This is a genomic window from Candidatus Nealsonbacteria bacterium (genome assembly GCA_026016225.1).
In the GTDB taxonomy this organism is placed as follows: Bacteria; Patescibacteriota; Minisyncoccia; order Minisyncoccales; family JANBVM01; genus Nealson33H.
The window spans coordinates 573769-661413 of record CP061210.1; the positions used below are offsets into that span (position 1 = coordinate 573769).

Annotated in this window: 108 protein-coding genes and 4 tRNA genes (1 of these 112 only partly in view); 14 read left to right on the forward strand and 98 right to left on the reverse strand. The window is 33.5% G+C overall.

The window, feature by feature from the left end:
* The 10 genes from IB617_03135 to IB617_03180 form a co-directional block, all read right to left on the reverse strand.
* A protein-coding gene (locus IB617_03135) for a KH domain-containing protein (GenBank protein UZE93124.1) crosses the window boundary here: on the reverse strand, positions 1-102 show its start. The gene continues 213 nt to the left of window position 1, outside the view; the window shows 102 of its 315 coding nt (coding positions 1-102); it begins with the start codon at positions 100-102; its stop codon lies off the left edge, out of view.
* A gap of 749 nt (positions 103-851) precedes the next feature.
* A complete protein-coding gene (locus IB617_03140; GenBank protein ID UZE93125.1) occupies positions 852-1283 on the reverse strand; it encodes a hypothetical protein in 432 nt (143 codons plus the stop codon).
* Positions 1280-1837: a hypothetical protein gene (locus IB617_03145; GenBank protein ID UZE93126.1), complete on the reverse strand. Its 558-nt coding sequence runs from the start codon at positions 1835-1837 to the stop codon at positions 1280-1282. Before IB617_03145 ends, IB617_03140 begins: the two co-directional genes overlap by 4 nt.
* 446 nt (positions 1838-2283) lie before the next feature.
* The gene (locus IB617_03150) at positions 2284-2727 is read right to left on the reverse strand and encodes a hypothetical protein (protein UZE93127.1); all 444 of its coding nucleotides are present in this window, start codon (positions 2725-2727) and stop codon (positions 2284-2286) included.
* 316 nt (positions 2728-3043) lie between these two features.
* Positions 3044-3244, reverse strand: a complete 201-nt coding sequence (locus IB617_03155) for a hypothetical protein (protein UZE93128.1) — start codon at positions 3242-3244, stop codon at positions 3044-3046.
* A gap of 1450 nt (positions 3245-4694) precedes the next feature.
* The gene (gene rpsP / locus IB617_03160) at positions 4695-5135 is read right to left on the reverse strand and encodes a 30S ribosomal protein S16 (GenBank protein ID UZE93129.1); all 441 of its coding nucleotides are present in this window, start codon (positions 5133-5135) and stop codon (positions 4695-4697) included.
* Between the two features lie 9 nt (positions 5136-5144).
* Complete coding sequence (gene rnc / locus IB617_03165; GenBank protein ID UZE93130.1) at positions 5145-5831, reverse strand: ribonuclease III; 687 nt, start codon at positions 5829-5831, stop codon at positions 5145-5147.
* Between the two features lie 13 nt (positions 5832-5844).
* Positions 5845-6357 (reverse strand): transcription antitermination factor NusB, encoded by a 513-nt coding sequence (nusB, locus tag IB617_03170; protein UZE93131.1) that lies wholly within the window; start codon positions 6355-6357, stop codon positions 5845-5847.
* Positions 6358-6417: 60 nt separating this feature from the next.
* On the reverse strand, positions 6418-6732 hold the full coding sequence (gene rpmF / locus IB617_03175; GenBank protein UZE93132.1) for a 50S ribosomal protein L32: 315 nt from the start codon (positions 6730-6732) through the stop codon (positions 6418-6420).
* 95 nt (positions 6733-6827) lie between these two features.
* Positions 6828-7493 carry a ribonuclease HII gene (locus IB617_03180; protein UZE93133.1) on the reverse strand — a complete coding sequence of 222 codons (666 nt, stop codon included), beginning with the start codon at positions 7491-7493 and terminating at the stop codon, positions 6828-6830.
* A 191-nt stretch (positions 7494-7684) separates the two neighbouring features.
* Between IB617_03180 and IB617_03185 the strand changes: the two genes are divergently transcribed.
* The 5 genes from IB617_03185 to miaB all read left to right on the forward strand — a co-directional run bounded on the left by IB617_03185 (position 7685) and on the right by miaB (position 16710).
* Positions 7685-7969 (forward strand): hypothetical protein, encoded by a 285-nt coding sequence (locus IB617_03185; protein UZE93134.1) that lies wholly within the window; start codon positions 7685-7687, stop codon positions 7967-7969.
* Positions 7970-8353: 384 nt separating this feature from the next.
* Entirely contained in the window at positions 8354-11536 is a 3183-nt protein-coding gene (locus IB617_03190; GenBank protein ID UZE93135.1) for a DNA polymerase III subunit alpha, read from the forward strand.
* Between the two features lie 223 nt (positions 11537-11759).
* Complete coding sequence (locus IB617_03195) at positions 11760-13478, forward strand: threonine--tRNA ligase (protein ID UZE93136.1); 1719 nt, start codon at positions 11760-11762, stop codon at positions 13476-13478.
* A 32-nt stretch (positions 13479-13510) separates the two neighbouring features.
* Positions 13511-15253: a hypothetical protein gene (locus IB617_03200; protein ID UZE93137.1), complete on the forward strand. Its 1743-nt coding sequence runs from the start codon at positions 13511-13513 to the stop codon at positions 15251-15253.
* Between the two features lie 119 nt (positions 15254-15372).
* Positions 15373-16710 (forward strand): tRNA (N6-isopentenyl adenosine(37)-C2)-methylthiotransferase MiaB, encoded by a 1338-nt coding sequence (miaB, locus tag IB617_03205; GenBank protein UZE93138.1) that lies wholly within the window; start codon positions 15373-15375, stop codon positions 16708-16710.
* A gap of 22 nt (positions 16711-16732) precedes the next feature.
* Here miaB and gatB read toward each other — a convergent pair whose 3' ends face one another.
* The 25 genes from gatB to IB617_03330 all read right to left on the reverse strand — a co-directional run bounded on the left by gatB (position 16733) and on the right by IB617_03330 (position 36640).
* Positions 16733-18184 carry an Asp-tRNA(Asn)/Glu-tRNA(Gln) amidotransferase subunit GatB gene (gatB, locus tag IB617_03210; GenBank protein UZE93139.1) on the reverse strand — a complete coding sequence of 484 codons (1452 nt, stop codon included), beginning with the start codon at positions 18182-18184 and terminating at the stop codon, positions 16733-16735.
* Between the two features lie 25 nt (positions 18185-18209).
* Positions 18210-18881: a deoxyribose-phosphate aldolase gene (gene deoC, locus IB617_03215; protein UZE93140.1), complete on the reverse strand. Its 672-nt coding sequence runs from the start codon at positions 18879-18881 to the stop codon at positions 18210-18212.
* A complete protein-coding gene (gene tmk, locus IB617_03220; GenBank protein UZE93141.1) occupies positions 18878-19495 on the reverse strand; it encodes a dTMP kinase in 618 nt (205 codons plus the stop codon). Before tmk ends, deoC begins: the two co-directional genes overlap by 4 nt.
* Before the next feature lie 65 nt (positions 19496-19560).
* On the reverse strand, positions 19561-19875 hold the full coding sequence (locus IB617_03225) for an NYN domain-containing protein (protein UZE93142.1): 315 nt from the start codon (positions 19873-19875) through the stop codon (positions 19561-19563).
* Positions 19838-20137, reverse strand: coding sequence for a hypothetical protein (locus IB617_03230; protein ID UZE93143.1), 300 nt, complete (start codon positions 20135-20137; stop codon positions 19838-19840). Before IB617_03230 ends, IB617_03225 begins: the two co-directional genes overlap by 38 nt.
* Before the next feature lie 107 nt (positions 20138-20244).
* A complete protein-coding gene (gene thyX, locus IB617_03235; GenBank protein ID UZE93144.1) occupies positions 20245-20943 on the reverse strand; it encodes an FAD-dependent thymidylate synthase in 699 nt (232 codons plus the stop codon).
* A gap of 107 nt (positions 20944-21050) precedes the next feature.
* Positions 21051-21584, reverse strand: a complete 534-nt coding sequence (locus IB617_03240; protein UZE93145.1) for a dCMP deaminase family protein — start codon at positions 21582-21584, stop codon at positions 21051-21053.
* A gap of 17 nt (positions 21585-21601) precedes the next feature.
* Positions 21602-22027: a 50S ribosomal protein L11 gene (gene rplK / locus IB617_03245; protein ID UZE93146.1), complete on the reverse strand. Its 426-nt coding sequence runs from the start codon at positions 22025-22027 to the stop codon at positions 21602-21604.
* An 18-nt stretch (positions 22028-22045) separates the two neighbouring features.
* Positions 22046-22591, reverse strand: a complete 546-nt coding sequence (gene nusG / locus IB617_03250) for a transcription termination/antitermination protein NusG (GenBank protein UZE93147.1) — start codon at positions 22589-22591, stop codon at positions 22046-22048.
* 4 nt (positions 22592-22595) lie between these two features.
* On the reverse strand, positions 22596-22793 hold the full coding sequence (gene secE, locus IB617_03255; GenBank protein UZE93148.1) for a preprotein translocase subunit SecE: 198 nt from the start codon (positions 22791-22793) through the stop codon (positions 22596-22598).
* 16 nt (positions 22794-22809) lie between these two features.
* Positions 22810-24735, reverse strand: coding sequence for a type IIA DNA topoisomerase subunit B (locus tag IB617_03260; protein UZE93537.1), 1926 nt, complete (start codon positions 24733-24735; stop codon positions 22810-22812).
* 86 nt (positions 24736-24821) lie between these two features.
* Positions 24822-26891 carry a phenylalanine--tRNA ligase subunit beta gene (pheT, locus tag IB617_03265; protein ID UZE93149.1) on the reverse strand — a complete coding sequence of 690 codons (2070 nt, stop codon included), beginning with the start codon at positions 26889-26891 and terminating at the stop codon, positions 24822-24824.
* A 14-nt stretch (positions 26892-26905) separates the two neighbouring features.
* Positions 26906-27958, reverse strand: coding sequence for a phenylalanine--tRNA ligase subunit alpha (pheS, locus tag IB617_03270; GenBank protein ID UZE93150.1), 1053 nt, complete (start codon positions 27956-27958; stop codon positions 26906-26908).
* A gap of 200 nt (positions 27959-28158) precedes the next feature.
* Positions 28159-28232, reverse strand: a tRNA-Asp gene (locus tag IB617_03275).
* A gap of 4 nt (positions 28233-28236) precedes the next feature.
* A tRNA-Met gene (locus tag IB617_03280) sits at positions 28237-28309 on the reverse strand.
* A 1-nt stretch (position 28310) separates the two neighbouring features.
* Positions 28311-28381: transfer RNA gene (locus tag IB617_03285), tRNA-Met, on the reverse strand.
* 69 nt (positions 28382-28450) lie between these two features.
* Positions 28451-28966: a hypothetical protein gene (locus IB617_03290; GenBank protein UZE93151.1), complete on the reverse strand. Its 516-nt coding sequence runs from the start codon at positions 28964-28966 to the stop codon at positions 28451-28453.
* 11 nt (positions 28967-28977) lie between these two features.
* The gene (gene gatA / locus IB617_03295) at positions 28978-30417 is read right to left on the reverse strand and encodes an Asp-tRNA(Asn)/Glu-tRNA(Gln) amidotransferase subunit GatA (protein ID UZE93152.1); all 1440 of its coding nucleotides are present in this window, start codon (positions 30415-30417) and stop codon (positions 28978-28980) included.
* Positions 30417-30704, reverse strand: coding sequence for an Asp-tRNA(Asn)/Glu-tRNA(Gln) amidotransferase subunit GatC (gene gatC / locus IB617_03300; protein ID UZE93153.1), 288 nt, complete (start codon positions 30702-30704; stop codon positions 30417-30419). Before gatC ends, gatA begins: the two co-directional genes overlap by 1 nt.
* Positions 30705-30714: 10 nt before the next feature.
* Positions 30715-31758, reverse strand: coding sequence for a rod shape-determining protein (locus tag IB617_03305; protein UZE93154.1), 1044 nt, complete (start codon positions 31756-31758; stop codon positions 30715-30717).
* Positions 31739-33049, reverse strand: coding sequence for a proline--tRNA ligase (locus IB617_03310; protein ID UZE93155.1), 1311 nt, complete (start codon positions 33047-33049; stop codon positions 31739-31741). The genes IB617_03305 and IB617_03310 overlap by 20 nt, the downstream gene beginning before the upstream one ends.
* 5 nt (positions 33050-33054) lie before the next feature.
* Positions 33055-34134 (reverse strand): site-2 protease family protein, encoded by a 1080-nt coding sequence (locus tag IB617_03315; protein UZE93156.1) that lies wholly within the window; start codon positions 34132-34134, stop codon positions 33055-33057.
* Positions 34135-34143: 9 nt separating this feature from the next.
* The gene (gene frr, locus IB617_03320) at positions 34144-34716 is read right to left on the reverse strand and encodes a ribosome recycling factor (GenBank protein UZE93157.1); all 573 of its coding nucleotides are present in this window, start codon (positions 34714-34716) and stop codon (positions 34144-34146) included.
* 8 nt (positions 34717-34724) lie between these two features.
* Positions 34725-35642 (reverse strand): hypothetical protein, encoded by a 918-nt coding sequence (locus IB617_03325; GenBank protein UZE93158.1) that lies wholly within the window; start codon positions 35640-35642, stop codon positions 34725-34727.
* On the reverse strand, positions 35639-36640 hold the full coding sequence (locus IB617_03330) for a rod shape-determining protein (protein ID UZE93159.1): 1002 nt from the start codon (positions 36638-36640) through the stop codon (positions 35639-35641). Before IB617_03330 ends, IB617_03325 begins: the two co-directional genes overlap by 4 nt.
* 335 nt (positions 36641-36975) lie before the next feature.
* On the opposite strand from IB617_03330, the gene IB617_03335 reads away from it, so the two are divergent.
* Complete coding sequence (locus IB617_03335) at positions 36976-38232, forward strand: hypothetical protein (protein UZE93160.1); 1257 nt, start codon at positions 36976-36978, stop codon at positions 38230-38232.
* A 34-nt stretch (positions 38233-38266) separates the two neighbouring features.
* On the opposite strand, the gene IB617_03340 is transcribed toward IB617_03335, so the two are convergent.
* Positions 38267-38962 carry a PD-(D/E)XK nuclease family protein gene (locus IB617_03340; protein UZE93161.1) on the reverse strand — a complete coding sequence of 232 codons (696 nt, stop codon included), beginning with the start codon at positions 38960-38962 and terminating at the stop codon, positions 38267-38269.
* 144 nt (positions 38963-39106) lie between these two features.
* On the opposite strand from IB617_03340, the gene IB617_03345 reads away from it, so the two are divergent.
* Complete coding sequence (locus IB617_03345; protein UZE93162.1) at positions 39107-39394, forward strand: hypothetical protein; 288 nt, start codon at positions 39107-39109, stop codon at positions 39392-39394.
* An 87-nt stretch (positions 39395-39481) separates the two neighbouring features.
* On the opposite strand, the gene rpsI is transcribed toward IB617_03345, so the two are convergent.
* From rpsI to IB617_03565, 44 genes are all read right to left on the reverse strand, one after another.
* On the reverse strand, positions 39482-40057 hold the full coding sequence (gene rpsI, locus IB617_03350) for a 30S ribosomal protein S9 (protein ID UZE93163.1): 576 nt from the start codon (positions 40055-40057) through the stop codon (positions 39482-39484).
* Positions 40058-40075: 18 nt separating this feature from the next.
* The gene (gene rplM, locus IB617_03355) at positions 40076-40453 is read right to left on the reverse strand and encodes a 50S ribosomal protein L13 (protein ID UZE93164.1); all 378 of its coding nucleotides are present in this window, start codon (positions 40451-40453) and stop codon (positions 40076-40078) included.
* Positions 40450-40800, reverse strand: coding sequence for a 50S ribosomal protein L17 (gene rplQ, locus IB617_03360; protein UZE93165.1), 351 nt, complete (start codon positions 40798-40800; stop codon positions 40450-40452). Before rplQ ends, rplM begins: the two co-directional genes overlap by 4 nt.
* Positions 40769-41566 (reverse strand): DNA-directed RNA polymerase subunit alpha, encoded by a 798-nt coding sequence (locus IB617_03365; GenBank protein UZE93166.1) that lies wholly within the window; start codon positions 41564-41566, stop codon positions 40769-40771. Before IB617_03365 ends, rplQ begins: the two co-directional genes overlap by 32 nt.
* A 71-nt stretch (positions 41567-41637) precedes the next feature.
* Entirely contained in the window at positions 41638-42270 is a 633-nt protein-coding gene (gene rpsD / locus IB617_03370; protein UZE93167.1) for a 30S ribosomal protein S4, read from the reverse strand.
* A 142-nt stretch (positions 42271-42412) separates the two neighbouring features.
* A complete protein-coding gene (gene rpsK / locus IB617_03375; GenBank protein ID UZE93168.1) occupies positions 42413-42865 on the reverse strand; it encodes a 30S ribosomal protein S11 in 453 nt (150 codons plus the stop codon).
* A gap of 25 nt (positions 42866-42890) precedes the next feature.
* Entirely contained in the window at positions 42891-43280 is a 390-nt protein-coding gene (gene rpsM, locus IB617_03380; GenBank protein UZE93169.1) for a 30S ribosomal protein S13, read from the reverse strand.
* Between the two features lie 14 nt (positions 43281-43294).
* Entirely contained in the window at positions 43295-43408 is a 114-nt protein-coding gene (gene rpmJ / locus IB617_03385) for a 50S ribosomal protein L36 (GenBank protein UZE93170.1), read from the reverse strand.
* A 10-nt stretch (positions 43409-43418) separates the two neighbouring features.
* The gene (gene infA, locus IB617_03390; protein UZE93171.1) at positions 43419-43637 is read right to left on the reverse strand and encodes a translation initiation factor IF-1; all 219 of its coding nucleotides are present in this window, start codon (positions 43635-43637) and stop codon (positions 43419-43421) included.
* An 86-nt stretch (positions 43638-43723) separates the two neighbouring features.
* Positions 43724-44959 (reverse strand): hypothetical protein, encoded by a 1236-nt coding sequence (locus IB617_03395; protein ID UZE93172.1) that lies wholly within the window; start codon positions 44957-44959, stop codon positions 43724-43726.
* A 71-nt stretch (positions 44960-45030) separates the two neighbouring features.
* Positions 45031-46845, reverse strand: coding sequence for an alanine--tRNA ligase (locus IB617_03400; GenBank protein ID UZE93173.1), 1815 nt, complete (start codon positions 46843-46845; stop codon positions 45031-45033).
* A gap of 24 nt (positions 46846-46869) precedes the next feature.
* Complete coding sequence (locus IB617_03405) at positions 46870-47418, reverse strand: hypothetical protein (GenBank protein ID UZE93174.1); 549 nt, start codon at positions 47416-47418, stop codon at positions 46870-46872.
* A 377-nt stretch (positions 47419-47795) separates the two neighbouring features.
* Positions 47796-48518 carry a triose-phosphate isomerase gene (tpiA, locus tag IB617_03410; GenBank protein ID UZE93175.1) on the reverse strand — a complete coding sequence of 241 codons (723 nt, stop codon included), beginning with the start codon at positions 48516-48518 and terminating at the stop codon, positions 47796-47798.
* A 4-nt stretch (positions 48519-48522) separates the two neighbouring features.
* On the reverse strand, positions 48523-49590 hold the full coding sequence (locus IB617_03415; GenBank protein UZE93176.1) for a DUF4921 family protein: 1068 nt from the start codon (positions 49588-49590) through the stop codon (positions 48523-48525).
* The gene (locus IB617_03420) at positions 49577-50302 is read right to left on the reverse strand and encodes a glycosyltransferase family 2 protein (protein ID UZE93538.1); all 726 of its coding nucleotides are present in this window, start codon (positions 50300-50302) and stop codon (positions 49577-49579) included. The genes IB617_03415 and IB617_03420 overlap by 14 nt, the downstream gene beginning before the upstream one ends.
* 114 nt (positions 50303-50416) lie before the next feature.
* On the reverse strand, positions 50417-50740 hold the full coding sequence (locus IB617_03425; protein UZE93177.1) for a hypothetical protein: 324 nt from the start codon (positions 50738-50740) through the stop codon (positions 50417-50419).
* Between the two features lie 29 nt (positions 50741-50769).
* The gene (gene map, locus IB617_03430) at positions 50770-51519 is read right to left on the reverse strand and encodes a type I methionyl aminopeptidase (GenBank protein ID UZE93178.1); all 750 of its coding nucleotides are present in this window, start codon (positions 51517-51519) and stop codon (positions 50770-50772) included.
* A complete protein-coding gene (locus tag IB617_03435; GenBank protein ID UZE93179.1) occupies positions 51516-52196 on the reverse strand; it encodes a nucleoside monophosphate kinase in 681 nt (226 codons plus the stop codon). Before IB617_03435 ends, map begins: the two co-directional genes overlap by 4 nt.
* Entirely contained in the window at positions 52183-53466 is a 1284-nt protein-coding gene (gene secY / locus IB617_03440; GenBank protein UZE93539.1) for a preprotein translocase subunit SecY, read from the reverse strand. Before secY ends, IB617_03435 begins: the two co-directional genes overlap by 14 nt.
* An 11-nt stretch (positions 53467-53477) precedes the next feature.
* The gene (locus IB617_03445) at positions 53478-53912 is read right to left on the reverse strand and encodes an uL15 family ribosomal protein (protein UZE93540.1); all 435 of its coding nucleotides are present in this window, start codon (positions 53910-53912) and stop codon (positions 53478-53480) included.
* A gap of 26 nt (positions 53913-53938) precedes the next feature.
* Positions 53939-54421: a 30S ribosomal protein S5 gene (locus IB617_03450; GenBank protein UZE93180.1), complete on the reverse strand. Its 483-nt coding sequence runs from the start codon at positions 54419-54421 to the stop codon at positions 53939-53941.
* A gap of 29 nt (positions 54422-54450) precedes the next feature.
* The gene (locus tag IB617_03455) at positions 54451-54852 is read right to left on the reverse strand and encodes a 50S ribosomal protein L18 (protein ID UZE93181.1); all 402 of its coding nucleotides are present in this window, start codon (positions 54850-54852) and stop codon (positions 54451-54453) included.
* A 46-nt stretch (positions 54853-54898) separates the two neighbouring features.
* Positions 54899-55450: a 50S ribosomal protein L6 gene (rplF, locus tag IB617_03460; GenBank protein UZE93182.1), complete on the reverse strand. Its 552-nt coding sequence runs from the start codon at positions 55448-55450 to the stop codon at positions 54899-54901.
* 21 nt (positions 55451-55471) lie between these two features.
* Positions 55472-55858: a 30S ribosomal protein S8 gene (gene rpsH, locus IB617_03465; protein UZE93183.1), complete on the reverse strand. Its 387-nt coding sequence runs from the start codon at positions 55856-55858 to the stop codon at positions 55472-55474.
* 4 nt (positions 55859-55862) lie between these two features.
* Positions 55863-56048 carry a type Z 30S ribosomal protein S14 gene (locus IB617_03470; GenBank protein ID UZE93184.1) on the reverse strand — a complete coding sequence of 62 codons (186 nt, stop codon included), beginning with the start codon at positions 56046-56048 and terminating at the stop codon, positions 55863-55865.
* A gap of 39 nt (positions 56049-56087) precedes the next feature.
* On the reverse strand, positions 56088-56645 hold the full coding sequence (gene rplE, locus IB617_03475) for a 50S ribosomal protein L5 (GenBank protein ID UZE93185.1): 558 nt from the start codon (positions 56643-56645) through the stop codon (positions 56088-56090).
* Positions 56642-56947, reverse strand: a complete 306-nt coding sequence (locus tag IB617_03480; protein ID UZE93186.1) for a 50S ribosomal protein L24 — start codon at positions 56945-56947, stop codon at positions 56642-56644. Before IB617_03480 ends, rplE begins: the two co-directional genes overlap by 4 nt.
* Positions 56944-57315 (reverse strand): 50S ribosomal protein L14, encoded by a 372-nt coding sequence (gene rplN, locus IB617_03485; GenBank protein ID UZE93187.1) that lies wholly within the window; start codon positions 57313-57315, stop codon positions 56944-56946. Before rplN ends, IB617_03480 begins: the two co-directional genes overlap by 4 nt.
* Positions 57278-57556, reverse strand: a complete 279-nt coding sequence (gene rpsQ / locus IB617_03490) for a 30S ribosomal protein S17 (protein UZE93188.1) — start codon at positions 57554-57556, stop codon at positions 57278-57280. The genes rplN and rpsQ overlap by 38 nt, the downstream gene beginning before the upstream one ends.
* Positions 57557-57617: 61 nt before the next feature.
* Entirely contained in the window at positions 57618-57800 is a 183-nt protein-coding gene (gene rpmC / locus IB617_03495) for a 50S ribosomal protein L29 (GenBank protein ID UZE93189.1), read from the reverse strand.
* A gap of 2 nt (positions 57801-57802) precedes the next feature.
* Entirely contained in the window at positions 57803-58210 is a 408-nt protein-coding gene (rplP, locus tag IB617_03500) for a 50S ribosomal protein L16 (protein ID UZE93541.1), read from the reverse strand.
* Positions 58211-58323: 113 nt separating this feature from the next.
* Entirely contained in the window at positions 58324-58989 is a 666-nt protein-coding gene (gene rpsC, locus IB617_03505; protein ID UZE93190.1) for a 30S ribosomal protein S3, read from the reverse strand.
* A 39-nt stretch (positions 58990-59028) separates the two neighbouring features.
* Positions 59029-59613, reverse strand: coding sequence for a 50S ribosomal protein L22 (gene rplV, locus IB617_03510; protein UZE93191.1), 585 nt, complete (start codon positions 59611-59613; stop codon positions 59029-59031).
* Between the two features lie 36 nt (positions 59614-59649).
* Positions 59650-59958 (reverse strand): 30S ribosomal protein S19, encoded by a 309-nt coding sequence (gene rpsS / locus IB617_03515; protein UZE93192.1) that lies wholly within the window; start codon positions 59956-59958, stop codon positions 59650-59652.
* A 1-nt stretch (position 59959) separates the two neighbouring features.
* Complete coding sequence (rplB, locus tag IB617_03520) at positions 59960-60754, reverse strand: 50S ribosomal protein L2 (GenBank protein ID UZE93193.1); 795 nt, start codon at positions 60752-60754, stop codon at positions 59960-59962.
* Positions 60755-60782: 28 nt separating this feature from the next.
* On the reverse strand, positions 60783-61202 hold the full coding sequence (rplW, locus tag IB617_03525; protein ID UZE93194.1) for a 50S ribosomal protein L23: 420 nt from the start codon (positions 61200-61202) through the stop codon (positions 60783-60785).
* A gap of 13 nt (positions 61203-61215) precedes the next feature.
* Positions 61216-61854: a 50S ribosomal protein L4 gene (gene rplD / locus IB617_03530; protein UZE93543.1), complete on the reverse strand. Its 639-nt coding sequence runs from the start codon at positions 61852-61854 to the stop codon at positions 61216-61218.
* The gene (rplC, locus tag IB617_03535) at positions 61854-62450 is read right to left on the reverse strand and encodes a 50S ribosomal protein L3 (protein UZE93542.1); all 597 of its coding nucleotides are present in this window, start codon (positions 62448-62450) and stop codon (positions 61854-61856) included. The genes rplD and rplC overlap by 1 nt, the downstream gene beginning before the upstream one ends.
* 143 nt (positions 62451-62593) lie before the next feature.
* Positions 62594-62938 (reverse strand): 30S ribosomal protein S10, encoded by a 345-nt coding sequence (rpsJ, locus tag IB617_03540; protein ID UZE93195.1) that lies wholly within the window; start codon positions 62936-62938, stop codon positions 62594-62596.
* 71 nt (positions 62939-63009) lie between these two features.
* A complete protein-coding gene (gene tuf, locus IB617_03545) occupies positions 63010-64209 on the reverse strand; it encodes an elongation factor Tu (GenBank protein ID UZE93196.1) in 1200 nt (399 codons plus the stop codon).
* 153 nt (positions 64210-64362) lie between these two features.
* Complete coding sequence (gene fusA, locus IB617_03550) at positions 64363-66465, reverse strand: elongation factor G (protein ID UZE93197.1); 2103 nt, start codon at positions 66463-66465, stop codon at positions 64363-64365.
* Positions 66466-66474: 9 nt separating this feature from the next.
* Positions 66475-66945 carry a 30S ribosomal protein S7 gene (gene rpsG, locus IB617_03555; GenBank protein ID UZE93198.1) on the reverse strand — a complete coding sequence of 157 codons (471 nt, stop codon included), beginning with the start codon at positions 66943-66945 and terminating at the stop codon, positions 66475-66477.
* Between the two features lie 12 nt (positions 66946-66957).
* A complete protein-coding gene (gene rpsL / locus IB617_03560) occupies positions 66958-67368 on the reverse strand; it encodes a 30S ribosomal protein S12 (protein ID UZE93199.1) in 411 nt (136 codons plus the stop codon).
* A gap of 54 nt (positions 67369-67422) precedes the next feature.
* Entirely contained in the window at positions 67423-68058 is a 636-nt protein-coding gene (locus IB617_03565; protein ID UZE93200.1) for a site-2 protease family protein, read from the reverse strand.
* Between the two features lie 60 nt (positions 68059-68118).
* On the opposite strand from IB617_03565, the gene IB617_03570 reads away from it, so the two are divergent.
* The 4 genes from IB617_03570 to IB617_03585 all read left to right on the forward strand — a co-directional run bounded on the left by IB617_03570 (position 68119) and on the right by IB617_03585 (position 70265).
* Entirely contained in the window at positions 68119-68340 is a 222-nt protein-coding gene (locus IB617_03570) for a 50S ribosomal protein L28 (protein UZE93201.1), read from the forward strand.
* Positions 68341-68344: 4 nt separating this feature from the next.
* Positions 68345-68419, forward strand: a tRNA-Pro gene (locus IB617_03575).
* Positions 68420-68541: 122 nt separating this feature from the next.
* Positions 68542-69399: a hypothetical protein gene (locus tag IB617_03580; GenBank protein UZE93202.1), complete on the forward strand. Its 858-nt coding sequence runs from the start codon at positions 68542-68544 to the stop codon at positions 69397-69399.
* Positions 69400-69755: 356 nt separating this feature from the next.
* Positions 69756-70265 carry a hypothetical protein gene (locus IB617_03585; GenBank protein ID UZE93203.1) on the forward strand — a complete coding sequence of 170 codons (510 nt, stop codon included), beginning with the start codon at positions 69756-69758 and terminating at the stop codon, positions 70263-70265.
* 364 nt (positions 70266-70629) lie between these two features.
* On the opposite strand, the gene IB617_03590 is transcribed toward IB617_03585, so the two are convergent.
* Together IB617_03590 and IB617_03595 are read right to left on the reverse strand one after the other, a co-directional pair.
* Complete coding sequence (locus IB617_03590) at positions 70630-71694, reverse strand: nucleoside monophosphate kinase (GenBank protein UZE93204.1); 1065 nt, start codon at positions 71692-71694, stop codon at positions 70630-70632.
* A complete protein-coding gene (locus IB617_03595; protein UZE93205.1) occupies positions 71675-72565 on the reverse strand; it encodes an MBL fold metallo-hydrolase in 891 nt (296 codons plus the stop codon). The genes IB617_03590 and IB617_03595 overlap by 20 nt, the downstream gene beginning before the upstream one ends.
* A 112-nt stretch (positions 72566-72677) precedes the next feature.
* On the opposite strand from IB617_03595, the gene IB617_03600 reads away from it, so the two are divergent.
* Entirely contained in the window at positions 72678-73034 is a 357-nt protein-coding gene (locus IB617_03600) for a hypothetical protein (GenBank protein UZE93206.1), read from the forward strand.
* Positions 73035-73171: 137 nt separating this feature from the next.
* Positions 73172-73468, forward strand: a complete 297-nt coding sequence (locus IB617_03605; GenBank protein UZE93207.1) for a hypothetical protein — start codon at positions 73172-73174, stop codon at positions 73466-73468.
* A 128-nt stretch (positions 73469-73596) separates the two neighbouring features.
* Here IB617_03605 and IB617_03610 read toward each other — a convergent pair whose 3' ends face one another.
* Both IB617_03610 and IB617_03615 read right to left on the reverse strand, forming a co-directional pair.
* Complete coding sequence (locus IB617_03610; GenBank protein UZE93208.1) at positions 73597-73827, reverse strand: hypothetical protein; 231 nt, start codon at positions 73825-73827, stop codon at positions 73597-73599.
* Positions 73828-73835: 8 nt separating this feature from the next.
* Complete coding sequence (locus IB617_03615; protein ID UZE93209.1) at positions 73836-74183, reverse strand: hypothetical protein; 348 nt, start codon at positions 74181-74183, stop codon at positions 73836-73838.
* A 295-nt stretch (positions 74184-74478) separates the two neighbouring features.
* On the opposite strand from IB617_03615, the gene IB617_03620 reads away from it, so the two are divergent.
* Entirely contained in the window at positions 74479-74772 is a 294-nt protein-coding gene (locus IB617_03620) for a hypothetical protein (GenBank protein ID UZE93210.1), read from the forward strand.
* Between the two features lie 141 nt (positions 74773-74913).
* On the opposite strand, the gene IB617_03625 is transcribed toward IB617_03620, so the two are convergent.
* The 14 genes from IB617_03625 to mvaD form a co-directional block, all read right to left on the reverse strand.
* Positions 74914-75075 (reverse strand): hypothetical protein, encoded by a 162-nt coding sequence (locus IB617_03625; GenBank protein ID UZE93211.1) that lies wholly within the window; start codon positions 75073-75075, stop codon positions 74914-74916.
* A 62-nt stretch (positions 75076-75137) separates the two neighbouring features.
* Positions 75138-75686, reverse strand: a complete 549-nt coding sequence (locus IB617_03630) for an NUDIX hydrolase (GenBank protein UZE93212.1) — start codon at positions 75684-75686, stop codon at positions 75138-75140.
* Between the two features lie 109 nt (positions 75687-75795).
* Entirely contained in the window at positions 75796-77781 is a 1986-nt protein-coding gene (locus tag IB617_03635; protein UZE93213.1) for a sodium-translocating pyrophosphatase, read from the reverse strand.
* Between the two features lie 598 nt (positions 77782-78379).
* Positions 78380-79132 carry a ZIP family metal transporter gene (locus IB617_03640; GenBank protein UZE93214.1) on the reverse strand — a complete coding sequence of 251 codons (753 nt, stop codon included), beginning with the start codon at positions 79130-79132 and terminating at the stop codon, positions 78380-78382.
* A 48-nt stretch (positions 79133-79180) separates the two neighbouring features.
* Entirely contained in the window at positions 79181-79468 is a 288-nt protein-coding gene (locus IB617_03645; protein ID UZE93215.1) for a DUF134 domain-containing protein, read from the reverse strand.
* Positions 79453-80346: an ATP-binding protein gene (locus IB617_03650; protein ID UZE93216.1), complete on the reverse strand. Its 894-nt coding sequence runs from the start codon at positions 80344-80346 to the stop codon at positions 79453-79455. The genes IB617_03645 and IB617_03650 overlap by 16 nt, the downstream gene beginning before the upstream one ends.
* Complete coding sequence (locus tag IB617_03655) at positions 80343-80936, reverse strand: uracil-DNA glycosylase (protein ID UZE93217.1); 594 nt, start codon at positions 80934-80936, stop codon at positions 80343-80345. The genes IB617_03650 and IB617_03655 overlap by 4 nt, the downstream gene beginning before the upstream one ends.
* A gap of 32 nt (positions 80937-80968) precedes the next feature.
* Complete coding sequence (locus tag IB617_03660; protein ID UZE93218.1) at positions 80969-82138, reverse strand: hypothetical protein; 1170 nt, start codon at positions 82136-82138, stop codon at positions 80969-80971.
* Between the two features lie 66 nt (positions 82139-82204).
* Positions 82205-83047 carry an ATP-binding protein gene (locus tag IB617_03665; GenBank protein UZE93219.1) on the reverse strand — a complete coding sequence of 281 codons (843 nt, stop codon included), beginning with the start codon at positions 83045-83047 and terminating at the stop codon, positions 82205-82207.
* Positions 83048-83152: 105 nt separating this feature from the next.
* Positions 83153-84397, reverse strand: a complete 1245-nt coding sequence (locus IB617_03670) for a cation diffusion facilitator family transporter (protein ID UZE93220.1) — start codon at positions 84395-84397, stop codon at positions 83153-83155.
* Positions 84398-84404: 7 nt separating this feature from the next.
* A complete protein-coding gene (locus tag IB617_03675; GenBank protein ID UZE93221.1) occupies positions 84405-84818 on the reverse strand; it encodes a NifB/NifX family molybdenum-iron cluster-binding protein in 414 nt (137 codons plus the stop codon).
* Positions 84819-84842: 24 nt separating this feature from the next.
* Positions 84843-85217, reverse strand: coding sequence for a DUF5320 domain-containing protein (locus tag IB617_03680; protein UZE93222.1), 375 nt, complete (start codon positions 85215-85217; stop codon positions 84843-84845).
* A 162-nt stretch (positions 85218-85379) separates the two neighbouring features.
* A complete protein-coding gene (locus IB617_03685; GenBank protein UZE93223.1) occupies positions 85380-86501 on the reverse strand; it encodes a phosphomevalonate kinase in 1122 nt (373 codons plus the stop codon).
* Between the two features lie 33 nt (positions 86502-86534).
* Positions 86535-87536, reverse strand: coding sequence for a diphosphomevalonate decarboxylase (gene mvaD / locus IB617_03690; protein UZE93224.1), 1002 nt, complete (start codon positions 87534-87536; stop codon positions 86535-86537).
* Positions 87537-87645: the final 109 nt, after the last annotated feature.

The following is an 87645-nucleotide window of genomic DNA, read 5'->3' on the forward strand; positions in this document are numbered from 1 at the left end:
CATTTCGTCAACTCTTCTATCAACTTTGACGTCTTCTGGGTTATCAACTAAGGCTTTGATTAGGAATTCAAGAAATTCTTTATCTGCTGATTCTTTTGCCATATTCCTACAGAATTAACTGATTTTTTCATTATTCAAGTAGCCCGACCTTTGCAGCTTCCCCCTCCTTCAATCATTCGGAGAATAGGCTATGCTGAAAAAGCTACCAATGTTTTTATTATATTTATTATCTAAAACATGTCAAGTAATTAAACCTTTCTTCAAGGAAAGGAATAAAGGAAACCTTATTTAAAGATTTATTTTTTCTCCTTCATTCCTTTCCCTACCATCATAAAGATGGCACAGGAAAGGAGAATCTTTATGACTCTAATGTCGCTGTACGACATTTTTATTATATCATATTAAATAGAATACGTCAAATAAATTAGAATAGCCGTCATAAGGCTACGAGCCACTCGACTGAGATTATCCGAATCGAGAAACAGTGTTCAGAGGAGAGAGATTCTAATCCCCTCTCCTTTCGGATCAGGGACAACTTCACACTGTTTCCCCGATCCGCCCTCAATCAGAACGACTCACAGCCTCACGACGACTATCCAAACCTCACCTTGAATCCACTTCTTTAAGAAATGAACTCAAGAAAGATTAGGTTTGAAAGTCCCACTCTCAAACCTTTTTCCCACACCGCTCGAAACGAGAGGTGTTTTAGAATTCTTATCTCTGCGTTTTCGCAGAAAAAAACTGACGCCTACGGCTCTTTCCTCACGGATCATTGGCCAAACCTGCTGCCTACCGGTATCTAGATCACCAATCCCCAGCGTCTAATTAATATTTTTTTGATTTAACTGAAATCACCAAGAAAACCAATCTTCATCTGGATCGTTATAATAGCGATCCATATCTTTTCCAGTGGGTGGTGCGTGCGCATAGCACGTGCCAAGGTAAACCCAAAAAAAGCTGTCTTTGGTTAACAAAGCACGTGGACAATGAACAAAATCCACTTTGTCATCTCTTACTCTCTCCATCAAGTTTTCTAGGAGAGAGCATTTGAATTCACCGTAAGGAGTAGCACCATTCCTGGGACACTCGTCACTACAAGAGTGACAGGTCCCGAAACAGAATCTAGCTACTTTGTAGCCAAGAATTTGCTCACCCCACTTTTTATGAAAAATTTTTCGTGGGGCTATGGGAATCTTCGCCTTCTCCAAATCCTCTACTGGCGTGCATTTTTGTGGCCACGCCTCGTAGAGTAGAACTTCAACTGACAGAGGGCCTTGAATCATAAATAATCCCCTTCGTAGTTTCCATTATCAATAATATTTTCATCACCGATTTTTACTTCGATATTTTTCCCATCATATCGAAGTAACAAATAGTTTTTGTTTTCAACTCTCCTCCCTGTTCGGTGAGCTCGAAGCTCATCGCCTGGATTTAATACAACCAGGATCTCCGCTGTCTCCCCAAGGGCACCCCCTCCGCTATGCCAAGATGAATCTATGGCAATCACCTGTACATTTCTGTCGGCATTAATTCCTGCCGACCCCCGATAACCTGATTTTATCCTCCAAAGGAGTAAAATCCGATTATCTGCTGTAGGTCGTTCAGCGACGATTAAAAACTTCCCCGTTAATTCTTTTGTCTCTTTGTCTCTTAATGCAATAACTCCCGCCCTAAGAATTTTTCCCTGGCTACTAATTATGTCCACGTCCCGTTTCCCGATTGAAACCCATGTAGCTCTCTTATGACCTCCCTCCCCTAATGTCACATGTGGATAGGGATTTTGGTCGACCGGGATCCCAACACAAATTTGGTCTTCAATAGTTTTAAAACATTTCATTTTAATCCTCTTTTTTTATTTAATTTTTTTTAAAAATTTAAATATTTTTTGGTAAATGTGGTTCACTCTACCTACTAAACAGACTAATAAGTAAGGTGAACCTCATTTACCTAAAAAGGATTTTTCGACCAGAAATTCAGATATAACAAACAACCCTAATCTATCTATAGTTACTTTCCTTTTTATTCTTTTAATGAACACTCGTTTTGCTTGCCGACCCTCGGCAGGCAGGTTTTTTATTCCACCTTTTTCCAAATCGTAAAAGTTTTTACAACTTGGAAAAAAATAGAAATTCTTAACCTCACCTTGAATCCACTTCTAATAAGAAATGAACTCAAGAAAGATTAGGTTTGAAAGTCCCACTCTCAAACCTTTTTCCCACACCTCTCGAAATGAAAGGTGTTCTGAAAAAAATAATTTGAATAAGAAAGATTGGAAGAAACTACTTAGTCATCTTCTATTGGACTGCCGTCCTCCTTTATTCCCACAGCTGCGACAAAATCGCAGCCACAAAAGGAGCAATTTAGCGTCCCCAGAGGACACTCATCACTCTCTTTTAAATGAGGGTGATGGATGAGTTCAATGTGTTCTGTACCGAGCTCTACGGCTCTAAGAACATCCATTGCCCAACCGGCAGGAACATATAGCTTTTTAAATTCCTGTCTGGTTGGTTCTCTTTCTTCGTCCTGGATCATTTCTTCAAGATCCAAGCTCCAAGATAATATCCCGTACTCTATATCTTTGGTTAATCCAAAGAAAGAGTACCATATATCCTCTGGGTTTTTCCCAATAATCTCCGCTAATTCCTGAAGATTTACCCAGCCCCAGCCGCAGGGGCCTTCAAAAATGGCTGGTTTTAATTTTTTTGTTTCAATTTTATCTTTTTTCATTTTTAATATCTCCGCTACCTGCTAGTAGCTGTTTGAGATATTAATTACTACTACACAGCGAACAGGTAGCACACTGAATACCTCTTTTAGTTTTAGAGATACACAAAGTGCTGCCTATTCGGGTAGTACTTTCCTTTCTTTCCCTTTTTATTTTTTTTCAACGTGCGCCTTAACCCTAAGGGCAATTTCGTTCCACCCTTTCTCAGACCGTCAAATAGAATTCTGGCGGGCTGGGAAAGACAGAAACCCATATAAACCCATCTTTCTTTTTTCTTTTTTTACAAAAAAGAAAAAAATAGAAAAAAATTATAAAAAATTATTTTGGAATTGCATTTGGGACTGTAACTGTTATTTCTTGAACTGAAGAAATTAGTACAGCAACATTAATTATCTTCTCAAAAACATTTTCTGGAATTACAATGTTTGCTTTTTCTAAAATTTCCTTTATCATTGCTGCAGTAGTTTTTTTTAAAAGTTCGTCCTTTTCTTTTTCACTCAATTTTCTTTTATCTACCATTTTTCATCACTCATTTTTTACTCCCATCGGGTTCCGGGTCTCCCCGAGGCAGGTCGTCCGCCTTGAGTCTTATCTCAAGAGAATCATAGACTCAAACCTGTCTACCAAGATTGATAACCAAGTTTGAGCTTAGATTCTCTCCTTTTCTTATTCAATTTTAGTTATCAACGTACTCCCTACTTCACTCTTATAATAATGAAATTTCCCGGCACAACTGGATGGGTTAATTCTGTTATGCCGGCCGATCTCATTACTATGGAAACCGGTCGGTAAGTTGCCTTTCAAGGAGATTTATCCAAGAGACTGCTACTAGTCCTACTCTCTCCCATGCCCTGTACCGAATGGTGCGGGGTCCTTCACAACAAATAGATTTTTCTGCGGTTGGGAGAAAATCTCTTACCCCCAGATTGTCAATGTCCCCCATTAACACGTTTATTTATTGTAAAAAAGGATGTAGGAACAATCTCTTAGAACTTAATCAGCATCCCTACTCAGCGGCAGAAACGGTTCTTTCTACGTTTCCGCACTAACCTACCAGCTCTCAAACCTGTCGAGTGATACAGACTCGAGAGATTTGAAAGAACATTTTTAAACAAAGAACTATTGTTTTTTTTACCCCTTAGTGAACTCTGTTCTACTTCGGGGCTCTCTCCTTTTACCCTCCATAGCTTTAGCGACGGAGGGTCTTTTTCTCCTCTATTCAGAGAGAGGGATGAAGGAAAGTTATTTTTTGAGAAAAAACTGTACGGGCCTAAATTTTTAATTGCTTTTTAAAGCTTTATAGTGAATGCCCCGTTTTCTCTTTTTAAGAAATCTTTAATCCCCCAGATAAGGGAATATTTCACCGCGTATCCAGTAGGAGATTTCTCTCTGTAAGTATTCCTTTTTTTAGGACTCTCTCCCCCATCCCTCTCCCTCCCGCCTCCGCTAAAGCTTCGGCGAGGCACAGTCCTCCTTTTCTGACAATTGCCAGATTAGAGGTATGTTTGGAGAAGACTTTCAAGTTTTTGTTTCAATGAACTATGTTTTCCAAACTAACAGGCGGCTCTCAAAGAGAGAGCCGCCTGATATTAATCGCTAAATCTAGTGACTAATTATTATTCATAATTACGAACTAAAAAATGTAATTATGACTCTCTCCCTTTGCCCTCCATAGTATTCCACGACGGAGGGTCTTTTTTTTAATTTTTTAAAGAAAATCTCTTTATCTTATTACACCTGTATTATATCATATATATAAATTTTGTCAAGGCCATTTCTGAATTTTCGTTCTCCTTTCTTTTCCCTCATTCTCAAACAATTGTACTATATCATAGTATCTCAAATCTGTCAAGCCCTTTCATCAGGTTACCACAGCAGGTTGCATCCTTCCCTACTATTTACTATTTTTTAAAAGAAAAAAAGTGAGCAAGGTCGAACCTTGCTCACTTTAGAAAGATAGTAGAAAATTTTAGTCTGTTTTTCTCTCGTCTGTTTCAGAATGTTTTTTAACTTCTTCTTTCTCTTCAGGAGCTGGAATTTCTTTCTTTTCTTCCGGAGGAGAAATCTCTTCTGGTTTTTCCCCCTCCGCTAAAGCTTCGGGGGACGAAGCTGGAGCTTCCACTTCTTTTGGTTGTTCCTTCTTCACTTTCTTATGTTTTGCAATTTTCTTTCCCTCAATAATTTTTTCTGAAACTAACAAATTATAAAGGGTATCTGATGGCTTTGCTCCAACTGACAACCAATAATTAATCCTTTCTTTTCTCAAAATTTTCTCTTTAGTTAAAGGATTTAAAAAACCAACCTCTTCTACAAAGCGGCCTTTGTTAGAAGCCTTTCTTTTATCAATCACAACAATTTTAAAAGAGGGCTGATTTTTTTTACCGACTCTGAATAGTCTAATAGTTAACATATCACTTCACTATTTTTTAACTTCTAATGCTTTTTTGGCTGCTTCTTCCTCTGCTTCTTGTTTTGAAGAACCTTCACCTTCTGCTATCAATTCTTCTTCTAAAAAAACACCGATAATAAAATGTTTAGCATGGTCAGGACCCCATTCCTTCAATACTTTATAAGCAGGGGTAATTCCTACTCTTTCCTGAGATTCCTCTTGAAAATGGGACTTGGCGTCTCTATAAAGACCTTTTTCAATAATTAAGGGCAACTCTTTTATTAAATGCTTTCTTATAAAACCCTGACAAGTTTTATATCCCCGGTCAAGATAAATTGCTCCAATTACAGCTTCGAAGGTATTGGCTAAAATATATCTTCTGGCTTTACCCAATTCTTTTGATTCTCCCCGTGAAAGTAACAAAAAATCGTTAAAACCTAATTTTTGGGCAACCCTTGCAAGTATCTTTGAGTTCACAAGAGATGCTCTCCAATTAGTTAACTCTCCTTCTGTTTTTTTAGGATATTGCTGATAAAGATCTTCTGTAACAACTAATTCTAATACTGCATCTCCTAAAAACTCAAGTCTTTCATTATGAGATAAATGAAAATCAGGATGCTCATTGCAATAAGAACGATGAACAAAAGCCTGAGTCAAAAGGTCTTTGTTTTTAAATTTAATATTTATTTTTTTCTCAAATTCTGAAAAATCCTTCACTTTATTATCTTTGTTATTTGTTATTATTTTGTTCTTTTTTTTCTTCTTTGTCCTCTAAAACCTCCTGTCCTTCCGCAGCTAAAGCTGCGGAGGGTTTCTCACCTTCTTTAGGAGAAATAAGTTCAAAAACTGTTCCTAAAACTCCATTAATAAATTTTCCTGAATTCTCGCCTCCAAATGATTTTGCCAATTCAATTGCCTCATTAATAGCTACTTTTGGAGGAACAGCTTTTTTATCTTCGTACAACAGTTCAAAAATTCCAATTCTTAAAATATTACGGTCAACAATTGAAATCTGCTCAATGGGCCATTGAGGAGCAGCTTTTTTTATAATTTCATTAATCTCTTCAATATGTTCAACCACTCCTGTTACCAGTTCCCAGACAAAACTTTCATTTTCTAATCCGGGTCCAAATTCTTTCAGATTTTTTTCGGTAATCTTTTTCAAATCTAATTCTCTATCTGAAAAATCCCATTCATATAGAGATTGCATAGCGATTGAACGTGAAAGGTGACGACTAGCCATGGATAAATGGTTATATGGCTAAATGGCTAATAATTTTTGGTAGTAGAATCATTAAACAATTTAACCATTAAACAATTTTTTCTTAGATAGTTGCTGCCAGCTTAAAGGTCTCTTCTTTTTACCAACCTCTTCTTTATCTCCTTTCTCTTTTATTTTTATTTCTTTCTCTCGCCTTTTCTTTTCTTTTTTGTCTAATTTCCCAAAAACATTAATAATTTCTTTTTCTTTATAATATCCGCAAAAAGAACAAACAGTGTGGGGTATCATCTGCTTGCCACACTTTTTACATTTAACTAAAGTAGGCTTCTTTAAAAAAATATGAAGTCTTCTTTTATCTCTTCTTGATTTGGTCGTTCTCTTTTTTGGGACAGCCATAGCAGAAAATGGTCCAATAGTTATATGATTAAATAGTTTAATCTATAACTGTATGATAAATTTAACAAAATTGCAAGGGAAAACCATTTAGCCATTTAATAATTTAACAATTTTTTTACTGGTCTAAAGGATTTGCGGTGGATTGAACAAGGCCCATACTTCTTTAATCTCTTTAAGTGGAGTTTGGTCGCATATCCTTTATGCTTTGAAAACCCATATTGAGGGTATTTTTTGCCATACCTTCTCATCATTCTGTCACGGCTTACTTTTGCAATAATGCTGGCTGCAGCGCAGGAAAAAACTTTATTATCTGCCTTTATAATTGATTTTTGTAGAATATCTAAATCAAGTTTCATTCTCCCATCTAATATTAAAAATTCAATTAAATTTAATCTCTTTTTCTTCTTAATCTTCTTTTCTAAGTTTTTCACTGCTCTCTTCATTGCTAATTTTGTAGCTTCTAAAATATTAATTTTATCAATAACTTTTTCAGAGGCCTTGCCTATCCCCCATTTTATCTGAGGATGATTTATTAAAATTTTATAAAGCTCCTCCCGTTTTTTAGGACTTAATTTCTTAGAATCCTTGACATCGCGAATATCTACGAATTTAGCACGAATTTTACGAATAGATTTTATTAAAACTGCTGCCGCCACCACAGGTCCTGAAAGCGGTCCCCTCCCTGCCTCGTCTAACCCAACAACTTTCTTAAATCCCTTTTTCCATAATTTTTTTTCTTCAGAAAAATTTGGATATCTCATTTGTTTATTATAATTCGAGCAAAGCGAGAATCAAGGTTCTTCTGCTTCACAGAAGGTTCTTAATTCGAGCGAAGCGAGAATCAAGGTTCTCGAGCGCAGTGAGAGGTTCTTATTTGAGCGAAGCGAAAACAAGGTTCTTCTACTTCGCAGAAGGTTCTTATCTTAAATTACCACAAAAAGAACAAAGCCAAATGCTTGACAAGTTATTAAAATGGATGTATAATTATGGTATGAAAGAATATAAAATAAGGTTCGTTAAAAATAAAAAAGGAGAAAAATTTACTGTCATTAACTCTTCTTATTTCCATCTTAAGCCTAAGCGACTTGAAGTGGGTGATAAGATAGATTTAGATACTAATCCAATCTTAGCTTTCCGCTCAAATCAGCATTTTTCTGCTACTTCCAAATATGAAGTAGTTAAAATCATGAATAGATTTGGATTAGATGAAGATCAAATTGATATTAAGATTTTATAACTATCTTTCTCCTTTCAAACTCTATTTTTTTTCTTTTTTTTGTTCTTTATATTTTGTCCATATATTTTGTCCATTTCGGACGAATAGGAAAAAGACTGATAATTTGGCAAGTAAGGACTCGAGTCCTGAAGAGCAAAGGTAAAACATGTATGTTAAATCCGCAACAGCCCCAAATTATCAGTCTTCCAAATATTTTTAAACTCTAATAAAAGAGTTTATTTTTTTAATTCGAACGAAGCGAGAATCAAGGTTCTTGCCGAGGGCAAGGTTCTTATAATCCCTAATTTTTTTGTTTAAATAAGTAGAAAAAGATAAATTTGACTCGCTATCAACAAGAAAGTAAAATGAGGTAATTGTATGCGAAAAGCCAACTACTAAATCACTATGTCAAAATTCACCCACCTTCATGTTCACAGCCATTATTCTCTCTTAGATGGTCTTCCAAAGATCGATGAACTTTTAAACTATACAAAAGAATTAGGAATGGATTCTTTAGCGCTAACTGACCACGGAGCTATTTATGGGGCGGTTGAATTTTTTAAAAAAGCAAAAAAGAGAGGAATAAAGCCCATAATAGGATGTGAAATGTATATGGCCTTGCAAAGCATGCATCAAAAAAGGCCAAATATTGATAATGTAAGATACCACTTAATTTTATTAGTTAAAAATGAAAAAGGTTATAAAAATTTAGTAAAACTCTTAACAAAAGCTCATCTGGAAGGTTTTTATTACAAGCCAAGAATTGATGAAGAATTATTAGCCCAATGTTCAGAGGGACTTATTGGTGCCTCAGCCTGCGTTCTGGGAAAAATTCCCCAATTAATCCTGGCAAAAAAAATTAAGGAAGCTAAAAAAACCGCTTTAAGATATCAAGATATTTTAGGTAAAGGAAATTTTTATTTGGAATTACAGCATCATCCAAACTTAAAAGCACAAAAAACTGTTAATCAAGGACTTATTTTAATTTCGAAAGAATTGAATATTCCTTTAATAGCTACAAATGATTCTCATTATTTAAAACCAGAAGATGCAGAAGCTCAGGATCTCTTAATGCTTATTAATACAGGAGCCGACCCAAATAACCCTGAAAGACTGACAATGAAAGCAGATGATTTTTCATTAAGGCCACCTGAAAAAATGATTGAAGATTTTAAGGATGTACCCCAAGCTATTGAAAATACGCAAAAAATAGCTCAAAGTTGTAATTTTAATTTTGTTTTAGGAAAAACAAAACTGCCTCACTTTGAAACACCGAATAAGCAAGCACCTGATGAATATATAAAAGAGTTATGTCTTCGGGGAGTAAAGAAAAAGTTTGGAGTTCTCCCAAAAAAAGAAGTCTTAGATAGATTGAATTATGAGTTAGAAATGATTAAAAAAATGGGTTTTTCCTCTTATTTCCTAATTGTTCAAGACTTTGTTAATTGGGCAAAGGAAAAAAGAATCGTTGTCGGTCCTGGCAGGGGTTCTATTGGAGGCTCATTGGTAGCTTATGTCTTGGGTATTACAAGCATTGACCCTTTAAAATACAATCTCTTGTTCGAGAGATTTTTAAATATTGGGAGGAACGAGCTTCCTGATATTGACCTTGACTTTACAGACAGAAGAAGAGATGAGGTTATTGAATATGTAACTCAAAAATATGGAAAAGACAAGGTGGCTCAAATTATTACTTTTGGAACAATGGCAGCCCGTGCTGCCATAAGAGATGTTGGAAGGGCACTCAACTACCCTTATATCTATTGTGATAGGGTCGCAAAAATGATTCCTTTTGGGTATAAATTAGATGAAACCTTGGCAAAAATTCCTGAGTTCAGACAGCTTTACGAAACAGATGAAAAAGCTGAGAAATTAATTAACTTTGCAAAAAAAATGGAAGGAGTAGCTCGTCACGCCTCAACCCACGCCTGCGGGGTGGTAATCTCAAAAGACCCCTTAGACAACATCGTTCCTCTCCAGCATCCAACCCAGGATGACACCAGTATTGTAACCCAATATGAAATGCATGCGGTGGAAGATTTGGGTCTCTTAAAAATGGACTTTTTGGGATTGAAAAATCTAACAATTATTGAAGACACATTAACCAGAATTTATGCAGTTAGAAAGAAAAAAATTGATATTGAAAACATTCCTCTTACAGACAGGGCAACCTATCGATTATTACAAAAAGGGCAAACTATAGGCGTTTTTCAATTAGAGTCAGGGGGTTTTCAAAGATACTTAAGGCAACTAAAACCTTCAGAATTTGAAGATATCATTGTTATGTTAGCTCTTTATCGGCCGGGTCCAATGTCGCTTATTCCTGAATATATTGCCAGGAAAAAAGGAAAAAAAGAAGTTGAATACTTACATCCTAAATTAAAAGATATTTTAAAAAAGACTTACGGTTTATTAGTATTTCAAGAACAGTTGATGTTAATTGCTCAAAAATTAGCCGGTTTTACCCTCTCTGAAGCTGATATCTTAAGAAAAGCAGTAGGAAAGAAAATTAAATCATTACTTGTCGCTCAAAAAGAAAAACTATTAGAGGGAATGAAGAAGAATGGGATAGAGTCAACAATTGCCCAGAAGCTCTGGCAGTGGATTCTGCCTTTTGCACGCTATGGATTCAATCGAGCACATTCAACGGCCTATGCTACCATTGCTTACCAAACAGCTTTTTTAAAGGCACATTTTCCTGTTGAGTTTATGGCAGCTCTCTTAACTTCGGAAAAAGCTGACGTTGAAAGAATTGGCTATTTAATTCAAGAATGCAAAAAAATGGGTATTAGCATTCTCCCTCCTGATATTAATGAGAGCTGGAGAAACTTTACGGTAATTCCTCATAAAAAACAAATCCGTTTTGGTCTATTCGCAATTAAAAATGTTGGCGAAAAGGTTGTAGAAACCATAATTCAGGAAAGAAAAAAGAATGGTTCCTTTACATCGATTAACGACTTTGTTCCAAGAATAAGTTCAAGGGATTTAAATAAAAAATCATTAGAGAGTCTTATTAAGGCAGGGGTTTTTGATAGATTGGCTGAGAGAAATCTCCTGTTATTTAATTTAGAAAAGATTTTAGGACGCAATCGCGAGAATCAGAAAATATTAGCTACGGGTCAAAAAGGGCTTTTTGATGGAATGAAGTTTAATAATAAGATTCATTTAGAACCGATTGAACCGGCAACAAAACAAAAAAAGTTAGCCTGGGAAAAAGAACTCTTGGGGCTTTTTGTAAGCTCGCATCCTCTGGAAGATTTTAAAGATATTTTAGAAAAGAAAACAACTAAAATTTCTGATTTAAACTCAGGTTCTTCAAGTTATTTTATTAAAAATCGTTCTATTCGAATTGGAGGGATTATTTCAAAAATCAAAAAAATCATTACCAAAACAGGAAGACCAATGCTCTTCATGAATGTGGAGGACTTATCAGATAAAATTGAAGTTGTTGTTTTTCCGACAATGGTGGAAAGAAATCCTACTGCTTTTAAAGAAAACAAAATTGTTTTTATCTTAGGAAGGGTTGATAATAGACAGGATTCTCTCAAATTAATTTGTGAAAGCATTGAAGAAATTGTGGAAGCATAATTATAAACAATCTTGACAAAAAATTATTACCCCTTTAACATAAAAATTAGGAAAATGAATTTAAGAATCCTAACAACTACTACTACCACTACCTCTTTGTAAAGAGGCTAGATTAGTATTTTAAGATTTTTATTAAACTAACTAGTCTCTTGGAAAAAGAGGTTTTGTTTTTTATTAAAAGTCGCTTTATAATAAATTAAATAAGATAAGAACCAATAAAACTATGGCAAAAATTGAAACAATTCGTCATTCATTAGCGCACATAATGGCAACAGCTGTCCAAGAATTATTCCCTGGAGTAAAATTCGGCATAGGGCCTGTTATTGAAAATGGGTTTTATTATGATTTTAGCTTCCCTAAAGGAGCTTTGAATACAGATGATTTACCGAAAATTGAAAACAAGATGAAAGAAATCATTAAGAAGAAAATCTCTTTTAGAAAAATGAAGTTATCAAAACAAGAAATTAATAAGATATTCAAGAATCAACCTTATAAACTGGAGTTAATGAATGAATTACCAAAAGGAAAGGCAACTTTTTATGAAAGCGGAGATTTTACTGATTTATGCAAAGGTCCCCATGTCAGAACAATAAAAGAAATAAATCCTGATGCCTTTAAATTAACAAAGACAGCCGGTGCTTATTGGAGAGGAAATGAAAAAAGACCAATGTTAACTAGGATTTACGGAGTGGGTTTTAAGACAAAAAAAGAATTAGATAATTACCTTTTTAACCTAAGAGAAGTTGAGAAAAGAGACCACCGTCTTTTAGGTCAAAAATTAGAACTGTTTTCTTTTGATGAAGATGTAGGAGCCGGATTACCTATATGGCATCCAAAAGGAGCTATTTTGCTAAAGATTATCAAGGATTATCTCTATCAAGAATTGACTTCTGCAGGATATCAATGGATAATCAGCCCCCATATTGGCAAAATAGACCTCTGGAAAAAATCAGGTCATTGGGATTTTTATAGAGAAAATATGTATTCTCCAATAAAAGTTGAAAAAGAACAGTATATATTAAAACCAGTGAACTGTCCTTTTCATATAAAAGTTTATCAATCCAAGATAAGAAGTTATAAAAACCTGCCGATTAAATATGCGGAATTCGGTACTGTTTACCGTTATGAGAAATCAGGAGTTCTGCATGGTTTGATGAGAGTAAGAGGCTTTACCCAAGATGATGCCCATATCTGGTGCACCTCAGAACAATTATTTGACGAAACCGCAAAGCTATTAGAGCACAGCCTGAAGATCTTTCGAACCTTTGGCTTCAAAGAATTTGACATTTACCTCTCTACCAGGCCTAAAAAATATGTAGGTACAGAAAAAGGATGGAGAAAAGCGACAAAGGCCTTAAAATATGTCCTTGAAAAAGAAAAGCTGAAATATTGTCTTGATAAAGGCGAAGGAGTATTTTACGGTCCAAAGATTGACATTAAAGTAAAAGATTCTTTGGGAAGGCCCTGGCAGTGCACAACAATTCAGGTAGATTTCAACCTAACTGAAAGATTCAATATAACTTATATTAATAAAAAAGGAAGAAAGCAAAGACCCTATATAATTCATAGAGCTTTACTCGGTTCTCTGGAAAGGTTTCTGGGAGTTTTATTAGAAAATTATGCAGGCAATCTGCCTTTGTGGTTGGCTCCCGAACAAATGTGGGTAATATCGGTTGGTTCAAAAAATAAAAAATATGCCAAAGAGGTTGGAAAAAAGCTTAGGGAAAATAATTTCCGATGTGAGGTTAAAGATGAAAATGAAACCTTATCCAAAAAAATCAGAAATGGAGAGCTTCAGAAAATCCCCTATCTTTTGGTTGTGGGAGATAAAGAAATGAAAACAAGAGCAGTAAGACCAAGACATAATGGAAAAGACTTGGGTCAAATAAAATTGACAAAATTTATCAAAAAAGCGAAAATAGAAGTAGAAAAGAAAAGGTAAAACAATTTATTAACATACTTATTATTAACAATATGATAAACACAACTAAATTCTTATTATTAGGTTTAATAATCTTTGCTTTAACTGTGGGGAACGCTGTTTTCGCCCAAGAAACCTCTCTTGAAGCAATGGAAGAAGTGAACCTTGATGAAGATGTCCAGCCATCTGACCTCGAAGTTGGTGAACCAAAGGTTTTACCCGACCACCCTTTTTATTTCCTGAAAAACTGGGCAAGGAAAATTCGGTCTTTCTTTGCTTTTAATCCCAGGGTAAAAGCAGAATTAAATTCAAGATTTGCGAATGAAAGATTGATGGAATTAAAAGAGATGATACGAAAGAATAAAAATCCAGAAGCTATAAATAAAGCTGTTGAAGGTTATCAAAATGAGGTTGAAAAAACAAAAAAGTTTGCAGAAAAAATAAAAGAAAAAGCCCAAGAGAATGAAGAGGTAGGGAAATTCCTGGATAAATTTATAAGACACCAAGCTTTACACCAAAGACTACTTCAAAAATTGGAAGAGCAAGTTCCTGCCGAAGTTTTTGAAAAAATAGAACAAGCCAGAGAAAGACATCTAGAAAATTTTAAAGAAGTTATGTTAAAACTTGAAGATAAGGATAAAATTCCTGAAAGATTAGAAAAAAACTTACAGATGTTAAAAGGTAGTAAATTCAAAGAATTTAAAAATTTGGAATTAGTTAATGACTTGATGGAGAAACTCCCAGAAGATGTAAAACAAAAAATGGAAGAGAAAAAAGAACAAATATTAGAGCGATTGCGCAAAAGATTGGAAGAGCTCTCTCCAGAAGAACAAGAAAAATTCAAGGAATATCTTGATAAAATAAGCGGAGATAAATTAAAGCACTTAGATATAATAACTACTCTGGAAGGAAAAGAATTTTCTGAGAAATTAAAGAAAGTTATAAAAGAAGCAAAAGAAAGAAATGTTGAAAAAATAGAAAACAAATATTCGCTGGTAAAAAATCCTGAAGAATTAGCTGAAAACCAGATTAAACAAGCAGAAAACCTATTAGAAAAAGCTGAAAACCTAATAATTGAAAAAGATATCAATAAAGAAGAAATGCCTGCTGTCTTTAGATTGGTAGAAGAAGCTGAAGAAAAATTAGAATCTGTTGAAAAATATTTTGAAGAAGAAAACTTGGGAAGAGCTTTCGGACAAGCAACAGTCTCTACTTCCTTATCAAAAAACGCTATTAGAATTATAGAAATGAGATTAGGATTTACAGATGATGAAAATGGAAATTCTATTTGTGCCAATATTAATCTTCCGGTCTGTGGAGAAGACGGAAAGACTTATAATAATATCTGTGAAGCTAAAAAAGCAGGTGTGAAAATTGCCCATCGCGAAAGGTGCAGAGTTAAATTAAGTTGTGCTAAAGAAGGAGAAAGGGTAAACAGAAATCCTTTGTTAGGATCTGTTAATCAAGTTTGTTGCGGAGATTTAAAAGAAGTCAGAGTAAATAGAACATATAGCGTTTGCAAGAAACTAAGTTCTTCTTTTGAATGTGAAAAAGACGAAGATTGTCCCCTTCCCCGCTGTCCCGGAGTTTCCTCAACTTGTGTTAATGGTAAATGCGCAATTCCTCGTTGTTTAAAACCAACAATTTGTATTCAGGTTATTACTCCGGCTAAAAATCCTGAAACTGGAGAGTGTAAAGAATTTCCGACTCCCTGTGATGTGCCTGAAGGATGGATAAAAGTTAATGCTTGTCCAACTTCTTTAAGGCAAAGGATAGAATCCAAAATAAAACGATAAAAGATTCTTCGTGAAAAACCTAAAAAACAGCCTTGTCAAGGGCTGTTTTTTTGCTATAGAAAGCCTTGCTTGATGTATCGCTACGCGCTATAAAGAAGATATATAAAGAAGATACAGATATGAAAAAATATTTTATTATTACATTTGGCTGCCAAACGAATAAAAGTGATAGTGAAAGGATTGCTTCAGTTTTAGAAAAAATGGCTTATAATCCAGCTTCAAAAATAAATGAGGCTGATTTAATTGTTATTAATATGTGTTCTGTAAGACAATCAGCAGTAGATAGGGTTTATGGATTTTCTCCAAAATTAAAAAAATTAAAAAATCCAGCTTTCAAAACTATTTTAACAGGCTGCATTTTAAGAAAAGACCAAAAGAAATTTAAGAATTTCTTTGATTTTGTTTTACCTATTAAAACTTTAGAATTTTGGCCAGTGATATTGAAAGAAAAGAAATATTCATTTTATTTAAATCAAAGAAGTCCCAGTTTTATTAAAAAATTTGATTTAGGTTATCTTAAAGTTTCTCCTAAATATCGGAAAAACTTTTCTGTTTTTATTCCCATTTCAACAGGCTGTAATAATTTTTGTGCTTACTGCGTCGTTCCCTTTACCCGGGGTCCACTTATTTGTAGACCACATGAAGATATATTAAAAGAAGTTGAAAATTCAATCAAAAAAGGTGCCAAAGAAGTCTGGCTCTTGGGCCAAAATGTAAATGACTACCTCTCTCCCACCGACCCTTTAATAGATTTTCCTAAACTTTTAAAAATGACAAATAATATCCCGGGTAATTTTTGGCTCAGCTTTATAAGTTCTAATCCAAAAGACTTTTCTAAAGAATTAATTCAGAAAATGGCAGAATGTAAGAAAATAAATGAATATTTAAATCTACCGATTCAATCAGGAGATAATGAAATTTTAAAGAAAATGAACCGTCTCTATACTATTGAAAAATATAAAGATTTGGTAAAAAAAGTTCGTCAAAAAATACCAAATATTGCTTTATCTACCGATGTCATTGTCGGCTTTCCGGGAGAGACAAAAGAGCAGTTTCAAAACACGGTAAAACTTTTTAAAGAAATGAAATTTGACATGGCTTATATCGCAGAGTATTCACCGCGACCGGGAACTAAAGCATATGAGATGAAGGATGATGTTCCCAGAAAAGAAAAGATAAAAAGAAGAGAAATTTTAACCAAAGTTCTTATAAAAACCGCCTTAGAAAAAAATAAAAAATATATCGGAAAAGAAGTTGAAGTCTTGGCTAATAAAAAGGAAAATGGATTTTTATACGGTAAAACCAGAACACATAAAACCGTAAAGGTTACTATACCAGATACGAGATACAAGATACAAGATACTAATTTAGTGGGAAAGGTTGCAAAGGTCAAAATTGTAGATGCCTTACCCTGGGGACTAAAGGGAACTTTAGAAACTCTAAATTTTAAAGGATAGGACTTAAACCTCTTTTTATTTATTAAACTCCGAGCTCTTTCCGTAAAATCTTATTAGCTATCTCCGGATTAACCCTTCCTTTTGTTTTAGCCATTACCTGGCCGATTAAAAACTGAAGGGCATTTTTCTTTCCTTTCTTGAAATCTAAAACTGCCTTTTGGTTTTTTGAAATTACCTCTTTTACAACATTTAAAACTTCCTCTTCATTAGTGATTTGGCTTAATCCCTTCTCCTCAATAATCTGGGAAGGGTCAGCTCCTTTTTCAAACATTAAGTTCAAAACGGTTTTTGCAATTTTACTTGATATTTCTCCCTTATCAATTAAAGAAATAAACTCAGCAAAATTTTCCGGAGTAATTAAAAAACCTTCGGCAGAAACCTTACCTCCTTTTAACAGTCCTTGTAAATCACTAATCAGATAGTTTGCAGTTAACTTTATTAGAGTATAGAGTTTTTCTTTGGAAATTCTCGGCTCAAATTCACTAACTACTTTTTCAAAATACTCTCCCAATTCTTTGTTTTGAACAAAGAACTCAACACTTGGCTCGTCTAATTTATACTCAATGGCTAATCTTTCTCTTTTTCCTTGAGGAAGTTCTGGTATTTCAGCTTTAATTTCTGCAATGCCTTCTTTAGTGAAACTAAGAGGAGGTAAATCAGGCTCTGGAAAATAACGGTAATCATGAGCTTCTTCTTTTTGCCTTTGAGAAATTGTTACTCCTCTAACCGCATCCCAGCCTCTTGTCTCTTGAATAACTTTTTTACCCTTTTTTAAAACTTTAGCTTGTCTTTCTATTTCATAATCAATTGCTCTTTCTACCGCCTTAAAAGAATTAAGGTTTTTTATTTCTACTTTAGTACCCAAAGATTCAGACTTTGATTTTTTAAGAGAAATATTGGCTTCTACCCTCAGTTGCCCCTTTTCCATATCAGCATCAGAAACACCAAGATATCTTAAAATCAATTGAAGTTCCTGAGCAAATTTTCTGGCTTCTGCAGCTGAAGTAATATCAGGATCTGTTACCAATTCCATTAAGGGAATACCTGCTCGATTAAAATCCACCAAACTATAATCTACACCCTCTGGATGCAAAAGTCTTCCCGTATCTTCTTCTAAATGAATGTTTCCAATTCTAATTTTTCTTCCATCGCTTTTTAAAAATCCAGTTGTACAAAGAGGCATATACTCCTGAGAAATCTGATATCCCTTGGGTAAATCGGGATAAAAATAACTCTTTCTATCGAATTTTGAATGCTCTGCTATTTTACAATTTAGGGATAGGCCTGTTTTAATTACTTTCTTCACAGCTTCTTCGTTAATAACTGGAAGCGTACCCGGGTGTCCAAGACATACCGGGCATATATTGATATTAGGATGTCTTTCATCAGGATTATTCAAACAAGAGCAAAACATTTTAGATTTTGTCTTTAACTCAACATGTATTTCCAATCCTACTACGGGTTTGTAAGGCATATTTGAATGGTTAAATAGTTAATTTTTAACTCTTTAATTCTTTTATTATCTTAATTCCAGAACTTGTGCCAATAATATTAGCTCCGGCTTTTACTGCCTCTTTTACGTCCTTTAAAGTTCTGATTTTTCCAGAAGCCTTTATTTTAAGACCAGGAGCTGATTTTTTCATTAATTTTAAATGATGTAATTTTTCTTTCATTTCTCTATTTTCCAGAGGATCTTTTTCAGTGGCAGTTTTTACACAAAAACATTTAGCCTTTTTAACCAATTGGGAAGCTTTTTCAATTTCTTCATCTGTTAAAAATCCTGAACCAATAATTATTTTTGTAGGTAAAATTTTACAAATTCCTTTTAAATCTTTTGAGACTTTATTGTATCTTTCATATTTTAAATCAACAACATTCATTACCACATCCAAATCATCTGCTCCGTCTTTTTTTGCCTTCTTACATGCTTTCACTCTTTTTTGATGTGAACTCAAACCCATTGGTGCATCGACTAAAACAGAAATTTTAATTTTAGTCCCTTTTAATTGTTTTTTAGCTAACCTTACCCATTTGGGTCTAACACAAACTGACCGAAAACCATACTCTTTTGCCTCCTGGCAAAGCTTTTTAATGTCTTTGATGCTAGCGTCAATTCTTATATTGGTATGGTCAATAATTTTAGCTATATTTTTTTTGTTTAACTTTTTCATAATTTTAAATTATTAATAATTATTTCTTTTACCTGCAAAAATACTTCTTCAATTGATTTTTCTCCATCAATCATAATCCAACGACTAAAAGTTTGTTTTTTAATTAGTTTTTGGTAGGACTTAGTTAATTCCTTTAGAAATTTTTTATCCGCCTCATGACGATCTAAACTTCTTTTTTCGCTAAACTTTCTCTTAATGGAGGTTTCAGGTGAAATCTTCAGGTAAATCACTAAATCAGGTTTTGGCAAGTCAAAAAGCTCAGCGATTTTTAAAGCAGTTTTTAAAGGGAACCCTTTTTGGCATTGATAAGCTAAGGTCGAAGTAAAATATCTATCTGAAATTATAAATTTTCTTTCCTGCTGCCATTTTTTGATTTTTTCTTTATCCTTTAAAAAGTCAGAAAAGTAAAGCAAAAACTGATTTTCTGGCGAAAATTCATATTCTCTATGAAGAAATTGGTGGATTAATTTCCCAATCGGACCTCGATAGTCAGGATAACTTAATTTTTCAAAGGGAATTTTTTCTTTTTTCAAAAAATTACTCAGTAATTTAGTCTGGGTTTCCCCTCCAGCTCCATCCAATCCCTCAAAAACCAAAAAAGTATTTTTTTCCATTGGTTAATTATAGACTAATTATATAAAATTTCAAAAGTAAAAAAAAGGGGTCTTAAGAAACCCTTTTATGATGACAAACATAATTCTGGACTTTGTTGAACAAAGTCTTCAATGTAAAGAACTTTATTTGCGATTCCCTTTAACAGCCCTGCACAGCTTTCTTTTCCAGATATTACCCAGACTTCTATTCCCTCCTTCTTAGCTCTCCGAAGGACTCGACTAAAATCTCTATCACCTGAAAGTAAAACTATTTTCTCAATCTTGCGTTTATAATCAAACAATGTCTCATAGATACAAGAAGCCAAGACTACATCTACGCTATCTTTGGATAATGGGAATCCTTTATATGTTACTCTTATATCTTCTAGCTGCTCGCTCAATATGTTGCAAATAAAATCTACTTTTCTTAAAGAATCTTCTTCCTTTTCCGTTCCTTCTTTGTTTTTGTTTTTTACCGACTTCCGCAGTGCTAAAAAAGAATGAAATATTAATCTTTTTGCCTTCGAAATATTCTCTAATAATAAATTTAAAGAGCTTGATGTAGCTTAACTTACTAACACTTTCACTTTTTTCTATAAACCTGAGATTATCTCCATCAACAAAAATAAAAATAATCGGTTCTTTTCTTTCAAATCTTTCCAACTTTTTTTTACCTCTTAAACACTTTAGTTTATTTTAAAATACCGCAATAAAATCATTTTGTCAACAAAAAAAAGAGGCTTCAAAGAAATCTCTCTTAAAAAGCCTTACTAAATTCTGTTTATTATTACTGCACTTTTACCATCTTCACTGACCTTAAAATCATCAAAAACTATTGGAACTCTTTTTTGAACATCTTTTAAGAGATTAATCATTACCCTTCTAATTTCCCAATGAGCTCCAGGAGCACATCTAAGTTTAAAAATATGCCGCCATTCTCTAAAATTTGCCCCCACGATAATCTGTGATTTTATTCCTATTGGAATTACCTGTCTAGAATCTTCACATTTCCATTCTGCTTTTCTTAAACCTCGATACATTTGTTCGTTCAAATCCATCCAATCTCTAAAAGAAACTTTTATCTTTTTGTCGTTGGGCAAGATTAATTCAACAAGTTTTTCATCGGGATCTTTTGTGGGAGGAATAACTACTTCAAAGTCACTCTCGTCAACTCTTCTGGTTGATTCTTGAACATAAGAAGCTAAACGGTGACGCACAAGCTCATGGGTAAAACCCCTGGAAACATTATTGAATTGCACAATCATTGAAGAAAATTCAAGAACGCTTTCATGCCCTAATTTTCTTAGCATCTCGACAAATTTCGTTGCTGAAGTATCAGTGATTTTCCCTTGAGATTGGTAAGAAACCCTACCTGCTAACTCAATTAATTGCAAAGGTTTCTCTCCTTTCAGTCCATAGGTTACAGCTACAATTTCGAAATTTCCTTCATTTTTCAAAATCTTTACCAATTTTTTCTACCATTCCAATTATATTAATTTTTTAACGAATATTATTTCCTAACACAAACAAAAAACTCTGTCAAATTAACAGAGACTATAAATGGCTTTAAAAATCTTTAAACTTCTTTTAATTTCTTGTTTTGGTCCCGGCCGTATTGTTGTTTATCATCTAAGACATCTCCTTCCTGCCAATCTTTAACCCAATCTTGAACATTAAAAATTCTGTATTCTCCATCGTTGGTGGAACAAACTACTCTGTTCAAACCAGCATTAATGAGCATTTTTTTACAAATAAAGCAAGGAAAAGCATCAGCCACCTTCCCCTGTATATTTTCACAGTAAATAAACATATCTCCACCCAACACGCTTGCTCCCGAACGGGCTGCATTTATTAATGCATTTTGCTCTGCGTGCACGCTTCGGCAGAGTTCGTATTGTCTACCGTGAGGAATTTTCAATTTGTCTCTTAAACATTCACCTCTTTCAAAACAATCCCTTGTTTTTCTCGGAGCTCCATTATAACCGGTAGCCACAATCGCATCATCTTTTACAATAATTGCTCCAAATTTCATTCTAAAACAGGTTGAACGTTGGGCAATTTCTTTTGCAATATTTAAATAATATTTATCCTTTGGAGGTCTTTTTTTCATAGATTTGTAATGCTAATTCATCCTTGAATCTCTATTCCCATATTTTTAGCTGTAGCTTCAATAATCTTCATTGCCTTTTCTACATCTTCAGTATTCAAATCAGCCATTTTCTGTTCGGCTATTTTTCTTAACTGTTCTTTTGTAATTTTACCTACCTTTTTTTTGTTGGGCTCTCCTGAACCTTTTTCAATACCTGCTGCTTTTTTTAATAAATCAGAAACCAAAGGTTGTTTTACCTTAAAATCATAACTTTTATCTTCATAAACACTAACTATTACCGGAATTACAGAACCCTGTTTTTCTTTGGTTACATCATTAAACTTCTTACAAAAATCAGCAATGTTCAGACCGTGCTGAGCTAAAGCAGGCCCCACCGGAGGAGCAGGAGTAGCTTGACCTGCTGGAATTTGTAATTTTATTACAGCTGTGATTTTTTTAGCCATATTGAAATTAGAAAACAGTTATAGTTTTTTCACCTGAAGAGAATCAAGTTCTATTGGGGTGTCCCTGCCAAACATATCCACTAAAACTTTTATCTTTCCCTTTTCTTCATCAATCTCTGAAACTCTGCCATCTGAATCCTTAAAAGGACCATCTGTAATTTTTACTAAATCACCAATCTTAACCTCAATTTTAAATTGGGGCTCCTCTATTTCCATCCTCTTTTTCAAGTTATTAATCTCTTCTTCAGAAACCGGAATAGGGATAGTTCCAGCTCCAATAAAACCCGTTACATTAGGAGTATTTCTTACAATATACCAAGAGTCATCTGTAACAATCATTTCAACTAAAACATAACCTGGATAAATTTTTTCCTCAACCACTTTTCTTTTACCGCTTTTAATCTTTATTTTTCTTTCTTTAGGGACAATAACATTAAAGATTTTATCTTCCATACTTAAAGACTCAATCCTCTGCCTCAGATTTTTAGCTACAGATTCTTCATATCCCGAATAAGTGTGTAGAACATACCAGTTTCTTTTTTGGGGTAGTTTTTGTTTTGGCATAGTTTTATAGGAATTTATTCAATATTCTGGTAAAAATGAAGTCTATTCCACCTAAAAATATAGCAACAACTATTGAAACACCAATTACAATCAAGGTATCCCTTGCAGTTTCTTTTTTTCTCGGCCAGTTAACCTTCTTTATTTCTAATTTAACTTCCTTTAAAAAATTAGTGATGTCCTTTGGAATGTTTCTAAAATTCATAGTGTTATTTTTAATATTAAATGTCAAGATTTTTTACTTTTTTTGCATAACTTTGGATAAACTTTTTTCTTGATAAAACTTCTTTCCCCATTAAAGTATCAAAAATTTTATCTGCCTCTCTTGCATCTTCAATATTAACTTGAAGTAATGTTCTATTTTCAGGGTTCATTGTTGTATCCCATAATTCTCCTGCATTCATCTCTCCTAATCCTTTGTATCTCTGAATAGAGGGTTTAATATTTTTCTTTATTGCCTTTAAAATGCTGAATTTCTGGTCTTCGGTGTAAGCGTATTTAATTTCTTTTCCAACCTGAATCTTATAAAGAGGGGGCTGGGCAATATATATGTAACCCTTTTCAATTAAAGGTTTAAAATAACGGTAAAATAAAGTCAAGAGTAAAGCCTTAATATGATTTCCGTCACTATCTGCATCGCACATTATGATTATACGATGATATCTTGCTTTCTCGATATTAAAATCTTCGGCAATAGCAGTACCTAAAGCAATAACTAAAGATTTAATTTCTTTTGAAGAAAGAATTCTATCCAGTCGAGCTCTCTCCACGTTCAAAATTTTACCGCGCAGAGGCAATATGGCTTGAAAATGCCTATCCCTGGCCTGTCTTGAACTTCCGCCTGCCGACTCGCCTTCCACTATATATAATTCTGACTCTTCTGCTTTTTTAGAAGAACAATCAGCCAACTTTCCCGGTAGAGCCAGGCCATCTAAAACTCTCTTTCTTAAAATTATGTCTTTGGCAGCTTTGGCAGCTTTTCTTGCTTTTTGAGCCAAAATAAATTTTTGAATTATTGATTTGGCGTCAATTGGGTTTCTCTCTAAAAAATCCATTAAAGACATGCCCATCACCTGCTCCACTACTGCTTTGGCTTCAGAATTACCTAATTTTGCCTTTGTCTGACCTTCAAATTGAGGTTCTCTGATTTTAATGGAGATTATCGCCGTTAATCCTTCTCTGGTATCAAAACCTGTAAAGTTATTGCCGTTTTCTTTTATAAATTCATTTCTTCTGGCATAGTCGTTAAATGTCCTGGTTAAGGCACTTCTAAAACCCGTCAGATGCATCCCTCCTTCATGAGTATAGATATTGTTGGCAAAACTATCTTCAATACACTCATACTCGTCTGTATAAATTAAAGCAGCTTCAACTATAATTCCGTTTTTTTCTCCATAACAATAAAAAACGTTCTCGGTAAGAGGAGTACGGCCTCGAACCAAATATTTAACGTAAGAAACTATTCCTCCTTCAAAATAAAAACTATAACCGGTATTAGGTTTAACCGTTTTGTCTATAAAGGTAATTCTCAAACCTTTAGTTAAATAAGCTTGCTGACGGAGATAATCTAAAATTTTCTTTTTGTTGAATTTTATCTCTTTAAAAATTGCTGAATCTGGTTCAAAAATAATTATTGTTCCGCTTGTCCTGCACCTGCCAATTTTTTCAACTTTTGTCTTTGGCTTTCCCCGCGAATATTCTTGGAAATATCTGAAACCATCCCGACAAATTTCAGCTCTCATATATGTTGAAAGAGCGCAAACCACAGAAATACCAACACCATGTAATCCACCAGTAGAAACATAAACCTTTCCTCCAAATTTCGCCCCCGTATGTAGAGTTGTCATCACTGTCTCTAAAGCGGATTTTTTTGTTTGAGGGTGTTTGTCTACCGGAATACCTCTTCCATTATCTTCAACCTTAACTCTATTCCCCGGCAAAAACGTAATTTTAATATCGCTGCAGTAACCCATTATGGCTTCATCAATGCTATTTCCAACACATTCTTTTATTAATTGATGCAAACCATCAGGCCCTGTCGACCCAATAAACATTCCCGGTCTTTTCCTAATAGGTTCTAAGCCATGCAATACATAAATATCTTTTGCCGTATATGTTTTTGACTTACTTTCTTCACTTTTCTTCATCCTCTTTATACTCTTTTTCTTCTTTAACTTTTTTACTTTTTTTGTTTTTTTCACCATTGCTAATTATAAGTTGAGATTATTAATAATTATTTCCTTACCTCCCATTCAGGATCTTTTTCTAAGACTTTAATTATTTTCTCTTGAATATCATCTATTTCTTTTGAAGTTAGTGTTCTGTCTTCTGCTTGATAAATTATATGAAAAGCCAAATTCTTTTTTCCCTCAGCTATTTCTTCTCCTTCGTAAATGTCAAAAAGGTCAACATCTTTAATCAGATTAAGACCAGTTCCCTCAATTTTATTTAAAACCTCCTCAACTAAAACATCTCTCGGAACCAAAACCGCTATATCTCTGACAGCAGATGGATAAGGAGAAATTGGTCTAAATTCCTGTTCTTCTGAAACAAGTTCTTGTAGTTTTTCAAAATCAAAATCAAAAATCACTACTTTAGCGTTTAATTTTAAGGCCTCTGTAATTTTAGAAGAAATCTCTCCCAGAAAACCGACTTCCTCATTACCTATCTTAATCTCAGCACGCCTTTTGGAATTCCAGACAAAAGCTTTTGATTCTTCTGGTGTTGGTTGATATTGGTCATACCAAATATCGCTTATTCCCAAATTATTCAAAAGCAAATCTATAACACCTTTTGCCTCATAAAATACCTCACCTGTCATTAAACCTGTGAGAGCTGTTTTTTCTTTATCTTTTTCATTTTTGAAAATCTTTCCCAGCTCAAAAATTCTAATATCATTGAAACTCGCCTGCCATCGCCTTGAGCTCAAGCGATTGGCGGGCAGGAACTTTTGATTCTCCTGAAAGCTTTTTAGAACTTTTGGAATCAAACTTGGCCTTAAATACTGAAAGTCAGCACTAATCGGATTCTCTGTCTCAATCAACTGAAAATTTCTATAACCGAATAATTTAGCTTCTTCCTTATTAATAAAAGAAGAGCTATAAATCTCAGTAAATTCTGCTTCCTTTAATATATTTTTTGTCATATCTTCCCAGAAAACATTAAGATTTCTTTCAGGCGGAATCAAAGCAGCTTTAGGAAAAACAGAAGGAATTTTCTCATAACCATAAATCCTTCCAATTTCCTCAATTAAATCCTCAGGAATTGAAACATCCAGTCTAAAACTAGGAATCTCTATCATAAGTTGATTGGTTGATGATTTGAGAAATTTAAAACCAAGTCGCTTTAGAATATTTTTTATTCTGCTTGTTGAAATTCTAACTCCCAGCAAACTCTCGACATAATCTAAATCTAATTTAATTTTCTTTATTGAAACTTTTTTAGGGTAAAAATCAACCAATCCCTTACAGATTTTGCCTCCGGCAATCTTTCCAATCAAATAAGCTGCTCCATTTATTCCAAATTCGGTTAAATTCAAATCCAAACCATGTTCAAATCTCCATGAAGCATCTGTTTTCAAATCTATTTTTTTGGAACCCTTACGAACAACTCTTGGATTAAAATTAGCAGACTCTAACACAATAACTTTTGTTTTTTTTGTTATCTCGGCCTTTTTCCCGCCTTTTATCCCGGCAATTGCCAAAGGGTCTTTTACATCCGAAATAACTAAAATATCCTTATTTAATTTATATCTTTCATTGTCTAAAGTAATAATTTTTTCTCCTTTTTTAGCTCTCCTGATAATTATCTTTTGGTCTAAAATTTTATCCAAATCAAAAGCGTGTAATGGCTGACCTGTTTCCAACATCACGTAATTTGCAATATCAACCACATTATTAATCGGTTTTAAACCTAAAATCTTTAATCTGTCCCGAAGCCATTTTGGAGAAGGAGCTATCTTGACATCTGTAACAACTCTGGCTGTATACCTTAAACAGTCTTTTTTGCTTTTAACTTTTAGTTCTATAAAATCCTTTGCTCTATATTTTCCCTCTTTTAAAGAATAGTCTTCAAATCTTAATTTAGTATCTAAAACAGCAGAAATCTCTCGAGCAATACCTAAATGAGAAAAACAATCAGGTCCCCTATTGGGCAAAATATCAATATCTAAAACCCAATCCTTTCCTATTTTTTCTACCTCTTCAACCTCAAAGCTGTGCATTGTTAAAACCTCTGCTAATTTATTGGCTTTTGGCAGTTTTTTCTTAAAAAATGATTGTAACCAGTTATAAGAAAAAAGCATAGTGATAAGATAAATTAAAATTGATTTAAAAATCTGAGGTCGCCTCCATAAAACAACCTAATATCATTGATTTTATATTTAAGCATAGCCATTCTATCCATACCCATACCAAAAGCAAAAGCCTGCCAGTTTTTAGGGCTTAAACCAGAATTCTTGAAAACATTAGGATGAACCATCCCTCCCGGAAAAACCTCTAACCATCCACTCTGACCACAAGTACTGCAACCTTTCCCATTACATATTGCACACTGAACATCTACTTCAAAAGAAGGTTCTGTAAAGGGAAAATAACCCGGTCGAAGGCGAACTTTTAAATCTTTCTTAAAAAATTGTTTGAAAAATTTTTTTGCTATTGCTTTAAAATTAGCAACAGAAATTGTTTTATCAACCATTAATCCTTCAACCTGGTAAAAATTAATCTCATGTCTGGCATCAGTTGCCTCGTGCCTAAATACCCTGCCAGGAACAATAATTCTTAAAGGAGGCTGATTCTTTTCCATGTAACGAACCTGAACAGGAGAAGTTTGGGTTCTCATTAAAAACTTATTTCGAGAAGGAAGATTTTCTCTATTCCTTTGCTTTATAAACAAAGTATCTTGCATATCTCGAGCTGGATGGTTTTTGGGAAAATTCAAAGCATCAAAGTTATACCACTCATTTTCAAGCTCAGGACCCTCAATAATTGAAAAGCCCATTGACTGGAATATCTTTTCGATTTCTATTTTAGTCTGGGTCAAGGGGTGTAAATGACCAACAGCCGGCTTTTTCCCGGGGATTGTAATATCAAAAAACTCCTCTTTTTCTCTCCTTACACCTGCCTTTTCTTTAATTTTCAGGCTTTTTTTAACAATCTTCTCTTCTAAAACAGCTTTAAGCTTATTTGCTTCTTTCCCAACCTTTACTCTTTTTTTCTTTGGCATCTTTTTCAGAGAACGCAAAACCAGGGAAAGTTCACCTTTCTTTCCTAAATATTGTTTATAAACATCGTTCAACTCAGTTAAATTTTGGCTCTTTTTTATCTCTTTTTCAGCCCTTTTTTCAATGTTTTTTAAGTTAATTTTTTTCATTTCTTCGCTAAAAAATAAGTTCCTTCTACTATTAATTTTACCTTAATTTTTGCCTTAAATCAAGGTAAAACTGTGCACAAATAAACCTCCTTAAAATAAAAAAAACAGAAGAAATAAATATAAAAAAAATTACATTATTTTTTCTTTCTGTTTTTTGATATACAATTACATCCAATTACATACAATTCTATCTAATTTTGCGGGGACGACGAGACTCGAACTCGCAACCTCGTGATCGACAATCACGAGCTCTAACCAATTGAGCTACGTCCCCAGGGTGCCGGTGACGGGACTCGAACCTGTAACCTCTAGCTTATGATGCTATCGCTCTAACCATTGAGCTACACCGGCTTTGCGGTGCCTGGAATTGCACCAGGGCCTCCAGCTTATGGGACTGGCGAGGTACTACTCCTCTACACCGCGACAATATCGCTAATTTTAGCTTTTTTGAACACAAGAGTCAATCCTTCGGCGCGGGCTCAGGACAACTTATCACAACGCCTCCAAATCAACCAAAGCTTTTTCGTATACATCTAAAACCCTTTTTGACTCTTTTATATCCAAGCGATAACTTATATCATGAACAATATTCAAACATACTTTGTGAGCCTCTCTGACTTCTTCAATATTCTCAATAACGTTGGTAGTTAACTTGTTTAATCTCTCTTCTAAAGTCTGACCTAAAAAACCCTCTTTTTGTAAAATATCGTTCAAAATAGCTTCTGCTTCAATTATGGCTAACTTTGCTTCAGGTTCACTGCCTGTATCCAATTTTTCTCTAATCTTAACCCATTTCTTATCGATTCTTGGTAATCCATAATGTCGAAAAGTTAAGTATTCTTTAATGTCCCAAAATATTAGTCTTTTTAACCAGGTGGTTCTAAGTAAAACAAGAACAATTGTTACAATGAAAAATAAATTTAGAGCTAAAAAGATAAATTTTACAATCAAAAGCCAGTCAGGAAGAATGGGGTTTAAAATAAATTGAATTATATTATCTAAGGTCATAAATGTATTCTTTAAATATATTCTTTTTCCAAAACCTCAGCTATATTCATTATCTTTTCCTCCTCAAAGGGCTTCCCAATAATTTGCAAGCCAACAGGTAAATTTTGAACTCTACCGCAGGAAACGGATATTGCAGGCAATCCAGCTAAATTAACAGAGGCAGTGAAAATATCAGATAAATACATTTGTAAGGGGTCTTTGGCTCTCTCTCCTAATTTAAATGCAGGGGTTGGAGAAGTAGGAGTAAAAATAACATCGACTTTTTCAAAGGCTTTATCAAAATCTTTTTTAATTAATGTTCTAACTTTTTGGGCTCTTACATAATAAGCTTCATAATAACCCGAGGACAGAGCATATGTCCCTAACATTATTCTTCTTCTCACCTCATTTCCAAAACCTTCTCCCCTACTTTTTAAATAAACATTCAATAAATTGTTGGATTGTTTGATTGTTGGATTGTTGGATATTGAGTATCCGTATTTAATTCCATCATAACGAGCAAGATTGGCACTAGCTTCAGAAGGAGCAATTATATAATAACACGGTAAAGCATATTCTGTATGAGGAAGACTAACTTCTTCAATTTTAGCTCCTTCTTTTTCATATTTTTTTATTGCCTTTTTTATTAATTTTATCACTTCAGGGTCAGTCCCTTCAACAAAATACTCTTTGGGAACACCAATAACTAAATTGGAAATTGGATATTGAATATTGGAAATTTTAGATTCGACTGAAGTAGAATCTAATGGGTCCTTTCCTTTTATAACATCAAATACAATTTTACAATCTTGAACCGTTTTTGTAATGGGTCCTATCTGGTCTAAAGAAGAAGCAAAAGCAATCAAGCCATATCTTGATACAGAACCATAAGTAGGTTTTAAGCCAACCAGGCCACAAAAAGAAGCAGGTTGTCTGATTGAACCTCCTGTATCAGAACCTAAAGCAAAAAGGCAAAAATTGGCAGCTACTGCAGCAGCTGACCCTCCTGAAGAGCCTCCAGGTACTCTGGTTAAATCAATCGGGTTTTTCGTCGGACCAAAAGCAGAATTCTCTGTAGAAGAACCCATTGCAAACTCATCCAGATTTGTTTTGGCCAAAATTACAGCTCCTTGTTCCTTTAATTCCTTTATACAAGTAGCATCATAGGGAGCTATGTAATTTTCTAAAATCTTAGAACCTGCAGTACATTTTATTCCCTCCACCAAGATATTATCTTTTATAGCTACCGGACTTCCTGCAAGGAAAGAAATTTCCTTTTCTTTAGAAATCATCTCATCTACCTTTTTTGCTTCAGAGAGAGCTGAATCTTCAGAAACAGTTAAAAAAGAATGAATTTTTTTATCTTCTTTTTTAATCTTTTCTAAATATGCTTTGGTTAATTCTACTGCCGAAAATTCTTTTTTTAATAGACCTTGGTGAACTTTTTTTATTGTAAGATTTATTAATTCCATTAAAGTATCTGTTTTACCTTCAGGTATCCGCCCTTTTCTTCGGGTGCTAATTCTAATAATTTTTTATTTTTTAGTTTTGATTTTTCATCCTCTTTGTCTTCTCTCATTACATTCTTAAGCTTTCCTGAAGAAATAAAAAAATCAACACCTGAAATATCAACTTCTTTTAATTTCTCGATATAATCTAAGATCGCAGATAGCTCTTTTTGCATTTCCTCCATTTCTTTTTCACTCAATCCTAATCTGGCAAGATTAGCTACATGTTGAACTTCTTTTTTGGAAATCATAAATGTAATATTAATGTGGAGGTTCTAACTCTGCTGTCTCCACCAATACTTCCTCTAACTCATCTAAATTCTCTAAAACCATCCCCGCTCCCCTAACAACAGCTGTCATTGGGTCTTCAATAATTCTTGTTGGTATCCTTGTCTCTTTCTGAATTAATACATTTAATCCTCTTAAAAGAGCTCCGCCACCTGACAAATAAATTCCTTTTGTCATTACGTCAGCTAAAAGTTCAGGCGGTGTCTCTTCAATAGCTATTTTAATTTCTGTCACAATTCTTCCTATAGATTTTTCCATCGCCCTCCTTACTTCCCTATGAGAAATCAAAACTTCTTCAGGAAGACCAGTTACTAAATTTCTTCCTCGCATTGGAATTTCTTTTTTCTCTTTTAAAAGATGGGCTGAACCTATACCAATTTTAATCATTTCAGCTGTTCTCTCCCCGATTAATAGTTTATATTCTTCCTGGGCAAAATGAATTATGTCATCATTAAGCTTATCTCCAGCTATTCTAAGACTTTTTGATAAAACTATACCTCCTAAGGAAATTACTGCCACCTCTGTTGTACCTCCTCCGATATCGACAATAAAATTCCCGCCTGCTTCCTGAACGGGCAATCTAGCTCCAATGGCTGATGCCATTGGTTCGTCAATTAAGAAAACTTCTCTTGCTCCCCCCGATTTTGCAGCATCAATCACTGCTTTTTTTTCTACTTCAGTTACTCCGGAAGGTATACCAATGATAATTCTTGGTCTGAGCCACCTTTTTTTCCTGGTTTTCTCAATAAAATACCTCAGCATTTGTTCTGTGACTTCAAAGTCAGAAACCACTCCGGCCCTTAAAGGTCTGGTTGCCACAATATAAGAAGGGGTTCTCCCTACCATTTTTTTAGCTTCAGAACCAATTGCTAAAACCTGACCTGTTTTTTTATTTACAGCAACTATCGAAGGCTCTTGCATAACAATACCCCTTCCACGTACATAGACCACAGAGTTGGCAGTACCAAGATCAATAGCAATATCCTCTGATAAAGCTTTAAAGATTTTTTTCAACATTCTTTTTTAAATTAGTAATTTCTATTAATTTTACTCTACTTTCATCTCTTCTTTTTAACTCAACAGAGTTTTTCCTTAACGTCTTTTCAGAAACAACAATCCTCATTGGAATACCTATCAAATCACAATCTGCAAACTTTTCTCCTGCTGATTTATCTTTCCTATCATCATATAATATTTCAATATTTTGTTTTTGTCCACCTATGCCGGAGGCTACGGCGGATCTACCGCAACTCCTCTTCTGAGAAGCAGAAACGGATAAATCCCTGTATATTTCATCTGCCTTTTTTCTTACATTTTTAGTATTATCAAGAGAAATTAAATGAATCTGAAAAGGAGCTATTTCCTTTGGCCAAATAATTCCATTTTTATCGCTATTGACTTCAACCGAGGTTGCCATTAATCTGGGAAGGCCAATTCCATAACACCCCATTAAAATAAATTTCTCTTTACCGTCTTTATCTTTATATTTAGCGTTCATATCCTTACTATACTTTGTCCCCAGATAGAAGATATGTCCTACTTCAATTGATTTTTTAGTCTCCAATGGACTTTTACATTGGGGACATTTTTTGTTTCTACCCATCACTTCAATATTTACTCCGTAATTACATTTTTTGCAAAGTAAAATCTTATCCTCGCCAATATTAGATATGACCATGAATTCATGAGAAAGCTTGCCGCCAATTGTACCAGAACTTGCTTCAACGCAAACTGTTTTTAACCCACACCTCTTAAAGATTTTAAAATAAGATTTTTTTATTTTTTCATAAAAATTGACCAAGTCTTTCTTATTAGAATGAAAACTATATAAATCCTTCATTATAAATTCTATTGTTCTTAAGAGTCCGCCGGTAGCCCGCATTTCATTACGGAATTTATTCTGAATCTGAAAGAGAAAGAAAGGTAAATCTTGGTAAGAACTAACTCTTTTTCGGACCATATCCACCATTTCCTCTTCATGGGTAGAACCCAAAGCTAATTCTTTATTGTGGCGGTCTTTCAATTTAAAAAGAGGTGGATCCATAGCATTCCAGCGTTTAGTTTCCTGCCAAAGATTCTTATTTTGAAAAGTTGACAAATATACTTCTTGAGCACCCAGCTCAAGCATTTCTTCCCGGATAATTTTTTCAATTTTTTTCAAAACTAAAAATCCTAAGGGTAAAAATCTATAAACTCCGCTAATTGATTGCTCAATAAAATCCCCTTTAATTAAATATTTATGACTAATAGCTATTGCAGTTCTTGCTATTTTCTTTTTAGTTTTTGTGAAAAGTTGGGATTGAAGCATATGTTTTAGAAAATTCTTGCTATATCTTTTATTGTTACCCAAACCATTAGCAAGAGCAAAGCCATAAAAGAAAAAGCAATCATTTTTTGTTGAATTTTTTCAGAAACTGGTTTTTTTCTTACGGCCTCAATTGCTAAAAATAAAATTCTACCTCCGTCTACTGCCGGAATAGGTAAAAGATTAAATATGGCTAATTGAATAGAAATTAAAGATAGAAAGTTCAAAAAATAAATTAATCCTAATCGTTGAGTCTGAGTTAACATTTGAAAGATTCCAACAGGTCCTACTATCTCTATTCCTGTCCGCTGGCCTAAAAATAAGTTTTCAAGAGCTTGAATATAAACTTGAATTACAGCCAAAGTAATCTTCCCCGTAGTCACAATTCCTTTAAAAGGAGCTAAATACCAGGGATGTTTTTGAATTGCCGTCCTAATTAAAGCTACTCCCATTGGTCCCTCACCTTCGGGCGGCAAAATTCTTGGTATTAAAGAAGCTTCGAAAACCTCTTTTTCTCTCTCAATTATCAAAATAATATTCTGACCTTTATTCTGGTTAATAATCTCTTTTATTTCTTTAATCTTCGTTACATCAAACCTCAAACCTCCAATCTTAAAACCTTTTATTATATCTCCTACTTTTAAACCCGCAATATCAGCCGGCGAATCTGAAGCTATATCTATAATATTGACTTTAGGATTTAAAAAATTAGAAATTTCTTCATCTTCAATCATAACAGGAGCGCCGAGACCAAAGACAATACTAAAAAGAATTGCTGCTATTACCCAAAAAGAAAGCACCCCTCCCAAAGCAATCAAAAATCTTTTTCCAACCGATTGTCGAGAAAAACTATGAGGATCACGGCTTTTTTCAATCTCTCCCGGCATCCTGACAAAAGCACCGAAGGGCAAAAGATTAAGAGAATAAATAGTTTCTCCAATTTTTTTTGCAATTATTCTTGGAGGATAACCTATCCCAAACTCTTCAACTTTTACTCTAAATTTTTTAGCCAATATAAAATGACCCAGCTCATGAAGAGTTATTAAACTAATAAGACTGATAAGACCTATTATAAATGTTAAAATCATCTAACCATTTTAACCTTCTATTTCTTTTTTCTTTTTTTGTACTATTTCTTCAATTTTCTCTTGAAACTCCTTTATCAAATCCTCTAGTTCATCTTTTCCTTTATACTTATCATCTTCACTAAGCTTGCTTTCTCTAAATGCTTCCTGTATCTCTTTCCAAGCCTCATCTCTCCACTTCCTGATTGTTTTTTTAATCTGTTCTTGTTTCTCAATAACTAAACGAATCAAATCATTTCTAAACTCTTCGCTTAAAGGCGGCAGGGTGATTCTAATTAGGGCTTTGTCAACTATTGGTGAAGCCCCTATACTGCTTTTTTCCAAAGACTTTACAATTTCCTCGATATAGGATTTGTCCCAGGGTTGAATCAAAATCTCTCTTGGCTGGGGAATTGATATTGCAGCTAACTGCTTCAAAGAATATATCTTGCCAAAATATCCGACGCTAATATTCTCAACTAAAGAAGGAGAAGCTCTCTCGGCTCTAATTTTTTGCAATTCTCTATTTAAAAAATTGACAACCTTTTCTAATTCAGGTTTTATTTTTTCAATAATGTCTTTGTAAGAAATTCTTTCTTCTGACATAAAATGGCTTAAAGCTTCATCATTAATATTTCTAAAGCTAATCTTGGGTTAATGTTCGTGGTTGAAATTACATAAATTGTTTCTTGAATAGCGTCGAGAATGTTTTTTATTTTTAATAAATTTGGTCTGTTTTTAGCAAAAAGTAAATTCTTTCTGAAATAAAACAACCAAGCATCCAATGTTTCTTTCAGGTCTTCTTTTTGGGATAATTCTTTAACATATTGAAAACGTAAAGAAAGCGGAGAATTTGAAATTTTTTCCAATTTTTTTATCTTTTTCTTTCTCTGTTCTAATTTCTCGGAGTTTTGCAAAAAATTAATAGCTTTTCCGGGTCTCCCTAATGAAAGTTCAACAATTTGTTTAATATCTTCCTTCGGAACTTTTTTTTGTTTCAAGTAAAGACTTATTTCTTCATTTTTCACGGAGTAAAACTTAACATTTTCACACCTTGAAAGGATAGTAGGTAAAAGATAACCTGGATGCTCTGTAATTAAAATTAAAAGACTTTTAGTTTTTGGTTCTTCTAAGCTCTTTAAAAAACAGTTTTGGGCCTCCCGGGTCATTAAATGAGCTTTATCAACTATTACGCCTAAAAGAGGTGCTTTTATAGGTTTTAAGGATAATTTCCAATTAAGCTCTCTAATCTGAGCAATTTGAATCTGCTCACGCACCAGAGCAGACCTCGGAGCGGGGGTGTTGCGCCCAACCGAACTTTGTTCTGGTCTGGGATGTTTTGTTCTTGGGACAATCAAAATAAAATCTGGATGACGAGACAGTTCTTCTTTAAAAAGAGAAGAAATTAGCTCTAAAGCTATTGTTCTTTTACCTAACTCTTCGGGTCCGGTAAACAGTAAAGCATGAGGAATTTTTCCTGAGCTAACTATTTTTTTTAAAAACTCTTGTTGTTTTTTATGGCCAATAATCACTGTTTCTTCCTCATTATTGTTTTTTTATAGAGGTCTAAATTTTCTAACATTACTCCTGTTCCCTTTGCTACGCATAAAGACGGGTCCTCAACTAAAATAGCTGGAACACCTATGGATTTGGCAATTAATTCTGGAAGATTATCTAATAGAGAACCTCCTCCTGTCATTACCATCCCTTTATTCATGATATCAGCCGACAGTTCAGGTGGAGTATCTCTAAGTACTAATTTAATTACGTGAATAATCTCGGAAAGAATATCAGAGAGGGCTTCGCACATATCATTTGACGAAATTTTAATATTTTTAGGTAATCCTAAAGACATATCTCTTCCTCGAATCTCCATCTTTTTTTCTTCCTTCTCGGGAAGAGCGGTACCGATTCTCTTCTTTATCTCCTCTGATGTTTGTTCTCCGATAGCTAAATTGTATTTCTTCCTAATATAATCAGAAATAGCAATATCCATTTTATCTCCTGCTATTCTTATAGAATGAAAATTAACAATTCCACCCAAAGAAATCACTGCAGCTTCAGTTGTCCCTCCCCCAATATCAACAATCATATTACCGGAACAACTATCAATTGGAACCCCCGCTCCAATAGCTGCTAAGATGGGCTCTTTCGCTAAATAAACTGTTTTCGCTCCGACATTCATGCCGGCTTCAATTACCGCCCTTTTTTCAGTAGAAGTAATACCGGCTGGAACACCAATCATCAAATCTGGCTTGAAAAGGCGAAAATGACCCATCGTTTTATCAATAAAATGTTTAAGCATTGCCTGGGTTACTCTAAAATCAGCAATCACTCCGTCCTTAAGAGGTCGATAAATACGGATTGTATCGGGAGTACGTCCCATCATTTCTTTAGCTTCTCTTCCCACAGCTAAAATCTCATTCTCTGCTATGGCTACTGCCACTACTGATGGTTCTTGTAAAACCACTCCTTTTTTAGGAATAAAAACAACTGAATTGCAGGTTCCTAAATCAATACCAATTCTCATAGTAGTGCTAATACATAATCAGGTCGCTCGCCTTCGGCGAAAGCCTGTTTTCCTACATGGGGGAAACCTGAGAGTGGTGGACACTCACTCTCGCCCCCCCCCTCCGATATAGGAAAGTCTGTTTAAAAGATTATCTTTTTCCTCTTTAAAGATAACTTATCTTTTCAAATTTTGCAACTTTCAAAAAAAAAGAAGTCAAAAAATAGTCCTCTATAAGTTAATGGCTCTTGAAGTTAATATTTAAAACAAATATAATGTTTAAAATGAGAGGAAAAACTCGCAAAATTCTATTGTTTCTATTTTTCCTTATATTTATTATCTCAGCACCCTTATTGGTGTTTTATTTTCAGGGATATAGATTTGATTTTAAAAACAAAAAATTGATCCAAACGGGCGGTCTTTTCTTTAAAATAAAACCGAAACAAACAAAAATTTATTTAGACGAAAAATTATCAAAAGAAACTGATTTTCTTTTTGGTTCAGCTCTAATTGAAAATCTTTTACCAAAAAAATATAATGTTAAAGTAAAAAAAGAGGGGTATTTTGATTGGGAAAAAAACTTAGAAATAAGAGAAAAGGAGGTTACAGAAGCTAGAAATATTGTTCTTTTTCCAAATGATATTAATTTTAGTTTTTTATCAAAAGGAATTAAAGATGTTTGGCTTTCTCCCGACGAAAGAAAAATGATTTTTAAAGAAAAGAAAGAAGATATCTGGGAATTGAAAATTTATGATTTAGAGAAAAACTTAAAGAGCCACCTTCTTAAAGAAAGTGATATCTCAAGTAAAGGAGCTGATTTATTTGACCTGGAATTTTCCAGAGACGGAAAGAAAATATATTTTGATACTTTAATTGAAGAACAATTAAGAAAAAAGAAGAGTTTTGTTTTAGAAATCGATAAGAGCCCCCCTTTCTTAAAAGAAACTGAAAAAACTTTACCACCTCTGGAAAATATTATAACCTCTCAACAAATCAATGAAGAAGTTTATTATCTGGATAATTTTGGTTATCTTTACAAATCGGATAGTTCTTTCTCTAAAGCAGAAGAAATCACAAGAGTGCCTTTTCCTTTAAAACAGGAAACCGACTATCAATTATATGTTTTTTCTGACTTTGTCTTTCTAATAGAAGGAGGGAAATCTCTGCATTTATTAAATCAAGAAACAAAATTATTCGAAAATTTCTTCGAAGGAATAAAGTCTCTAAAAATCTCTCCTGATTTTGAAAAGATAGTCTATTTCTCTAATTACGAAATTCAAATTTTTTTCCTGAAAGAAAGTCCAAAGCAGCCAAAAAGGGAAAAAGGAGAAAATATGTTTTTACTCCGCCTTTCAGAAAAAATCAAAGATGTTTTCTGGATAACACCAAATCATTTGATTTTCAGCACCGAGAATAATATAAAAATTACTGAAATTGACAATAGAGATATAATAAATATTATTCAATTAGCTGAGTTTTCATCTTTTATTAAGAACCACGGAGAATCTACTAAAGACCGGGGAAATCTAAAAATATTCTGGAACTCTATTAATGAAAGACTCTATGTCTTAGCTAAAGAAAGTCTATGGGTTTCAAATAAACTGACTCCCTAAAAACTCTTGAAACTTAAAGGGTGAAACTTGAACCTTAAGCGGTTTTGTTTTGCGCCTGAATTCTTTTCTTAAATTCTTCCCAGTTTACATTTCCCCCTCCTGTCATCTGACAGACTTCTTTAAACGGACAATAACGACATTGCCAACTTAGGGGATAATCAGCGAGCTGGGAAGGAATAATATTTGAATCTATCTTTCTTTTTAGCTCGGTTAATTTTTTCAAAAGTCCCCGGGCTCTATTTTTATCATAATCTACTAAAAATTCTTTTAATTCCTGGCTATCTTTATTAACGTAAAGCAAAATTCCTTTTGATACTTTGAAAAAATGTAAATAAAGCTGAAGCTGGTCAACGTTTTCTACTTTAGGTTCTTTTAGATTTCTAAAAATCATACTGTTCATACTTTTGATGTCAACAATATATAAATCTTTTCCGTCACTAATGATTGCATCAGCCCTTCCAGCGATTAATTCTTTGGGAGGGATATTAACCTCTGACGCTACCACATGAATCTTTCTCAAACTCAACAAAGGCTTCATAATAAGCTGATGTATATAATCTCCGTGCTCAAACAATCTTAAGATTCTCGCTTCCATATCTTCTTTGGGAGCTTTTTTGAATTTATAAAATATTGCCCTTGGACATTTTCCAGCGTCGGTAATATAAAAACGGGTCCTTTCTCTATCTTTTTGGCGGTCTAAGTAAAATTGGTTGATAAGTTTTTTGAGCATAATAAATTAGGGTCTAGTATGTTTTTGTGTATGGTAATTTTAACAAATCCGGGGTTAATTGTCGAGGAATTTTACTCGATATATAAACTATTTTCCGCTTGAAAAATTATTTTGTTGTTATAATATAAAGAAGGTGTTTTAAAAATGTCATCAGGTAAGCCATCAGATGAAATTCTAAAGGCCTTAGAAAAGATTAATCAAGATTTATCAGGAGAACTTTTGATAAGTGCATTGGATAATTTGAAAAATATCGTAGAAAAAAGTGTCTTAGAAGACCATCATAAAGAATTACTCAGGAAAATATTTTTTTGGAAAAATATAAGGGAAAATCGAGAAGCTCGTGAAATTTTAAAGCAAATATTAACGAAATTCATTAGAGAAGCTATCCTTGACCTGTTTAAAGTCTTATCATATACCTTCAATAATCTTTAAACTATATCCTTTTTTAAAAAATCTCTTTTTAAAAGAGATTATTTTTTTATATAAGATTATCACAAGACTCAGGGTTACGAAAACGCTTTAGCGTTTCCTCCACTGCTTTGCTCTTCTGGCTCTTCTTAAACCAAACTTTTTTCTTTCTCTCATTCTTGAATCCCTTCTTAAAAAGCCAGCTTTTTTTAATCTTTTTCTAAAGTCGGGGTTAAAAAGAACAAGTACTCTGGCTATTCCATGACGAATAGCTTCTGCTTGACCGGAAATACCTCCCCCTTTCACGATTACTGAAATCCTAAACTTATCTATGCACTTCATTTTTTCTAAAGAAGCTAAAGCAGTTTTTTGAAGCTCAAGAATAGGAAAATATTTTTCCAATGGCTTTTTGTTAACTAAAAATTCTTTCTCTCCTTTAGTCCAAATTCTCACCCTGGCTACCGATGTCTTTCTTCTCCCTTGAGATTCATAATATTTATCAGGTTTACTAACCTTTTTTTCCGCCAGCTGGCGGATTTCTTTTCTTCTCTTGTCCTCCACATCCTTGACTACGGAGGGTTTCTCTACTTTCTTCTTTTTCTTTTCTTTCTTAGGAGCTTTAGGTTTTTTCTTGGTTTTTGTTTTAGTTTTTGTTTTAGTTTTTGTTTCTGTTTTAGCTTTTACCATATAATATTAATTTAAAACCTATTTAGATTTTTCAAATCTTAATCTTTTTATCTGTTTTGACCTTAATTTATTTTTTGGCAACATCCCATAAACTGCTTTTTTTAAAACTTCTTCAGGTTTTGTCTTAAAAAGTCGTTTTAAAGGAATTTCTTTCAATCCACCGGGATATCCTGAATATCGATAATATTTTTTCTGCTCCATTTTCCTTCCCGTAATTTTTAACTTCTCAACATTTTTAACAATTACAATATCACCCATATCTTTATAGGGTACAAAGTCAGGTTTTTGTTTGCCACGCAAAAGAATGGCGACTTTGCTAGCTAGCCTACCCAAAACTTTATCTTCAGCATCAATAGTATGAGTTTTCCGTTGCATAGCTAAATGGTTGCCATTCATTCTACTAATTCTATTATTGCCATTTTTGCCCCGTTGCTCTTTCTTGGTCCCAATTTAATAATTCTTGTGTATCCTCCTTTCCTCTCTTTATACCTCGGAGCTATTTCCTCGACTATTTTTTTTACCATTTGTGAAGAAAAATTCTTAGCTAATAGTCTTCTTGCTGACAGATCAGCCTTCTTGGCTTTAGTAATTTGTTTTTCGGCAAAAATAGAAAGCTCTTTAGCTTTAGCTTTCGTAGTTTTAATCTTTTCTTTTAAGAAAAATTCTCTGGCCAAAGACCTCAAAAGTGCTCTTCTTTGGTTTCTTTTCCTGCTAAGCTTTCTTCCTTTTTTTCTTTTTTTCATGTTTTTTGCTTTTAACTGTTTTATCGTGTTCTTTTTTCAACTCTCTCTTTCTCTTATCTTCAGCTTTAACTAAGGAGGATTCCTTTTTGAAGGTCTGAGAAAATAAATCAAAGTGATTTAATAAAATCTTTGAAGCTCTGAAAAATGCCTCTTGGGGAGATATAATACCATCAGTCTCAATCTCTAAAAATAACCTATCAAAATCTGTTCTCTTCCCCACCCTCATATTCTCTACCTTAAAAGCCACTCTTTTTACCGGAGTAAAGATAGAGTCCAAAAGAATTACTCCAACTTCTAATTTTTCTTTCTTCCTTGCTTCTTTTGGTACATATCCTGTTCCTTTTTCAACCTGAATTTCTATCTCTAATTCTGCTTTTTTTTCGGTCAAAGTGGCAATATGGGCTTCTTTATCCACTAACTCTAATTGGGCTGGAAGTTTAAAATCAGAACCTGTCACTTTCTTTTCACCTTTTACCTTTAAAACAGCTTTTTGAGGCTCTTTTGTGAAAATCTTAAATCTTAACTTTTTTAAATTAAGTAGAATATCAATTACATCCTCGAGCACGCCGGGAATAGTTGAAAATTCATGGGAAACATTTTTTATCCTAACATGGGTGAGCGCAGCACCCTCTAAAGAAGAAAGTAAAACTCTTCTTAAAGAATTTCCAATTGTGACTCCATAACCCGGATAAAGAGCTTCTATTTCAAAAATGGCTTTATTTTTTTCTTTTTTAATAGCTTTTGGCTTAAGGGGTAAAGGAATCATGATTTAAAAAACAAGCAACAAGAGAAGGGGAATAAAGATTTTTCTTATTTTCCATTTCCTGCTCCTTGAAATTATCTTGAATAAAACTCGAAAATAGTTGGTATTTCCACCGGTGGAGATACTTCTTCTAAAGTAGGAATTCCAACTATTTTCCCTTCTAATTTTTCGGTATTTAATTCAAGCCAACTCGGAACTTTTTGTTTTTTCATTAAAGCTCTAATTTCTTTCACAACCTTCCTTCCAGATTTTTTAGGTTTTAGGGAAATAACATCTCCTTTTTTTAATTGGTGAGAGGGAATATTCATGGCTTTTTTATTAACCATAAAAAACCTATGCGACACTAATTGTCTTGCTTTAGCTCTTGAAAGAGTGAAACCTAATCTAAAAACTACATTATCTAAACGAAACTCTAACATTTGAATCAGTAAAGCTGAGGTATCTTTTACTTTGCCTCTTTTTCCCAGTATCTTCTTTATATAATTTTTAAACTGTTTTTCTCTTAAATTATACCAGTTTCTTAATTTTTGTTTTTCTCTCAACTCCTTTGCATATTCTGAAGGACGACTTCTTCTTCTTCTCTTTGCTTTTTGACCGGGAGGATAAGCCCTTTTTACCATAGCGCACTTTGGCGAAAAACAACGTTCGCCTTTTAAAAAAAGTTTTTCACCTACTCTCCGACAAATTTTGCACTTCGCATTTATCATCTTATTTCTTAATTCGTAGAATCAAGGTTCTGAGGAGCGGAGCGACGAATGGTTCTTAATTCAAAGAATCAAGGTTCTGAGGAGCGGAGCGACGAATGGTTCTTAATTCAAAGAATCAAGGTTCTCACCGAAGGTGAGGTTCTTACACTCTCCTTGGTTTTTTAGGCCGACAACCGTTATGGGGAACAGGAGTTACATCTTTAATTGAGATTATATCCAAACGCCGAGCCGCCAGACTTCTTATTGCCGAGTCCCTTCCGGAACCTATTCCCTTAACTAAAACCTTAATTTTTTTGATCTTCAATTTATCTACCACTTGACTCATTGCTTCAGCTACCTTTGAAGCAGCAAAAGGAGTGCCTTTCTTTGTACCTTTAAAACCAATTCTACCCGCCGAAGTCCAGTATAAAACATTTCCTTCAAGGTCAGTTAAGCTTAAGAGTGTATTATTATACGAAGAATAAATATAAATTCTCCCCTCTTTTACTTTCTGAGGAGCTTTTATTTTAACTTCTTTCCTTACAGCTGCTTCTACTTTTTCTCTCTCTTTTAATAATTCTTCTTTAGTTTTAACAACAACACGTTTCTTACCCATAGTGGTAATATTTTTTGATATTATTCTATTTTGAGGTTGGAGGCGGTTTTCTGCCTGAACCTACAGTTTTCCTTACATTTCCTCTTACTGTCCTGGTGTTTGTCTTGGTTCTCTGACCTCTAACAGGCAATCCTTTAGCATGACGAAGACCCCTCCATGTCCCGATATCTCTTAATCTTTTAATTGCCATCATTTTCCCTCTTTTCACTTCTCCTTCTACTTTATAATTTCTTTCAATTATTTCTTTTAAACGGTTAATTTCATCGGGTGTAAGATCTTTTGCTTTTTTAAAAGGATTTATGCTGGTTTGTATAAGAATTTTACTACTTAAAGAAAGACCTATTCCGTAAATGTAGGTCAAAGCTATTTCTATTTGTTTGTTTTCTGGTATATTAACTCCGGCAATTCTTGGCATTGTATTTACTTTTTTTATCCTTGTCTTTGTTTATGTTTAGGGTTCTTACATATTATATAAACCCGTCCTTTTCTCCGAACAACCTTACAATGTCGACACCTTTTTTTTACAGATGATTTTACTTTCATAAAAAGCTAATTATTTATTTCGATAAACTATTCTTCCCCTCTTTTCATCATAGGGGCTTAGCTCTACCGTTACTTTGTCACCTGGTAAAACTTTAATCCTATATATCCTCAACTTTCCGGCAAGATGACATAATGCCTCTTTCCCATCCTCTAATCTTATACGAAAATTACCAGCTGGTAGAGCCTCTAAAACTACTCCATATTTTTTAATTTTTTTGTTTTTCACCAATGATTGATAATTGATTAATTTACCAAAAATTTAAATTTTAGTCAACACTTTGGCTTTACTTAATACAAGCCCTTTTAGAATAGACTTTAATCTATAATAGGATATTTAATCTCAATTTTATTTAAATCCTCTGGTACACTTTTCACCCAAAATGGCCAAAATCTAATTTCTATATTGATAAATTCTGATTGTTTTTCCAGAAAAATTTTTGTTTCAATTAAGGATTTTCCGACTAACGACTCCTTTAAAAGTTGTAAATTAATATCGGGATACATCTTAATTGAAAAACTCAAAGAGAGAACAACCTTCCCAGATTCAAAATCAACAATTTGAGGAGTATAATCTATTTTTAAGCTCTCCTCGTAGAGTAATTTTTCTTCATGAGTTTCAGAAAAGATAAATTCTTTTACAAAATTTTGGACTTCTTCTTTTTTAAAAATAATCGTAGTAGCTTCTACCGTTGCTCCGGAATTAAATCTTTCTACCTCATTTCCTTCCTTTGCTAAAGAAAATATGTCTTTAATCTCTGTCTCTAAAATGTCGTCCAAAAATACGAATTCATCTGTAACCTTGTTTTCTAAACTTACCGCAGCTTTTGTTTTTGCTTTCTTTGAGACACTCTCTTTTGCATTTTCTATATCTTCTGTAGTAATTTGAGGTGAATCTCCTCCTCCTTTTATTTCTTCAAAAGACTCTCCGTAAAATTTAGTATACCTTGGAGTTCCTCTGAAAACAAAAATAGAAAAATGGGAAGGTCCAATATTATAATCTTCACCTGCTTCAGCAGCTATTACCGGAACGTCAACATATTTTGGGATAATTTTTCCATTTTCGATTTCAGCTCCAGGCACAGCAATTTTATCTTTTGATTTATATAGTTTTCCTTCAGAGGATACAAATCTTGTTTCTGCTAACCAATTTTCGGATTTTGTACTATAAGCATTATAAAGTCTAATAATACCTTCTGCTTTCTTTAAAGTTCTGCCAGAAGATAAAAAACTGTCAGAGATACTTTCTTCAATCTTAAGAAATTGACCGGGAATAGTTTTGTTTTCAAAATCAGGTTTTTCAACTTCTGTATCTATGGTTAAGTTTGTCTTAGAAAAATCTGTCTTTGTCTCCGGCCAAATTTTAATCTCAACTTTTGAGAGCTGAAAACCAACGATAACAGCTATTATTAAGGATAAAGGAATTAAAAACCAAACCCAGTTTATCTTGATTTTTTTAGGTAATTCTTCTTTCTCTTCTACTAATGGTTTTTCCATTTTTAAAGAGGAAGAAGGTTCTTCAGGCGGTAAAATGTCCCAGATTTTCCTTGTCATACTTTATATATTATATCAAAAAATCCTTTACTTTAAAATGAAGGATTAAAAAAGGATTAATGAGGTGGAATTTATTCAAGAATTGCTCGAATTCTTCTTATCCCGGCTCCTGCTGACTCTTCTTTTACAATTTTAAAATGCCCTAATTCCCCTGTACTATTTTCATGGGGCCCGGCACAAATCTCTTTTGAAAAAATTTTTCCTCCAGACTCCCTAATAGAATATACCGTCACCCTATCAGGGTATTTATCTTTGAAAAAAGCCAGGGCTCCTGATTTTACGGCTGTTTGATAGGGCAATTCCTCTTTTATAACCTCTAAATCTTCTTTTATTTTCTGGTTAACCAAGTCTTGAACTCTTTTAAGTTCTTTATCTGTTAATTTTTGAGGGTGAGAAAAATCAAACCTTAAACGTTGAGGGGTAATATCAGAACCCATCTGCTTTACATGAAAGCCTAAAACATTCCTTAAGGCTTGATGAAGTAAATGAGTAGCAGTGTGAAGTTTTGTAGCTGTATAAGTAGCTTCCTTGCCAATTCCACCAAATTTCTTTTCAACCCCTGCCCTTGAAATCTCCTGATGTTTCTTAAATTCCTCTTTAAATCCTTTTTTATCAACCTTTATCCCCTTTTCTTTAGCTAACTCCTCGCTTAATTCCAGAGGGAATCCATAAGTATCGTAAAGATGGAAAGCATCACTGCCTGAAATATTTCCTTTTGATGAGATTTTTTTAAACTGTTTCAAACCCTTTTTTAAGGTCTTCTCAAATCTTTCTTCTTCTCTTTGAATTACGGTTAAACTATCTGTTTGTTTAGATTTTACTTCAGGATATACATCTTTGTAAATTTCAATCACTTTTTTGGCTAAAGGAACCAAGAAATTATTTGGCAAATTGAGCACTTTTCCAAATCTTATTGCTCTTCTTAAAATGCGTCTCAAGATATATCCTTGCTCCACGTTTGATGGAAGAACTCCATCAGCTGTTAGAAAAACAATTGACCTGATGTGGTCAGCCAAAATTCTAAAAATTCTCTTTTCTTCCTTTAATTCCTTTAATTCCTCATATTTTTTAGAAGAGATTCTTTCAAGTTCCTGAATCACTGGCAAAAATAAATCTGTTTCATAAGCTGAACTTTTGTGCTGTAAAAGAGCTGCCAACCTTTCAAAACCTACTCCTGTGTCTACATTTTTTTGAGAAAGAAGTTTATAACTTCCATCCTCATCTTTAAAATATTCCATAAAAACTAAATTCCATAATTCTACAAAACGCTTGCAATTGCCGCAATTAGGACCGCATTCAACTGCCCCACAACCAAATGACTCACCTCTATCATAAAAGATTTCTGAACAAGGTCCGCAGGGACCCCTTTTCCCAACCGGTCCCCAAAAATTATCTTTTATTCCAAATTCTCTTATTCTTTCTTCTGGAATTCGGTTTTCTTGCCAGATTCTCTTTAACTCTTCATCTTTAGGTATGTTCTTCTCGCCTTTAAAAACAGTTGTCCAAAGTCTATTTTTATCTAAACCTAAAACATCCACGAAAAATTCTAAAGCATATTTAACAGCCCCTTCTTTGAAATAACCTTTCTCTGCATCTTGCCCAATCGACCAATTCCCTAACATTTCAAAAAAAGTATGATGAGTATCATCTCCCACCTTATCAATATCGTCCGTTCTAAAACATTTCTGGCAAGAAGCCAAATGTCTCCGACCAAAATCTACGATAGGGTCTTTTTCTCCTTGTAAATATAAAGTAAATTGCTGCATTCCAGCTGTAGTAAATAAAACTGTTGTATCTTCTGGCAATAATGAAGAAGAAGGCACAATTTTATGCCCCTTTTTCCTAAAGAAGTTTAAGAATTTTTTTCTTATCTCTTTTGAAATCATTACCTAAATTTCAAAGTTAAAAGTTTAAGCGTATCTATCTGCTACCGACGAAGCGACATATGCTTCGGGTTTTATTTTTGGCTCAAAACCATTTCCTCTAATCAATCCAACTACTTCTTTTATCATATCTTTCGTGCCTCCATTTTCTCCTATATCAGCGTGAATATAGCAAAATCTATAATTATAATTTTTATCTTTAGTCTCAATTCTTTTTTCAAGTTTTTCTTTAAAAAGAAGGGCCAATTTACAAGATAACAAAACCTCTTCTAATATTCTCTCCTTCCATGAGTAAAATTTTCGATTTTTATAGCTAATTTTTTTAAGAAAAAATCTTCCTCCTTCTCCCATTTTCAAAACAACAATTGCCACCGGGAAATTAGGAACTTTCTCAGAAGAAGAATCACAACCAATAATGATATCATAAAAATTATCAGTTTCAGATTCTATGTAAGCTAAAATCTCATCAATGACTTGATCTAATTTTAAGCTCCCTTTAGTGGGGTTATAAAAATAACCTCCAAAAACAGGATTTTTTTTCTCAGAAGATAAACGAGATTGCATGATATCTTTCATATACTTAATATAACAAAAAAATATAAAAAATCAACCCTTCGGCAAGCTCAGGGCAAGACTCTTCGGGATAAAAAAAAAGGGTTAAACCCTTTAAAACTTTTTTGATTATTAAAAATAGTTATCATAAAGTACGATAACAAACGCCGTAAGCAATACCATCCCTAATAAACCTCCCCAGTAAAATATATATTGTAGAATATATCCTTCGAACATAAAAGCACCAAGAATCCCAAGTCCTACCCATAGCAATATGAAGGGAAATATTATCAAAAGGTAAATGCCCAAAAACTCTAATACAGTTCTTTCTTTCATTTTAATCATCTGTAATTATTTAATTTAGAATTACTAATTATTTAATAGCAAAATTAAAATATTTGTCAATAGTTACTTTTAGATAATAGTTTAACTATCTTAATAAATTCTTTTGGTTTTAAAGAAGCTCCTCCAATTAAAAGACCTTGAAATTTGGATTCTTTAATATAACCTAAGGCATTTTGAGAATTAACACTGCCACCGTATAAAACAGGATGTTTCTTTCCTAAAACCTTTTTAATTGAAAGATTGAATCTTTTGGCCTGGGAAAAACTACAGGCTTTTCCAGTTCCAATCGCCCATATTGGTTCGTAAGCCACAATTATCTTTTTAATTTGGCTTTTTAAAATTCCCTTAATACCTCTTTTAATTTGAGAAATCTCATCAATGCATAAAATAGGTCTTAAATTTTGTTTAAGGACTGCTTTTAGCTTCTTATTAATTTCTGCGTCTTTTTCTAAGAAATGACTTCGTCTTTCAGAATGACCAATAATTACGTATTTACAACCCAAATCCGTAAGCATCAAAGGAGATATCTCTCCTGTAAAAGCGCCTCTTTCTTCCCGGAAACAATTCTGTGAGCCGAAGGCGAGTCCTCCGTAGCTCGCCCTGCGGCGAGCGGAGGAGGGAGCTCCCAATAAAGATAGATAAACAAAAGGTGGACAAATTACTACTTCTGCATTTTTGACATCTTCAATCCCTCTTCTTATTGAATTGAAAAGATTACTTGCTTTTTTTAAGCTTGTTGGATTACATTTCCAATTACCTATAATGAAAATTTTATCCATGGTTTCATTTTAATTTTATTTGTTTCTTCAAATATTTTGCTGCTTTTTCCGGCTCAATAGTAGAAATTTCCATCCTCGTCCCTATTTCAAAACCTGCAAAAATAGCTGTTTTTGGCAAAATTGTCCAGTGCCAGTGATAGTGAGGATGGCTTTTGCCGTCACAGGGAGCTGTATGTAAATAAAAATTATAAGCCGGGTCTGATAACCCTTTATACAAAGCCCGCATGGATGCTCTAAAGGCTTCTGCTAAATACCATTTTTCTTCTTCATTAGTTCTTTCAAAATATACTGAGTGCTGTTTTGGAGAAACAATAACTTGAAAAGCTGCTTTTGAAGCAAAGGGACAGATTGCTAAGAAATATTTATTTTCAAAAATAACCCTCTTTCTAACTTTTCTCTCCCAATTATTCATTTCACAATAAATACATTTTTTATTCTTTTTAAAATACCTTTCAGAGTTTAAAAGGGCATTCTTTAAATCAATATCAATTAAAGGAGTGGTTATGATTTGGGAATGGGGATGAGGTTGAGAAGCCCCAGCTTCAACTCCATGATTGTGAAAAATTGAAACATAATTGACAAATCTTTTGTTCATTAAACTCAAATATCTTTCTTGATAAACATCAAATACTTCTTTTACCCGCCCTGTATTAAAATGAGGAAAGTGTTTCTGATGGTCTTTTGTTATGACCAATTCACAAAAACCAACAGCATTCATTGTTTGATAAAATTTCCCTTCTCTCTTTTTCTTCAGTTTTGAATAAGGGAGTAAAGCGGGATATTTGTTGGGAATAACAAGGGTAGACCATTCTTCTGGAAACTCACCTTTTTTGAAAAAAACTTTTTTACCTTTAAAATAAACTAAAACCGGAGGCTCTTGAGTTTCAGTATTGCAAAAAGGACAATCTTTTCTGAGCATCTTAATTTCTGTCCTTTTCTTTTTTTTGAAAGCTTCGGGTCTCTTTCCCCTGCCAGTCGCTATCACTACCCAATCTTTTGAAACTAAATCAAACCTTAGCTCTGATGGAAATTTTATCCCGGACCTTAAATGTTTTTTCTTATCTTTTTTCATATAAACTCTTGAACATATTTAATCTTATTTTAAATAAATCTTTTCCCATTCTGAACATACTTTTTATTTTCACTTTGCTTTCTGGATCATTTATCCAGGTAACAGGAATTTCTTTTATTTTATATCCCATTTTTTTAGCGATGACCAATATCTCGGGGTCAAAAGCAAAACGGTCAATTATGCACTTAGGAAAAATATCTTCTGCAGCTTTTTTTGTAAATCCTTTAAATCCACACTGTGTATCCCAGATTCCCCAAAGACCACAAACAACCTGAACCATTAAATTAAAAACATCTCCTATTCTTCTTCTTAGCCAAGTTTGAGGAACAGAAAGCACAGCACCTTTTATGTCTCTGGAACCTATGACAACATCATATCCTTTCTTAAATTCTGGCCACATTTTTTCTACCTGGTCAATGGAGGTTGAATTATCAGCATCTGTAAAAACCCTGTATTTTCCCCTGGCTGTTAACATTCCCTGTCTTACAACATAACCCTTACCGTGATTTTCTTTGTTATCAACCAGTCTTAAATTCTCAATTTCATAAGATAGTTCTTTGACAACTTGAGCTGTGTTATCTTTTGAACCATCATTAACTAGCAAAATTTCCCAATTATAAGATTGGGTTCTCAAATACTTTGCAATCTCTCGTAAAGTTTTATGTAACCGCTTTTCCTCATTATAAGCAGGAATAATAACTGAAAGATGAATTTCTAGAAACATTTTTTCATTTTATCACAATTTCAAAATAAATAAAAAAGAGGCCTCAGCCTCAGAAAAGATTGAAAAGAACTTTTAGAAAAGACACTTCACTCGAGATATGTCTCATATTATGAATATAAAACCGCACTTACAAGCTTTAACAAAAGGAACTAAAGTCTTTTTTTCTTCACCAGATAAAAGTCTAAGAGCTACAATATGTATTTTTTTGCTTCTGTTCCTGCAAAAATTGTGATGAATCTCCATCCACGTCATCTCCCCCACTCTCTGTTTTTCTTCTGGTTTTAACTGTTGAAGAAAATTTTTAAAATATTTCTTCTTAGTCTCAGCAATTTCAGAATCTAAGTCTTTAAAAGAACTCTCGAACTTCTTCATTAGCTGATCTATTTCCAAATCTTTTTCCTCCATTACTTCTGTAATTTCTGGCATTTCATTCCACCAACTTTCATTATATCTTATTACTCAAATTTTGTTAATATCTGACAACCCTTTTTGGTTACAATTAATGTATGTTCAAAATGTGCTGATAAAGAACCGTCTTTTGTTTCAAGGCCGAATCCATCTTTTGATTTTTTAATCTCATATCCTCTCATTGTTAACATTGGCTCTAAACAAAAACACATACCTTCTTTAATCTTAGGCCCAGTCCTTCTTTTACCATAATTTAATATCTGAGGTTCTTCATGTAATTTTCTCCCAATTCCATGACCGCAAAGCTCTTTTACAACATTAAAACCCTGGTTTTCTGCGTATCTCTGAATTGTATTTGAAATATCACCAAAAGTATTTCCAATACGTGCCTTTTTAATTCCTCTCTTTAAGGCTTTTTTTGTAGCTCTTAAAAGCCTCCTCACTTCGGGTTTAATATCTCCTACAGGTAAGGTAATTGCCATATCACTATGAAAACCATTATAAAAAATACCTAAATCTAAAGATATTATATCTCCTTCTTTCAAAACCCTTTTAGAAGGTAAAGCATGAACAATCTCTTCGTTTATTGAAGTACATAAAGCAGCCGGATATCCTTCATATCCCTTAAAGGAAGGTTTTACTTTGTATTTAAAAATTAGACTCTCTGTGAGTCTATCTAATTCTTTGGTGGTAATTCCGGGCGTTATTCTTTTCTCTAATTCTTTCATTATCTGAGCTAAAATCTTACCACCTTCTGACATTATTTTGATTTCTTCCTCTGTTTTTATAGGAATCATTTCACAACTTTTAAGACATCTTTAAAAACATCTTCAATACTCTGTTCACCATTGATTTTTATTAATTCTCCTCTCTTTTGGTAATATCTGACTGCAGGTTTTACATCTGTCTTGTACCATGCAAGTCTTTTTTTAACCCCCTCTATTGAGTCATCCCTTCTAGTAAATAAATCTCCTCCACATTTGTCACATTTTTTAAGTTTTTTAAACTCACCAATAAAAGGGATAATCCTCCCACATTCTCTGCACATTCTTCTCTTGGTTAATCTCTTAATAACTTCTCTTTGAGAAATTTCTATAAGGAGAACTCTTTTGTTTTTTGTCCATCCATACCATCCCAGAGCCTGTTCTACCATTTCCGCTTCCAAATCAGTTCTAGGGCTTCCATCTATAATTATCCCTTTGAATCCCTCCTTTTTCTTAAACTTTTCAAATTCATCCATCCATATTTTAAAGATAACTGGCGTTGGAACTCTTTTCCCCTGGTCAATTTCTTTACTAATTTTAATCCCGGTAAAATCTTTTTTCTTTTTCCTAGCTCTTAATAAATCTCCACTTCCAACATATTCCAGACCAAATTTCTTTTTCAAAAGTTTTGCTTGAGTTCCCTTTCCTGAACCCGGAGGTCCTAAAATAATAATGACTTTTTTATTTTTTATTTTTCTAAAATGTATCATACTCTCTCATTTCTAATTGAGCTTGTATTTGCTTTATTGTTTCCAAAACTACCGAAACAATAATTATGATTGAGGTTCCCCCAATCAAGAAACTAAAAGCAGTAATTTTCGTCATGCCTTGAATAATTGAAGGCATTAAGGCGATTAAAGCTAAAAACAAAGCTCCAATAGGTAAAATTCGATTTAATATAAAGTTTAAGTATTTAGCAGTGGATTTGCCGGGTCGAATACCGGGAACAAAACCGCCCATTTTTTTCAAGTTTTCTGCCACTGAATCTGGTTCAAAAGTAATAAGAGTATAAAAATAAGTAAAAAGGAAAATTAAAATAAAATATAAAATCCCGTAAAGCCAGGGGTTGTTAAAAAAATCTATAATCCCTTGAGCTGCTATACCCCAAAAACCTTCAGAACCTAATAAGAAATTAGCAATCATTGAAGGGAAAGTCAAAATCGATAAAGCAAAAATAATTGGAATTACTCCAGCCGGATTAACACTTAAAGGCAGGTAAGTGGAAGCTCCTCCATAAACCATTCTTCCTCTCACCCTTTTTGCATAAGAAACTGGAATATTTCTCCTTGCTTCGTTAATAATAGTAACTCCTGCAATAATAAGCAAAGAAGCAGCAAAGAAAACCAAAATTAAATAAAAAGGGATTTTTCCTTCCTGAAAAATAGCGATTAGCTGACCTAAGTTTCTAGGAAAATCAGCAATAATCCCTGCAAAAATTAAAAGGGATACACCGTTTCCAATCCCTTTTTCTGAAATTAATTCTCCCAACCACATTAAAAAGATACTTCCAGCTGTAACGGTAACAATAGAACTTATTTTAGCTAAAGGACTAATTTCTCCAATCAATCCCTGACGAGAAAATAAAGTAAGCATTCCAAAAGATTGAAGAATGGCTAAAGGCATTGTTAAAATTCTTCCGTATTGTTCAAACTTCCTTCTACCTTCTTCTCCTTCTTCTTTATACATTTCTTCAAGTTTAGGAAATATCATTGTTAGCAACTGAAGAATAATTGTGGCTGTAATATAAGGACCTAGTCCCAGCATAATAATAGAAAATCTTTCAAGTGCACCACCCGTAAAGATATTCATAAGACCCAGTAGTTGAAATTGTCCAAAAAACTCCTTTATTTTCGCAGGATCAATCCCTGGAATAGGAATATTAGCCATTACTCGAAAAATAACAAAGATACCCAAAACAAAAAGAATTTTATTCCTTAAATCTTTCGCTTTAAATATTTGGATAATTGCGTTATACCACATTTCAATTGCTTTTATGATTTTATTTCTCCTCCTGCTTTCTTTATTTTCTCTTTGGCTTTTTCTGAAAGCTGACATCCTTTAACTATCAACTTTTTAGTCAAATTACCTTGTGCCAAAATTTTTACTTCTGGCAACATTCCTTTTATTTTACGGATTAATCTCTTTTCAATCAATACCTGAGGTGAAATTAAATCTCCCTTTTTAAAAACTTTATCTAAATCTTTGATGTTAATAATGGCTGGTTTTTTCTTTCTTGATTTAAACCTATACCCTCTAAGTTTAGGATATTTTTTAATCAACTGCCGAATCGGAGGCACCATTTTTCGGCCTGCCCTTGTTTTTTGTCCTTTTATTCCCCGGCCAGAATAAGTACCTCTTTTACCGCCACGTCCGATTCGCTTCTGCTTTTTCCTTTTATGAATTGATTTTAATTGGTGTAATTGCATAGTGGTAACACTTATTTTCATTTTCCTTATTGCCTGTCTTTTCTTACTTTCAATCTCTTCAATGCCTCAATCATTGCCTTAGCATTATTTAACTTATTGCTTGTTGCTCCCAAAATCTTAGAAGATATATTTTTTATTCCAGCTAAAGTACAGATAATTCTTACTGTTCCCCCGGCTACCAATCCTCTTCCTTTTCTCTGGGGTTTTAAAAGTATTTTAGCTGCCCCAAATTTAGCTTCAACCTGATGAGGAATGGTGTCTTCGACAATCGGTATTTCAATTAAATTCTTCTTAGACAATCTAGTTGCTTTCTCAATAGCTTTGGCAACGTCTGAACCTGAAGCTACTCCTACTCCTACTTTCCCTTGCTTATCTCCCACCACCATCACTGCTCTAAATCTTAGTTTTCTACCTCCTTCCCGGGTATGAGAAACGCGGGCTAAATCTAAAAGCTTTGATTCAAACTCATCTTTATCTCTCTGGAATCTATCTATTCTTTTATTTCTCATTTTATTAAATCTTAACTATTTTTTTAATATTAAAATTTTAGTTCTCCTGCTCGAGCTCCCTCTGCTAATGATTTTACTCTTCCATGATATTTATATCCTCCCCTATCAAAAACAATCTCCTTAATCTTTAACTCTTTGGCTTTTTGGGCGATTAATTTACCAACTTCAAATGCTGGGGCTAATTTACCTGAAAATTCTTCCTTGCCCGCCGTAGCTTTCTTTATCGACTTCTTACTCTTCTTTACTACATTCAACTCCAAATCATTAGCTGAAGCAATAATCCTATTTCTTTCATCATCAATTAATTGAGCGTATATATGTTTGTTTGAACGAAAAACACAAAGACGGGGTCTCTTTGCTGTACCAGAAATTTTACCTCTTACTCTCTTATGTCGTCTATATTTTTTTCTTCTTTTCCCCTTTACATTCATAGATTAATTATTGTCTTTTAACATTTATTTTTGCGAATAATATTTTCTATCCAGCTACGCCTCCTGTTACTACTTTCTTTCCTGCTTTTCTTCTTACCTCTTCACCTACATATCTAATTCCCTTTCCTTTATAGGGTTCGGGAGGTTTCACTTTCCTTGTCTTTGCTGCAATTAAACCTACAAGTTCTTTATCTATACCTGAAATAGTAATTATATTCTTTTCTACCGAAATTTTAATTTCTTTTGGGATTTTTATCTTAACGGAATGGGTAAAACCAACCATTAAAACTAAATTATCTCCTTCGACATTAGCTTTATATCCTAAACCTCGAATTTCTAACTTCTTTTCATATCCTTCGGTTACTCCCTTTACCATATTGTTCAGGAGAGCTCTAGTTAAACCCCAAAAAGCTTTAGTATTTTTTGTTTTAGATTTTGGCAAAACAAAGATTTTTCCTTCTTTCAATTCAACCTTAATCTCAGGTCTAACTTCTCGGGATAATTCCCCTCTCGGACCTTTTATTGTTACTCTTTTATAGTCTATTTTTACTTCAACGCCTTCCGGTATTTCAATTGGTTTTTTACCTATTCGGGACATATAAAGTGAATGTGTTATCTATTACCATACCTCGCATATTACTTCTCCTCCTATGTTTTGTTTTCTAACTTCTTCATCTGTTAGCAAACCTTTTGAGGTTGAAATGATACTAATACCATAACCGCTTCTTACAGGTTTTATTTTTTTTGCTCTGAGATAAATCCTCTGACCAGGCTTGGAAATTCTTTTTAAACCAGATATTACTGGTTTTTTATCTTCATACTTTAGTTTGATTTCTATAATTCTTTTGATTCCCCTACCTTTTTTCTCAACTTTTTCAACAAAAGCGTTTTTTTCTAAAATTTTAGCAATTTCAAACTTTAATTTAGAAAAAGGAATCTTAACTGTTTCTTTTAAAACAGCCTGGGCGTTTCTAATTGATGTTAACATGTCAGCTATTGGATCCATACTTTTACCAGCTGCTTTTTTTTACCCCCGGGATTAGACCTTTATTTGCCATTTCCCTAAAGCAAATTCTGCATAGACCAAACTTTCTCATATATCCCCTTTTTCTTCCACATCTAAAGCACCTTCGCACAATTCGAGTTTTGAATTTTGGTTTTTTCTTTGCTTTAGCAATTAGGGATTTTTTTGGCATAGTGATAATACCCAATTGGGAAGGTATGTTTTACTTATACTACTTTTTTATGGGGAATCCCATTAATCTTAATAACTCTAATCCTTCCTCGCGTTTTTGGGTTGTCGTAACTATTGTTATCTCTAAACTAAAAATTATTTTAGCTTTCTCAGGTAAAATTTCAGCAAAAGATATGTGCTCTTTAATAGCTATGGTCAAATTCCCTTTTTTATCAACAGAATCAGGTTTTATACCTGAAAAATCTCGGGAACGGGGTAATGTTATGTGAATCAATCTTTCCAAAAGGTCAAACATTTTCTTCTTCCTTAAGGTAACCATAATTCCAACTGGAGAACCCTTACGAATTTTAAAACCAGAAATTGACTTCCTTGCTTTAGTTAGAATGGGGTGTTGACCGGTAATTAGGGTTAAACCATTTGAAATACTATTTAAAATCTTTTTTTGCTCATCTGAAGTTTTTCCAGAAATCAATTTCCCAAACCCAACATTCACTACCACTTTTTCAATATTTGGAACAGCCATCTTACTCTTATAGCCAAATTTTTCCATCATAGCCGAAATCACTTCTTTCTTGTACTTTTCAGTTATACCAATCATACTTCTTTGCCGCATTTTTTACAGATGCGATATTTTTTGTTATCTATAATTTTATAACCTATCCTTGTGGACTTTCCACATTTAGGACAAATTAATTTCACATTTGAAACATCTATTGGAGAAGGCATTTCGATAATTTGACCTTTTTCTCCTGTTCTTTTAGCTCTTTGATGTTTTTTTATCAAATTTACTCCTTCAACTACAACTTTTCTCTCTTTCGGGAGAGCCCTTAAAACCCTACCTTTTTTAGTCCGATATTTGCCAGAAATAACCAGAACCTGATCACCTTTGCGTATTTTCATACAATTTCTCTTGCTAAAGTTATTACTTTTTCAAAACCTTTTTCTTTTATTTCTCTTGCTATAGGACCGAAAATTCTTCCTCCTCTTGGGTTTTTTGTTTTTCCTTCTAAGATAATACAGGCATTATCATCAAATCTAATGTAAGAACCATCACGCCTCCGATATTCTTTTTTCTGTCTTACAATCAAAGCTCTAACTACATCATGTTTTTTCACCTCCCTTCTCGGTTCTGCTACTTTTACTGTTCCGACGACAACATCACCAATTCGAGCATAACGTTTTTTGCTACCACCTAAAACATGAATGCATTGAAGAATCTTTGCTCCGCTATTATCTATTACTTTTATTATTGTTCTTATTTGAATCATAGAAACTGTTTATTTTCTTAATAACTCTCCACCTCTTCCCTTTGCTTAAGGGTCTGCACTCTTTAATTATAACCCTATCTCCAATCTTATATTCTTCTTTTTCATCATGGGCTTTATACTTTTTATGAATCTTATATCTCCTTTTATACTTTGGGCTTTCCTTTATTCTTTCAACCTCAACCACAACTGTTTTTTGCATTTTGTTTGAAATAATTATACCTTTTAATTGTTTTTTAGGCATAGTGGTACTCACTCTTGACCCCCCTCCGATATGGGGAGGATTATTTTATATTTTTCATGTTTCACGCTTCACGAAGAATGGTTAATATTCTTGCAATGTCTTTTTTAGTTTGTCGAACTTCTCTAACATTTTTTAGCTTTCCACCTGCTAAATGAAAACGTAAAACCCTTAATTTTTCTCTCTTATTTGCTATAAGTTTTTTTAATTCTGATTTAGATTTATTCTGTAATTTATCTATCTTCATTTTTATCTTCGAGTAATAAATTTAGTTTTAATTGGTAATTTATCTGAGGCTCTTCTCAAAGCTTCCTTTGCTACTTCCTCTTTTACCCCTTCTAATTCAAAGATAACTCTTCCTGGTTTTATTGGAAAGACATAATGAGAAAAAGAGCCTTTTCCGCCGCCCATCGTAAATTCTGTCCCTTTCGATGTCACAGGTTTATCCGGGAAAACTCTAATCCATAACTTCCCGCCTTTTTTTAAATATCTCATAATTGTTCTTCTGGCAGCTTCAATTTGTCTAACAGTAAGCCAATGAGTTCCTAAAGATTTCAACCCATAAGAACCAAAACTAAGTTCGGTTCCCCGTGTTGAAATGCCTTTTGATCTTCCTTTAAACCGCTTTTTATATTTAAGTTTTTTTGGTCCTAATATAGCCATGATATTAAAATCCTAAATTCAAATATCTTTTAATTGCTCCGCAATTACAGGAAGCAAAGCGACTGGTTTGTAACTCTAAATTCAAATATTATAAACATGTTTTGGATTTAGAATTTTTCTCCTTTATATATCCAAACTTTTATCCCTACGGCTCCGTAACTACAAAAAGCTGTATCTCGAGCATAGTCAATATCAGCTCTCAAGGTTTGTCTCGGAAGCAAACCTTTTTGCAGCCATTCTCTTCTTGCAATAGAGATTCCATTTAATCTACCTGCAACTTCAAGTCTTGCTCCTTTCGCTCCTTTTTGACTCATAATCTTACTTAAGGTCTTTTTCAAAACTCTTCGATAGGGCATTCTTTTTTCAATTTGAGCAGCCATCAACTGAGCAACTAAAAGAGCAGAAAGCCATATGTTTTTAATTTCTCTAATTTCAATCTTTGAATCTAACTTTATGCCTCCTCTTTTGTTATAGGGAGCTTTTGTTTTTAAAATCTTTTGCCTTAATTCTTTTATTAATCTTTCAACACCTTCTCCTGCCCGACCTATTACTAATCCCGGCCTAGCAGTAAAAATTATAATATTTATCTTACCGGGAGACCTCTCAATTTCAATCTTACCCAACCCAAACTTTTTAATCTTCTTTTTGATAAATTCTCTAATCTCAAAATCTTCCTTTAAATAGGAAGCGAAATTTTTTTCGTAAAATCCGCGAGAATCCCAATCTTTTATTTCCCTTATTCTGAATGCTTTTGGGTGAACCTTGTGTGACATAATAATTTAAATTCTAAATTCTTTTTACGAAGTGAAAGGCTATATGGCTTTTCGCCTAAAAAATCTTTTTATCCCTCTTTCTCTTTTTGGTCTAATTCTTTTTGTTCTAATTTTTTCTGTTTTTAATCTTTTTTTCATTTTTTCTTTTATCTCTCTTGATTCCTCTGCCTTTAATGTTTCTTTCTTTCTATCTTTTTCAATCTTAACGGTTTTTTTCTCTTCCTTCGTAGTTTTGATAAAGGAGGGTTTTTCCCCTGCCAATTTTAATTTTTTCTTGACAACTTTTTTCTCAACCTCCTCTAAAACAATTGTTATATGAGATGTTCTCTTAAGGATTATATCTGCCTTTCCTCTCGCCCGAGGAAAAGTTCTTTTATAACTTGGACCTCCGTCAACAAAAATTTTGGAAACATAAATATTTTTTTTATCCAGTTTCAAGTTTCTATCTTTAGCATTGGCTAAGGCTTGATTAAGAAGTTTCAATATTGGCAAGGCAGCTCTTTTCTGAGTGAAATTCAAAATAGTTTGAGCTTCCTCAACCTTTTCTCCCCGAATCAAATCAGCTACTAATCTTACTTTTCGAGGAGCAATCCTTAAATAACGTAGTTTAGCACTTGAAATCATAATTTGCCTTATTTAATGCCTGTATGTTCTTATGTTTTACTTCTTTCCTGTTTCTTTTCGAACTCCCTTCTTTTCTAAGTCTCTTTGCATTTTTCCACCATGCCTTAAAAACTTAGTGGTTGGAGAAAATTCACCAAGTTTATGTCCAACCATAGCTTCTTCAACCTTCACAGAAATAAATTCTTTTCCGTTATGGACAAGAAAAGTAAAACCAACCATTTCCGGACTAATAACACAATTTCTTCTCCATGTTCTGATGGGTTCTTTTTTATTACCTTTTAATCTCTCTATTTTCTTCATTAACTTTGGGTCAATATATGGACCTTTTTTAAGACTTCTAGCCATATTATTTTCTCTTTCTTCTTCTTTTAATTATTAATTTATCTGTCCATTTTTTTCTTCTGGTTCTAACTCCGAGAGCCGGTTTTCCCCAGGGTGTTTTTGGATGCTTCATTCCAATCGGACTCTTTCCAGACCCTCCTCCATGCGGATGGTCTACCGGGTTCATAGCCGTTCCTCTGACAGCTGGCCGCCAACCCCTCAATCTTCTCCTACCTGCTTTTCCTATTTTTTCAAAACGCTTTTTGGGATTTGAAACCTGACCTATTGAAGCAAAACAATCTTTAAAAACCTTTCTGATTTCTCCTGAAGGCATCTTCAAATGAGTATAACGTCCTTCGTGAACCAAAATCTTAGCAGATGTTCCAGCTGACCTTACTATTTTTCCTCCTCTACCCACCTCTAATTCAATATTATAAACACCGCTTCCTGAAGGAATATTCTTTAATCTCATTCTATTGCCGATTTTTACCTTAGCTTTCTCAGAACAAATTATCTCATCTGATTCCTTAAGACCAACAGGAGCTAAAACATATCTTTTATCGCCATCTTCATAAGTAATTAAAGCTATAAAAGCAGTCCGGTTTGGGTCATATTCTAAAGCTAAAACCTTTCCTTTAATGTCTAACTTTTCTTGACCAAAATCCAAAATCCTGTAAAGTCTTTTAACGCCTCCTCCTCTATGGCGAACACTTATCCTGCCTGAACTACTCCTGCCCCCTTTTTTCTTTAAAGGCGAAAGTAGTTTTTTTTCCGGCTTTTTCTTACTTAATAACTTTCTTAATGATACTGTTTTTTTCATAATAAATTTCAAAAAGATATATAAATAATTAGGGGGTTAGTTCTCCAATCTTTTGTCCTTCTTTTATTTTTACAATTGCTTTTTTGTAAGCTTTTGTCCATCCTGAAGTCTTACCTAATCTTCTTCTTTTTTTAGGAATTTTTATAATCTTAACACTTAAAACATCAACACCGTATAATTGTTTAACTGCTTTTTTAATTTCAGTTTTATTAGAATCTAAAAAGACCTTAAAAGTATATTGGTTTTTTTTCGTCAAATCTGTTGCTTTTTCTGTAATATGAGGGGCTTTTAGAATAGTAACTGCTAATTTAGTATCAGTCTTTTTCTTTTTTCTTTTTAAAATTTTCTCTGTCTTTTTTTTAATTTCCTTTGGCTCCTCAATGGTCTCTTTTACTTCTTTTTTTTCAGATAAGGGTTTTTTCTTTTTGAATAAATCTCGTAAATCCATAGAATGTAATTAATTATTTTTTTAAAAATGTTTCTTTTATTATTTTTACACTTTCGACTGGCATAATTAAATATTTAAAAGAGGCTAAATCTAAACAATTCAAATTCTTTGCCTCTATAGTTTCTACGCGGGGAATGTTCCTTACAGCCAAAATTATTTTTTTGTCGACTGCAGGTAGAGCAACCAGAGCACTTTCTTTTTTAGAAGGAAGCCTTTCTAAAATTTGAGCTGCTTGTTTTGTTTTTGGTTGTTCTATTTTTAGCTCATCAATCAATACTATCAATTTCCTTTTTGCCTTTTCAGATAACAGCATAAAAAGAGCTGACCTTTTCATTTTTTTTGGAATTTTTTTCTTAAACTTTTTTTCTTTTGTTGGACCGAAAGTCACTCCTCCTCCTGTCCAGATAGGAGACCTGATTGAACCATGTCTTGCTCTCCCCAATCCCTTTTGGCGCCAGGGCTTCCTCCCTCCTCCTCTTACTTCACCTCTACCTTTTGTATGTGCTATCACTCTTCTTCTATTTGCCATTTGAGATGTAACAACCTGGTAAATTAAATCAGTATTAATTTTTACGCCAAAAAATTCTTCTGGTAATAATTCTTCTCCAACTTTCTTACCTCTTTGGTCTAAAACTTCATATTTCATAATAATTAATCTTTAACTAATTCCAAAAGGGTTCCCTTTCTTCCAGGAACCGCTCCTTTTATCATTAATAAATTATTTTCCGGGTCAACTTTAAGTATCTTTAGATTTTTAATTGTGACTCTTTCACTTCCCATTCTTCCAGGCATTTTTTTTCCTTTCAGCACTCTTGGAGGCATTGAAGCACCTACAGAACCTATAGTCCTGTGCTCATGTTTTGTTCCCCGGGTTCTTGGTCTTCCATGGAACCCCCATTTTTTCACCACTCCTGCAAAACCTTTTCCTTTTGAAATCCCGGAAACCTTAACAATATCCCCTTCTTTAAAAATCGAGACATCAAATTCTTGTCCTGTCTCATACTCTGAAATATCTCCTCTAAATTCTCTTAAGTATTTAAAGGGTTTTTGCTTTTGTGTTTTTTTAAGCTTTTTATCTTTTAATTTTTTAAACCCAATTTGAATAGCTGTGTATCCGTCTCGTTCTTTTGTTTTAATCTGCAATACCTTACATATGCCCGACTCAATCACTGTTAAAGGAACTTGATTACCTTGTTCATCAAAAATCTGGGACATTCCTACTTTTAAACCTAATATAAATTTCATAATGGTGAATTAACTGCGAATTTTATTTTAACTTGTCTGTTAATTTAAAGCCGGGCATAGCCCGGCTTTAAACCTTTAGCTATTTGAATTTAATTTATAAATTTATAAGATTTACTTTTAACATTAATTTTAATTAAAAAATATTACTATCGCATCTTTATCTCGATATTCACTCCTGTGGGTAGATTCAAGTCCCTCAAAGCGTCAATCACTTTAGCATTAGGTTCTAAAACATCAATCAATCTCTTATGAACTCTAATTTCAAACTGTTCCCTGCTATCTTTATGGATAAAAGTAGACCTATTGACAGTATATTTATGAATTTCAGTAGGTAAAGGAACGGGTCCTGAAACTTTTGTTCCAAAACGGATTACTACTTCAACAATTTGTTTGGCAGAACTATCAATTACTTTATGGTCATAAGCCCATAATTTAATACGGAGTTTTGGTTTAGCTTCTTGTTCGGTTGCTACTGTTTTTTTCTTTGGCATCTTTAAAAATTTACTGTTGGAATGTTCGCTCGCAAAGAGTGGTCTTACAATCTAATCACTCTATCATTTATTTACTTCGCTATTTTCGTTACCACTCCTGCTCCCACTGTTTTCCCACCTTCTCTAATAGCAAATCTTTGTTTCTCTTCCATTGCAATAGGAGCCATTAATTTAATTTTTAGATTTACAGTATCACCCGGCATAACCATCTCCGTTCCTTCAGATAATGAAACCTCTCCAGTAACATCGGTAGTTCTGAAGTAAAACTGAGGTTTATAACCTGTAAAGAAAGGGGTATGTCTTCCTCCTTCTTCTTTAGTCAAAATGTAAACCTGACCATCAAATTCACTGTGAGGAGTAATACTTCCTGGTTTAGCTAATACCTGGCCTCTCTCAACCTCTTCCTTTTTTATTCCCCTTAATAAAACTCCAACATTATCTCCTGCCCTACCTTCATCTAAAATTTTATTAAACATTTCAATTGAAACTGCTGTTGTTTTCACGGTGGGTTTTATACCAATTAATTCCACTTCTTCGTTGGGTTTTACAATTCCTCTCTCAATTCTACCTGTAGTTACTGTTCCACGACCAGCAATTGAGAAAACATCTTCAATTGCCATTAAAAATGGTTTATCTGTTTCTCTGGAAGGTTCTGGAATATAATCATCAACAGCCTTAATCAGCTCTAAAATTGGTTTTACAGCCTCATCTTCTAAGGATTTTACATCTAAAGCCTTTAAAGCGGAACCTCTAATTATTGGAATTTCATCTCCTGGAAACTCATATTTTTTCAAAAGCTCCCTTAATTCTGACTCAACCAAATCAATAATCTCAGGGTCATCAACAACATCGCATTTATTAATAAAAACCACTATAGAGGGAAGACCAACCTGCCTGGCTAAGAGTATATGTTCTCTTGTCTGAGGCATTGCACCATCAACGGCTGAAACAACCAAAATTGCCCCATCCATTTGAGCAGCCCCCGTAATCATGTTCTTAATATAGTCAGCGTGTCCAGGGCAATCAATTAAAGCATAGTGACGTTTTTCTGACTCATACTCAACATGAGAAACAGAAATAGTCAAGCCCCTGGCTTTTTCCTCTGGAGCGGCGTTTAGTTCGTCTACTCCCCAGTTTGTTGCACTCAGACCCTTAAGTCTGCTGATGTGAAGAATGGCTGCGGTAGTAGTAGTCTTTCCATGAGCAACATGGCCAATGGTACCTATATTGACGTGAGGTTTTGTTCTTACAAATTTTTCTTTTTCTGCCATAATAAATCATGAAACATGGAACATGGAACATGGAACATAATTATAGAATTCAGGTCTCAGGTTTCAGGCTTCAAGCTTCAAGAAATTTTATTTATATTTGTTATTTTATTTAATTTTAAAAAATAAGTCAACCCCGCACCACTTTATTATAAACTATTTCTTCTTTCCTTCAATAATATCCTGAGCAATGTTCTGTGGCACTTCGTTATAACAATCAAATTCCATTGTAAATGTTCCCCTTCCTTCCGTCAAGCTTCTTAAGGTAGTGGCATAACCAAACATTTCAGTTAAGGGAACCTCTGCATCAATAATCTTGAGATTTAACCTATCTTTTGTTTCTTTAATTTTTCCTCTTCGAGCCGATAAATCTCCGATAACATCGCCAAAAAATTCAGAAGGAATCACTACTTCCAACTTCATTATTGGTTCTAATAAAACAAGTTCTGCTTTCTTTGCAGCTGCTTGAAGCGCCATGGAAGCTGCAATCTTAAAGGCAAATTCGGAAGAATCAACTTCATGGAAAGAACCATCATAAAGAGTAGCAGAAAAGTCAACCAGAGGATAACCAGCCAATATTCCTTTTTCCATGGCTTCTTTCACTCCCTTCCCAACAGCAGGAATATATTCTTTCGGTATAATTCCTCCTTTAATCTTATCAATAAACTCAAAACCTTCTCCTCTTTTTTTAGGCTCTAACTTCAGCCAAACATGTCCATACTGACCTCTACCTCCAGACTGCCTAATGTATTTACCTTCAGCTTCAGCTATCTTTTTTATTGTTTCTTTAAAAGCGACCTGGGGTTTACCAATATTTCCTTCAATCTTAAATTCTCTTTTCATTCTATCAACAATAACCTCTAAATGTAGCTCACCCATACCAGAGATAATTGTTTCACCTGTTTCTACATCTCCCTTTATTGTAAAAGTAGGGTCTTCTCCAGATAACTTTTTTAAAGCTAAATTCATTTTTTCTTCATCAATCTTATTCTTAGGTTCAATTCTAATAGAAATTACAGGTTCAGGAAAAATAATTTTTTCTAAAACAATGGGATGCTCTTGGTCACAAAGTGTATGACCTGTAGAACTATTTTTTAAACCAACCGTAGAAGCAATGTCTCCGGCTGACACTTCGTCAATATCTTCTCTTTTATCAGCGAGCATCCTCAAAATTCTACCTATCCTTTCTTTCTCTCCGGTAGTAGTATTGAAAACATAAGAACCTTTTTTTAATTGTCCTGAATAAACCCTGAAATAGCTTAAAGTACCAACATAAGGATCTGTAGCAACCTTGAAAACTAAAGCAGAAAATGGCTCTGAATCATCACTTTTTCTTTCAATAACTTTACCAGACTTTGGGTCAGTGCCCTTAACTAACGGAATGTCAAGGGGACTGGGTAAATAATAAATTACTCCATCTAAAAGAGGTTGAACTCCTTTATTTTTCAAAGCCGAACCGCAGAATACCGGAATTAATTTATATTCTATGGTGGCTTTTCTCAAAGCTTCTCTTAACTCATCAATAGAAATTTCTTCTTTGTTTAAATACTTTTCTAAAAGTTTTTCATCTTCAGCAACAATTTTCTCTATCAATTTTTTTCTCCACTCTTTGGCTTTTTTTAATAAATTAGAAGGGATATCAATTTCTCTTATGTTCTCCCCAGACTCACCTTCAAATTTGACAGCTTTCATTTTTAACAAATCAATAACCCCCTCATATTTTTCTTCCAAACCAATCGGTAATTGAAGAGCGACTGCCTTGGGAGATAGTTTTTTCCAGATTGATTCTAAACTTTTTTCAAAATCAGCTCCCATTCGGTCTAATTTATTTATAAAGCAGATTCTTGGAACATTAAATTTATCTGCCTGACGCCAAACAGTTTCTGATTGAGGCTCCACTCCCGCCACTCCATCAAAAACAACAACTCCCCCATCAAGAACGCGTAAAGACCTTTGAACTTCAGCCGTAAAGTCAATATGTCCGGGCGTATCAATAATATTTATTTTATACTCTTTATCTTCTTTTTCTTTTAAATCGTCAGGTAGCCAAAAACAGGTAATGGCAGCCGAAGTAATTGTAATTCCTCTTTCCCTTTCTTGAGCCATCCAGTCAGTAATAGTGGTGCCCTTATCAACGCTTCCAATTTTATGAGTCATGCCGGTATAAAACAAAATCCGCTCGGTAGTTGTTGTTTTACCGGCATCGATGTGAGCAATAATACCTATGTTTCTATATTTTTCAAGCGGATATTGTCTCATATCACTTCCTCACCATGAAAAATGAGCAAAAGCTCTATTAGCTTCTGCCATTCTATGTGTATCTTCTTTCTTTTTTACTGCCCAACCTGTATTATTGGCAGCTGCAAGCAATTCTTCGGCCAATTTCTCCTTCATTGGTTTCCCCTTCTTTGATTTTGCTGCCTGAATTATCCAGCGCATAGCCAAAACTAATTTTCTATCTCCTCTCACTTCTCTTGGAATCTGATAAGTAGCACCACCAATCCGCCTTGGCTTCACCTCTAAGAATGGACTTGTATTCTTAATAGCTACCTCAAAAACATCTATTGGGTCTTTTTTTGTTTTTTCTTTTAAAATATCAAAGGCGCCATAAACAATCTTTCTGGCAACAGTTTTTTTACCTTTCCTCATTATATAATTAATTAATTTAGCAACAGTAACATTATTATAAACGAAGTCAGGTTCAATTATTCTTTTTTTTGCTTTCTTTTGTCGAGCCATGGTATTAAATGGTTATTTCTCTTTCTTCGTGCCGTACTTGGAGCGTTCCTGTTTTCTTCCCTCAACACCTCCTGCATCTAACACTCCTCTAACCACCTTGTAGTTTACTCCCGGTAAATCCTTTATTTTTGCCCCCCTAATTAAGACTACCGAATGCTCTTGTAAATCGTGACCTTCTCCGGGAATATAAGCAGTCAGTTCCTGTCCATTGCTTAAACGAACCCTGGCTACTTTTCTTAAAGCTGAGTGAGGCTTCTTTGGAGTCATAGTAAAAACCTTAATACAAACTCCTCTTTTAAAAGGAGATGGATGTCTTGATCTTCTATTTTTCAAAACATTAAAGGTAAATTTAAAAACAGACGCTTTTTTGCGTTTTTTAATCTTTTTTCTTCCCTTTTTAATTAATTGATGAATAGTTGGCATAGTAATAATTGAAAAGATTAACACAAACTAAAAAGGAAGTCAACACTTTTCTGTTTAAAAAAGTGGAGCACCAACAATTATAGTAAAAATCCAATTAACAATATAAATTAAAAATTGAAAGAACCATGGGAAAAAGAAAATAAGAAAAATCAAAATGAAAAAACCAAATTGAGTTAGAAATATTTTTATTTTCTGCATTGAATAAGGCAAGAAAGTAAAAAGAACATGTGAACCATCCAAAGGCGGAATGGGTAATAAGTTAAATACACCTAAAATTATATTTAAATAAATAATAGAAGAAAAAATTGAAGCAAGACTACTAGGAATGAAGCCTAAAGAAAAGCGAAGAATTAAACCAAAAACTAAAGCCACAGCTAAATTTACTCCTGGTCCAGCTAAAGCTACTTTAAGGGAACCATATTTTTGGTCTCGAAAATTATAAGGATTAATTGGTACAGGTTTTGCCCAACCAAAACCTCTGCCTGTGGTAAGAATTAAAAAAAGCGGTACAATAACTGAACCAATTAGATCTAAATGTTTTGAAGGATTCAAAGTAAGACGACCGGCGTATTTTGCTGTTGGATCGCCTAAGTAATCTGCCATAGCTCCATGAGAAACCTCATGAATAACAATAGAAAAAATCAAAATAATAATTTGTAATATAAGAGATACCAGAAATAAAAATTCCATATTAGATAACTATACCAGATAATTTACAAAAATAAAAATTTTTGGTAAAATGTGACTACTATGGCAAAGCAATGTCAAATCTGCGGAAAAACCTCGCAAAAGTTTAGAAAACTAATTAAACTTCGAGGAAAGTATAATCCAAGCACTAAAAAAAGAAGGTACCCTAATTTGCAATGGGTCCGGGTTCCTGGTGGAACAAAAAGGAAAAAATTTAAAAGCTTTGCAGGAAAAAGGATTTTAGCCTGCACAAAATGTATCAAAACCCTGGGAAAGATAAAATAATTTTCGGGCTGTAGCGCAGTTTAGTTAGCGCGCTCGCATGGGGCGCGAGAGGCCGCCGGGGCAGAGCCGGCCAGCCCGACACTTTTATTTAGAGACGCTAAAAAATGAACTACCCCGCCCTAAAGGGACGGGGTATCCCTTCCGCCAACTGGCGGAGGGGCAAGTTCTTTTGCCCCGCCTGGGCGGGGCAAAATAAAATCTATGAGTAAAGTTATTGTTAAGTGCTCTTATTGTAAAACGGAATTCCAGCGAGAATTGGGAAGATACAACGAAGCAATAAAGAAAAGTTGGAATCAGTATTGCTCTCAAGAATGTCAAAATAAGTCTAAGATTAAAAGAGTAGAAAAAATTTGCGGTAATCCAAAATGTAACAAGAGGGTGTCTCGTAAATTCCACGAATTTAAAAAATCAAAATCAGGCAGCATCTTTTGTTCTCTTTCTTGTGCCGTGTCGGTCAACAATTCTAAATTTCCAAAAAGACAGGCAATAAAAAGAAAATGTCTCTATTGTGAAAAAGATTTTGTCGGCGGAAAGAAATATTGCTCGATAAAATGCAAAAATAAAGCCCAAATTATAAGCAAAGAAGAAATCTGTGATAAAATTAAAGGGTTCTATAAAAAATATAGAAGGATTCCTGTCAAAAAAGAGTTCTCTCATTATAATGCTGCTCGAGATCGGTTCGGTTCTTGGAATAAAGCAATAGAATCAGCAGGCTTCGTACCTAATCCAGTAGTATTTGCAAGAAAGCACAAAGCAGAAGATGGACATGTGTGCGATTCTCTATCGGAAAAAATTGTTGATGATTGGCTTTCTAAAAACAACTTAAAGCACAAAATTAATGTTGCCTATCCAGGGAATCCCCGTCTAACATGTGATTTTTTAGTAGGTAACTATTTTATAGAATTTTTCGGAATTGGAAAAGAACACGTACGATACACAGAACTAATGAAAGAAAAAAGGCGATTGGCTCAACAGTATAACCTTAATATGGTAGAACTAAAGCCTGAACACATTTTTCCTAAAAATAAGTTAGACGCTGTATTAAATTTTCTTCTATAAAAACAACTAAGATTAATTACAGAGATAGAAATTCTCGGGTATTCTAAACTTAGCGCGAACCTATTTTCAGCGAAACGCCTAACCGCCGTTTCGCTTTGCCCGCGCGAAGCGCGGGCAAGGAAAAGAAAGTTTTTCAAAAATCTTTATTGGACGCCGTAAAAATCGGTGTTTTTTTGTTGTTTTTGTAAAAGGAGCATTTTTACGAAAAACCGGTCTTTTGCTCTTGACAAAATTAAAGTATGGGTGTATAGTAGAGGTGTAAGAATAAGATAGTTCTTTGAAAAAATATGGGGAAGGGAATTTGCATCACCCGAATTGTTCATCAAATTCTGGTGGCCAGCTCGGGTGATGTAAAAATGAAAATAATAGATAATAGCAAAGCAATAATATTGGGGGAGAAGGTAAGGTTTAAGAAAAACGCAACATTAATTGATGAAAAAATAAAGGTTAACCGGGATTATATAGTAAAACAAGTGGAAACACAAACACTTAACTTTAGAAAACGAGGAATTAGAAAGATTAATCAAATTATAGAACTACAAGAGCTACCAGGGCGCTGGTTTTCAGTAGATTGGCTTGATTTAGTCGAGTCAGAGGAAATCCCAATTCGTGGAATAAACCTAGTTTCATTCGAAGAATATAAGAAGCTTGGAGGAAAGTTGGCTAGGGAGGAACACAAACGGCTTAAGCGAATAAGCTCTCCACAAGAGGAATATCGAGAAGCATTCAGAGTGGCTGGTGATGTAGGGTGTGGATATCCTCCTCATCCAGAAATGGAGTTACTTGCAAGAGTATGCATGTTGAAGTCTAACCTTTCATCGTTAGATAAAATGTGCGAAATGCTCCTTCTGCAAGGTAAAAAATAATCCTCTCCCTTTCCCCCTCTCTTTTCGAGCCCATAAAGAATTGTGGGTTGGAAAAAGAAGTTAATTATCTAACAAAATTTATTATAGAAAGAGAGAAAATCAATGCTCGCTTTTTTTTATTTATTGAAAACACACCCTAAAACCAAAAAACACCGCAATGCGGCGTTTTTTAGAGCCCTGCTTTACTCTGGAAAAGCTAATCTGGAAAAATCCAAGTGGGTGTCTAAGATGTGTCCCACGGGACACATTCATTTCGAACTCCCTCTAAAAGCTTATACCAGATTTAACCAGAAAAAGCAGGGCTATTTTATTTTATGCTTCCTGCACCCCTTTGTCAACTTTCCTAACTTTTTAGCTTCTTAACTTAAATATTGAAAACATCAACCAATTGTTTTATCAAAGAAACAACTACCGGTGGAGGTAATAAACTATAAGAAGAGACACCTTCATCATCTGTCACTACCCATGGTTTCTCTTTTATTTTTACTTTTTTTATCTTTTTATCCCATTCAAAAATATATTCTGGGGTTATTTCATAATCATCAACAAAATTTGCAGCTTCCTTAACAGGTACCGAATTTCTCAATAAAACCTTTGGAATTCCATAGAGAGAAAAAGATTGTCTAATTAATTTATCATCCATAATTAATCTTTTTTTTATAGGTGCAATCCCCAACTCGTCTCCTTCTTTTAAAATCATTTTAGCTTTTTTACACCTGGGATTGTCGCAAATTAAATAAAATTCATTGCTTTTTTCATCAAATCCAGCTTCTGAGGTTGGAAGTAGCTTTAAGTTTCTCGAAGTCTGGCAAACCGGACAAATCCTTCTCCATCTAATTCTTTCATCAATTACTTTTTCAGGAACATCAATTAAAATAAAAACGTCCGGGTCATCTCGATGACCAACCAAGTCTCTGAAAAACAAAGAAAAATCTATCTGGTCTAAATCCCTTGGAAAACCATCCACAAAAAGAGTTTTCTTTTCCATTCTTTCCATCTCTCTTTTAACCAAAGTTAAAATCAATTCTGTAGGTAAAAGAACTTTTGTGCTCCTGTTTTCTAAAAGGGATATTATTTCTTTAATTGAAATCCTGCCCCGATAATTTCTTTTTAAAAAATCAAAGAATCCTTCTCTCTTTTTTTTATCTGTTAATTCTCCGTCTATTTTTCTAATCATATCTCCAATGGAAAAGTGCTCTATCTTTTCAGGCCCAATAATTTCTGCAAACATCTTTGAATAAGTTCCCTTACCTGAGTTTTTCTTACCTAACAAATAAGCAACAAAAGTATTTTCTTTCAAATACTCTTTTAATTTTTCTATCTCTTTTCCTGCTTTGGCTTTAAAATATTTTTTTCTCTCCCTGAGGTTTATTAAATTAAATTTTTTTTCAAAGCCTTTAATTTTTGTTTTAAAAAGAGGAAATTCCATAGTATTTAGGGTTTAGGATTTTTAAATTTTCTCCATCAGAGAAAATCTTTATATCTCCGTCTCTGTCGGTTCTTAAAACTTTTATATCATATTTATCTAAAATATCCAAAACTTCTGGATGGGGGTGCCCATAACTGTTTTCTTTACCAACAGAAATTACAGCTATTTCAGGATTCACTTCTTCCAAAAATTTTTCCGAAGTAGAAGTCTTACTTCCATGATGACCAACCTTTAAAATATCAGAATTAAGATATAATCCCCTATCCACAAGTTTTTTCTCTATTGATTTGTAAAGGTCTCCGGTAAAGATAAAAGAATTATTATTAAAGACCAATCGAAGTGCAATTGAAGTATTGTTAGTATTCTTAACTTCTTTACCTTCTAAATCCTCAAAAGGATGTAAGACATCAAAAAAGATTTTTGGAGTTAGTATCTTCTGACCTATTTTAGCTATCTTTGTTTTAACATCTTCGTCCTCAATTAATTTTTTCCATTCTTTATACTCTCCAGTATCCTTTAACACACCACTCCATAAAATAAAATCTACTTTATATCTCTTTAAAACCTCAAGCAAACCTGCGATATGGTCATGCTCAGGATGAGTCAAAACAATCAAATCAATAGTTCTATCCCAAAAAGGCATTTCTTTACCTAATTTTTCCAAAACAGCGGAGGTCGGACCTCCGTCAATTAAAATTTGATAATTATTTGGGGTTTCAATAAAAATAGCATCACCTTGTCCTACATCAAAGAAACTAACCTCAAGAAATTGAGGTTTGTTTAAATCATAAACTACAGACCAGGCAAAAATATTAACACAGAATAAAGTAACCAGAATCCAGAAAATAAGTTTTTTGTCTTTCTCTATCATTTTTTACACTATAAACAATTTGATTATTTACTTCAACAATAATCTTTGACAAAAATATAAAGATATGTTAGAAATAGGTAGTTACATTATATATTATTTTAAATAAGACAGAATGGGTGAGGAAAGATTGGAATCGTTTAAAATAAAAGCAGAAGAGGATAAGGAAAATCCTCCAGAAATACCACCGTTGCCTAATAAGAAAGGAGATTTAATAAAGTTATCAAGGAAAAGATTTGAAGTTGTAGCAAGAGGTTTACCAGACCTAAACCTGACCTTTAAACCAGGAGCAATAAGCACATTCTTTGAAGGCGTAAGATGTCCTTTCTGTGCTACGAGGTTCATTAGAAAAGTAACATGTGGTCATTTAAACATTACGCGTGAACCTTTCTTGTGTCCTAATTGTGACTTTCCAACAAATGTTTATAAAGTTAGAGATGCTCTTTTAAAGAAAAGTAATCTGAATTTATAAACAATGAGGGTAATAACTTACTCTCTTTTTTTACACCCTCACTGCTATCCTGAAAGGAGCATAGTTGTCTAAACTTTGAATTAACTGTGCTCTGGCTGACCGAAAATTTTAGTTGTGTTTCCTTTGACAGAAGTCTAATGATAGTCTATAAACAAGATAGAAAATTAAAAAAGGTGAAATATTCTTTGATAAGGGAAGAAAGAAATTATCTGGGGATATTGATATATATATTTGGATTAATGTCATTGTGTTATGGGCTTGAAATCTACTCTGCGAACCTTTTCCTTACAATTGTACTAGGGATTTTAGGAATAGGTTTAATATTAACCGGTTGTGCACTTAACAAAGAAAGGGACTTTATACTGGGATTTTTTTTAGTATGTGGCTTGATTATATCTGCCATGTATTCTTTACTCTTATTTAAGTTACTATAATGTGAAGTATTGCCGTAAAAAGTAGAATAAAGTCTTGCAGGCAAAGTATAAGCCTGCCTTTTTTATTCCTAAAGCCAAAAAACCAAAGCTTTTAAACTTTGGTTTCAATTTTAAAGGGAGCTTTATTTTTACTTTAAAACATTTAATATTTTTTCTTCGTCAAAATCTTTTGAAAGGAGAAACTTGCAGATACTATCCGTTATTTCTCTTTTAATATCATTTTTTCTTGGAATAGTAGTTTTTTTGCCATTTTCTTTACATTCGGCTTTAGTGTGCTTACCTCCTTCTTGAATATCAAGCCCTAATTGTCTTAAACCACTGAGCATTACCTTTCTCTTACAAGGAAAATAAAAATTCATAAAATTGGCTAAGGGACACAAACGACTCCTCGAAAAAATGGAATTGGTCTTCGGAGAAATTCGGCTGGTATAGCCTTTTTCCAAGCTTGGACTAACTTTTTTCTTATTTCCTCAGAAGGAAAATATCGAGGCAAATAAGGAATATATTTTTCAGGAATACCGAAATAAGTATAAATAGCGTCATTGACCATCACAAATAACTCTTCGGAGTTTTCCGCTTGCGTAAAACACCCCTCAAGATTTAATATTTTTACCCAATATCCTCCATCTTTAGATTCTTCAACCTGAACCCGAACAGAATCAGGAAGTTGTGCCTGATAGTTAATTAATTTATTAAATTCAACTTTTTCAAACATAGGAGAGATATTAATGATTAAAAATAGTAATAAAAACAAAAGCGACTTCTCTTACAAAAGATTTAATAGTCGCATAGTGTTTTGGCTACTACTCGCATAGTCGACTTCTACATCCTCATTATAGCATAAAAAATATTTGTCAAGAAGTATTTAAACCCTCACCTCTATCTCAAACGGAATATAGCTGTTTAAACCTTTTTTTTTATTATTGCCGCTTTTGACAAAGGCCTAACAATAATTTATAAATAAAATGGTATATTAAATTATAAATAAAAAAATAAAGGAGGTGAGAAAGATGGAGAAGCTTGAATCTGTAGTTTCAACGATTATCGAACTTTTCATAAGATATTGTCCTTCGGTTAAGAAAATTGCAGGGGATTTAATAACAGAAGAATTTAAAGTAATAGAGTTAGAAAACAAGGATGACACTCAGAAATTAGTAAAATATCTTTCCAAAAAGGGATGGAAGGGAGATTTCACTTCAGTGGTAAATTGGAAAGAAATAAAAATAGTATGGAGGGTATATTTTAAAAGAAAAGTAGGAGTAACTAATGTACTATGTAATTATCTGAATTATATAAAAAAATAATAATGATGTAGTTTTTAAGAAAAAGGGTGCACAAGCACCTCTTCTCTTTTTCTAAACTTATATTTTTTTATTTTTTATAAGAAGAAAAACGCCAGTTTTCAAAAGCTGGCGTTTTTAGAAAACTTCCGGAAATTCTCTAATCTATGCTTTTCCTAATATTCTAAACATTGTAGTTCCACATTTCGGACATTTTCCTTTTGCAGCCCTTCTCTTAGTTCCACCCTTTCCCTTCATTGTCACTTCCTTCATATCTTCCATCGTCTGCTTTTTTTTACATTTTACGCAATATGCTATTGTTGCCATAATAATTTTAATTTAGTTTCCAAACGCGACCTTTAATATTAGACTATTTTAATTAGTTTACCTTATTTTAAGGAAAAATGATAGTCAAGTACTTCTAATTTTACAGCAAGGATAGTTTTGACGTCAATTATTCTTTTATCTCTTATCATCTTTAAAACCTCTTTTAAATCAAAAATCTTTACATTATTTATAATTTCATCATTATCAAGAGCTTGATTTCCTTTTTTTAATAAATCAGCTCTAAAAAGATACATATATTCTGTGGTATAACCTGGAGATACATAAAATTCTCCAATCTTTTCTAATTTGCCTGTTTTAAATCCTGTTTCTTCTTCTAATTCTCTTTTAGCTCCCTCTTCAGGTTTCTCATCTTTATCTAACTTACCTGCTGGAACTTCCCACAGTTCTTTTTTAGCTGGAAATCGATATTGTTTAACTAAAATTACTTTATCTTTTTTAATTAAAGGTAAAACAGCAACAGTATTTGGGAAAATAACTACTTCTTTTCTCATTTCTTTTCCCTTGAATTTCCAGTCAATCCTATTCAAAGAAATTTCATTTCCTTTGTATAGTGATTTAGTCTTTGTAATTTTAATTTTTGATTTTTTCATAAATCAAGTTTTTCTGATAATAACGAAAACAAAAATTTGTCAAAAAAAACTGCCCTTAATGGCTTTTAATTTTGGTTTCAGGGAAACTCAAAAACATACTAAAATTGAATTACAGAAAAAGAGGAAGAGAAATCAAGGCTACTTTTCCAATTAATTTTATCAAAATATCTATTGCCGGACCTGAAGTATCTTTAAAAGGATCTCCTACCGTATCGCCAATTATTGCTGCCCGGTGAGCAGCAGACCCCTTACCTCCTAAGTTTCCAGCTTCAATATATTTTTTGGCATTATCCCAGGCTCCTCCGGCATTTGCCATAGTGAGGGCAAGTGGAAAGCCAGCGATTAAACTTCCAGCTAAAATTCCAGCTAAACCTTCTACTCCTAAGAAAAGTCCGGCTAAAATTGGAACTAAAATGATTAAAATTCCAGGAAGAATCATCTCCTTTAGGGATATTTTAGTAACAAGGTCAATACATCTTCCATAATCAGGTTTTACCTTTCCCTCCCTCAAACCAGGAATCTCTTTAAATTGTCTTCTTACTTCTTTAACAACTTTTAAGCCTCCCCTACTCACCCCCCTCATTAATAAAGAAGAAAACAAAAAAGAAAGCATAGCTCCAATGAAAAGTCCAGCCATTACTTTAGGATTTGAAAGGTTAACTGTTTCCAGGCGAGCAGCCTGAAAAAAAGCAGCTAACCAAGCCAGGGCAACTAAACCAGCCGAGCCAATAGCAAATCCTTTTCCAGCAGCAGCAGTAGTATTACCAACAGCATCTAAGGCTTCTGTTTTTTGACGCACTTCTTCTGGTAAACCAGCCATCTCAGAAATTCCAGCCGCATTATCAGCAATTGGACCATAACAATCAGCAGAAAGATTAATTCCCAAAACTCCCAAAATTCCAATTGAGGCAATAGCAATTCCATAAAGACCCCCTAAATAATATGTCAAAACCGTAGCCACTGCCACTCCTAAAATCGGTAAAAAGATACTTTCAATTCCAACTGAGAGTCCTTCAATAATCAAGATTGAGGCTCCGGTCTGAGAAGCTTTAGCAATGCTTAAAACTGGTGGTTTATCTCCTGCGGTATAATATTCAGTAACCTTGCCAATCAAGAAACCAACTCCCAAGCCCAGTAAGAAACTATAAAAAAGATTAATTTGATTAAAAAGTTTAGAAATTATTAAATAAGCAGCAATAACCATTAAGACATTAGCTATTAAAATTCCTTTTCCCATAGCTTTTTGGATTTCTTCTATCTGTTTATTAAATTCAGCTTTTTCTATCCTTTTGGAAACCCTGATAAAAAAGCTGCCTACAAGTGAGCTTAAGATTCCTGCTGAGGCCAAAATTATTGGTAAGGAAACACCCTTTACTCCATAGATGTTCCAACCAATAACCATAGAAGCTATAATTGCTGAAACATAGGTTTCAAAGAGGTCCGAACCCATACCAGCAATATCCCCAACATTATCACCAACCTGGTCAGCAATTACAGCCGGGTTTCTAATATCATCTTCTGGAATTCCTATCTCAATCTTTCCAACTAAATCTGCTCCTATATCAGCACTCTTAGTAAAAATCCCACCTCCTACTCTTAAAAAAAGAGCTGTCAGAGAAGAACCAAAAGCAAAACTTATTAAAAGCTCAACATCTTTAAAGAAAAACCAAAGTGTGCTAATACCTAACAACCCTAAGCCAACTACTAAAAATCCCATCACCATTCCAGCCGAAAAAGCAATCTTGAAACCCTTGGAAAAACTAATCCTGGTAGCTTCAGTTGTTCTAACATTGGCTTGAGTTGAAACCATCATTCCTATATATCCTGCCAGATAAGAAACTCCTGCCCCACCCAAAAAAACCAAAACCTTTAAAGGACTCTTGGTCATCAATCCCAATCCTAAAGCAATCAAGGCCAAAACTATAACCATTACCTTAAATTCCCTTTTCAAAAAAGCCTTAGCTCCTTCCCGAATGGCCTGAGATATCTCTATCATTTTACCTGAACCAGAAGAGGCTTGTTTTATCTTTTGAATTAAAAAAACTGCAAAAGCTATGGCGGAAAGAGAACTAATAATTGAAATTAAGTTTTCCATATTATTAAAAAATCTGTTTTTAACAGATTCATCTCCTATTTTATTTAATTAATGATATTGATTTTGAAACTATTGTCAAGAGGAAATATTTTTAAAAAATAAAAAAATACAGAGGACAACCCTCTGTATTTTTGTTTAATTATCAAGTAAGTTTATTCTTCTTCGTATAAATTATACGCTTTTCCCTTTTTTCTGGAAAGAGACCACCGAATTAAAAAAGTGCTGAATCCCAAAACAAGGAAAATCCATATAGTCAAACAAGCACAAATTTTAAGATAGAAAAAAATTGTCAAAATTATAAGTATTAAAGTCCAGACAAGCCAAGTTCTTGTTTCCTTGTTCCTCTTCTTCCATACCTTAATAGTTTTTACTAATGAATATAAGACTAAGATTAAAATTATCCACCAGGGGAAACAAGAAGAAGCTTCTATACTAAATATTTGAGATATAAAGGAAAATACAAAATCATCTAAAAACAAAAACCGATATTTTTCAAATCGGTTTTTTTTAATCTTTCAAAACTTTCAAATCTTTATTTTTAACAGTTCTCTTCTTTATTATATTAGTTATCTTTTTTCTGATTTAGTCTCTGCTCTCATTATAACACAATTTTTATTAACAACATTAGTGATATCCCAAATAAAAAGACAGTAAAATAGATTATTGATTTTTTAACATTTTCCTGCTGTTTAATCTCAGGGATTAAATCTGATGAAGCAATATAAATGAAATTCCCAGCAGCAAAGGGTAATAAAAAAACAATTGATTCTCCTATTCTTTCTGAAAGTAAAAACCCAATAATTCCACCAAAAATTACACTAATAGCTGATAAAAAGTTTAAAAACAAAGCCCTTGTTTTTTTAAACCCTCCATAGATTAAAATTCCAAAGTCTCCGATTTCTTGAGGAATTTCATGAAGAGCTACTGCTAAAGAAGTAACTACTCCCAGCTGAAATGAAGCGACAAAAGAAGCTGCAATGACTAAGCCATCAATAAAGTTATGTATGGCATCTGAAAATAAAATTAAATAAGAAAATGGCATTATCTTAGGGTGCTCTCTGGCGTGATGGTGATGCCACTTAATAAAGTTTTCCAAAACAAAAAAGGTACAAAATCCAAAAATCAAATATAAAAATAAATTCAAAATTTGGTCTGGTTCAAAGAGCTCAATTGCTTCTGGAAGTAAATGAAGAAAAGCTCCTCCGATTAAGGCGCCGGCAGAAAAAGCCACTAAAACCAATAGGAGTTGGTCTAATAATCTTTCTTTTAAAAATAAGGTTAAAGCTCCGATAAAGGCGATAAGACTGATTAAAGAAGTACAGAGAATGATATAAAAAAAGACAGCTGCCATTTTATCATCTTAATTATATCACAACTTCTTAAAATTCAACTTTTGAGTTCAATTTCTTATCTTCTTTTGAATCCTAATTGCTTTCCCTTTAATAAGAGCTTGGGCTATTTTTCTGTGGGCTGAGATTAAGATTCGTCCAAGAGTGCTTTGAGAAATTCTCATTTTTTTGGCAGCCTCGGTTTGACTTAATCCTCTTAAATCACAAAGTCTAATTGCTTCCAACTCATCTACTTTTAAATCCACTTCTTCTAACACAGAAAGAGGTATAGCTCTTGGTTTAAAATAAGTGACATTGGGGTCAAATGAAATTCTTCTTGGTTTTATTGGTCTTGACATATTACATTATTTAATTTTTTAAATATTTTTTTAATTTCGGTTTTGGCTTTAAGGTTAGTTTCTACAATTGGCTTTAAGTTAGAAACTGCTTTAAATATCTTTTTATCGTAAGAAATTTTACCTAAAATTCTTTTACCTATCTGTCCTGAGCCATGTCGAAGGGTCCATTTCTCAATTTTATTACTCAATCCAGGATCAATATTCCACTTATTAATTACCAAACCCCAAGGAATATTAAAATGATTTACTACTTTCAAAACCCTTTTTAAATCGGAAAAAGCTGAAGGAGTAGGCTCTGTAATCAAAATAGCAAAATTTGAATCCTGTAAGGCAGCTATAACCGGACAACCTGTTCCCGGAGAAGAATCTAAGATTTGAAGCTTACAGCCAGATTTGTCTGCCTGTTTTTTAAGTTCTGTTATTATTTTTCCCGAACCTGTTTCTCCAGGTAAAAGATTTCCAATGATTAAAGGAAAACCGTATTTTGTATTCTTTATTATAATCTCCCCATTTTGAACAGGTTTTAATTTAATGGCTTTTTGAGGACAGACAATTTCACAAACACCGCACCCCTCACATAAAAATGGATTTAGTTTTGGTTTTCCATCTACCATTTTTATTGCTCCAAAACGACATTTCTCAACACATAAACCACAACCATTACACTTTTTATAATCAATTATTGGTTTAGCTGAAGTAACCACTGGAATCTTCTCCCTCGAGTCTTTAATTTCATTCAACCAAATAGCTAAATTAGGAGCATCAACATCACAATCTACAGCTACTATTTTTTTAGATTCAGTAAAAAGTATTGCTAAACTTGAAGCCAACATTGATTTTCCTACACCTCCCTTTCCGCTCGCAATTACCAATTTCATATTTTTGGTATTAATTTTTCTAAAATCTTAAAATCCTTTTTAAGAATTCCTTTCATATTGATGTTATAAGTAGCTACGGCCGGATGATAAAGAGGAATAATTTTAATGCTCTGAAAAAGACTTTTAACCTCAAAAACTTTTCCGTGGATTTTGCTTATTCCCTGAATTTGATCTTTTAGTCCGTATTCTTCAAAAATATATTTTGTAGAATGATTCCCTAAGGTGCAAATTACCTTGGGTTTTATGATTTTTATCTGTCTATCTAAATATGGAGAACAAGCTTCAATCTCGTTTAAATTTGGAGCTCTATTCTTCAAATCAGAAGTTACAGGCCGGCATTTAAGTAAATTGCAAATATAGACTTCTTCTCTCTTCAGGTTAATGGATTTTAAAAGCTCATCCAAAATCTTCCCCGCAGCCCCAACAAACGGTTTGCCTTTTGCGTCTTCCCAATATCCCGGGGCCTCAGCGCAAAACATTATTTTCGCCCGAGGGTTCCCTTCTCCGGGGACATAATGGGCAATATTTTTGTACAAAGGGCATTTCTTACAGCTCAAGATTTCATTTTTTATTTTTTCTAACTCTTCCATTTAAAAAACTAAATTTTAATTATTTTTGACATTTAGCCAAACATTAAAACTTCAGGACGAAACATTATAACTAAGCCCAAAAGCAAAAGTAAAATTCCACTAATCAGTTTTATTGCTTTAAGATATTTTTGAGAGGCTTGAGTAATTCTTAGAGTCAAAACTGCAATTATAAAAATGATAAAATCATCTATCATATAAAATAAGATATAAATCAAAAGATAAAAGTAATAGGAAAGAGTAGGTAAATTGAAGCCCGTTAAAATTTTAGTAAAAACTAAAGGAAAACCAAAAGAGCAACAGAGTTCCACCATATTTACTCCAGCTGCTACTATTGCTGTCCCCAATATAGTTATAGACAAGGAAGTTTCTCTTTTGGAAATGGTTTCCATTTTTTCAAATAGTTTCCTCTCAAATCTCACAAAAACACCTTCTTTTACAGAGCCAACCTCGCACAATTTACAAATTATGCCGTGGAAATAATCTTTTAATAAAAAGAGAGCGAAGATCGCAATAATCCCCCCAACTAAATTAGTTATGAACTTTATGTGAGATAGAACTAAGAATAAATTCAGCCAAGCAGAAATGAATAAAAAGTAAACTATTCCTGAAACCAAAATAAAAGTTCCTCCAATCAAAAACACTCTTTCTCTAATTCCGGTTGAAATCAAAACAGTAAGTAAAAATCCCAAAGCTACCATAGCACAAGCATTAAAGCCATCCAAAGCTCCTAAAACTATGGATAGAGCTAAGGGAGAAAATTTTGAAAGAGAAATTTCGCCGAAAATTGGAAGAGAAATTTTATGTTCGTCTGATGGAGGCTCATGTGGAGGCTGAGAAATTTCTTCTATTAATCCCAAAACATAATTTTCAATATCATTACCTATTTCTTGAGAAAAACCCAAAAAATAACGCTCTCCAATAAAGGTTATTGGTACATATCCTTGAACCTCTCGAGCCACTTCATAAACCTGATACATTTCTTTTAACAAATCCACATTTTCTTTTTCAAAAATGCCATATTCTTTAAGTTCAATCTCTGAATATTTATTTGCTAATTCCTCCAGAAATATCTTTTTTGAGGCACAATTAAGGCAGGTATAACTAAAGAAAAAATTAATTTCTATTTTTTCTTGTGCCTGAGTGAAATTAAACGCAGTTAACAGCAAACAAGAAAGCAAAATAACTAAGACTTTTTCTTTCATATTTTGATAAATTATTAATTATTTTTATTGAGGAAGAATACAAAAAGAAGAAATAATAGCCACAATTTATATACATTTATTATAATCAAAGTCTAATAAACGACCTTTTGAATAAAGTTCAACTAATTTTCTTGAATAAGGAATTTCTTTTTCAACGCTCACACCAAATTTCTTGGTGATGGGGTAAATTTTTTTCTTATCACCCAAGTTTGCTTGATTTAAAATTACCTTAGCTGGCACTTTGAGTTTTTGGCACAAATCCAGAATTAAATTCAAGTCGTGGGCTCCCATTGGGGTAGGTTCCGTAACAGCATAAGCTAAATCACAATCCAATAAAGCTGAAATTACCGGACAATGGGTACCGGGAGCTGTATCAAATAAAATGAAATCTGCTTTTTGTTTTTTAGCAAAATCTAAAGCAAATTTTTTAGTCTTAGCAACAATGGGTCCTGTTTCCTCTACTCCAGGATTAGATAGTCCTGAAATTAACCAAAAATTATTTTTTATTCGATTTACAAAAATCTGACCTACTTTTTCTTTTCTTGACATTATAGCTCCGTAAGGACAAACTATCCAGCATGCTCCGCAAGAAGAACACAATTCTTTAATAAATATTGGAAATTTCTTTGGTGGCTGAAACACAGCGTTACTCCTGCAGGTCTTTACACATAATCCACATTTTTTGCATTTTTGTTTAATTAATCTGGGATATTCAGCATAAACATTTTTTCTGACTTTTTTCAGTTTCTGTCCCAATAACAAATAATCATTGGGACACTCCACGTCGCAATCACAAAGAATAACTCTCTGTTTCTTTCTTATTAGCTGACTTGCCATCAAAATAGAGAAGGTGCTTTTTCCCGTACCTCCCTTCCCTCCTGTGATAGCGAATTTCTTAATTTTTCCCATACCCTACTAACAAATATTTTGTTCCCCTAATTCACAAAGGTTACCTTTTTGGAATTCTTCTATATTCTTGGCAATATTTTTATCAAACGCCTTATATATTTTTAATTACTCTTTTTCTTTTGTCGGCTTTTCCAACTTAACCAATTGGTTCTCTGAAAAATCTTTTATTATTTGTCTTATTGTGCCCTGTTCCGCTTTATAAACCTCTATTAAATTATCCCTTAATGTATGAAAAGATATGGGACCGATTTGTCTTACAATTAAAACATCTGGTTTTTGTTCTAATAAATATTTAGCTACCGCAAGACCTGCCCTAATCTCTTTTTCTTTAAAAATATTTTCTTTAAATTCAAACGATTCAATCTTATCTTTTTTGACTTTTAAAATAGCGAAGAATTCTGCCCTGGCGAAACGCTCATCAATTTGAGATTCAAGATTATTTTTTTCCTTTGTAGGTATGATAATTTTTTGCTCAAAAGGACTGAATGGTTCCACATGAATAGCAAAAGAATCTATTTGAGGAACCTTAGCCTTTACATCTTTCTCTATTTTATCTGAAATTTCATGAGCTCTTTCAACTGCAACAAATTTTTTTATCTTAATGTTCACTTCCCCAAAGATAAAAGGACCCGATTTTCTTAATCTAAGGCCTGAAAAGTCCTTAACGCTCTCTACAGATTCTAAAATGGTCTTAATCTCTTTTTCTATTTCTTTACTGGGACTAACATCCATTAAGGAAAAAACCGAATCTCTTGTTGATTCAATTCCTATCTTAAAAATAAATAATGAAAGCAAAAGACCTGCAATTCCCTCTATTCCTAAAAACCCAAAATAAGATGAAAGAATTCCCAAAACCACTAGTGAAGAAGAAATAATATGTAGTTTTGATTCCTTTCCATCAGCAATCAAGCTTTGAGAATTTATTGCCTGACCTATTTTTACTTCATACCTACCCAATAGATAGATAAGGATTGCATCTAAAATTGCCACAGCTACTGCTATTTGAGGAAGTTTTAGATCATAGGAGCTAAATATCCTTTCGTAGCTCTCTTGAGCTATTTGGTAGCCAGCAAAAAGAATTAAAAGAGAAACAACCAAGGCTGAAATACTTTCTGCCTTATAAAAGCCATAGGGGAATTTTTCTGTAGGCTTTCTTTGAGAAATCTTAAAACCTAACCAAATAAAAAGAATCTCAAAAGCATCTGCGACACTATGGAGAGCATCAGATAAAAGAACAATGCTCCCAGAAATAAACGCAATCAATGCCTTAAGAGAGGCTAATAAAAAAACAATAATACTGACTTTTTTTGCCGTAGTTTCTCCTATTTTTAAAATTTCTTTTTTTTGCATAAATTAATTATCTTCCTCTGTGTCTATGTCTTCTACCACCTGGTCCAAAACCCCTTCTCCTAAAGCGTCCCGGCGAACCAGCAGGAATTTCAACCTGACTTAATTTGCCTTTTTTCCACATTAAAAAAACTTCTTTTACGGTGAAGTCAAAAGGAGCTGAAAAAACCTTAATTCCTGCTCCCATTAAAACATTAAGGGCATTAGGACCAATATTACCTGTTATTAAAGCTTCAGTTTTTTTCAAAGCAATCTCCTGAGCAGCAGCAATACCTGCTCCCCTCATAGCACCAATTGCCTGATTAGGTAAAACTTCTTTTAAGTTCCCCTCTTCATCTAAAATAAGGAAATATGGCGCTCTACCAAATCGAGGACTGACTGGAGAATTTAAGGTTTTACCTAAAGAAACAATGCAAATTTTCATATTAATGATAGATAATGAAACTCTTTACTTCTTTTTTACCTCTAACCCCTTAAGTCTTTCTTCAATTACTTTCATTTCCTCTTTTAAAACTTTAAGTTCTTCTTTTAGTATCTCCTTTTCTCCTTTTAGAATCTCTTTCTCTTCTTTAGGAGTCGGAGGCTCAAGTGAATAAGGATAATTCCAACCAGGTGGATAATATCCCCAGCCAGGCCATCCCCAACCTCTGCCCCAACCTCTACCCCGACCAAATCCTCTACCTCCACCCCTACCCCAGCCTCGTCCCCAGCCCCTGCCAGTTGGATTCATATATCCTGGGTAGGGATAACCAGCGCAGTATCCTAATCCCCTTCCACTCAATGGACCTAAACCTAAATGACCTCTTCTGTTACCTAATGGCATAGTATTTTTTAAAAGTAAATTTAAAAATAATGCGACCTTTGTATTGTTATGCTATGTTATGAGTATATACCCATAATTATTACTTGTCAAGTTATATCCACAATAAAAAATAGAGAACTGTTCTCTGTATTATTAAATCGAATAAAATAAATAGAATATAATTTAATTTTCTTCTCTTACTCCATTCTGAGATAAAATTGTATTAATAAAATAAATTCCGTTTTTCTGCCATTCCTTCTTTATCTTTTCCGAGTGAACTTCATTAAATGTTATTGCTATACCACAATCTCCACCTCCGGCTCCAGAAAGTTTTCCTGCCCCCCCATTATTATTTGCAATCTTGCTCAATTTCCACAACTTCTCTGTTTCTATATTTAAACCAGATTTATCTCCAAGTTCTCTAAGATAATCTTCGTTTTTTTTAATAAGTTGTAAGAGCTTTTCTTTATCACTTTTTTCCCAAGCTTCTATTAATTGTTCTACTAAACTTTTTATCTGACCTATTATCCTTTTGTGTTCTCCTTTATTGTTTTTCTTCCAATTATTCAGCTGTTTTATCATTTTGGATGTTGAAGAAGATTCTCCTGTCCATCCTACAAGCAAATTGAAATCATTTGGAATTTTGAGAGATTTAATATAAAAACCCGGCCATTTTGTTTTTATTATCTCCCTAAGGTGTTTGCCTTCTTTGAATTGGTTCATTAACCAGTCAGGATTAAATCTTTTGTAAATAAAAATTCCACCAAAGGTTGAAGCGGCTGTATCAAAACCAGAACCTACTTTTCCTTGAGTAAAATAATGAGCAATAGTTGATAATTTGTATATTTTTTGTTTTACCGATTCTTTCTTTATGTCTTTTCCATAAAATTTAAAAAGAGATGCTACGGTGGTTACCACACTGGCTGCAGAAGCTCCAAAACCAATCATTTCTATTTGTTCAGCTGTTTTTATTATTGTATCCTCACCCCATGTCTCAATTTCAAAAGGTTTAACCCTGTTAAAATATTTCAATACCGACTCGATGGCAGATTTAATGAAAAATAAGTATTTTTCTTCTCCTTTTTTTAGTCTTTTTTCAAAACTTAACTCATTTCCCTTAAAGAAAGCTTTTAAATTCTCTATCCCAAAATCTTTAATTGATATATGAATAAATTTATCTTTGGATTCTTTTATTTTAGCAAAAACTCTTTTATCAACAGCTGCAACAATTAAGGGATTTCCTACTTCTAAAACAGCCCATTCTCCTGAAATGCAGAGTTTTCCCGGTGCTGATACTTTTATCATAAGTATTAACTGTGTTTTGAATTGCTTATTTAATTAAAACAAATGTTCTTGTGTAATTCTTACATCTTCTCCGGGCTTTGTTACAATAATGTCTTTTATATCCTCTATTTTTTTGCATCTCTCTATAATTTCTGCGACATCTTTCTTTAAACAAATAATTTTTACTTGAGGGCCTGCATCAATCGTAAAATAACACTCCAATCCTTCATTTCTCCATTTTATAACAGAATGTATTATTTCTATGGTAGTTTTATTCCAATATATTATAGCAGGTATTGTTGTAAGCATGACAGCATGCATTTTCAGACAATTTTCTTCAGCCGTCTTCCCAACGAGAGTAAAATCTTTCTCTATTATCCCCTTTTTAACCTTTTCTATGTCTTTTTCTACGGTAGCCAGCCAGCTTTGATACATTGGAGATGTTAAAACTGTCTGTTTCATCCCTGTCCTCGACTTTATTTTTTTTTCTTTTCTGGATGTTATTAAAATTATCATTCTGAAATCTAACCAGTACTGAGGAAGTGCTATCTGTTCTGCATAAGAATCAGAACCATCTTCTTTTTCTCCTTTTTTCCACTCTACAAAACCACCGAAAATCGACCTTGTCGCTGAACCTGAACCACGGCGAGCTAACATGCTTAAACCTTTTTTATCTAAATCAAAAACAAGGACTTTATTTACAGCTGTAGCTAAAGCAGCAAATCCCGCAGCCGAAGAGGCTAAACCTGCAGCTGTTGGAAAGTTATTATTACTTACAATTTTTGCTTTGATATTGGTCTTACCCATCTTCCTCACTACTTTCAAAAATGACTCAATAAATTCATCATATTCTTTTGAACCTTTTCTAAATTTATTACCGTTTAAGATAAAAATGTCTTCTTTATATTTTTTATCAAACTCAACCGTGGTATGGGCATATAACCCATCTGTTGTCATGCTTATACTGGTGTTGTTTGGAAGTATGAGTTCTTTATTCCTCTTTCCCCAATATTTTACCAGAGCAATGTTAGCATTTGCTATAGCTGAAACTTTCATAAGTTTTTTATTTCGAGTTCTATTGCTCTTTTAAGTTTTCTTTAACTTTTACCTTTGCTACTTTAACCATTTTTGAGTCTGGTTTTTTTAATTCTACCAAAAAACCGCT

Excerpts from the sequence above, each read along its gene's own strand:
- IB617_03315 (UZE93156.1), bottom strand. The coding sequence starts at position 34,134 with ATGATTTTAACATTTATAATAGGTCTTATCAGTCTTATTAGTTTAATA.
- secE (UZE93148.1), bottom strand. The coding sequence starts at position 22,793 with ATGAATTTTAGAAACATTCCAAAGGACATCACTAATTTTTTAAAGGAA.
- IB617_03445 (UZE93540.1), bottom strand. The coding sequence starts at position 53,912 with ATGCAATTACACCAATTAAAATCAATTCATAAAAGGAAAAAGCAGAAG.
- gatC (UZE93153.1), bottom strand. The coding sequence starts at position 30,704 with ATGATTTCCAAAAAAGAAGTTCAACATGTAGCTAATCTTGCCAGATTA.
- IB617_03180 (UZE93133.1), bottom strand. The coding sequence starts at position 7,493 with ATGAGATATCCAAATTTTTCTGAAGAAAAAAAATTATGGAAAAAGGGA.
- map (UZE93178.1), bottom strand. The coding sequence starts at position 51,519 with ATGATTCCTATAAAAACAGAGGAAGAAATCAAAATAATGTCAGAAGGT.
- nusB (UZE93131.1), bottom strand. The coding sequence starts at position 6,357 with ATGGCTAGTCGTCACCTTTCACGTTCAATCGCTATGCAATCTCTATAT.
- tmk (UZE93141.1), bottom strand. The coding sequence starts at position 19,495 with ATGGAAAAAAATACTTTTTTGGTTTTTGAGGGATTGGATGGAGCTGGA.
- rplB (UZE93193.1), bottom strand. The coding sequence starts at position 60,754 with ATGAAAAAAACAGTATCATTAAGAAAGTTATTAAGTAAGAAAAAGCCG.
- IB617_03310 (UZE93155.1), bottom strand. The coding sequence starts at position 33,049 with ATGCTTCAATCCCAACTTTTCACAAAAACTAAAAAGAAAATAGCAAGA.
- rpmF (UZE93132.1), bottom strand. The coding sequence starts at position 6,732 with ATGGCTGTCCCAAAAAAGAGAACGACCAAATCAAGAAGAGATAAAAGA.
- IB617_03685 (UZE93223.1), bottom strand. The coding sequence starts at position 86,501 with ATGATAAAAGTATCAGCACCGGGAAAACTCTGCATTTCAGGAGAATGG.
- rpsJ (UZE93195.1), bottom strand. The coding sequence starts at position 62,938 with ATGCCAAAGAAAAAAACAGTAGCAACCGAACAAGAAGCTAAACCAAAA.
- IB617_03340 (UZE93161.1), bottom strand. The coding sequence starts at position 38,962 with ATGCTCAAAAAACTTATCAACCAATTTTACTTAGACCGCCAAAAAGAT.
- IB617_03305 (UZE93154.1), bottom strand. The coding sequence starts at position 31,758 with ATGTTGAAAAAAATCTTTAAAGCTTTATCAGAGGATATTGCTATTGAT.
- rplM (UZE93164.1), bottom strand. The coding sequence starts at position 40,453 with ATGAATGGCAACCATTTAGCTATGCAACGGAAAACTCATACTATTGAT.
- rpsH (UZE93183.1), bottom strand. The coding sequence starts at position 55,858 with ATGGATCCAATAGCTGACATGTTAACATCAATTAGAAACGCCCAGGCT.
- IB617_03450 (UZE93180.1), bottom strand. The coding sequence starts at position 54,421 with ATGAGAAATAAAAGAATAGATAGATTCCAGAGAGATAAAGATGAGTTT.
- IB617_03610 (UZE93208.1), bottom strand. The coding sequence starts at position 73,827 with ATGAATTTTTATTTTCCTTGTAAGAGAAAGGTAATGCTCAGTGGTTTA.
- IB617_03195 (UZE93136.1), top strand. The coding sequence starts at position 11,760 with ATGGCAAAAATTGAAACAATTCGTCATTCATTAGCGCACATAATGGCA.
- IB617_03570 (UZE93201.1), top strand. The coding sequence starts at position 68,119 with ATGGCAAAGCAATGTCAAATCTGCGGAAAAACCTCGCAAAAGTTTAGA.
- IB617_03190 (UZE93135.1), top strand. The coding sequence starts at position 8,354 with ATGTCAAAATTCACCCACCTTCATGTTCACAGCCATTATTCTCTCTTA.
- IB617_03650 (UZE93216.1), bottom strand. The coding sequence starts at position 80,346 with ATGAAATTGGTAATTGCGAGCGGAAAGGGAGGTGTAGGAAAATCAATG.
- IB617_03405 (UZE93174.1), bottom strand. The coding sequence starts at position 47,418 with ATGAAAGATATCATGCAATCTCGTTTATCTTCTGAGAAAAAAAATCCT.
- IB617_03630 (UZE93212.1), bottom strand. The coding sequence starts at position 75,686 with ATGAAAAAATCAAAAATTAAAATTACAAAGACTAAATCACTATACAAA.
- gatA (UZE93152.1), bottom strand. The coding sequence starts at position 30,417 with ATGGAATTAATAAATCTTACAATAAAAAAAGTTCACCAAGGTCTATTA.
- IB617_03660 (UZE93218.1), bottom strand. The coding sequence starts at position 82,138 with ATGAAAGAAAAAGTCTTAGTTATTTTGCTTTCTTGTTTGCTGTTAACT.
- IB617_03185 (UZE93134.1), top strand. The coding sequence starts at position 7,685 with ATGCTTGACAAGTTATTAAAATGGATGTATAATTATGGTATGAAAGAA.
- IB617_03635 (UZE93213.1), bottom strand. The coding sequence starts at position 77,781 with ATGGAAAACTTAATTTCAATTATTAGTTCTCTTTCCGCCATAGCTTTT.
- IB617_03645 (UZE93215.1), bottom strand. The coding sequence starts at position 79,468 with ATGTCAAGACCAATAAAACCAAGAAGAATTTCATTTGACCCCAATGTC.
- IB617_03625 (UZE93211.1), bottom strand. The coding sequence starts at position 75,075 with ATGGCAACAATAGCATATTGCGTAAAATGTAAAAAAAAGCAGACGATG.
- rpsL (UZE93199.1), bottom strand. The coding sequence starts at position 67,368 with ATGCCAACTATTCATCAATTAATTAAAAAGGGAAGAAAAAAGATTAAA.
- IB617_03680 (UZE93222.1), bottom strand. The coding sequence starts at position 85,217 with ATGCCATTAGGTAACAGAAGAGGTCATTTAGGTTTAGGTCCATTGAGT.
- frr (UZE93157.1), bottom strand. The coding sequence starts at position 34,716 with ATGTCAGAAGAAAGAATTTCTTACAAAGACATTATTGAAAAAATAAAA.
- nusG (UZE93147.1), bottom strand. The coding sequence starts at position 22,591 with ATGCCAAAACAAAAACTACCCCAAAAAAGAAACTGGTATGTTCTACAC.
- IB617_03620 (UZE93210.1), top strand. The coding sequence starts at position 74,479 with ATGGAGAAGCTTGAATCTGTAGTTTCAACGATTATCGAACTTTTCATA.
- IB617_03240 (UZE93145.1), bottom strand. The coding sequence starts at position 21,584 with ATGAAAAAAAGACCTCCAAAGGATAAATATTATTTAAATATTGCAAAA.
- IB617_03615 (UZE93209.1), bottom strand. The coding sequence starts at position 74,183 with ATGTTTGAAAAAGTTGAATTTAATAAATTAATTAACTATCAGGCACAA.
- tuf (UZE93196.1), bottom strand. The coding sequence starts at position 64,209 with ATGGCAGAAAAAGAAAAATTTGTAAGAACAAAACCTCACGTCAATATA.
- IB617_03415 (UZE93176.1), bottom strand. The coding sequence starts at position 49,590 with ATGAAAAAAGATAAGAAAAAACATTTAAGGTCCGGGATAAAATTTCCA.
- rplE (UZE93185.1), bottom strand. The coding sequence starts at position 56,645 with ATGATTGGTATAACTGAAAAGTACAAGAAAGAAGTGATTTCGGCTATG.
- pheS (UZE93150.1), bottom strand. The coding sequence starts at position 27,958 with ATGAAAAAAATTAACTTAAAAAACATTGAAAAAAGGGCTGAAAAAGAG.
- rpsI (UZE93163.1), bottom strand. The coding sequence starts at position 40,057 with ATGGTAAAAGCTAAAACAGAAACAAAAACTAAAACAAAAACTAAAACA.
- IB617_03290 (UZE93151.1), bottom strand. The coding sequence starts at position 28,966 with ATGACCTTAGATAATATAATTCAATTTATTTTAAACCCCATTCTTCCT.
- IB617_03345 (UZE93162.1), top strand. The coding sequence starts at position 39,107 with ATGTCATCAGGTAAGCCATCAGATGAAATTCTAAAGGCCTTAGAAAAG.
- rplK (UZE93146.1), bottom strand. The coding sequence starts at position 22,027 with ATGGCTAAAAAAATCACAGCTGTAATAAAATTACAAATTCCAGCAGGT.
- IB617_03470 (UZE93184.1), bottom strand. The coding sequence starts at position 56,048 with ATGCCAAAAAAATCCCTAATTGCTAAAGCAAAGAAAAAACCAAAATTC.
- IB617_03150 (UZE93127.1), bottom strand. The coding sequence starts at position 2,727 with ATGAAAAAAGATAAAATTGAAACAAAAAAATTAAAACCAGCCATTTTT.
- IB617_03670 (UZE93220.1), bottom strand. The coding sequence starts at position 84,397 with ATGCAAAAAAAAGAAATTTTAAAAATAGGAGAAACTACGGCAAAAAAA.
- IB617_03155 (UZE93128.1), bottom strand. The coding sequence starts at position 3,244 with ATGGTAGATAAAAGAAAATTGAGTGAAAAAGAAAAGGACGAACTTTTA.
- IB617_03605 (UZE93207.1), top strand. The coding sequence starts at position 73,172 with ATGATAGTCTATAAACAAGATAGAAAATTAAAAAAGGTGAAATATTCT.
- IB617_03675 (UZE93221.1), bottom strand. The coding sequence starts at position 84,818 with ATGAAAATTTGCATTGTTTCTTTAGGTAAAACCTTAAATTCTCCAGTC.
- rplW (UZE93194.1), bottom strand. The coding sequence starts at position 61,202 with ATGGATTTACGAGATTTATTCAAAAAGAAAAAACCCTTATCTGAAAAA.
- tpiA (UZE93175.1), bottom strand. The coding sequence starts at position 48,518 with ATGGATAAAATTTTCATTATAGGTAATTGGAAATGTAATCCAACAAGC.
- IB617_03580 (UZE93202.1), top strand. The coding sequence starts at position 68,542 with ATGAGTAAAGTTATTGTTAAGTGCTCTTATTGTAAAACGGAATTCCAG.
- IB617_03640 (UZE93214.1), bottom strand. The coding sequence starts at position 79,132 with ATGGCAGCTGTCTTTTTTTATATCATTCTCTGTACTTCTTTAATCAGT.
- rplQ (UZE93165.1), bottom strand. The coding sequence starts at position 40,800 with ATGAAAAAAAGAAAAAAAGGAAGAAAGCTTAGCAGGAAAAGAAACCAA.
- IB617_03260 (UZE93537.1), bottom strand. The coding sequence starts at position 24,735 with ATGAAGAAAAGTGAAGAAAGTAAGTCAAAAACATATACGGCAAAAGAT.
- rpsD (UZE93167.1), bottom strand. The coding sequence starts at position 42,270 with ATGATAAATGCGAAGTGCAAAATTTGTCGGAGAGTAGGTGAAAAACTT.
- pheT (UZE93149.1), bottom strand. The coding sequence starts at position 26,891 with ATGCTTTTTTCTTATAACTGGTTACAATCATTTTTTAAGAAAAAACTG.
- rpsG (UZE93198.1), bottom strand. The coding sequence starts at position 66,945 with ATGGCTCGACAAAAGAAAGCAAAAAAAAGAATAATTGAACCTGACTTC.
- rplV (UZE93191.1), bottom strand. The coding sequence starts at position 59,613 with ATGATTTCAAGTGCTAAACTACGTTATTTAAGGATTGCTCCTCGAAAA.
- rplF (UZE93182.1), bottom strand. The coding sequence starts at position 55,450 with ATGTCCCGAATAGGTAAAAAACCAATTGAAATACCGGAAGGCGTTGAA.
- rpsQ (UZE93188.1), bottom strand. The coding sequence starts at position 57,556 with ATGCCTAAAAAACAATTAAAAGGTATAATTATTTCAAACAAAATGCAA.
- IB617_03585 (UZE93203.1), top strand. The coding sequence starts at position 69,756 with ATGAAAATAATAGATAATAGCAAAGCAATAATATTGGGGGAGAAGGTA.
- miaB (UZE93138.1), top strand. The coding sequence starts at position 15,373 with ATGAAAAAATATTTTATTATTACATTTGGCTGCCAAACGAATAAAAGT.
- rpsK (UZE93168.1), bottom strand. The coding sequence starts at position 42,865 with ATGGGTAAGAAACGTGTTGTTGTTAAAACTAAAGAAGAATTATTAAAA.
- IB617_03395 (UZE93172.1), bottom strand. The coding sequence starts at position 44,959 with ATGACAAGGAAAATCTGGGACATTTTACCGCCTGAAGAACCTTCTTCC.
- IB617_03400 (UZE93173.1), bottom strand. The coding sequence starts at position 46,845 with ATGATTTCAAAAGAGATAAGAAAAAAATTCTTAAACTTCTTTAGGAAA.
- rpsM (UZE93169.1), bottom strand. The coding sequence starts at position 43,280 with ATGCCAAGAATTGCCGGAGTTAATATACCAGAAAACAAACAAATAGAA.
- rpsS (UZE93192.1), bottom strand. The coding sequence starts at position 59,958 with ATGGCTAGAAGTCTTAAAAAAGGTCCATATATTGACCCAAAGTTAATG.
- fusA (UZE93197.1), bottom strand. The coding sequence starts at position 66,465 with ATGAGACAATATCCGCTTGAAAAATATAGAAACATAGGTATTATTGCT.
- IB617_03455 (UZE93181.1), bottom strand. The coding sequence starts at position 54,852 with ATGAATGTAAAGGGGAAAAGAAGAAAAAAATATAGACGACATAAGAGA.
- IB617_03330 (UZE93159.1), bottom strand. The coding sequence starts at position 36,640 with ATGAGAATTGGTATTGATTTAGGAACCTGCAATTCAGTTGTTTTTATT.
- IB617_03655 (UZE93217.1), bottom strand. The coding sequence starts at position 80,936 with ATGGAAGAGTTAGAAAAAATAAAAAATGAAATCTTGAGCTGTAAGAAA.
- IB617_03435 (UZE93179.1), bottom strand. The coding sequence starts at position 52,196 with ATGATACATTTTAGAAAAATAAAAAATAAAAAAGTCATTATTATTTTA.
- deoC (UZE93140.1), bottom strand. The coding sequence starts at position 18,881 with ATGAAAAAGTTAAACAAAAAAAATATAGCTAAAATTATTGACCATACC.
- IB617_03590 (UZE93204.1), bottom strand. The coding sequence starts at position 71,694 with ATGGAATTTCCTCTTTTTAAAACAAAAATTAAAGGCTTTGAAAAAAAA.
- rpmC (UZE93189.1), bottom strand. The coding sequence starts at position 57,800 with ATGAAGATAGATAAATTACAGAATAAATCTAAATCAGAATTAAAAAAA.
- IB617_03595 (UZE93205.1), bottom strand. The coding sequence starts at position 72,565 with ATGATAGAGAAAGACAAAAAACTTATTTTCTGGATTCTGGTTACTTTA.
- rplN (UZE93187.1), bottom strand. The coding sequence starts at position 57,315 with ATGATTCAAATAAGAACAATAATAAAAGTAATAGATAATAGCGGAGCA.
- IB617_03145 (UZE93126.1), bottom strand. The coding sequence starts at position 1,837 with ATGAAATGTTTTAAAACTATTGAAGACCAAATTTGTGTTGGGATCCCG.
- mvaD (UZE93224.1), bottom strand. The coding sequence starts at position 87,536 with ATGAAAGTTTCAGCTATAGCAAATGCTAACATTGCTCTGGTAAAATAT.
- rpmJ (UZE93170.1), bottom strand. The coding sequence starts at position 43,408 with ATGAAAGTAAAATCATCTGTAAAAAAAAGGTGTCGACATTGTAAGGTT.
- IB617_03480 (UZE93186.1), bottom strand. The coding sequence starts at position 56,947 with ATGAAAATACGCAAAGGTGATCAGGTTCTGGTTATTTCTGGCAAATAT.
- IB617_03600 (UZE93206.1), top strand. The coding sequence starts at position 72,678 with ATGGGTGAGGAAAGATTGGAATCGTTTAAAATAAAAGCAGAAGAGGAT.
- IB617_03425 (UZE93177.1), bottom strand. The coding sequence starts at position 50,740 with ATGCCAGAAATTACAGAAGTAATGGAGGAAAAAGATTTGGAAATAGAT.
- secY (UZE93539.1), bottom strand. The coding sequence starts at position 53,466 with ATGTGGTATAACGCAATTATCCAAATATTTAAAGCGAAAGATTTAAGG.
- IB617_03365 (UZE93166.1), bottom strand. The coding sequence starts at position 41,566 with ATGATTCCTTTACCCCTTAAGCCAAAAGCTATTAAAAAAGAAAAAAAT.
- gatB (UZE93139.1), bottom strand. The coding sequence starts at position 18,184 with ATGCCTTACAAACCCGTAGTAGGATTGGAAATACATGTTGAGTTAAAG.
- rpsC (UZE93190.1), bottom strand. The coding sequence starts at position 58,989 with ATGTCACACAAGGTTCACCCAAAAGCATTCAGAATAAGGGAAATAAAA.
- rpsP (UZE93129.1), bottom strand. The coding sequence starts at position 5,135 with ATGTTAACTATTAGACTATTCAGAGTCGGTAAAAAAAATCAGCCCTCT.
- IB617_03565 (UZE93200.1), bottom strand. The coding sequence starts at position 68,058 with ATGGAATTTTTATTTCTGGTATCTCTTATATTACAAATTATTATTTTG.
- IB617_03200 (UZE93137.1), top strand. The coding sequence starts at position 13,511 with ATGATAAACACAACTAAATTCTTATTATTAGGTTTAATAATCTTTGCT.
- IB617_03665 (UZE93219.1), bottom strand. The coding sequence starts at position 83,047 with ATGGGAAAAATTAAGAAATTCGCTATCACAGGAGGGAAGGGAGGTACG.
- IB617_03140 (UZE93125.1), bottom strand. The coding sequence starts at position 1,283 with ATGATTCAAGGCCCTCTGTCAGTTGAAGTTCTACTCTACGAGGCGTGG.